General features: G+C 66.4%; 94 protein-coding genes (2 of these 94 running past the window's edge). 46 read left to right on the forward strand and 48 right to left on the reverse strand.

Features of this window, described 5'->3' with window-relative positions; translation table 11 throughout:
* Together purL and ACRDNQ_RS03405 are read right to left on the reverse strand one after the other, a co-directional pair.
* A protein-coding gene (gene purL / locus ACRDNQ_RS03400) for a phosphoribosylformylglycinamidine synthase subunit PurL (RefSeq protein ID WP_431827219.1) crosses the window boundary here: on the reverse strand, positions 1-96 show its 5' portion. The gene continues 2,064 nt to the left of window position 1, outside the view; only the first 96 of its 2,160 coding nucleotides appear in the window; the start codon lies at positions 94-96; the stop codon falls past the left edge of the window.
* Positions 97-365: 269 nt separating this feature from the next.
* Positions 366-1,265, reverse strand: a complete 900-nt coding sequence (locus tag ACRDNQ_RS03405; RefSeq protein WP_431827220.1) for a LysR family transcriptional regulator — start codon at positions 1,263-1,265, stop codon at positions 366-368.
* Between the two features lie 158 nt (positions 1,266-1,423).
* Between ACRDNQ_RS03405 and ACRDNQ_RS03410 the strand changes: the two genes are divergently transcribed.
* The 13 genes from ACRDNQ_RS03410 to ACRDNQ_RS03470 all read left to right on the forward strand — a co-directional run bounded on the left by ACRDNQ_RS03410 (position 1,424) and on the right by ACRDNQ_RS03470 (position 13,523).
* On the forward strand, positions 1,424-4,840 hold the full coding sequence (locus ACRDNQ_RS03410) for an indolepyruvate ferredoxin oxidoreductase family protein (protein ID WP_431827221.1): 3,417 nt from the start codon (positions 1,424-1,426) through the stop codon (positions 4,838-4,840).
* 93 nt (positions 4,841-4,933) lie between these two features.
* Positions 4,934-5,812, forward strand: a complete 879-nt coding sequence (locus ACRDNQ_RS03415) for a lysophospholipid acyltransferase family protein (protein WP_431827222.1) — start codon at positions 4,934-4,936, stop codon at positions 5,810-5,812.
* A 4-nt stretch (positions 5,813-5,816) separates the two neighbouring features.
* Positions 5,817-6,629 carry a glutamate racemase gene (locus ACRDNQ_RS03420; RefSeq protein ID WP_431827223.1) on the forward strand — a complete coding sequence of 271 codons (813 nt, stop codon included), beginning with the start codon at positions 5,817-5,819 and terminating at the stop codon, positions 6,627-6,629.
* A 56-nt stretch (positions 6,630-6,685) separates the two neighbouring features.
* A complete protein-coding gene (gene argC, locus ACRDNQ_RS03425) occupies positions 6,686-7,714 on the forward strand; it encodes an N-acetyl-gamma-glutamyl-phosphate reductase (RefSeq protein ID WP_431827224.1) in 1,029 nt (342 codons plus the stop codon).
* 5 nt (positions 7,715-7,719) lie between these two features.
* Positions 7,720-8,190, forward strand: coding sequence for a cytochrome c maturation protein CcmE (gene ccmE / locus ACRDNQ_RS03430; protein ID WP_431827225.1), 471 nt, complete (start codon positions 7,720-7,722; stop codon positions 8,188-8,190).
* A gap of 51 nt (positions 8,191-8,241) precedes the next feature.
* Positions 8,242-8,853 (forward strand): holin-associated N-acetylmuramidase, encoded by a 612-nt coding sequence (locus ACRDNQ_RS03435; RefSeq protein ID WP_431827226.1) that lies wholly within the window; start codon positions 8,242-8,244, stop codon positions 8,851-8,853.
* Positions 8,844-9,428, forward strand: a complete 585-nt coding sequence (locus ACRDNQ_RS03440) for a holin family protein (protein ID WP_431827227.1) — start codon at positions 8,844-8,846, stop codon at positions 9,426-9,428. Before ACRDNQ_RS03435 ends, ACRDNQ_RS03440 begins: the two co-directional genes overlap by 10 nt.
* Positions 9,418-9,597 (forward strand): hypothetical protein, encoded by a 180-nt coding sequence (locus tag ACRDNQ_RS03445; protein WP_431827228.1) that lies wholly within the window; start codon positions 9,418-9,420, stop codon positions 9,595-9,597. Before ACRDNQ_RS03440 ends, ACRDNQ_RS03445 begins: the two co-directional genes overlap by 11 nt.
* Positions 9,598-9,601: 4 nt before the next feature.
* Positions 9,602-9,733 (forward strand): hypothetical protein, encoded by a 132-nt coding sequence (locus ACRDNQ_RS03450; RefSeq protein WP_431827229.1) that lies wholly within the window; start codon positions 9,602-9,604, stop codon positions 9,731-9,733.
* The gene (locus tag ACRDNQ_RS03455; RefSeq protein WP_431827230.1) at positions 9,730-10,152 is read left to right on the forward strand and encodes a hypothetical protein; all 423 of its coding nucleotides are present in this window, start codon (positions 9,730-9,732) and stop codon (positions 10,150-10,152) included. The genes ACRDNQ_RS03450 and ACRDNQ_RS03455 overlap by 4 nt, the downstream gene beginning before the upstream one ends.
* A gap of 79 nt (positions 10,153-10,231) precedes the next feature.
* Positions 10,232-12,229, forward strand: coding sequence for a heme lyase CcmF/NrfE family subunit (locus ACRDNQ_RS03460; RefSeq protein ID WP_431827231.1), 1,998 nt, complete (start codon positions 10,232-10,234; stop codon positions 12,227-12,229).
* Positions 12,226-12,675 (forward strand): cytochrome c-type biogenesis protein, encoded by a 450-nt coding sequence (locus ACRDNQ_RS03465; RefSeq protein WP_431827232.1) that lies wholly within the window; start codon positions 12,226-12,228, stop codon positions 12,673-12,675. The genes ACRDNQ_RS03460 and ACRDNQ_RS03465 overlap by 4 nt, the downstream gene beginning before the upstream one ends.
* Positions 12,676-12,746: 71 nt before the next feature.
* Positions 12,747-13,523: an enoyl-CoA hydratase-related protein gene (locus ACRDNQ_RS03470; protein WP_431827233.1), complete on the forward strand. Its 777-nt coding sequence runs from the start codon at positions 12,747-12,749 to the stop codon at positions 13,521-13,523.
* Here ACRDNQ_RS03470 and ACRDNQ_RS03475 read toward each other — a convergent pair.
* From ACRDNQ_RS03475 to gltX, 3 genes are all read right to left on the reverse strand, one after another.
* Entirely contained in the window at positions 13,508-13,810 is a 303-nt protein-coding gene (locus ACRDNQ_RS03475) for a hypothetical protein (RefSeq protein ID WP_431827234.1), read from the reverse strand. The genes ACRDNQ_RS03470 and ACRDNQ_RS03475 overlap by 16 nt on opposite strands.
* 109 nt (positions 13,811-13,919) lie before the next feature.
* Entirely contained in the window at positions 13,920-15,224 is a 1,305-nt protein-coding gene (locus ACRDNQ_RS03480) for a citrate synthase (RefSeq protein ID WP_431827235.1), read from the reverse strand.
* 94 nt (positions 15,225-15,318) lie between these two features.
* Positions 15,319-16,725 carry a glutamate--tRNA ligase gene (gene gltX, locus ACRDNQ_RS03485; protein WP_431827236.1) on the reverse strand — a complete coding sequence of 469 codons (1,407 nt, stop codon included), beginning with the start codon at positions 16,723-16,725 and terminating at the stop codon, positions 15,319-15,321.
* Between the two features lie 78 nt (positions 16,726-16,803).
* Here gltX and ACRDNQ_RS03490 point away from each other — a divergent pair, with 78 nt between their 5' ends.
* Positions 16,804-18,918 (forward strand): ComEC/Rec2 family competence protein, encoded by a 2,115-nt coding sequence (locus ACRDNQ_RS03490; protein ID WP_431827237.1) that lies wholly within the window; start codon positions 16,804-16,806, stop codon positions 18,916-18,918.
* A 7-nt stretch (positions 18,919-18,925) separates the two neighbouring features.
* Here the strand turns inward: ACRDNQ_RS03490 and lexA are convergent, their stop codons facing one another.
* From lexA to ACRDNQ_RS03530, 8 genes are all read right to left on the reverse strand, one after another.
* A complete protein-coding gene (gene lexA, locus ACRDNQ_RS03495; protein WP_431827238.1) occupies positions 18,926-19,636 on the reverse strand; it encodes a transcriptional repressor LexA in 711 nt (236 codons plus the stop codon).
* A 92-nt stretch (positions 19,637-19,728) separates the two neighbouring features.
* Positions 19,729-20,901, reverse strand: coding sequence for a molybdopterin molybdotransferase MoeA (locus ACRDNQ_RS03500; RefSeq protein ID WP_431827239.1), 1,173 nt, complete (start codon positions 20,899-20,901; stop codon positions 19,729-19,731).
* Positions 20,898-21,377, reverse strand: a complete 480-nt coding sequence (gene moaC / locus ACRDNQ_RS03505; protein WP_431827240.1) for a cyclic pyranopterin monophosphate synthase MoaC — start codon at positions 21,375-21,377, stop codon at positions 20,898-20,900. The genes ACRDNQ_RS03500 and moaC overlap by 4 nt, the downstream gene beginning before the upstream one ends.
* Positions 21,377-22,189, reverse strand: a complete 813-nt coding sequence (gene trpC, locus ACRDNQ_RS03510) for an indole-3-glycerol phosphate synthase TrpC (RefSeq protein ID WP_431827241.1) — start codon at positions 22,187-22,189, stop codon at positions 21,377-21,379. Before trpC ends, moaC begins: the two co-directional genes overlap by 1 nt.
* Before the next feature lie 140 nt (positions 22,190-22,329).
* On the reverse strand, positions 22,330-23,769 hold the full coding sequence (locus ACRDNQ_RS03515) for a protein adenylyltransferase SelO (RefSeq protein ID WP_431827242.1): 1,440 nt from the start codon (positions 23,767-23,769) through the stop codon (positions 22,330-22,332).
* 49 nt (positions 23,770-23,818) lie between these two features.
* A complete protein-coding gene (locus ACRDNQ_RS03520) occupies positions 23,819-24,280 on the reverse strand; it encodes a GNAT family N-acetyltransferase (protein ID WP_431827243.1) in 462 nt (153 codons plus the stop codon).
* Positions 24,277-24,828 carry a hypothetical protein gene (locus ACRDNQ_RS03525; protein WP_431827244.1) on the reverse strand — a complete coding sequence of 184 codons (552 nt, stop codon included), beginning with the start codon at positions 24,826-24,828 and terminating at the stop codon, positions 24,277-24,279. The genes ACRDNQ_RS03520 and ACRDNQ_RS03525 overlap by 4 nt, the downstream gene beginning before the upstream one ends.
* Positions 24,825-25,766: a nucleoside hydrolase gene (locus ACRDNQ_RS03530; protein ID WP_431827245.1), complete on the reverse strand. Its 942-nt coding sequence runs from the start codon at positions 25,764-25,766 to the stop codon at positions 24,825-24,827. The genes ACRDNQ_RS03525 and ACRDNQ_RS03530 overlap by 4 nt, the downstream gene beginning before the upstream one ends.
* Before the next feature lie 141 nt (positions 25,767-25,907).
* On the opposite strand from ACRDNQ_RS03530, the gene ACRDNQ_RS03535 reads away from it, so the two are divergent.
* Positions 25,908-26,516, forward strand: a complete 609-nt coding sequence (locus tag ACRDNQ_RS03535; RefSeq protein ID WP_431827844.1) for a hypothetical protein — start codon at positions 25,908-25,910, stop codon at positions 26,514-26,516.
* 37 nt (positions 26,517-26,553) lie between these two features.
* Here the strand turns inward: ACRDNQ_RS03535 and mazG are convergent, their stop codons facing one another.
* A complete protein-coding gene (mazG, locus tag ACRDNQ_RS03540) occupies positions 26,554-27,372 on the reverse strand; it encodes a nucleoside triphosphate pyrophosphohydrolase (RefSeq protein WP_431827246.1) in 819 nt (272 codons plus the stop codon).
* An 83-nt stretch (positions 27,373-27,455) separates the two neighbouring features.
* Here mazG and ACRDNQ_RS03545 point away from each other — a divergent pair, with 83 nt between their 5' ends.
* From ACRDNQ_RS03545 to ACRDNQ_RS03580, 8 genes are all read left to right on the forward strand, one after another.
* Positions 27,456-28,622: a M20 aminoacylase family protein gene (locus tag ACRDNQ_RS03545; protein WP_431827247.1), complete on the forward strand. Its 1,167-nt coding sequence runs from the start codon at positions 27,456-27,458 to the stop codon at positions 28,620-28,622.
* Positions 28,623-28,656: 34 nt separating this feature from the next.
* Positions 28,657-29,622 (forward strand): agmatinase, encoded by a 966-nt coding sequence (gene speB, locus ACRDNQ_RS03550; RefSeq protein ID WP_431827248.1) that lies wholly within the window; start codon positions 28,657-28,659, stop codon positions 29,620-29,622.
* Positions 29,623-29,776: 154 nt separating this feature from the next.
* Positions 29,777-29,959: a hypothetical protein gene (locus tag ACRDNQ_RS03555; RefSeq protein ID WP_431827249.1), complete on the forward strand. Its 183-nt coding sequence runs from the start codon at positions 29,777-29,779 to the stop codon at positions 29,957-29,959.
* A 93-nt stretch (positions 29,960-30,052) separates the two neighbouring features.
* Complete coding sequence (locus ACRDNQ_RS03560) at positions 30,053-30,466, forward strand: BLUF domain-containing protein (RefSeq protein WP_431827250.1); 414 nt, start codon at positions 30,053-30,055, stop codon at positions 30,464-30,466.
* 72 nt (positions 30,467-30,538) lie between these two features.
* Positions 30,539-30,991 carry a DUF1499 domain-containing protein gene (locus tag ACRDNQ_RS03565; RefSeq protein ID WP_431827251.1) on the forward strand — a complete coding sequence of 151 codons (453 nt, stop codon included), beginning with the start codon at positions 30,539-30,541 and terminating at the stop codon, positions 30,989-30,991.
* Between the two features lie 54 nt (positions 30,992-31,045).
* On the forward strand, positions 31,046-32,101 hold the full coding sequence (prfA, locus tag ACRDNQ_RS03570; protein WP_431827252.1) for a peptide chain release factor 1: 1,056 nt from the start codon (positions 31,046-31,048) through the stop codon (positions 32,099-32,101).
* Positions 32,098-32,952 carry a peptide chain release factor N(5)-glutamine methyltransferase gene (prmC, locus tag ACRDNQ_RS03575; protein ID WP_431827253.1) on the forward strand — a complete coding sequence of 285 codons (855 nt, stop codon included), beginning with the start codon at positions 32,098-32,100 and terminating at the stop codon, positions 32,950-32,952. Before prfA ends, prmC begins: the two co-directional genes overlap by 4 nt.
* A gap of 238 nt (positions 32,953-33,190) precedes the next feature.
* A complete protein-coding gene (locus ACRDNQ_RS03580) occupies positions 33,191-33,913 on the forward strand; it encodes a DUF4167 domain-containing protein (protein ID WP_431827254.1) in 723 nt (240 codons plus the stop codon).
* A gap of 36 nt (positions 33,914-33,949) precedes the next feature.
* Here ACRDNQ_RS03580 and ACRDNQ_RS03585 read toward each other — a convergent pair whose 3' ends face one another.
* Positions 33,950-34,948: an NAD(P)-dependent alcohol dehydrogenase gene (locus tag ACRDNQ_RS03585; protein ID WP_431827255.1), complete on the reverse strand. Its 999-nt coding sequence runs from the start codon at positions 34,946-34,948 to the stop codon at positions 33,950-33,952.
* Positions 34,949-35,068: 120 nt separating this feature from the next.
* On the opposite strand from ACRDNQ_RS03585, the gene ACRDNQ_RS03590 reads away from it, so the two are divergent.
* On the forward strand, positions 35,069-35,959 hold the full coding sequence (locus ACRDNQ_RS03590) for a LysR family transcriptional regulator (RefSeq protein ID WP_431827256.1): 891 nt from the start codon (positions 35,069-35,071) through the stop codon (positions 35,957-35,959).
* Here the strand turns inward: ACRDNQ_RS03590 and rsmA are convergent.
* The 7 genes from rsmA to lptF all read right to left on the reverse strand — a co-directional run bounded on the left by rsmA (position 35,956) and on the right by lptF (position 44,158).
* Positions 35,956-36,795 carry a 16S rRNA (adenine(1518)-N(6)/adenine(1519)-N(6))-dimethyltransferase RsmA gene (gene rsmA / locus ACRDNQ_RS03595; protein WP_431827257.1) on the reverse strand — a complete coding sequence of 280 codons (840 nt, stop codon included), beginning with the start codon at positions 36,793-36,795 and terminating at the stop codon, positions 35,956-35,958. The genes ACRDNQ_RS03590 and rsmA overlap by 4 nt on opposite strands.
* Positions 36,796-36,803: 8 nt before the next feature.
* Positions 36,804-37,448 carry an outer membrane protein gene (locus ACRDNQ_RS03600; protein WP_431827258.1) on the reverse strand — a complete coding sequence of 215 codons (645 nt, stop codon included), beginning with the start codon at positions 37,446-37,448 and terminating at the stop codon, positions 36,804-36,806.
* 103 nt (positions 37,449-37,551) lie between these two features.
* Positions 37,552-38,520, reverse strand: a complete 969-nt coding sequence (gene pdxA / locus ACRDNQ_RS03605; RefSeq protein WP_431827259.1) for a 4-hydroxythreonine-4-phosphate dehydrogenase PdxA — start codon at positions 38,518-38,520, stop codon at positions 37,552-37,554.
* Entirely contained in the window at positions 38,517-39,761 is a 1,245-nt protein-coding gene (locus tag ACRDNQ_RS03610; RefSeq protein WP_431827260.1) for a peptidylprolyl isomerase, read from the reverse strand. Before ACRDNQ_RS03610 ends, pdxA begins: the two co-directional genes overlap by 4 nt.
* 37 nt (positions 39,762-39,798) lie before the next feature.
* A complete protein-coding gene (locus ACRDNQ_RS03615; protein ID WP_431827261.1) occupies positions 39,799-41,934 on the reverse strand; it encodes an LPS-assembly protein LptD in 2,136 nt (711 codons plus the stop codon).
* Entirely contained in the window at positions 41,931-43,028 is a 1,098-nt protein-coding gene (lptG, locus tag ACRDNQ_RS03620; RefSeq protein ID WP_431827262.1) for an LPS export ABC transporter permease LptG, read from the reverse strand. The genes ACRDNQ_RS03615 and lptG overlap by 4 nt, the downstream gene beginning before the upstream one ends.
* Complete coding sequence (lptF, locus tag ACRDNQ_RS03625) at positions 43,025-44,158, reverse strand: LPS export ABC transporter permease LptF (RefSeq protein ID WP_431827263.1); 1,134 nt, start codon at positions 44,156-44,158, stop codon at positions 43,025-43,027. The genes lptG and lptF overlap by 4 nt, the downstream gene beginning before the upstream one ends.
* Positions 44,159-44,297: 139 nt before the next feature.
* On the opposite strand from lptF, the gene ACRDNQ_RS03630 reads away from it, so the two are divergent.
* Together ACRDNQ_RS03630 and ACRDNQ_RS03635 are read left to right on the forward strand one after the other, a co-directional pair.
* The gene (locus ACRDNQ_RS03630) at positions 44,298-45,776 is read left to right on the forward strand and encodes a leucyl aminopeptidase (RefSeq protein ID WP_431827264.1); all 1,479 of its coding nucleotides are present in this window, start codon (positions 44,298-44,300) and stop codon (positions 45,774-45,776) included.
* On the forward strand, positions 45,776-46,249 hold the full coding sequence (locus ACRDNQ_RS03635) for a DNA polymerase III subunit chi (RefSeq protein WP_431827265.1): 474 nt from the start codon (positions 45,776-45,778) through the stop codon (positions 46,247-46,249). Before ACRDNQ_RS03630 ends, ACRDNQ_RS03635 begins: the two co-directional genes overlap by 1 nt.
* 50 nt (positions 46,250-46,299) lie before the next feature.
* On the opposite strand, the gene ACRDNQ_RS03640 is transcribed toward ACRDNQ_RS03635, so the two are convergent.
* The 4 genes from ACRDNQ_RS03640 to ACRDNQ_RS03655 are packed head-to-tail and all read right to left on the reverse strand — an operon-like array spanning position 46,300 to position 50,069.
* Entirely contained in the window at positions 46,300-46,881 is a 582-nt protein-coding gene (locus ACRDNQ_RS03640) for a retropepsin-like aspartic protease family protein (protein WP_431827266.1), read from the reverse strand.
* Positions 46,882-46,920: 39 nt separating this feature from the next.
* Positions 46,921-47,544 carry a MarC family protein gene (locus ACRDNQ_RS03645; protein ID WP_431827267.1) on the reverse strand — a complete coding sequence of 208 codons (624 nt, stop codon included), beginning with the start codon at positions 47,542-47,544 and terminating at the stop codon, positions 46,921-46,923.
* Positions 47,545-47,595: 51 nt separating this feature from the next.
* Positions 47,596-48,168 (reverse strand): class I SAM-dependent methyltransferase, encoded by a 573-nt coding sequence (locus ACRDNQ_RS03650; protein WP_431827268.1) that lies wholly within the window; start codon positions 48,166-48,168, stop codon positions 47,596-47,598.
* Between the two features lie 53 nt (positions 48,169-48,221).
* Positions 48,222-50,069: an ABC-F family ATP-binding cassette domain-containing protein gene (locus ACRDNQ_RS03655; protein ID WP_431827269.1), complete on the reverse strand. Its 1,848-nt coding sequence runs from the start codon at positions 50,067-50,069 to the stop codon at positions 48,222-48,224.
* Between the two features lie 165 nt (positions 50,070-50,234).
* Here ACRDNQ_RS03655 and ndk point away from each other — a divergent pair, with 165 nt between their 5' ends.
* Entirely contained in the window at positions 50,235-50,657 is a 423-nt protein-coding gene (ndk, locus tag ACRDNQ_RS03660; protein WP_431827270.1) for a nucleoside-diphosphate kinase, read from the forward strand.
* 70 nt (positions 50,658-50,727) lie between these two features.
* On the opposite strand, the gene ACRDNQ_RS03665 is transcribed toward ndk, so the two are convergent.
* Complete coding sequence (locus ACRDNQ_RS03665; protein ID WP_431827271.1) at positions 50,728-51,798, reverse strand: AI-2E family transporter; 1,071 nt, start codon at positions 51,796-51,798, stop codon at positions 50,728-50,730.
* A gap of 361 nt (positions 51,799-52,159) precedes the next feature.
* On the opposite strand from ACRDNQ_RS03665, the gene ACRDNQ_RS03670 reads away from it, so the two are divergent.
* Entirely contained in the window at positions 52,160-52,732 is a 573-nt protein-coding gene (locus ACRDNQ_RS03670) for an HdeD family acid-resistance protein (protein WP_431827272.1), read from the forward strand.
* Between the two features lie 7 nt (positions 52,733-52,739).
* Here the strand turns inward: ACRDNQ_RS03670 and ACRDNQ_RS03675 are convergent, their stop codons facing one another.
* The 7 genes from ACRDNQ_RS03675 to ACRDNQ_RS03705 form a co-directional block, all read right to left on the reverse strand.
* A complete protein-coding gene (locus tag ACRDNQ_RS03675) occupies positions 52,740-53,081 on the reverse strand; it encodes a TfoX/Sxy family DNA transformation protein (protein ID WP_431827273.1) in 342 nt (113 codons plus the stop codon).
* A 64-nt stretch (positions 53,082-53,145) separates the two neighbouring features.
* Positions 53,146-53,292 (reverse strand): hypothetical protein, encoded by a 147-nt coding sequence (locus ACRDNQ_RS03680; protein WP_431827274.1) that lies wholly within the window; start codon positions 53,290-53,292, stop codon positions 53,146-53,148.
* Between the two features lie 163 nt (positions 53,293-53,455).
* Positions 53,456-53,923, reverse strand: a complete 468-nt coding sequence (locus ACRDNQ_RS03685; RefSeq protein WP_431827275.1) for a hypothetical protein — start codon at positions 53,921-53,923, stop codon at positions 53,456-53,458.
* A gap of 78 nt (positions 53,924-54,001) precedes the next feature.
* On the reverse strand, positions 54,002-55,324 hold the full coding sequence (locus ACRDNQ_RS03690) for an MFS transporter (protein ID WP_431827276.1): 1,323 nt from the start codon (positions 55,322-55,324) through the stop codon (positions 54,002-54,004).
* Positions 55,325-55,542: 218 nt separating this feature from the next.
* Positions 55,543-56,442 (reverse strand): bile acid:sodium symporter family protein, encoded by a 900-nt coding sequence (locus ACRDNQ_RS03695; protein ID WP_431827277.1) that lies wholly within the window; start codon positions 56,440-56,442, stop codon positions 55,543-55,545.
* A gap of 15 nt (positions 56,443-56,457) precedes the next feature.
* Positions 56,458-58,194: an AMP-binding protein gene (locus tag ACRDNQ_RS03700; RefSeq protein WP_431827278.1), complete on the reverse strand. Its 1,737-nt coding sequence runs from the start codon at positions 58,192-58,194 to the stop codon at positions 56,458-56,460.
* Between the two features lie 447 nt (positions 58,195-58,641).
* Positions 58,642-59,529 carry an ASCH domain-containing protein gene (locus tag ACRDNQ_RS03705; protein ID WP_431827279.1) on the reverse strand — a complete coding sequence of 296 codons (888 nt, stop codon included), beginning with the start codon at positions 59,527-59,529 and terminating at the stop codon, positions 58,642-58,644.
* Between the two features lie 571 nt (positions 59,530-60,100).
* Between ACRDNQ_RS03705 and ACRDNQ_RS03710 the strand changes: the two genes are divergently transcribed.
* The 4 genes from ACRDNQ_RS03710 (at position 60,101) to ACRDNQ_RS03725 (ending at position 65,955) form a co-directional block, all read left to right on the forward strand.
* Positions 60,101-62,539, forward strand: a complete 2,439-nt coding sequence (locus ACRDNQ_RS03710; protein ID WP_431827280.1) for an Hsp70 family protein — start codon at positions 60,101-60,103, stop codon at positions 62,537-62,539.
* Between the two features lies 1 nt (position 62,540).
* Positions 62,541-63,716 (forward strand): 3'-5' exonuclease, encoded by a 1,176-nt coding sequence (locus ACRDNQ_RS03715; RefSeq protein ID WP_431827281.1) that lies wholly within the window; start codon positions 62,541-62,543, stop codon positions 63,714-63,716.
* Complete coding sequence (locus tag ACRDNQ_RS03720; protein ID WP_431827282.1) at positions 63,713-65,152, forward strand: hypothetical protein; 1,440 nt, start codon at positions 63,713-63,715, stop codon at positions 65,150-65,152. The genes ACRDNQ_RS03715 and ACRDNQ_RS03720 overlap by 4 nt, the downstream gene beginning before the upstream one ends.
* A 317-nt stretch (positions 65,153-65,469) precedes the next feature.
* On the forward strand, positions 65,470-65,955 hold the full coding sequence (locus ACRDNQ_RS03725; RefSeq protein WP_431827283.1) for a hypothetical protein: 486 nt from the start codon (positions 65,470-65,472) through the stop codon (positions 65,953-65,955).
* A 44-nt stretch (positions 65,956-65,999) separates the two neighbouring features.
* Here ACRDNQ_RS03725 and ACRDNQ_RS03730 read toward each other — a convergent pair whose 3' ends face one another.
* The 9 genes from ACRDNQ_RS03730 to ACRDNQ_RS03770 form a co-directional block, all read right to left on the reverse strand.
* A complete protein-coding gene (locus ACRDNQ_RS03730) occupies positions 66,000-69,134 on the reverse strand; it encodes a DEAD/DEAH box helicase (RefSeq protein WP_431827284.1) in 3,135 nt (1,044 codons plus the stop codon).
* The gene (locus ACRDNQ_RS03735; protein WP_431827285.1) at positions 69,127-70,440 is read right to left on the reverse strand and encodes an EH signature domain-containing protein; all 1,314 of its coding nucleotides are present in this window, start codon (positions 70,438-70,440) and stop codon (positions 69,127-69,129) included. Before ACRDNQ_RS03735 ends, ACRDNQ_RS03730 begins: the two co-directional genes overlap by 8 nt.
* On the reverse strand, positions 70,437-71,408 hold the full coding sequence (locus tag ACRDNQ_RS03740; RefSeq protein WP_431827286.1) for an OmpA family protein: 972 nt from the start codon (positions 71,406-71,408) through the stop codon (positions 70,437-70,439). The genes ACRDNQ_RS03735 and ACRDNQ_RS03740 overlap by 4 nt, the downstream gene beginning before the upstream one ends.
* A complete protein-coding gene (locus ACRDNQ_RS03745) occupies positions 71,408-73,501 on the reverse strand; it encodes a hypothetical protein (protein WP_431827287.1) in 2,094 nt (697 codons plus the stop codon). The genes ACRDNQ_RS03740 and ACRDNQ_RS03745 overlap by 1 nt, the downstream gene beginning before the upstream one ends.
* A 162-nt stretch (positions 73,502-73,663) precedes the next feature.
* Positions 73,664-76,999 carry a helicase-related protein gene (locus tag ACRDNQ_RS03750; protein ID WP_431827288.1) on the reverse strand — a complete coding sequence of 1,112 codons (3,336 nt, stop codon included), beginning with the start codon at positions 76,997-76,999 and terminating at the stop codon, positions 73,664-73,666.
* On the reverse strand, positions 76,992-78,839 hold the full coding sequence (locus ACRDNQ_RS03755; protein WP_431827289.1) for a phospholipase D family protein: 1,848 nt from the start codon (positions 78,837-78,839) through the stop codon (positions 76,992-76,994). Before ACRDNQ_RS03755 ends, ACRDNQ_RS03750 begins: the two co-directional genes overlap by 8 nt.
* Positions 78,829-79,998, reverse strand: a complete 1,170-nt coding sequence (locus ACRDNQ_RS03760; RefSeq protein WP_431827290.1) for a DUF6361 family protein — start codon at positions 79,996-79,998, stop codon at positions 78,829-78,831. Before ACRDNQ_RS03760 ends, ACRDNQ_RS03755 begins: the two co-directional genes overlap by 11 nt.
* Before the next feature lie 269 nt (positions 79,999-80,267).
* The gene (locus ACRDNQ_RS03765; RefSeq protein ID WP_431827291.1) at positions 80,268-81,266 is read right to left on the reverse strand and encodes a helix-turn-helix transcriptional regulator; all 999 of its coding nucleotides are present in this window, start codon (positions 81,264-81,266) and stop codon (positions 80,268-80,270) included.
* A 283-nt stretch (positions 81,267-81,549) separates the two neighbouring features.
* On the reverse strand, positions 81,550-81,966 hold the full coding sequence (locus ACRDNQ_RS03770; RefSeq protein ID WP_431827292.1) for a hypothetical protein: 417 nt from the start codon (positions 81,964-81,966) through the stop codon (positions 81,550-81,552).
* Between the two features lie 384 nt (positions 81,967-82,350).
* Between ACRDNQ_RS03770 and ACRDNQ_RS03775 the strand changes: the two genes are divergently transcribed.
* From ACRDNQ_RS03775 to ACRDNQ_RS03815, 9 genes are all read left to right on the forward strand, one after another.
* On the forward strand, positions 82,351-82,902 hold the full coding sequence (locus ACRDNQ_RS03775) for a hypothetical protein (protein WP_431827293.1): 552 nt from the start codon (positions 82,351-82,353) through the stop codon (positions 82,900-82,902).
* Positions 82,903-83,037: 135 nt separating this feature from the next.
* Positions 83,038-84,861: a hypothetical protein gene (locus ACRDNQ_RS03780; protein ID WP_431827294.1), complete on the forward strand. Its 1,824-nt coding sequence runs from the start codon at positions 83,038-83,040 to the stop codon at positions 84,859-84,861.
* Complete coding sequence (locus tag ACRDNQ_RS03785; RefSeq protein ID WP_431827295.1) at positions 84,861-86,558, forward strand: hypothetical protein; 1,698 nt, start codon at positions 84,861-84,863, stop codon at positions 86,556-86,558. The genes ACRDNQ_RS03780 and ACRDNQ_RS03785 overlap by 1 nt, the downstream gene beginning before the upstream one ends.
* Positions 86,559-86,992: 434 nt before the next feature.
* Positions 86,993-90,040, forward strand: a complete 3,048-nt coding sequence (locus tag ACRDNQ_RS03790) for a BPTD_3080 family restriction endonuclease (protein WP_431827296.1) — start codon at positions 86,993-86,995, stop codon at positions 90,038-90,040.
* Positions 90,037-90,744 carry a hypothetical protein gene (locus ACRDNQ_RS03795; RefSeq protein WP_431827297.1) on the forward strand — a complete coding sequence of 236 codons (708 nt, stop codon included), beginning with the start codon at positions 90,037-90,039 and terminating at the stop codon, positions 90,742-90,744. Before ACRDNQ_RS03790 ends, ACRDNQ_RS03795 begins: the two co-directional genes overlap by 4 nt.
* Complete coding sequence (locus tag ACRDNQ_RS03800; RefSeq protein WP_431827298.1) at positions 90,741-93,590, forward strand: site-specific DNA-methyltransferase; 2,850 nt, start codon at positions 90,741-90,743, stop codon at positions 93,588-93,590. The genes ACRDNQ_RS03795 and ACRDNQ_RS03800 overlap by 4 nt, the downstream gene beginning before the upstream one ends.
* Positions 93,587-93,889 carry a hypothetical protein gene (locus ACRDNQ_RS03805; protein ID WP_431827299.1) on the forward strand — a complete coding sequence of 101 codons (303 nt, stop codon included), beginning with the start codon at positions 93,587-93,589 and terminating at the stop codon, positions 93,887-93,889. The genes ACRDNQ_RS03800 and ACRDNQ_RS03805 overlap by 4 nt, the downstream gene beginning before the upstream one ends.
* A gap of 49 nt (positions 93,890-93,938) precedes the next feature.
* Entirely contained in the window at positions 93,939-94,514 is a 576-nt protein-coding gene (locus tag ACRDNQ_RS03810; RefSeq protein WP_431827300.1) for an HD domain-containing protein, read from the forward strand.
* Between the two features lie 16 nt (positions 94,515-94,530).
* The gene (locus ACRDNQ_RS03815) at positions 94,531-96,540 is read left to right on the forward strand and encodes a UvrD-helicase domain-containing protein (RefSeq protein WP_431827301.1); all 2,010 of its coding nucleotides are present in this window, start codon (positions 94,531-94,533) and stop codon (positions 96,538-96,540) included.
* 404 nt (positions 96,541-96,944) lie between these two features.
* Here ACRDNQ_RS03815 and ACRDNQ_RS03820 read toward each other — a convergent pair whose 3' ends face one another.
* The 5 genes from ACRDNQ_RS03820 to ACRDNQ_RS03840 form a co-directional block, all read right to left on the reverse strand.
* Positions 96,945-100,100: a UvrD-helicase domain-containing protein gene (locus ACRDNQ_RS03820; RefSeq protein WP_431827302.1), complete on the reverse strand. Its 3,156-nt coding sequence runs from the start codon at positions 100,098-100,100 to the stop codon at positions 96,945-96,947.
* Positions 100,097-102,700 (reverse strand): PD-(D/E)XK nuclease family protein, encoded by a 2,604-nt coding sequence (locus ACRDNQ_RS03825; protein WP_431827303.1) that lies wholly within the window; start codon positions 102,698-102,700, stop codon positions 100,097-100,099. The genes ACRDNQ_RS03820 and ACRDNQ_RS03825 overlap by 4 nt, the downstream gene beginning before the upstream one ends.
* A gap of 64 nt (positions 102,701-102,764) precedes the next feature.
* Entirely contained in the window at positions 102,765-103,460 is a 696-nt protein-coding gene (locus ACRDNQ_RS03830) for a hypothetical protein (protein WP_431827304.1), read from the reverse strand.
* Between the two features lie 169 nt (positions 103,461-103,629).
* A complete protein-coding gene (locus ACRDNQ_RS03835; RefSeq protein ID WP_431827305.1) occupies positions 103,630-104,409 on the reverse strand; it encodes a 3'-5' exonuclease in 780 nt (259 codons plus the stop codon).
* A 112-nt stretch (positions 104,410-104,521) separates the two neighbouring features.
* The gene (locus ACRDNQ_RS03840; protein ID WP_431827306.1) at positions 104,522-106,399 is read right to left on the reverse strand and encodes an inositol monophosphatase family protein; all 1,878 of its coding nucleotides are present in this window, start codon (positions 106,397-106,399) and stop codon (positions 104,522-104,524) included.
* 97 nt (positions 106,400-106,496) lie between these two features.
* Here ACRDNQ_RS03840 and ACRDNQ_RS03845 point away from each other — a divergent pair, with 97 nt between their 5' ends.
* The 5 genes from ACRDNQ_RS03845 to ACRDNQ_RS03865 all read left to right on the forward strand — a co-directional run.
* Positions 106,497-107,114 carry a hypothetical protein gene (locus tag ACRDNQ_RS03845; protein ID WP_431827307.1) on the forward strand — a complete coding sequence of 206 codons (618 nt, stop codon included), beginning with the start codon at positions 106,497-106,499 and terminating at the stop codon, positions 107,112-107,114.
* A 319-nt stretch (positions 107,115-107,433) separates the two neighbouring features.
* On the forward strand, positions 107,434-108,456 hold the full coding sequence (locus ACRDNQ_RS03850; RefSeq protein ID WP_431827308.1) for a hypothetical protein: 1,023 nt from the start codon (positions 107,434-107,436) through the stop codon (positions 108,454-108,456).
* A gap of 111 nt (positions 108,457-108,567) precedes the next feature.
* Positions 108,568-111,477: a UvrD-helicase domain-containing protein gene (locus ACRDNQ_RS03855; protein WP_431827309.1), complete on the forward strand. Its 2,910-nt coding sequence runs from the start codon at positions 108,568-108,570 to the stop codon at positions 111,475-111,477.
* Positions 111,478-111,628: 151 nt separating this feature from the next.
* Entirely contained in the window at positions 111,629-112,762 is a 1,134-nt protein-coding gene (locus tag ACRDNQ_RS03860) for a metallophosphoesterase family protein (protein ID WP_431827310.1), read from the forward strand.
* Positions 112,759-115,343: the 5' portion of an AAA family ATPase gene (locus ACRDNQ_RS03865; RefSeq protein ID WP_431827311.1), read on the forward strand. Its footprint extends 25 nt past the window's final position; 2,585 of the gene's 2,610 nt are visible here — the first part of the coding sequence; the start codon lies at positions 112,759-112,761; the stop codon falls past the right edge of the window. The genes ACRDNQ_RS03860 and ACRDNQ_RS03865 overlap by 4 nt, the downstream gene beginning before the upstream one ends.

The following is a 115,343-nucleotide window of genomic DNA, read 5'->3' on the forward strand; positions in this document are numbered from 1 at the left end:
TGGCGTCCGCCCGATGATGTCGAGGATCCGCTGGTATTCGTCGGGCTTGAGCCCATGCGCCTCGATCAGCTCGGGCGTGATCTGCGGTTCCTGCATGCGCACCTGTCCCCCATGACGGCCTTGCGCCGTCTTTAGGGCATGCCAGCGCGGGGGAAAAGGGCAGGCGGTCCTGTGTCGGGCCCAAAAAAAAGCCGGGCACGAGGCCCGGCCTAAGTCCAACAGGGAGGTAGAAAGCAGAGCGGCAAAGCCACCACCTGCTTTCGACGTTTCAATTATGCCCCAAATGCGGGCTCTTCAAGGGTGTTTGCCCGTATAGGATGCAAAGCCGTCATGCGAGTGTTGCATAACTGCAAGGGAACCGGGCGCTAGCCTTCGCTCTTCAGGCGCTTGCGGTGTGAAATGATTTCCTCGGTCACGAAATCGCGGAAGGCGGCGATGCGCTTGGAATGCCGCAACTCCTCGGGATAGGCGAGGAAGACCGGCACCTCGCTTGATTCCACGTCCGGCAGGACGCGCACCATGTTCGGGAAGTCCTCGATCACATAGTCCGGCAAGACGCCGATTCCCAGATTCGACAGGACGGCCTGAAGCACGCCGAAATAGTTGTTCACCGTCAGCGTCGAGGCGACGTCATAGGTCATGAGCTCGCGCACCAGCGTGGCGCCGGCGCTGACCTGGAAGGCGTTGACGTTCTGGCAGATCAGCCGGTGCGTTGCGAGCTGCTCGAGCTTTTCGGGGGTTCCGCTTTTCGCAAGATACTGCGGCGTCGCGTAAAGGCGCATGCGCACGCTCATCAGGCGGCGGCGGATCAGGTCGGCCTGGCTGGGCTCCTTCATGCGGATCGCCACGTCGGCCTCGCGCATGGGAAGGTCGAGCACGCGTTCCTCGAGCATCAGGTCGATGTTGAGGTGGGGATACTGTTCGTAAAGTTTCGGCAGCCTCGGTGCCAGCCAGAGCGACCCGAAGCCGGTGGTCGTGGTCACGCGCAACTCGCCGAAGACCTCTTCCTCGCTGTCGCGGATGCGCGCCTCGGCAATGTCGAGGCGGCGGCTCATCGCGGCGGTGGCGTCGAACAGAAGCTCGCCCTGCTCGGTGAGAATCAGGCCCCGCGCGTGGCGGTGGAACAGCGTGGTGTTAAGCGATTCCTCAAGTGCCCGGATCTGGCGCGAAACGGCGGACTGGCTCAGGTGCAGGACGTCGCCGGCATGGGTCAGGCTGCCGGCGTCGGCCACCGCGTGAAATATCCTGAGCTTGTCCCAATCCATCCGGGGTCGATCCTGTCGCCGTTAGCGCCGAAACCTTGCAGAGCATTACCCGGCCCGGTCACGGCTTTGCAAACGGACTCGTGACCCTGAAATGATTTTGTAGGTCAGGTTTTTTGACCTATAATCGCGGATACCGGCGATGGGTCTGGGAGGACGGCATGAGCCTGCGCGACGTCACGCTGCACGACCGTTACGATCTTGATCGGGACGAGGTTCTTCTGAACGGCACGCAGGCGCTGGTGCGGCTGATGCTGATGCAGAAAGCCCGCGACCGCGCGGCGGGACTGACCACGGCCGGCTATGTCACCGGCTATCGCGGATCGCCGCTGGGGGCGGTCGATCAGCAGATGGCGCGGGCCAAGGCGATCCTCGAACAGAACGACATCCGCTTTCAGCCCGGCCTGAACGAGGATCTGGCCGCCACGGCGCTGTGGGGGACGCAGCAGGCCGAGCTTCGGGGCGAAGGGCGCTTCGACGGGGTCTTCGGACTTTGGTACGGCAAGGGACCGGGGGTCGACCGATCGGGCGACGTGATGCGGCACGCCAACATGGCCGGCACCTCGCGCCACGGCGGCGTGCTGATGGCGATGGGCGACGACCACACCGGCGAAAGCTCGACCACCTGCCACCAGTCGGACTGGGCGCTGATGGATGTCTACATGCCGGTGCTGTCGCCGGCCGGCGTGCAGGAAATCCTCGACTACGGGCTTTACGGCTTCGCGCTGAGCCGCTTCGCCGGCGTCTGGGCGGGGCTCAAGCTGATGAAGGACACCGTCGAGGTGACGTCGGTGGTCGATGGCCGGGCCGACCGGATGGCCTTCGTGACGCCCGAGTTCGACATGCCCGAAGGCGGGCTGAACATCCGGCTGGGCGACCACTGGATCGCGCAGGAAGCGCGGATGATCGACTTCAAGCGGTTCGCGGCCGAGGCCTTTTCCCGCGCCAACCGCCTTGACCGGCGCGTCTGGGGCAGACCGGGGGCCAGGATCGGGTTCGTGGCGGCGGGGAAAAACTGGCTCGACCTGCTGCACGCATTCAGCCTTCTGGGCATCGACGCGGCCGAAGCCGACCGGCTGGGCATCACGACCTACAAGGTCGGTCAGACCTTCCCGATGGACATGAAGGGCTTTCACGACTGGGCCGAGGGGCTCGACCTGATCGTGGTGGTCGAGGAGAAGCGCAAGCTGATCGAGATCCAGATCAAGGAGGCGATCTTCGACGACCGTCGCGGCCGCCGGGTCTATGGCTGGTACAAGGGCGGGGCCGGGGCGCTGCACCGAGACGAGCTGTTCCCGACCCGGATGTCGCTTGATCCGGTGATGATCGCCGAACGCATCGGCGGCATCCTTGTCGAAGAGGGGCGCGCGACCGACGCGGTGAAGGCCGGGTTGCACGCCATCGACGAGGCAAGAAAGGCCGAGAACACGGAAGAGATCGCAAGCCGGCTTCCGTATTTCTGCTCGGGCTGTCCCCACAACACGTCGACCAAGGTGCCCGAGGGCAGCCGCGCCTATGCCGGGATCGGCTGCCACATCATGGCGCTGTGGATGGACCGTTCGACCAGCGGCTATACCCACATGGGCGGCGAGGGGGCCAACTGGATCGGCGAGGCGCCCTTCTCGACCACGGGGCATGTCTTCCAGAACATCGGCGACGGCACCTACAACCACTCGGGCCTGATGGCCATTCGCGCCGCGATCGCGTCGGGCGTGAACATCACCTACAAGATCCTGTACAATGACGCCGTCGCGATGACCGGGGGCCAGCACAACGATGGCGACCTGACGGCCGACCAGATCGCGCGCGAGCTTCAGGCGATCGGCGTGAAGGACATCGCGCTTGTCTATGATCCGAAAGAGGAAATCGACCGGGCGGCCTTTCCCGCCGGCCTTCAGTGGCACGAGCGCGACGCCTTGCCGGAGGTGCAGGAGAAGTTCCGCAGGATCAAGGGCGTGTCGGCCATCGTTTTCGTCCAGACCTGCGCCGCGGAAAAGCGGCGGCGGCGCAAGCGCGGGCAGTTTCCCGACCCTGACCGGCGCGTCTTCATCAACACCGAGATCTGCGAGGGCTGCGGCGATTGTGGGGTCCAGTCGAACTGCGTCTCGATCGTGCCGGTCGAGACCGAGTTCGGGCGCAAGCGCGCGATCGACCAGTCGTCTTGCAACAAGGACTTCTCGTGTCTCAAGGGCTTCTGCCCGTCCTTCGTGACGGTCGAGGGCGCGAAGGTCCGCAAGGAGGCGACGGCACGCGTCGACATCGGCCATCTGCCCACGCCCGAGCTGCCCAAGATCGACGACACCTGGAACATGGTCGTGACCGGGGTCGGGGGCACCGGGGTCGTGACCGTCGGTGCGATCCTTGCCATGGCCGCGCATCTCGACGGCAAGGGCGCCGGCATGATGGAGATGGCGGGCCTTGCCCAGAAGGGCGGCGCGGTTCACATCCACTGCCGGCTGGCCGAACGCCCGCAGGACATCAGTGCGATCCGCGTCGCCACCGGCGAGGCCGATGTGCTGATCGGGGGCGATCTGGTGGTCAGCGCGGGCGCGAAGACGCTGGGGCTGACGCGGCGCGGGCGCACGGGCGCGGTCGTCAACAGCCACGAGATCATCACCGGCGCCTTCACCCGTGACACCGAATTCCGCATCCCGGGCGAACGTCTTGCGCTGCAACTGCAGGGCCGGCTGGGCGAGGCGGTCATGCTTTTCGATGCGTCGGAACTGGCGCGGGTGCTGATGAGCGATTCGATCTATTCGAACATGATGGTGCTGGGCGCGGCCTGGCAGCGCGGGCTGGTGCCGCTGTCCGAGGCGGCCATCCTGAAGGCGATCGAGCTGAACGGCGCGGCGGCCGAGAAAAACCAGCGCGCCTTCGAGATCGGGCGCTGGGCGGCGCTGAACCCCGACGAGGCCGCGCGCCTCGCCACGCCCAATGTCGTGGCGAGGCCAAGGTCGCTTGACGAACGGATCGCCCTGCGCGAGGCGCATCTGCGCGCCTACCAGTCGGCGCGGCTGGCCAGGCGATATCGCCGGCTGGTGGACAAGGCCACCGATGCCCGCCTGAAAGAGGCCGTGGCGACGGGCTATCACAAGCTTCTGGCCTACAAGGACGAATACGAGGTCGCGCGGCTTCTGACCCGCACCCGCGAAAAGGCCGAGGCCGAGTTCGAGGGCGACCTGAAGCTGACCTTCCATCTTGCCCCCCCGATTCTGAGCCGCACCGGCCCCGACGGCCGCCCGACCAAACGCGCGTTCGGCGGCGGCATGGCGCGGCTCTGGCCGTGGCTGGCGAAGGGCAGGGTGCTGCGCGGCACGCCCTTCGACCCCTTCGGCTACACCGCCGAGCGGCGGATGGAACGCCGGCTGATCCGCACCTACGAGGCCGACATGGCCCGCGTTCTGGCCGATCCGGGCCGGAACCCCGAGGCGGCGGTCGCGCTTGCGGAATTGCCGCTGTCGATTCGCGGCTTCGGTCCGGTGAAGGCTGCGAATGCCGAGAAGGCCGAGGCGCGGCGGGCCGATCTTCTGGCCGCCTTCGAGGCGGGGCAGGCGGCACAGGCCAGGGCGGCGGAATAGGCGCCCCGGGGGCGGGGCCATGTCATCTTGGTGACACGATCGCCGCCGATTGTGCGCGCCGAACCGCGGGCGCAGGCAGGACGGGGGCGGAACATGGGCGGCGACCGGGACGTGGCGCGCGACATCAGCTATGCGCATTCGGCGCAGACGCGCGGCGGGCGGGTCGTGATCCGCGTGGTCGAGAACGCCACCGGCCGGATCGGCCTGATCCGCCAGGCACGCGGCTATGGCGACGAAATCGCGGCAGGCCGGGACTTCTGGCGCGTGATGATGGAGCGCTACGGCCTCAGCCTGCGGATCGACGGCGGGTCACTGGGCAACATCCCGCGCGAGGGGCCGCTGATCCTTGTGGCGAACCATCCCTACGGCATCCTCGACGGGCTGCTGATGGGACATATTCTGAGCGAGGCGCGGGGCGATTTCCGTATCCTCGCCCATCGCATCTTTCGCCAGGCGCGCGACCTCGAGAGGGTGATCCTGCCCATCGCCTTCGACGAGACGCCCGAGGCCCGGATGCTCAACATCGAGACGCGCAAGGCGGCACTGCGGTTTCTGTCGGAGGGCGGGGCGATCGGGATCTTTCCCGGGGGCACGGTTTCGACGGCGGCGACGCCCTTCGGGCGACCGATGGACCCCGGCTGGCGGTCGTTCACCGCACGCATGATCGCCAAGAGCGGCGCGACGGTGGTGCCGGTCTATTTCGAGGGCGCGAATTCGCGCCTCTTCCAGATCGCCAGCCACCTGCACGCCACGCTGCGTGTCGCGCTTCTGATCAAGGAATTCAGGCGTCGGGTCGGGGCGCCGGCAGGCGCGGTGATCGGCACGCCGGTCGACCCCGCCCAGATCGCCATGCGGCGGGGCGACACCAAGGCGATGATGGACTTTCTGCGACGAGAGACCTATGCCCTGTCACCAACTCCTCTCGAGTCCGCGGCTTACGGATTCGAGTTCGAGGACCGGTACAGGGCATGAAGACATGGCCGTTGGCATTTTCGACTCGGGTCTGGGCGGTCTGACGGTTCTGGACGCCGTCACCAAGCGGCTTCCGGACGTGGCGTTCGTCTATTACGGCGACAACGCCCACGCGCCCTATGGCGTGCGTACCGCGGACGACATCTATGCGCTGACCACCCAGGGCGTGCAGCGGCTGTTCGACGCCGGCTGCGATCTGGTGATCCTTGCCTGCAACACGGCAAGCGCCGCCGCCCTTCGGCGGATGCAGGAGCACTGGGTGCCGCGCGACAAGCGCGTGCTGGGCGTCTTCGTGCCCCTGATCGAGGCGCTGACCGAGCGGCGCTGGGGCGACAATTCGCCCCCGCGCGAGGTGGCGGTGAAGCACGTGGCGCTGTTCGCCACGCCCGCCACCGTCGCCAGCCGCGCCTTCCAGCGCGAACTTGCCTTCCGCGCGATCGGCGTCGACGTCGAGGCGCAATCCTGCGGCGGCGTCGTCGACGCGATCGAAGAGGGCGACCTGATCCTGGCCGAGGCGCTGGTGCGCAGCCATGTCGACGCGCTCAAGCGCAAGATGCCGCGTCCCGAAGCCGCGATCCTGGGATGCACCCACTATCCGCTGATGCAGGACGTCTTCCAGGACGCGCTTGGCGCCGATGTGCAGGTCTACAGCCAGGCGAACCTCGTGGCCGAAAGCCTGGCCGACTACCTGAGCCGGCGGCCCGAGATGGTCGGTCCCGGCACCGAACCGGCGTTCCTGACGACCGGCGATCCGCGCAAGGTGTCCGACAAGGCCACGCAGTTCCTGCGCCGAAGGATCGCGTTCGCCGCCGCATGATTGCGGCGCGCGCGATTTCTTTGCTAAACCCCCGGAAAACTGAAGGAAGGGCAGTCATGTCCAACAGCGTCGCCATCCTTGGGGCGTCCGGATACACCGGCGCCGAGCTTGTCCGCCTCATCGCGACCCATCCAACGATGGAGATCGCGGCGTTGTCAGCCGACCGCAAGGCCGGGCAGCACATGGCCGAGGTCTTTCCCTTCCTGGCCCATCTCGACCTGCCGAGGCTGCAGAAGATCGACGAGCTTGATTTCTCGGGCATCGACCTTGTCTTCTGCGCGCTTCCCCATGCGACGACGCAGGAGGTCGTGAAGGAATTGCCGCGCAACCTGCGGATCGTCGACCTGTCGGCCGATTTCCGACTGCGCGATCCGGCGGCCTACGAGACCTGGTATGGCAAGCCCCATGCCGCGCCCGAGCTTCAGGCCGAGGCCGTCTATGGCCTGACCGAGTTCTACCGCGAAGAGATCTGCGCGACGCGGCTGGTCGCCGGCACCGGCTGCAACGCGGCGACGGGGCAATACGCCCTGCGCCCGCTGATCGCCGCCGGGGTGATCGACCTTGACGAGATCATCATCGATCTCAAGGCGGCGGTGTCCGGGGCGGGGCGGTCGCTGAAGGAGAACCTTCTGCATGCCGAACTGAGCGAGGGCTACCACGCCTATTCGGCCGGCGGCACGCATCGGCATCTGGGCGAGTTCGACCAGGAATTCTCGGCCGTGGCCGGCCGCCCCGTACGAGTACAGTTCACCCCGCACCTCATCCCGGCGAACCGGGGCATCCTTGCCACGGTCTATGTCCGGGGCGACGCGCGCGAGATCCACGCCACGCTCGAGCGTGCCTATGCCGACGAGAGTTTCCTGGTCGTGCGGCCTTTCGGCACGCTGCCCTCGACGCGCGACATCCGCGGGTCTAACTTTGTTCATATCGGCGTTGTGGGCGACCGGCTGCCGGGACGGGCGATCGTCGTGGCGGTGCTTGACAACCTCACCAAGGGGTCGTCGGGCCAGGCAGTCCAGAACGCCAACCTGATGCTTGGAGAGGAGGAGACAGCCGGGCTGATGCTTGCCCCGCTGTTCCCGTGACGCCGATGAAGGGATTGAAAAAGAAACGCCGCATCCAGGTGATCGTGCTGGCCGCCGTGGCGCTTGCCGCCTCGACCGCGATCATCGGCTATGCGATGCGCGACGGGATCAACTTCTTCCGCTCGCCCAGCCAGGTGGCCGAGGCGCCGCCGGGCCCGGCCGAGGTGTTCCGCATCGGCGGACTGGTCGAGGAAGGCACGCTTCTGCGCGGCCAAGGCGAGACGATCACCTTCAAGGTCACCGACGGCGGCGCCTCGATCCCGGTCAGCTATACCGGCGTCCTGCCCGATCTTTTCGGCGAGGGCGAGGGGATGGTCGGCACCGGCAGCTATGTCGACGGCGTCTTCCGGGCGACCGAGATCCTGGCGCGCCACGACGAGACCTACATGCCCGCCGAGGTCATCGACGCGCTGAAGGAACAGGGGGTCTATGTCGACCCCGACGAGGCCGCGAACGCCGAGTTACCCACGAATTAACCTCGCCTGCTCAGGCTGATCCGCGTTTCCAGAAGGAAGGCGCGGTCAGCCATGCGGTCGATCAACGACATTGCCGACGAGATCATCGCCCGCGAGGGCGGCTTCGTGGACGACCCCGACGATCCGGGCGGGGCCACGAAACATGGCGTGACGATCCACACCCTGCGCCGGCTTGGCCTTGACCTTGACGGCGACGGCGCGGTGACCGTGTCCGACGTGCGCCGGCTGAGCCGGGCAGAGGCGCGCGGGATCTTCGTGACGCATTACTTCGAGGCGCCAAGGATCGGGCTTTTGCCTGCGGCGCTGCACGCCAGCGTCTTCGACATGTACGTGAACGCCGGCGCCCATGCCGTGCGGCTTCTCCAGCGGCTTCTGAACGACATGGGCCACAGCCTGACGGTCGACGGGGTGATCGGGCCGAAGACGGCCGAGGCCGCGCACCAGGCGCATCGTCTGGCGCCCGCGCATCTTGTCGACGCCTACGGGATCGCGCGGCGCAACTACTACTACGCCCTGGCCGATCGTCGCCCGGCCTCGCGCAAGTTCGCGCGGCGGCGCGACGGCGGCAAGGGCGGCTGGATCGTCCGTGCCGAGGACTTCATCCATCCCCGCTTTCACCTGTCGGAGGCCGAGCATCGCGCCCGGGTGTCCGCATGGGGCTGATCGAGCGGGTGCTGGCGCTTCTTTTCGGCGGGGGCGCGCTGAAGGAGACGGTCGAGATCTTCCGCGAGAACGCCGAGGCCCGCGCGGTGCGCGCAGCCACGTTGAGCGACGCCGCGCTGCGCCAGTTCGCGTCCGAGTTCGCGCACCCGCGCCCGGGGCCGTTCGACCGGGTGATCGACGGGCTCAACCGCGTGCCGCGCCCGGCGCTTGCCCTGGGGACGCTGGGCCTTTTCGTCGCGGCGATGGTCGACCCGATCTGGTTCGCCGAACGGATGCAGGGGATCGCGCTGGTGCCCGAACCGCTGTGGTGGCTGATGGGGGCGATCGTGTCATTCTACTTCGGGGCGCGTCACCAGACCAAGGGTCAGGAGTTCCAGCGCTCGATCGCGGCGACGATGCTGCGCACGCCCGAAGTTGCGCGCAACATAGCGGCGCTGCGGGCGCTCGATGCCGGGGCCGGGGGGCTGCCCGGGGGGACGGTCGGGGACGAGGTCGGGGGCGTGCCGGTGGACGAGGCGCCGGACCTCGGCCCGAACCGCGCGCTGGACGAATGGAGGCGCGGCCATGCCGGGTGACGTGCTGTTCCAGCTTGTCTCCGACCACGGCCCCTGGGTGCTGCTGGTCTTCTACCTGCTCTACCGCGATTTCCAGAAGGACCAGGCCACGCGCGAGGTCCTGAGCAAGAACACCACCATCCTTGTCGAGATGACGACCTTGGTGCGTGAACGTCTGCCGAAGGGATAGGCGGATGAGATTTTATCGAAACATCCAAAAGCTTTGCGAGGCGATCATGGGGCAGGAACTGAAGCGCGAACTGGACCGGCACCGGCGCGCGGCGGACGCGCTGGACGCCGCGGTGCGGGAGATGCTGGAGCGATGAGGCAGGCCTTGGGACTGTTCCTGGTGATCGTGGCCGCGCTTCTGGGCGCCGACCGCTGGCTGGGCTATGGCGCGGCCTACGAGATCGGCTATGGGGCGCTGGCGCTGATGGGCGCGATGATCGCGGCGACCTTCCTGTGGCTGTGGTACGAACGCACCACGCCGCTGGCGCTTGGCATGGCGTTCAGCTGGGCCGGCGCGGCAAGCGTCATGGGATGGTGGTGGGTTTTCAACCTGCTCGACCGGCCGCGCGTCATGGTGGGAAGCGAGGTGCTCTTCGCCTTCCTGTCGCTGTATTTCGTGGGTGCGATCCTGCATTTTTCGGTGATGCAGCGGTCGCTTGGCCTGCACGGCCTGATGTTCGCGATCCCGCTTCTGGGCGCGACGCTGCTGTCGGCGGCGATCCACATGCTGTTCTGACGAAAACGTGCGCCGGCGGGGTGCGACATCCTTGCCGGTGGCCTTTCCCTTCGCCGGGGCGACGGCTATCATTTCCGGCATGATTACAGAGCTTGGCCATTTCGCCCTGATCCTCGCCTTCATTGTCGCCATCGTGCAGATGGTCGTGCCCTTCGTCGGCGCACAGAAGAACTGGCGCGGCTGGATGGCCGTGGCCGGGCCCGCGGCGACCACTCAGTTCCTCCTGATCCTGTTTTCCTTCGCGGCGCTGACCTGGGCCTTCGTGACCTCGGACTTCTCGCTGCGGCTTGTGATGCTGAACTCGCACACCGACAAGCCGATGCTCTACAAGATCACCGGTGTCTGGGGGAACCACGAGGGCTCGATGCTTCTGTGGGTGCTGATCCTGGCGCTGTTCGGGGCGCTGGCGGCATGGTTCGGGGGGCAGTTGCCCGAACGGCTTCGCGCGAGGGTGCTGAGCGTTCAGGCCTCGGTCGGGGTGGCCTTCATCGCCTTCATCCTTTTCACCTCGAACCCGTTCTGGCGGCTCGAAGTGCCGCCGATGAACGGTCAGGACCTGAACCCGCTTCTGCAGGACCCCGGCCTCGCCTTCCATCCGCCGTTCCTCTACATCGGCTACGTCGGCCTTTCGATGGCCTTCTCCTTTGCTGTCGCCGCCCTGATCGAGGGGCGCGTCGACGCCGCCTGGGGGCGCTGGGTGCGGCCCTGGACACTGCTGGCCTGGCTGAACCTGACCGTGGGCATCGCGCTGGGGTCGTGGTGGGCCTACTACGAGCTTGGCTGGGGCGGCTTCTGGTTCTGGGACCCGGTCGAGAACGCCAGCTTCATGCCCTGGCTGATCTCGGCGGCGCTGCTGCACTCGGCGATCGTCGTCGAAAAGCGCGAGGCGCTGAAAAGCTGGACGATCCTGCTGGCGATCCTGGCCTTCGGGTTCTCGCTGATCGGGGCGTTCATCGTGCGCTCGGGCGTGCTGACCAGCGTGCACGCCTTCGCCAACGACCCCGAGCGCGGGGTCTATCTGCTGATCATCACCGCGATCTTCATGGGCGGCGCGCTGACGCTTTACGCCGCGCGCGCGCAGGCGATGGAGGCCAAGGGCGTCTTCGCCATGGTCAGCCGCGAAGGCGCGCTGGTGGCCAACAACATCCTGCTGGCGGTGTCCTGCTTCGTGGTCTTCGTGGGCACGATCTGGCCGCTGGTGGCCGAGATGATCTGGGACCGCAAGCTGAGCGTCGGCCCGCCCTTCTTCGACGCCGCCTTCACCCCCTTCATGGTGGCGCTGGCGGTGATCCTGCCCATCGGCGCGATGCTGCCCTGGAAACGGGCGAAGATCGGCAAGGCCGTGCGGTCGCTTTGGGGCGTTCTTGCGCTGTCGGTTGCGGTGGGGCTTCTGGCCTTCACCGTGCAGACCGGCGTGTCGCTTCTGGCGCCGGTGGGCATCGCGCTGGGCACATGGGTGATCCTCGGTGCGGCGCTGGACTTCTGGACGCGCGGCGGGCGGGGCGACGTGACGTCGCGGGTCGGGCGCCTCTTGCGGCTGCCGCGCGCGGACTGGGGCAAGGCCGTGTCGCACGCGGGCCTTGGCATCACCTTCATCGGCATCGCGATCATGCTGGCCTGGAAGACCGAGGATATCCGCGTCGCCACTGTCGGCGAAACCTTCGTGGTGGATGCCGGCCCGCTCATGGGCCGCTTCGACGTGACTCTTGTCGACGTGCGCGAGGTGCAGGGGCCGAACTTCGTCTCGACCACCGCCGAGATCCGCATGGCGCGCGACGGGCGCGAAGTGGCGACGCTTCTCCCCGAAAAACGGTTCTATCCGGTCGCCCAGATGCCCACGACAGAGGCCGCGATCAACAATGGCGTCTTCCGCGACCTCTATGTCGTGATCGGCGACCCGCAGGTTGGCGGCGGCTGGGCCGTGCGCACCTATGTCGAGCCCTTCGCGAACTGGATCTGGGCGGGCTGCATCGTCATGGCGCTGGGCGGCGTCCTGAGCCTGACCGACCGGCGCTACCGTGTGGCCGCCGGCGCGCGGCGGCAAAGGACGCAGGCCCTTGGGGTGCCCGCGGAATGAAGCGCCTTGCGCTGTGCCTGATGCTGCTGGCAGCCCCGGCCCTTGCCGTGCAGCCCGACGAGATTCTGAACGACCCCGCCCTCGAAGCGCGGGCCCGCGACATCTCGTCGGGGCTGCGCTGCCTTGTCTGCCGCAATGAGTCGATCGACGAATCGAACGCCGATCTTGCCCGTGACCTGCGGCTTCTCGTGCGCGAGCGTCTGGTGGCGGGCGACAGCGACGTCGAGGTGGTGGACTTCGTCGTCGACCGCTATGGCGAATATGTGCTGCTTCGGCCGACGGCGACGGGGTCGAACCTGATCCTTTGGGTCGCGGGTCCGGCGATGCTGGTGGCGGGCATGGGGATCGCGGCGGTCTATCTGCGACGGCGCGAGCGGGCGGCCACGAACGCCGCCGACCTGACCGAGGCCGAGCGCACGCGGCTGGCGGAAATTCTCAAGGACTGACGTGCCGTTCCCCCTTTCCTGAACGGAACGGTTCACTATTGTCCCGCCTGAACGCAGTGCGAGGACAGGACATGAACTATCAGGCGATCCGGCTTCGGCATCAGGACGGCGTGGCGGTGATCACGCTGAACCGGCCCGAGGTGATGAACGCGCTCAACACCCAGATGCGGGCCGAGATCCTGCATGCGGTGCGCGAGGCGGAAAAGACCGCGCGGGCGATCGTCCTGACCGGCGAGGGCCGGGCCTTCTGCTCGGGTCAGGATCTGGGCGACAAGGCCAGCGTCGGCTCGACCGACCTCGAGCGCACGCTGCGCGACGAATACCTGCCGATGCTGCGCGCGATCTACGACTGCGCGGTGCCGACGATCTCGGCGGTGAATGGCGCGGCGGCCGGGGCGGGGGCGAACCTTGCGCTGGCGGCCGACGTCGTGATCGCCGCGGACAGCGCCGTCTTCGTGCAGGCCTTCACCCGCATCGGGCTGATCCCGGACGCGGGCGGCACCTACTGGCTGCCGCGCCAGATGGGGTTCGCCAAGGCGATGGGGGCTGCGCTTTTCGCCGAACCGATCACCGCCCGGCAGGCCAGCGACTGGGGCATGATCTGGGAAGCCGTGCCAGATGCGGGTTTCGAGGAACACTGGCGCGCCCGCGCAGCGAAGCTTGCCAGCGGCCCCACCGTGGCCTACCGCCACCTCAAGCAGGCAATGCGCACGACCTTCGAGAACGGGCTGGAAGAGCAGCTTCTGCTCGAGGCGCGGCTGCAGGGCAATTGCGGCCAGACGCGCGACTTCAAGGAAGGCGTGATCGCCTTCCTCGAAAAGCGGACCGCGACCTACGAAGGGCGCTGAGCGGCGGCCTCGGCCAGGGCGGCGGCACGTTGCGGCGCCGCAACGGGCGTCAGCTTGGCGCGCGGGCGAAGCGCGGCTTCGTGGTCCGGGATGTCGCCCGGTTGGGCGCCGCGACTTTGGCCGTCGGGGCGAAGGGCCAGCGACATCGCCGCCGCAAGGCTGCCCACGACCGAACTGATCATGAAGACCGCAAGTCCACCGAAGAAACCGGGATCACCGACTACCGCCGCGATCGTCGCGCCGGCTGCGCCGACGATCCAGCCTACCATCACAATCCCCAACACCATGGAGCCTCTCCCCGAATCCACAGGCAGGATCAGGGTGAGACGGCAATAAGACGTAAATGGGGCAGGGGTTTGTCAGCGGTTTGCCGATTGCCGAAAACCCCCGGGACGGTCAGCGATTCTCGACGTCGACGTAGTCCCGGCGGGTGCTTCCAACGTAAAGCTGACGCGGCCGGCCGATCTTCATCTGCGGGTCCGCGATCATCTCCTTCCACTGGGAAATCCAGCCCACGGTGCGCGCCACGGCGAAGATCGGCGTGAACATCGAGGTCGGGAAGCCGATCGCGTCAAGGATGATGCCGGAATAGAAGTCGACGTTCGGGTACAGCTTCTTCTCGCGGAAATAGGGGTCTTCCAGCGCGATCTTTTCCAGTTCCTTGGCGACCTGAAGCGTTGGGTTGTTCTCGATCCCCAGAAGATCCAGCACTTCGTCCGCGGATTGTTTCATCACCTTCGCGCGGGGGTCGAAGTTCTTGTAGACCCGGTGGCCGAAGCCCATCAGGCGGAAGGGATCGTTCTTGTCCTTCGCGCGGGCGATGAATTCGGGGATGCGGTCGACCGTGCCGATCTCGCGCAGCATCTCCAGGCAGGCCTGGTTGGCGCCGCCATGCGCCGGTCCCCAGAGGCAGGCGATGCCGGCTGCGATGCAGGCAAAGGGATTGGCGCCCGACGACGAGGCCAGCCGCACCGTCGAGGTCGAGGCGTTCTGCTCGTGGTCGGCGTGCAGCGTCAGGATGCGGTCCATCGCGCGGCTGACGATCGGGTTGACCACGTATTCCTCGGCCGGAACCGCGAAGCACATGTGCAGGAAGTTCGACGCGTAATCGAGGTCGTTGCGCGGATAGACGAAGGGCTGACCGATCGAATACTTGTAGGCCCAGGCCGCGATCGTCGGCATCTTGGCCACCAGCCGGATCGAGGCGACCTCGCGCTGCCAAGGGTCATGGACGTCGGTCGAATCGTGGTAGAAGGCCGACATCGCGCCCACGACGCCCACCATCGTGGCCATCGGGTGCGCGTCACGCCGGAAGCCGCGGAAAAAATACTGCATCTGCTCGTGCAGCATCGTGTGCTTGGTCACGCGGCTTTCGAAATCCTCAAGCTGATCGGCCGACGGCAGGTCTCCGTACAGCAGCAGGTAGCAGACCTCGAGGAAATGCGACTTCTCGGCCAATTGGTCGATCGGGTAGCCGCGGTGCAGAAGCTCGCCCTCGTCGCCATCGATGAAGGTGATCGTCGAATCGCAGGACGCGGTCGAGGTGAAGCCGGGGTCGTAGGTGAAGACGTCGCCCTGGGCGTAAAGCTTGCGGATGTCGATCACGTCGGGGCCGGCGGTGGGCGTCAGGACCGGCAGCTCGATCGTCTTGTCGCCGAAGCTCAACGTCGCGGTCTTGGTCTGCTTGTGCGTATCCGGCATCGTGTTCGTCCTTGCTGGAGCGGCCGCGACGGGGCGGTCCGCGAATTGCGTCGGCCTGTCCGCCGGGCGGGGCGGGTCCACCTGTCGCGGCCGGTTAGACCCGGCCTGCATCCTCGAGGCGGGCGATCGTTTCGTCCTGTCCCAACACCAGCATCATGTCATAGACGCTGGGTGTCGCGGTGCGGCCTGCCAGAGCGGCCCGGAGGGGGGCGGCCAGCGCCCCGAACTTCATGCCGTTCGCCTCGGCCTCGCGGGTCAGGATGCCTTCGAGCGCCTCGCGCGTCCAGCTAGCACTTTGCAGGTGCGGCGTCAATTGACTCAGTATACGACGGGATACCGGATCAAGCGCCCGCGCCGCCGCCTCGTCGGCCGTCACCGGGCGTTCGGTCAGGATAAACTGGCCCTTCTCGATCAGCTCGGGGAAGGCCCGGGCACGGTCCTTGAGGCAGTACATCGCCCGCTCGAGCCCGTCACGCTGCGCCGCAGAAAGCCGCGGCTGTGCAGTTGCAGCAAGAAAATCGTCGATCTCGGCCACGAGGCTTGCGTCGTCCATCGCGGCGATGTGCTGCGCCGACAGACTGTCGAGCTTCTTGCGGTCAAGTCGCGCCGGAGCCTTGCGGATTCCGGTGATGTCGAACCATTCGAGCGCCTGCGCGTCGGTGAAGAACTCGTCGTCGCCATGGCTCCAGCCCAGCCGGGCAAGGTAGTTGCGCAGCGCCGCCGCCGGATAGCCCATCGCGCGCCACTCCTCGATGCCAAGCGCGCCGTGGCGCTTGGACAGCTTCTTGCCGTCCTCGCCGTGGATCAGCGGGATATGCGCCCAGACCGGCACGTCCCATCCCATGGCGTGATAGACCAGCATCTGGCGCGCCGCGTTGTTCAGGTGATCGTCGCCCCGGATGACATGGGTCACGCCCATGTCGTGGTCGTCGACCACCACCGCCAGCATGTAGACCGGCGTTCCGTCCGAGCGCAGGACGATCATGTCGTCCAGCTGGTCGTTGCGGATCGTCACCCGACCCTGCACCACGTCGTCGATCACCGTCTCGCCCGCGCGCGGGGCCTTGACCCGGATCGCATAGGGCGCGTCGGGGTGGTCGACCTCGGGCACGTCGCGCCAGGGCGAGCGGAACAGGGTCGATCGCCCCTCGGCGCGGGCGGCCTCGCGGAAGGCCTCGATCTCGTCGGGGGTGGCGAAGCACTTGTAGGCGGTGCCGGCCGCCAGCATCTGGCGCGCCACCTCGGCGTGGCGGTCGGCCCGGTCGAACTGGCTGATCGCCTCGCCGTCCCAGTCGAGGCCAAGCCAGCCCAGCCCGTCGAGGATCGCCTGCGTCGCCTCGGGGGTCGACCGGGCGCGGTCGGTGTCCTCGATCCGCAGAAGGAAGGTGCCGTCGCGGCCGCGGGCGTAAAGCCAGTTGAACAGCGCCGTCCGCGCGCCCCCGATATGCAGATAGCCGGTGGGCGAGGGGGCAAAGCGTGTGACGACCGGGCGCTCGGACATGGGCGGCTTTAACCTTTTGGCAACCATGTGCTGGAAATCGTGGCGCCGGTGTAGCCAGAAGGTCAGGAGAGGACAAGGGTGCCACCCGGCGCGGCGATCCTTGCGGGTTTGTCCCGGGCAGGGCCCGGGGTCTTCGACGCGCAGCGCGGGCACCTGTTCCCCTGGGCGCCGGTGTTCTTCGGCGCGGGCATCGCGATCTATTTCGCGCTGGCCCGCGACCCCACCGCCCGGGAATGGTGGGCGCTTGGCGGCATCGCGGGCGCGCTGGCGCTGGTCGCCGTCCTGACGCGCTTGACCGCGCCGCTTCCGGTCGCGGCGCTGATGCTGGTGGCGGGGGTGCTTGCGGCCGGCCACCGGACCGAGGCGGTGGCCGGCCCCGTTCTGGGCTTTCGCTACTATGGCCCCATCGAGGGACGGATCGTCGGCATCGACCGTTCGGCCTCGGACGCGGTGCGGCTGACACTGGACCGCGTGGTGCTGCGGGACGTCGCCCCCGGGCGCACGCCCGACCGGGTGCGGGTGTCGCTTCATGGCGTGCAGGGCTGGATCACCCCGACCCCGGGGCTGACGGTGATCCTGACCGGGCATCTCGGGCCGCCGCAGGGCCCGGTCGAGCCCGGGGGCTTCGATTTCCGCCGCCAGGCCTGGTTCGACGGCCTGGGTGCGGTGGGCTATACGCGCACGCCGGTCCTGACGCTGCGCCCAGCGGACGAGGGCCACGGCGGGCTTGCCGTGTTCCGGCTGCGCATGGCGATCTCGGGCTACGTCCAGGAGGCCCTGCCGGGGCAGGCGGGCGCTTTCGCAAGCGCGATCACAACCGGCGACCGGTCGGGCATCGAGGCTGGCGTGAACGAGGATCTGCGGATCTCGAACCTTGCACATCTGCTTGCGATCTCGGGGCTGCACATGGGCCTTCTGACCGGCTTCGTCTTCGCCGCGCTGCGCTATGGGCTGGCGCTGGTGCCGGGGATCGCGCTGCACCGGTCCACCAAGAAGATCGCGGCCGTCGCGGCGCTGGCCGCGGGCGCCTTCTACCTGGCGCTGTCGGGCGGCAACGTGGCCACGGAACGCGCCTTCGTGATGGTCGCGGTCATGCTGGTGGCGGTGCTTTTCGACCGGCGCGCGCTGTCGCTGCGCTCGGTCGCGCTGGCGGCGCTGATCGTGCTGGCGCTGCGGCCCGAGGCGCTTCTGGGCCCGGGGTTCCAGATGTCCTTCGCGGCCACCACGGCGCTTGTCGCGGTCTTCGGCTGGATGCGCGACGCGCGCGAACCGGGCGCGCCGCGGCGGCTGCCGCGCTGGCTGCTGCCGGTGGTGGCGCTGGTCGTCTCGTCCGCCGTGGCGGGGTTGGCCACCGCGCCGATCGCGGCGGCGCATTTCAACCGGGTGCCGCACTACGGGCTGGTCGCCAACGTCGTGTCGGTCCCGCTGATGGGAACCGTCATCATCCCCGCCGCCGTGCTGGCCGCGATCCTTGCGCCCTTCGGTGGCGCGGGGATCGGGCTGGCCATCATGGGGCCTGCGATCCGGTGGATCCTTGCCGTCGCGCACGAGGTGGCCAGCTGGCCCGGGGCCGTCAGCCACGTGGTCACGCCCGCGCCCTGGGTGCTGCCGTCCTTCGTGCTGGGGGCGCTCTGGCTGATCCTGTGGCAGGGGCGCGCGCGGCTTCTGGGTATTGCCCCGATGGCGCTGGCGCTGGCGCTCTGGCCGGTGGTGGAGCGTCCGGCGCTTCTGATCTCGGACAGCGGCGGGTTGGTCGGCCTGATGACAGAGCAGGGGCGCGTGGTCTCGAAGGCGCGGGGCGATGGCTTCGCCGCGGCCTCGTGGCTGGAAAACGACGGCGACGGCGCCGATCAGGCGGCGGCCTCGGCCCGGGCCGGGTTCTGGGGCGAGGCGGGCGCACGCGCCTTCCGCGTGGCCGGCCTCAGCGCCGTGCATCTCAGCGGACGCGGCGCGGCCGACCGGCTGGCGGCGGCCTGCCTCGAGGCCGATCTCGTCATCCTTGCGGGGCAGGCGGGACCCGCCCGGGGGCGCTGCCGCGTGATCGACCGCGCGACCCTTGCCAAGGCCGGCGCCATCGCCATCCACGCGGCGCCAGAGGGGCTGAGGGTCGTCAGTGTCGCCGACAGCACCGGCACGCGGCGCTGGAACGCGGTGTCACAGGGGCCGCGCGGGTCGGCGGATGACGATCCGTAGGTGCGGGTCAGTAGGTGCGGATCAAACCGACCAGCCGCCCCTGCACCTTGACCTGGTCATCGCGGAAGATGCGCGTCTCGTAGGCGGGGTTCGCCGCTTCGAGCGCGATCATGCCGCCGTTGCGCCGGAACCGCTTGAGCGTGGCTTCCTGATCCTCGACCAGGGCCACCACGATGTCGCCGTTCTGCGCCGTCGTGGTTTCGCGGATCACCACGATGTCGCCATCGTTGATGCCCGCGTCGATCATCGAATCGCCCTTCACCTCGAGCGCGTAGTGAGGCGCCTGGCCCGACAGCATCTGGCCCGGCACGGCGACGTTGTGGCTAACTTCGGAAATCGCCTCGATCGGGACGCCGGCGGCGATGCGGCCCATCACCGGGATCTCGACCGCGTGCACCTCGACCGGGATCGCCGAGGGTGGCGTCGCGGCGGGTCGGTCGCCAGTGATCACGCGCGGTTCGAACGCGGGCTTGCGGCTGCCTCCGTGGGTGCCCTTTTCCAGCGCCTCGGGCAGTTTCACGATTTCAAGCGCGCGCGCCCTGTGGGGCAGGCGGCGCAGGTAGCCGCGTTCTTCCAGCGCGGTGATCAGTCGGTGGATCCCGGACTTCGAGCGCAGGTCAAGCGCGTCCTTCATCTCATCGAAGGATGGCGGAACGCCGTCGCGGACGACGCGCTTGTTGATGAAGTCGAGAAGTTCCAGTTGCTTGCGCGTCAGCACTGCCGTGGCCTCCGTCAGGGGGCGCCCGCATTCCGTCGCGGGCGTTCGGGGGATGTTCTACGCGCGTTCCCGTTTTGTGTCAACTTTTGAGCTCAGATGGGCAGGTAGTCGACGATCTCGCCCACGCCGCGGGGGCCGTCGCCCACGGGCCGCACGATCAGCGCGTCGGCCTCTGACAGAACCGACAGGAGCGAGCTGTCCTGGCTGGCGGCGGGGATCAGCCCCTCGGGGCCGCGCGTGGCGCGCATGTAGTGTTCGCGCGGGCCGTTCGGACCGACGGGCGCGGCAAGGGGCGCGCGGTGGCGCGGTGCGGGCCCGGCGGGCAGGCCCTGCAGGGCGCGCAGGAGCGGCAGAAGGAACAGGTGCCCGCAGACGATGGCCGAGACCGGATTGCCCGGCAGCCCCAGCAGGGCCGCGCCCAGAAGATGCCCGGCCATCAGCGGCTTTCCGGGCCGCATGGCGATCTTGTGGAACGCGCGTTCAAGCCCCATGTCGCCCGCCACCTTGCCGACAAGGTCGTGATCGCCCACCGACGCGCCGCCGATGGTCACGATCAGGTCCGCGCCCCGCGCCATGTCGAAGGCTGCGCGCAGCGCCCAGTCGGTGTCGCGCGCGATGGGAAGCAGTCGCGCGACGCCGCCCTCGGCCTCGACCATGGCGGCAAGGGCGAAGGCGTTCGAGGCCACGATCTGGTCGTCGCGCGGCACCTCGCCGGGCATCACCAGTTCGTCGCCGGTGGCGATCAGCGCGACCTCGGGGCGGCGGGCGACCGGCACCTCGGGCAGGTTCATCGCCGCCAGCCGGGCAAGGTCGACGGGGCGCAGGCGGCGGGGGCCCGACAGCGTCGCGCCGGCCGCGAAGTCCGCGCCCGCCGGGCGGATGTTCCGCCCCGCGTCAAGCCCGGCTTTCACGGTGATGACATCTCCCGCGACCTCGACATCCTCCTGGAGGATGACCCGGGTCGCGCCCTCCGGCACGGGGGCGCCGGTGAAGATGCGCAGCGCCTCGCCCGGGCCCACGCGGCCCGCGAAGGCCGCACCGGCGGCGGCGGCGCCGATCACGCGGAAGCGGTCGCCGGGGGCAGGCGCGTCGGCGGCCACGGCATAGCCGTCCATCGCGGAGGCGGCGAAAGGCGGCTGGGCGCGCGCGGCGGCGACCGTCCCCAGCAGGACTCGGTTCGCGGCCGCGCGCAGCGGAACGCGCTCTTCCTCGGGGGGGCGGGCCAGCGCCAGCACGCGGGCCAGCGCCTCGTCGACGGTGATCACCGGTCGGCCTCGTAGGGGCCGGACTTGCCGCCGGTCTTGCTGAGCAGCCGGATGCCGCCGATCTCCATGCCCTTGCCGGCGGATTTGACCATGTCGTAGACGGTCAGACAGGCGGTGGCGACGGCGGTCAGGGCCTCCATCTCGACGCCCGTGGGGCCGGTGGTGCGCACCGTCGCGGTGATCCGAAGGCCGGGGAGGGCGGGGTCTGGCGCCAGGTCGACGGCGACCTTCGACAGCGACAGGGGATGGCAGAGCGGGATCAGTTCGGCGGTCTTCTTCGCGCCCATGATCCCGGCCAGACGCGCCACGCCGATCACGTCACCCTTGTCGGCCCGCGCCCCGGTGATCAGGGCAAGCGTCGCCTCGGGCATCCGCACGACCCCTTCGGCGACCGCTTCGCGCGCCGTCGCCGCCTTGCCCGAGACATCGACCATGTGCGCCGCCCCGTCCGCATCGAAATGCGAGAGCTTCGGCATCACATCCCCCGCATCGGCAGGTAGGGCCGGGTCAGGAGCGCGCGGGTCGCGGCCTCGACGTCGGCCTGCCGCATCAGGCTTTCGCCGACCAGGAAGCGCCGCACCCCGTAGCGCGCGAGGTCGGCCAGATCCTCGGGCGTCGAAAGACCCGACTCGGCCACCAGTTCCCGCTCGGGCGGTGCGATCTTCGCCAGCCGCCGCGTCGTGCCGATGTCGGTCTCGAAGGTGTGCAGGTTGCGGTTGTTGATGCCCAGAAGCGGCGACGACAGCGCCGTGGCGCGTTCGAGTTCGTCCTCGTCGTGGACTTCCACGAGAACGTCCATGTTCCAGTGCCGCGCCGCGGCCTCAAGCTCGGCCGCGAGACCGTCGTCGACCGAGGCCATGATGATCAGGATGCAGTCCGCGCCCCAGGCGCGCGCCTCGGCCACCTGGTAGGTGTCATAGAGGAAGTCCTTGCGCAGAACCGGAAGCGAGGTCGCCGCTCGCGCCTGCCGCAGGAAGTCGGGCGCGCCCTGGAAGGACGGCGTGTCGGTCAGCACCGACAGGCAGGCTGCGCCCCCGGCCTCGTAGGCCTGCGCAATGGCGGCGGGGTCGAAGTCGGCGCGGATCAGGCCCTTCGAGGGGCTGGCCTTCTTCACCTCGGCGATGAGGCCATAGCCCGATTGCGCGGCCGTGGCGAGGGCGGCGCGGAAATCGCGCGGGGCCGGGGCGGCGCGCGCCTCGGCCTCGATGTCGGCGAGGGACCGCTCGGCCTTGGCCGCGGCGATCTCGTCGAGCTTGTAGGACTTGATGCGGTCGAGAACGGTGCTCATGGGTGTCGATTACCGCCGAAGTCCGCGAAACGGAAGTGGTTTCGGGGCTCTGCCCCGCGGTCCGGGCGGTGCCTGGCCCGCCCCCCGGAGTATTTCGGCAAGAGAAGAAGCACGGGCGGGCGCGCCTCCGCGGCTGCCCTTCAGGTGCCGCAGAAGGTCTGGCGCACTTCGTCGCCCGGGGCGGGCGGGTGTCCGAGGCGTCGGGCGTCGGGCGTCGTCTCGAAGGGGTGCGCGAGGGTGGCGAGCAACCGCTCGAAGGGGTCGAGGTCGCCGTCGACGGCGGCGGCGATCGCCTCTTCGATGCGGTGGTTGCGCGGGTGGATCGCCGGGTTGGCGGCGGCAAGCGCGGTCGCGCGGGTTTCGGGCGTGGCGCCCTCGCGGGCCAGGCGCGCGATCCAGCCGCCCTCCCAGGCATGGTAGGGCGCCGGATCGGCGAAGGCCGCGGCGGCGCTGCCGTCGGCAAGCCCGCGGAAGGTCAGCGTGAAGTCGGCCCGTCCCGCCGCCATGGCCTCGAGAAGGCCGTGGGCCAGGGCCGCGTCGCCGTCCTCGGCGGTGGCAAGGCCAAGCTTGCGGCGGAACACCTGCGTCCATTCCGTCTGGAAGCGGGGGGCGAAGCCGTGCACGGCCTCGGTCGCGGCCTCGATCGCCTGGGCCCGGTCGCCTTCGATCAGCGGCAGGAGGCAGGTCGCGAACTGCGCGAGGTTCCACACCAGGATGTCGGGTTGCCGGTTGTAGGCGTAGCGCCCGTAGTGGTCGATCGAGGAATAGACCGTCTCGGGGTGATAGGTGTCGATGAAGGCGCAGGGGCCGTAGTCGATCGTTTCGCCCGAGATCGCGGTGTTGTCGGTGTTCATCACGCCGTGGATGAAGCCCACGCCCATCCAGCGGGCCACCAGAGCCGCCTGCCGGCCGATGACGGCGTCGAGCAGGTCGAGCGGGGTGTCCGCTTCGGGGTAGTGGCGGGCGATGACGTGGTCGGTCAGCGTGCGCAGAGCGTCGTCGTCCTGGCGCGACGCGAAGAACTGGAAGGTGCCCACGCGGATGTGGCTTTGCGCGACGCGGGCCAGGACCGCCCCAGGCAGGGGCCTTTCGCGCAGCACGATCTCGCCCGTGGTGACGGCAGCGAGGGCGCGGGTGGTGGGGATGCCCAGGGCGTGCATCGCCTCGGACATGAGATATTCGCGCAACACCGGGCCCAGCCAGGCGCGGCCGTCGCCCATGCGGCTGTAGGGCGTGCGGCCCGCGCCCTTGAGCTGGATGTCGCGGCGAATGCCGTCGCGCCCGACCACCTCGCCCAGAAGGATCGCGCGGCCGTCGCCCAGTTGCGGCGACCAGCCGCCGAACTGGTGCCCGGCATAGGCCTGCGCCAGCGGCTCGGCACCCGGCGGCACGGCGTTTCCGGCCAGCACCGCCACGCCTTCGGGCGTGCCCAGCGCCTTGGGGTCGATCCCAAGCGCGTGCGCCAGCGCCTCGTTCACGCGCAGCAGCGCCGGCGCGCGCACCGGGGTCGGCGCAAGACGCGTGAAGAAGCGGTCGGGAAGCCGCGCGTAGCTGTTGTCGAAGGGAATGTGGATCGTCATGGGTCGGCCTCGGCCAGAAGGTGGGGCGCGGCGCGGGACATGTCCAGTGTCACCCCGCGTCGGGCGCGGTCCAGGACATCAGGTGATAGCGATCGCGCGCCGCGAAGCCGAGCTTTCCATAGAAGCGTCGGGCGCGGTCGTTGTGCGCGGCCAGCTCGAGATGCAGCGCGCGCAGGCCGTTTGCGGCAAGCGTCGCGATCAGCGCCCGAAGCGCCTCGGACCCCATGCCCCGTCCGCGCACGGCCTCGCGGATGAAAAGCTCGTCGACGAAGCCGTCGAGGCCGCCGAATTCGACCGACCAGCCGAAGGTCACGACAACATAGCCCACCGGCGCGCGGCGCGGCCCGATGAACCAGACGGCGCCGTGGGGGCTTCCGGCCAGAAGCGGTTCGAGCGCGGCGCGGCGGTGTGTCTCGGTCGCCTCGATGCCTTCGAAGGCATGATAGGCCGCGACCATCGGGAGGAGCCGGTCGATATCGTCCGCGCCGCAGAGATGCAGAAGGCCGCTCATTGGGCGGGCAGGCGCCCGTCGAAGCGGCCCGAGATCAGGTCGCCCACGGCCCCCGGAAGCGGCGCGAAGCTGCCGTCCGCGTTCGGCGCCATGACCATGAGTTCGGCCTGAAAGGCGAAGGACAGCCCGCCATCGGCGTCAATCCTCAGGTCTTCGAGCAGGGCGTCGGTTTCGCTGTGGTCGTTGGCCATGAGCACGCGCTCGGCCTCGCGCAGGTCGATCTCGAGCATCGCGGGAAAGCCGGCGCGATCGGCGTGGAGCTTCAGCGTCAGGATCGGCAGCCCGGGCTCGCCGGCCTGGTCGGGGGTCATGGCGCCGATGGTGATGATCCGGCCGTCCGTGCCCGGGGTCTCGATCACGGTGGCCTCGCCGGTGTCGATGCGGCGGGCGGCGAAGAAGGTCATGGGCGCGTCGTCGATCATGGCCTCGACGGTGCCGATCACCTCCCAGTCATCGGACAGGTCCTGCGCGGCGGCGGGAAGGCAGGCCGCGGCCGCGACGAGGCAGGCCAGCGCCAGCCGTGCGCCAAGCGATCGTCCTGCGGTCATAGCCGGCCGATCCGTTCGGTCAGCAGCGCGAAGAAGCCCTCGGCGTCGATGTCGCCCATGAAGGTGGCGTTGGCAGGGCGCTTCGTCACCCGCCACCAGTCGGCGACGGTCATGCCCCGCGTCAGGTCGGACTGCGTCTCGATCTCGACGTTGATGTGCCGGCCCGAGAACAGGTCGGGGCGGATCAGGTAGGCGATCACGCAGGGGTCGTGCAGCGGCGCGCCCTTCGAGCCGTACTTCTCCTTGTCGAACCGCTCGAAGAAGTCGGTCCATGCGGCGACGGTGTGCCCCACGGTGGTGCCCATGGCGCGGAACCCCGCGACATGCGGCGCAGTGGTCAGCGCCTTGTGCGTGACGTCCAGCGGCATGACCACGATGTCGCAGCCCGACCGGAACACGATCTCGGCCGCTTCGGGGTCGACGTAGATGTTGAACTCGGCGGCCGGCGTGATGTTGCCGACCTCGAAGTAGGCCCCGCCCATCAGCACGATCTGCTGGACCCGGTTCACGATGTCGGGGGCCTCGAGAAAGGCCTTCGCGATGTTCGTCAGCGGCCCCAGGGGACACAGCGTGACGGTTCCCGGGGCCTCGCGCCGCAGGGTGTGGATGATGAACTCGACCCCGTCGAGCGCCTGAAGCGGCATCGTCGGCTCGACGATCTCGATCCCGTCGAGACCGGACTTGCCGTGGACATGCTCGGCCGTGACCAGCGGGCGCGCCAGGGGGGCGGCGCTGCCGGCGTAGACCGGCACGTCGGGGCGGCCGGCCAGCTCGCAGACGATGCGGGCGTTGCGCTGGGTCAGCGCCAGCGGCACGTTGCCGGCAACCGCGGTCAGGCCCAGCACGTCGATCTCGTCGGGGCTGGCGAGGGCCAGAAGGATCGCGACGGCGTCGTCCTGGCCCGGGTCGGTGTCGATGATGATCTTGCGACGGGTCATGGCGGTGGCGTCGCATGGGCCGGGGGCGCGATCAAGCGGATTCGCGACCGGTGAAACCCTCGACATGCGGGGCGCCAGAGGGTAGCACCGGCATGATTGGGGCGTGCCTTGCCGCCCGGTTCACGACGTGACGAGGTGACGATGCGACGCATGACGCTTTGGGCCGCCGGGGCTCTTGTGCTTGCGCTTGCGGGCTGTGCGTCCGCGCCCGAACCGGCCGACCGGCGCGACCTGGGCGGGGTGCCCACCTTCGATGCGGTGGCCGACCTGCCGCGCGAGGTGCAGGTCGCGGCCCTGCGCGACGCGATCCTCGCGCTTGGCCCCGGGGTCGATCCCGACGAGGCCGCGCGCGCCGCGCAGGTCGCCTATGACTGGACCGACGAACTGGTGCGACAGTACCAGATCGTCGATCCGCCGCTGGTCCACAACATGAAGGTGAACGCGGGCCTCAAGCCCCGCGGCCTGTGCTGGCACTGGGCCGAGGACATGGAGCGGCGGCTTCTGGCCGAGAACTTCCAGACGCTCGACATGCACCGCGCCATCGCCAACGCCGACCGCGCCTTCCGCATCGACCACAGCACCGCGATCATCAGCCTCAAGGGCGAGGGGATGTACGATGGCATCGTCCTCGACCCCTGGCGGACGGGGGGCGAGCTTGTCTGGGTGCGGACCACCGCCGACAAGTACCCGTGGGAGCCGCAGCGCACGGTCCTGGCGCGCAAGGCCGAACGTCTGGCGCGCGCGCAGTAGACCCGGCGCGGAGAGGAGGGCGCACCCGCGCCCCGGCTCAGTCGGTCTTCCGCTCGGCCGCCTTCGCCGCATCCCACAGCGCGTCCATCTCGGCCAGGTTCGACTGCTCGGGTGTTCTGCCAAGCTTCGCCAGTTCGGCCTCGATGAACCGGAAGCGGCGGACGAACTTGGCGTTGGCGCCGCGCAGTGCCTCTTCGGGGTCGATCTTCAGGTGGCGGGCAAGGTTCGCCACGACGAACAGCAGATCGCCCATTTCCTCGGTCAGGGCGGCATGGTCGCGGCTGTGCTTCGCCTCGGCCAGTTCGTGCGCTTCTTCCACGATCTTGGCCACGACCTCGTCGGTGGAAGGCCAGTCGAATCCGACTCTTGCGGCCCGTTTCTGAAGCTTGAGCGCGCGCAGAAGGGCGGGCAGGCCCAACGCCACGTCGTCCAGCACGCCGCCCTTCGCGCGCGCCGCGCGTTCGCGCGCCTTCTGCGCCTCCCAGTCGCGGGTCTGCTGCTCGGCCGACTTGTCGCGGGATTCGTCGCCGAACACATGCGGGTGGCGGTCGACCATCTTGTCGGCGATGTCGCGCACCACGTCGTCGAAGGCGAAGTGGCCGGCCTCGTCCGCCATCTGCGCGTGATAGACCGCCTGCAACAGCAGATCGCCCAGTTCGCCCTTCAAGTCGCCCCAGGCCTGCCGTTCGATCGCGTCGGCGACCTCGTAGGCCTCTTCGATCGTGTAGGGCGCGATGGTGGCGAAGTCCTGCTCGATATCCCACGGGCAGCCCGTCACCGGGTCGCGCAGGCGGCGCATGATCTCAAGCAGGCGGGGCATTCCGCCGTCGGGGTCGTGGACAAGGTCGTCGGGCATGGGGAGTGCGGATTTGGGCATTGCGGGCGCCTGCGGTCTCTGGAACTCTGTCTCTCGTCCCACGAGGCACGCGAGGAGTCCACATGCCCGTCATCAATCGCATCGCCGGTTATGCCGAGGACATGACCGCGTGGCGACGCTGGCTGCACCGTCATCCCGAACTGGCCTTCGACTGCCACCGGACGGCGGCCTTCGTGGCAGAGAAGCTGCGCGCGTTCGGGGTGGACGAGATTCACGAAGGCATCGCCACCTCGGGGATCGTTGCGATCGTCAACGGGCAGGGCGAGGGCCCGACGATCGGTCTGCGCGCCGACATGGACGCGCTGCCGATCCACGAGGAAACCGGCGCCGAGTGGGCCAGCGAAGTGCCCGGCAAGATGCATGCCTGCGGCCATGACGGGCACACGACGATGCTTCTGGGCGCCGCCCGCTATCTGGCCGAGACGCGGAACTTCCGCGGCCGCGTCGCGCTGATCTTCCAGCCCGCCGAAGAGGACGGCGGCGGCGGCGGCGTCATGGTGCGCGAAGGGATCATGGACCGCTTCGGCATCAGCCAGGTCTACGGCGTGCACAACGCGCCCGACACGCCCGTGGGCCAGATCGACACGACGCCGGGACCGATCATGGCCGCGGTCGACGAATTCCGGTTCGATATCAAGGGCAAGGGCGGTCATGCTGCCTATCCGCATGAAGCGGTCGACCCGATCCCGGCGGCGCTTGCGCTGGCGCAGGCGATGGACACGCTGGTGTCGCGCAACCGCCCGCCGACGCTGCCGCTTGTCGTGTCGGTGACGGTGATCCATGCCGGCACCGCCAGCAACGTGATCCCCGGGACCGCCCATGTCGCCGGGACCGTGCGCAGCTTCGACGAGGCGATGCGCGATCTGTGCGAACGGCGCATGCGCGAGGTGGCGGCCGGCATCGGCACTGCCTTCGGGGTCGAGATCGCGCTGGGCTATGAACGCCACTACCCCGCGACCGTGAACCACGCGCCGCAGACCGCCTTTGCCGCTGACGTGGCCCGCGAGGTGGTGGGCCGGGACAACGTGCGCGACGATCGCCCGCCCGAGATGGGCGCCGAGGATTTCGCCTATATGCTCGAGGCGCGGCCGGGGGCCTATCTGTTCATCGGGCAGGGGGACGGCCCGTTCTGCCACCACCCGAAATACGACTTCAATGACGAGATCGCCCCCATCGGCGCGTCCTTCTTCGCCCGGCTGGTCGAACGGGCGCAACCGGTCGGCGGTTGAAATCGGACCGGCAAACATCTGACAGGAAACCGAAATGTCCCTTGAAGACGCGAAATCCCAGGTCGACGTGGCCTTCACCCGCAGCGATCTGCGGGGGCCGGCGTTCGAAAACGCCTTCGGCGGCGCGACCTCGTTCCTCAGGCGGCGCTACACCAAGGACCTGACCGGCGTCGACCTGGCCGTGACCGGCGTGCCGTTCGACCAGGCGGTGACGCACCGCCCCGGCACCCGCTTCGGCCCCCGCGCGATCCGCGAGGCGTCGAGCCTTCAGCCGTATGACCCGCCCTATGGCTGGGACTACGACCCGCTCAGCGAATTCGCCATCGCCGACTACGGCGACGTGGCCTTCGACTATGCCAAGGTGTCGGAGACGCCCGACCGGATCACCGACCACATCCGGGGCATCCTTGCCGCCGGCGCGGGGTCGATCACGCTGGGGGGGGACCACTACATTACCTTCCCGATTCTCAAGGCTTACGCCGAGAAGTTCGGGCCGATCGCGCTGGTGCAGTTCGATGCCCATTCCGACCTCTGGCCCGACGACGACCTGACGCGCATCGACCACGGCACGATGACCTACAAGGCGGTGAAGACCGGGCTCGTAGACGCGGCGCACAGCGTCCAGGTCGGCATCCGCACGGTCTGCGACGACTACTGCGGCCTCGATTTCATCGACGCGCGCAGCGTCCACGAGAAGGGTGTTGCCTGGGTGGTCGGGCAGATAAAGGCCCGCGTGGGCGATCGGCCCTGCTATGTGAGCTTCGACATCGACTGCCTCGACCCGGCCTTCGCGCCCGGCACCGGCACGCCGGTCTGGGGCGGGCTCGCCTCGTGGCAGGCGGCCGCGATCCTGCGCGACCTCGCCGGCATCAACCTTGTCGGCGGCGACGTGGTCGAGGTCTCGCCCCCCTACGACACCACTGGCGCGACGGCCGTGGCGGGCGCGCATGTGGCGATGGAACTGATCTGCCTGTGGGGCTGGACCCGGCGGAAGGGGTAGGCGGGGCCCGCTCCGCACCCCGGCGCGGCCAGTTCCGGCACGACGAGCCGGCGAAACCGCCATGCAGCCCGATGCCCCACTTACAGTTTTGGGTCCGAGGCCCCATGTCTTGGGCAGGTGTTCGATACCGGACGCCCATGAAAGGCGTCAACGCATGACCATGTTTTCCATGAAGCCGAAATTCAACCTTGCCGAATTCCTTGCCGAACCGGCAAAACCCAACAGCGCCAGACGCCGCAAAGCGATGAACTCGGCTCCGCCCGAAAAGCCCGCGACCGAGGTCGAGGCCGCGGATGGCGATGCGCCTGCGGCGACGAAGAAGAAGAAGACCCCCTGAGCTTTCCCGTGCGCGGCGGCGTGGGCCGTCACTGGGGCCCACGTCCGGCATCGCCACCACCGCGCGCCGGATCCTCGAACGGGAGCGGACATCTTGGGTCTTTTGCGGATCATCTATTCCTCGCAACCCTTCGGCTTTGACGAGGGGGTGCTGGCCGGGATCCTGCTCGACGCGCGGCGCTGCAACACGCGCGACGGCGTGACGGGCGCCCTCATCTGCCGACGGGATGTGTTCGTTCAGTTGCTCGAGGGACCCGAACGGCAGGTCCGCGATGCGTTCGCGCGAATCTCTCGGGACGACCGGCACGTGGATATCGTCATGCACCTGTCCGAGCCCGTTTCCGAACGGTTGTTCGGGCAGTGGGCCATGCTGCACGATCCCGCCCGGTCCTGGTTCCCGGACGGGACGGACGCCTCGGGTGATGGCCTCGATCGTGTCAGGGCGGCCAACCTCAGCGCCGTTTTCAAGGCTTTGGCGGCAGAATCGCAGGCCGGCCCGATCGACTGAGCCCGTTGGCGGGCCGACATGTCCGGTGCGTCATCGGCTTGTCCGCGCCCGCGGACCTGCTATCTGCGGCCCATGCGCAGCGTCCTCATCCTTCTTGCCCTCGTGGCTGCCGGTTTCGCCCTCTATGTCCGGCTTGCGCCGTCCGATCCGGCGCGCTGGCACGTCGATCCGCTTGCCGCGCCCGATCCCGGTCCGGGCGGCATCCGGCTGGCCCCGCCCGAGGCGCCGGTCTTCGCGGCCTCGCCCCAGGCGGTGATCGAGGCCTTCGATGCCGTGGCGCTGTCCACCCCGCGCGTCACCCGGCTGGCGGGCAGCCCGGGCGAGGGGCAAGTGACCTATGTCGCACGCAGCCGCCTCTGGGGGTTTCCCGACTACGTCACGATCCGCGTGCTGCCCGATCCCGAAACCGGCGGCGCCACCGTCGCCATCCATTCGCGCCTGCGCTTCGGACAGGGGGACATGGGCGTGAACCGCGCGCGGGTCGAGGCCTGGCTTGGCGCGGTCGAGGACCGGCTGGCGGGATGACGCGTCCCCGGTGCGCCCCTTGACGCCCCAGTTCCCATGAGGGATGGGACGGGGATGGTTCCCGCCGACAAACTCGACCAGATCATGGGACGCTTCCAGTTCCTGGAGGCCCGCCTCTCGGACGGCGCGGCGGCGTCGCAGATCGCGGCGCTGAGCCGCGAGTATTCCGATCTCAAGCCCGTGGTGGCGCAGATCGACGCCTACCGCGCCCTTCGCGCCGACATCGCCGAGGCCGAGGCCATGCTGTCGGACCCCGAGATGCGGGCGCTGGCCGAGGACGAACTGCCGGTGCTTCGGGCCCGCCTGCCCGAGGCCGAGCAGGCGCTGCGGCTGGCGCTTCTGCCCAAGGATGCCGCCGACGCGCGGCCCGCGATCCTCGAGATCCGGCCGGGCACGGGGGGCGAGGAGGCGGCGCTTTTCGCCGGCGACCTTCTGCGCATGTATCAGCGATACGCGGAATCGAAGGGCTGGAGCTTCGAGATCGCGGAGCTTCAGGAAAGCGATCTGGGCGGCATCCGCGAAGTCGTGGCGGCCGTGCGCGGCGAGGGCGTCTTCGCCCGGCTCAAGTACGAATCCGGCGTTCACCGCGTCCAGCGCGTGCCCGAGACGGAATCCGGCGGACGCATCCACACCTCGGCGGCGACCGTGGCGGTCCTGCCCGAGGCCGAGGACGTCGACATCGACATCCCCTCCACCGACATCCGCATCGACACCATGCGCGCAAGCGGGGCGGGCGGGCAGCACGTGAACACCACCGACTCGGCGGTGCGGATCACCCATATCCCCACCGGCATCGTGGTCACGAGTTCCGAGAAGTCCCAGCACCAGAACCGGGCCATCGCCATGCAGGTGCTGCGCGCGCGGCTTTACGACATGGAACGCCAGCGCGCCGACGCCGCGCGGGCGGCCACGCGCAAAAGCCAGGTGGGGTCGGGCGACCGGTCCGAACGCATCCGCACCTACAACTTCCCGCAGGGGCGCATGACCGACCACCGGATCGGGCTGACGCTCTACCGCCTCGACCAGATCCTGCAGGGCGATCTGGACGAGATCGTCGACGCGCTTCAGGCCGATGACCAGGCGGCGCGGCTTGCGGACAGCGGGCTGTGACGCCGGGCCTGACAGTGGGCCAGGCGCTGGTGCAGGCCACGCGGCGGCTGGCGGCGGCGGGGGTCGAGGGGGCGTCGCGCGATGCCCGGTGGCTTCTGGCCTGGGCGCTTGGGACGCCGCCCGAACGGCTGACGCTGGCCCTGCCCGAACCGATGACCTCGGACACGGCGGCGCGCTTCGACATCGCGATCGCGCGTCGGGTCACGCACGAGCCCGTCAGCCACATCACCGGGCGGCGCCTGTTCTGGGGGCGCGAGTTCGCGGTCGACCGCGACGTCCTTGATCCCCGGCCCGAGACCGAGGTCTTGGTCGAGCTTGCGCTTGCCGAGCCCTTCGAGCGCGTGCTCGATCTTGGTACGGGGACGGGCTGCATCCTGGTCACGCTGCTGGCCGAGCGGCCCGAGGCCATCGGCACCGGCACCGACATCTCGGCCGCCGCGCGCAGCCATGCCTGGGGCAACGCGGTGCGCCACCGCGTGAGCGACCGGGTCGAGATCCTGGCCAGCGACTGGTTCCGCCCGCTGGACGACCGCGGCATCGCGGGGCGCTTCGACCTTGTGGTGTCGAACCCACCCTACATCGCGGCGGCCGAGATGGCCGGCCTGTCGCGCGACGTGCGCGAGCACGAGCCGCGCCTTGCCCTGACCGACGAGGGCGACGGCCTGTCGGCCTATCGCGCGATCGCGGCCGGGGTCGAGAAGGTGCTTGCCCCCGGCGGGCGCGTCCTGGTCGAGATCGGGCCCGCGCAGGCGCGCGCGGTGGCGGCGATGTTTCGGCAGGCGGGCCTTGACGATGTCGCCGTGCATCCCGATCTGGATGGCAGGGACCGGGTGGTTTCGGGGCGGGGCTAGTGCCTGGCGCCGGCGGATCGCAGGGCGTGCCATTTCCGCCAGTCGCGCGATTTCGCCGCAAAATCCCCTTGCCCTTCGACAGCCGTCGTGTTTATTGGGGTCGTGCGGGCGGCGGGACGTCGATCGTCCCCCTCGCCATTTGCCAGACAACCGCTGCGAACCGGGCCATGACAGGCCGGCACCAAGGAACACCAGCCAGTCGCAGCGGCGCCTAAATCAAGGCCGGATCAGGGTTCATATGAGAAGTTCCAAGTCACGTTCGCGGTCGAAGTCGAACCGCAACCGCCCCTCGGGCAACATCGTCAACCGCGTGTTCGACAGCTCGGGCCCCGAGGGCAAGGTGCGCGGGACGCCGCAGCAGATCATCGACAAGTACAACCAGCTGGCGCGCGACGCCCAGTTGTCGAACGACCGCGTGGCGTTCGAAAACTTCCAGCAGCACGCCGAGCACTACACCCGCATGCTGGGCGAAGCGCTGCGCGAGCAGGAAGCCTTCCGTGTCCAGAATCAGGACCGCGGCGACCGCCAGCAGCAGGGCCAGCAGCGCCGGGACGATAACGATCAGGACGATCAGTACGACGACGCGTCCGGTGGCGACGACACGCCCGAGGGCGGCCGTCAGGCCAGCCCGGGGCGTCGGGATGCCGAGCGTGGGGACACGCGCCGGGACGAGACGCGCGGCGATGATACGCGCCGGGAGAATTCGCGCCGGGACGAGACGCGCGGGGATGATACGCGCCGGGCCGATGCAGGGCGGGGCGATGCAGGTCGGGACGATACTGGCCCCGGCGATGCGCGCGTCGTCGATGCGGACCTGGGCGACTCGGGTCTGGTCGAAACGCCCGAGAATGCCGAGCCGGCGCGGGCACGCCGCCCCCGCCGTCCGCGCGGTCGCGCCGCGGGCGCAGCCGATGGTGCGGGCGCGCCCGAGACCCCCGAAAGCAAGGAAGCGGCCGAATAACCCCCGGCAGGCCGCTGTGCCCCTGCGCGCCGCCCGTCAGGCGGCGACGCTTGCGGGGATCGCCGACGGCCGGACGCTGATCACCACCGCGCCAGCGCGGTGGCGCGATTCCACGTGTTCATGGGCCGCGACGATGTCGTCCAGGCCATAGATCTGGTCGATGACGGGGCGCAGGTCGCCGCGGTCGACCATCCTTGCCACTTCGTCGAGATCTGCGCGCGTGTCGCCACTCAGGGCGATGCGCAGCCGCGGGCCCCCGCGCAGCTTCGCGGCAAGCGCGCGGAAAAGATCCCAGACACCATAGTTGAGGGGCACGAAAACGCCGTTCGGCGTCAAGGCCTTGCGGGCCTCGGCGAAGGTCAGGGCGCCGACCGTATCGAAGATCGCGTCATAGCGCATGGACCCGTCGGCCACCGGGGCACTGCGATAGTCGATGAAGGCTTCGGCCCCCAACCCCAGCACCATCTCGCGCCGGTCGCCGCTGGCCACGCCCGTGACCCGCGCGCCCAAGGCCCGCGCGATCTGGACGGCAGGGCTTCCCACCCCGCCGCTTGCGCCGACGATCAGAACAGTCTGTCCGGGTTTCAGCCGGACCACGTCGCGCAGGAAGACAAGGGCCGAGAGCGCGCCGAAGGGCAGGGCGACGGCCTCGCGGTGGCTGAGCCGGTCTGGTTTCGGCGCGATGGGGCCCGAAGCGGGCACCGCAAGGTATTCGGCGTTGCTGCCGTGGCCCGAAAAGCCGAAGACCTCATCACCCGGCGCGAAGCCCGTGACCCGATCGCCCACGGCGGCGACGCGGCCCGAGAACTCGGTCCCCAGGATCGGGTGCTTCGGCTTGAAAAGCCCCGAGACAAGGCGACCCGGCAGCCACAGGCCGCCCGGAAAGGCCGAGGCGCGCAGGCGCCAGTCGGCCGTCGTGACCGAGCTTGCGTGCACCTCGACCAGCACGTCGTCGGGCCCGGTGCGCGGCATCGGGGCTTCGGCGATGGACAGGACCCCGGCGGGGCCATAGCGGGTGTGAAGGGCGGCTTTCATGGCGGTGTTCCGTTGCTGGGGGTGCCCCGATGCGGGCAGTTCCTTGTATCGCCCTTACCTTAGGTCCGGTTCGCGATGCATGGAATTGACGGAAATCGTCAGTCTGTTATGCATCAATGCATGGATTGGCGGGCTGTCACCTTCGACTGGAATCGCGCGCGGGCATTCCTTGTCACGGCGGAAGAGGGGTCGCTATCGGCTGCGGCGCGCGCGCTGGGCATGTCGCAACCCACGCTGGGCCGGCAGGTCGCCGCGCTTGAGGCCGAACTGGGCGTGGCGCTGTTCGAGCGGGTCGGCAAGGGTCTGGAACTGACACCCGGCGGGGTCGAACTACTGTCCCACGTGCGCAGCATGGGCGAGGCCGCGCAGGCGCTAGCACTCGGGGCCTCGGGCCGCACGCAGGCCATCGAGGGCGAGATATGCCTGACCGCAAGCGAGGTCTATGCCGCCCATCTTCTGCCGCCCGTGCTCGGGCGGCTGCGGGCCGAGCATCCGGGAATCGAGGTCGAGGTCCTTGCGTCGAACGCGATGACCGACCTGCGCCGGCGCGAGGCCGACATCGCGGTCCGCAACGTGCGCCCCACGCAGAACGACCTTGTGGCGCGTCGCCTGCCCGACGACGAGGCGCGGCTTTACGCGGCGCCCGGCTATCTTGACCGGATCGGGCGGCCCCGGACCTCCGAGGAACTGGCGCGCGCCGAGTTCATCGGCTTCGACCGAACCAACGTCCTGATCACCCACTTGCGCGACCGTGGGCTGCCACTGGAGCGCCGGAACTTCCCGATCCTCAGCCAGAGCCAGCTTGTCCAGTGGGAGATGGTGAAGGCCGGGCTGGGCATCGGCATCTTTCCGACCTGGATCGGCGACGCGGAACCGCGCGTGGAACGCGTCGACGCGGGCGTCGAGCCGATCACCTTTCCGGTCTGGCTGGTCGCCCACCGCGAAGTGCGCACCTCGGCGCGGGTGCGCATCGTCTTCGACATGCTGGCCGAAGAGATCAGGCGGCGCTAGGCCGCGATCTCGCGCGCCAGCGCGCAGAACTCGGCAATCGACAGCTGTTCGGCGCGGCGTGTCGGGTCGATCCCGGCGGCGCGCAGGCGGTCCTCGATATCGGGCGCAAGCGCCCGCAGGGCGGCGCGCAACATCTTGCGGCGCTGGTTGAAGGCGGCGGCGGTCACGCGCGACAGCACCTTCGCGTCGGCGGGGAACCGGGGCGCGGGCAGGGCGGTCAGCTGGATGACGGACGAGCGCACCTTGGGCGCCGGCGTGAAGGCCTCGGGCGGCAGGTCCATCACGATCCGTGCTTCGCAGCGCCACTGGGCCAGAATCGACAGCCGGCCATAGGTCTTCGACCCCGGCGCCGCCACGATCCGCTCAGCCACCTCGCGCTGGAACATGAGCGTCAGGCTTTGCCAGAAGGGCGGCCAGTCGGCCACGTCGAGCCAGCGCGTCAGAAGCTCGGTCCCGACGTTGTAGGGCAGGTTCGCGACGATCTTCACCGGTGGCGTGAGAAGGGCGCGATGGTCGATCGCCAGCGCGTCGCCTTCGACCACCTCAAGCCGTCCGGGATAGGCCGCGGCGATCTCGGCCAGGGCGGGAAGGCAGCGGGCGTCCTTTTCGACCGCCACGACCCGGCGCGCGCCCTCGGCCAGAAGCCCGCGCGTGAGCCCGCCGGGGCCGGGGCCCACCTCGAGCACGTCCGAGCCGGTCAGATCGCCGGCCGCGCGTGCGATCTTTGCGGTCAGGTTGAGATCCAGAAGGAAGTTCTGCCCCAGCGCCTTGCGGGCGGACAGTCCATGGCGCGCGATCACCTCGCGCAGGGGCGGCAGGGCGTCGATGGCGGCCATGCGCGGGATCAGTCGCCGAAGTAATGCGTGAAGCCGACCGAGACGGACACTTCGTCGTAGGTGTTCGAATAGGTGTAATCGGCAAGCGCCGGGATCGAGGGCGTCGTGAAGTCGTCACTGTCGCGTTGCAGGTAATCGAGGCCAAGCCGCAGGGCATTGCCGTTGCCGATCTGACGTTCCACGCCAAGGCCGAGGCTGTAGCCCTGGCTCCAGACATCGCCGCGTTCCTGCACGCCGTTGACCCGCCAGTTGTAGTTGAGATTGCCGACCGACAGGCCGGCCGAGGCGAAGACCAAGGTGTCGGGGCGCACAAGGTAGCCCGCGCGTCCCTTCACGCCCAGCATCGGACCGGTGTCATAGAAATAGCTCGACGTGGACGAGTTGATGTCGGCGGCCACCGACCGGCCCGTCGTCACGCCGAATTCGACGCCGTAGACCATCGCGTCGCGCTGCCAGTTGCGGCCGGTGAAGAAGCTTGCCCCGACCCCGTCGCCGGAATAGGCGAACTGGCCGGTCGGGGTGCCGGAGGCGGTGAAGACCTCGTCTTCCGTGAGGTTCGCCGCATAAGCGTCAAGCGAGGCCCCCAGATACCAGCCGTCCCATCCCGCCGCGTCCTGGGCAGCCGCACCGCCGGCCATGACCACGGCCGCCACGGAAAGGGCCGCGCCCGGAATGCCGGAACGGCAAGACGTCCTGACGGCATCAACATGTCGGTGCATGGCAGTCCCCCTCTCCCAGCGCTTGATCACTTTACCGTCACTTTGCCTGTCGCGCCATGCTTTCCGCGCGTCTGAGCGCGGCGATCATGCTGTCGGGGCGCGCGGTCCCGGTCCCCGCGATGTCAAGGGCCGTGCCGTGGTCGGGCGAGGTCCGGATGAACGGCAGGCCCAGCGTGACGTTCACGCCCTCGTCGAAGGCAAGGGTCTTGATCGGGATCAGCGCCTGGTCGTGATACATGCAGATCGCCACGTCATAGCGTGCGCGCGCCGCGGCATGGAACATGGTGTCGGCCGACAAGGGCCCGGCGATGTCGAAGCCGTCGGTCCGCAGCCGGTCGAGCGCGGGGCCGATCACCTCGATCTCCTCGCGGCCCATGGCGCCCCCTTCGCCGGCGTGCGGGTTGAGGCCCGCGACCGCGATGCGCGGCGCTGCCAGGCCGAACCACCGGCCTAGGTCCCGGGCGGTGATGCGGATCGTCTCGTCCAGAAGCGCGGGCGTCAGCGCGCCCGGCACCTGCGCGAGGGGCATGTGGATCGTGGCCGGCACCACGCGCAGCGTCTCGCAGGCCAGCATCATCACCACGCGCCCCACGCCCGCCAGCGCGGCCAGGAACTCGGTATGGCCGGGATAGGCGAAGCCCGCACCGTCGATCAGCGCCTTCTTGTGGATCGGGGCGGTGACAAGGCCCGAAACCGCGCCCGCGCGGGCAAGGGAAACGCCGCGTTCGATGGCGGCGATCACGCCGGGCGCGTTCGCCGGATCGAGGCGACCCGGGATCGTGCGGGCGGGAAAGGGCAGCGGCAGCACCGGCAGGGCCCGGCCCGCGACCGACGCCGCACCGGCCGGGTCGGTCAGCTCCGCCACCGGGGTGCCGGGCGGCAGGTGGCGCGGATCGCCGATCCAGACGAAGGGCAGGGTGTCGCGCAGCGCCGCCCAGGCCGCCGCGGCGACCTCGGGGCCGATGCCCGCGGGCTCGCCGCAACTGACGGCTAGGGGCGCCGTCATCTGAGGTCTTCGATCCGGGCCGCCAGGCGCAGTTCGTTGAGCCAGCCCGAGGCGAAGGTCTCGAGCCGCTGGGCGGTCAGCAACTGGCGCACCTGCGCGCGGTCGACGGCGGTCGATTCGCGCACGGTGCGTTCGCAGAGCATCAGGAAGACAAGGTTTCCCCCGCGGGTCAGGTTCGTCGAGACCTCGTACTGGTCCAGTCCGGCGATCTCGCGCGCGACATCGCCCGGAAGCTCTGCGATGCGGGTGATCCGTCGGGTCAGGACGCCTTCGGGCTGGCCGCGCGCGACGCCGTTGAGATCGTCACAGGTGCGCACCTCGGCCTTGATCGCCGCCGCGCGCGAAAGGGCCTCGGGGCTGCGGCCGCCGGGGATCAGGTATTCGGCGTAATCGGCCGACACGATCTCGATCGAGCCCGCCCGCACCTCTTCGCGGTCGCGCAGACGGAAGACCGCGATCGAACCGCCCAGATTGATCGGGCGCGTCGCGCGACCGGGTGCAAGGCCCTGCAGCGCCGACTGGACTTCGGGCGGCAGCTCGTCGAGGGCGCGCCAGTTGATCTCGCCTCCCATCAGGCGCGAGGGCGCGGCCGAGAACTGGCGCGCGGCGGCGGCGAATTCCAGCTCGTCGGTGATCCGGCTCAGCCGTTCTGCCCGCGCAAGCGAGGCGGTTTCGGATTCCGGGTTCTGCGCAGGCAGGATGATCTCGCTCAGAAGGACCCGCACCCCCCCGCGCGAGGGCACCTGCGCCAAGGCGCGGTCGATCTCGTCCTCGGTGACCTCGGCGCGCGGCAGGAACCGCTGCGACACGGCCGCCCGCCACAGAACTCCGGTCGCCACGAAGTCGCGGAAAGTGGCTTCCTCGACCCCCTGTTCGCCCAACGCGGCGATGAAGGTCTCGCGGTCGAACTGGCCCTGCGCGGCGAAGGCGCCCTGCGCGGCGGCGATCTGTTCGTCGGAAATGGTCACGCCATCGCGCTCGGCCGCCTGGCGCTGGAGGCGTTCGTTGACAAGCTGCTGCTCGGCGATCTGGCCGGGGTTGGCCCCCGCGTTGAGCAGCGTCAGGAACAGCGTGCGCTGCTGAAGCTCGTAGCGGGTGATCGGGCTGCCGTTCACGCGGAAAACCGTCTCGAAGGGGTTTTGCGCCGTGGCAGATCCCGTCGCCATGGCAAGGATCAGCAGCACCGCGGGCAGCAGCCCCCGCACCGGGTGGCCGCGCGTCAGTTCCAGCATGCGTCGCATGTGCCTGTCATCCCGTTGCCTGTTCCCTTGCTGCCCGTCATCCCGTGCACGTCCGGCGGAATTCGCGGCCGTCGGTGCCTGTCCCGAAACCATTGAGCGTCAGCCTCAGGTCGAAGCTGGTCTTGGGCGTCGTGGTCGTGGTGGATGTAAACCGCCGCGAGACGGAAAGATCAACACCGATGCATTCGTTTCGGTAGAGCAGGCCAAGCCCCGCCCGCGCGGCATCGTCGTTGATGAAGTCATAGCGCCAGTCGACCCGGCCCACCCAGTTGCGGCTGATTTCGTAGCTGGCCGCAAGCGACCATTCCGAAATCGGCTGGTCGGCGTCTTCCTCGGGCACCTCGACGTCCCACAGGTAGCTTGTCGACAGCGTGCCCCAGTCCTCGACCAGATCGAGCCGCGTTTCGCTTCTGGTGAAGTCGAGCCCGTCATCGAGAAGCGAGCGGCTGCTCAGCCACAGCCCGTCGCCCATGCGCAGGCGCAAGGCGGCCAGCCAGTCGGACCGCGCGTCGTTCAGGCCGGTGCCTGCGGGGAACTGGTCGGCATCGGTGAACCGCAGCACGCGTCCCGCGGTCAGGCCGATCACCAGCCCGCTTGGGTCGCTGCGCGTCCAGGTGACGCCAAGGTTCGCGCGCAAGCCCTGTTCATAGACGTCGACGCCCAGATAGCGCGATCGCGCGAAGAGGTTGCCCTCGTCGAACTCGATCACGGTGCTGTCCTCGTTGGGCGGCACACCCCCGTAGGACCTGGACCAGGCCAGTTGCAGCACGGGTTCCAGAAGCTGTCGCGCGCCGCCGTCCTCCACCCGTTCGAGCGGCCAGCGCAACCCGACCGCGGCTGCGGGCGTCGCGCGGGCCAGCGAGCTTGGGAAATCGGCGTCGTCCGCGATCGCGTAGGCGTCGAGCGCAAGGCCCGCACGCGCGCCAAGCACAAGCCCCGCGGGCCCGACCCAGTCGCGCCGCCAATCCCCCGCCGCGCCGACGCGCGCGTCGTCAAGGCCGGTGCCGTCCTCGTCCGAGCTGCGGTAGATCACCCGCCCGTCCGTCGTGATCCAGGCGTCGCCGCCAAGCGGGCCGGTGGGCAGGCGGCGCGTGCTGCGCGCCACGGCGACGTACCGGGGCAGGGCGTCTTCGTTGTTGATGTCGGCTTCGCGCAGCGATTCATAGGCCAGCAGGCCGACCGACGACAGTTCGTCCGCGTTGATGCGGCGCAGGAAGACCGAACTCGTCAGCCGGTCCAGGTCGGAATAGTCGTAGTCCAACAGGTAGGTCGGGTCGGTCACCCGCTGCAACTGGAACGACAGCGTGTAGTCGCCGGGCAGGTCGAACGCCCCCGTGCCGAAAAGATAGGCCCGGGTTTCGCCGTCGAGGATGTCGTCGTCGAAGGTGAAGGCGCCGTCGAAGCGCAGATCGCCGCGGGCGAAGGCCTGGCGGAAGCGGCCTTCAAGGGTGCGTGTCCCCGGCGCGAGATAGGGCGTCAGCGTCAGGTCCGCGCTGTCCCCGATCGGCAGGAAATAGGGCAACTTGAAGCCGAACCCCAGCTGGTTCGAACTGGCGACATCGGGGATCAGGAAGCCGCGCGCCCGGTCGAGCGTCGGGTCGGGCAGGCGCAGGCGCGGGGAATAGAAGACTGGCACGCCGGCGATCCGGACCTGCGCGTTCTCGAAATAGAGCTGCCGCTCGAGCTGGTCGTGGACGACGCCGCTTGCGCGGATCTCCCACAAGGGCGTGGGATTGTCGGCGCAGACCTCGCAGCTCGAGGCGACGACACGTCTGAGGCGGGTGTAGCGCCCGCCATCGCGGGAAATCTCGGCGGCGGCCAGCTGAAGCTGCTGCTCAAGCACGAGACGGGCCGAGCGCAGGATGCCGTCGGTCAGGTCGGCGTCAAGCTCGGCGCTGTCGGCGATCAGGACCGATCCGCTTGAATCGATCAGCCGGATCGGTCCGTCGATGCGCACCACGTCGCCCGCCCTGTCATAGACCACCCGCGCCGCAGTCAGCCGCGCGCCGTCGAAGAAGATCTCGACATTGCCCTCGGCCACGAGGGTGCGGTCGGCGTCGATGCGCACGCTGTCGGCCACCAGCGTGGCCAGAAGCGGCGCGGGACCGGTCTGTGCGGCCGCCCCGACGGCGCAGGCCAGCCACAGCGCAAGGGACCAGAGCCGCCGTTTCATCCGTCCTCGAGATGCAGAAGAAGCCCGAGCGGCAAGAGGATCGCGGCGACCGGCGGCCCCCACGCGGCAAGCAGGACGGGGATCTGCCCGTTTTCGCCAAGGATCTGGGCGAAGTTGCGGATGAAATAGAGCGTGAACCCCACGACCAGCGCGGTCAGCACCATCAGCCCGGTCCGGCCCAGCCGGGCATGCCGCATGGTGAAGCCCGCGCCGACCAGCACCATGGCCACCAGCAGCAGCGGTGTCGCCAGTTCCATGTGCAGGAACACCCGATGCGCCTTCGCCGAGAAACCCGCGCTTTCAAGCCGGGCGATGAACTCGGGCAGGTCCCAGATGGGAATCGCCGAGGGGGCGCCGAAACCGTCGAGGATCTCGCTTTGGGTCAGGTTCGAGGCGAGGCGCATCGAGGGACGTTCGACCGCCCCCTGTTCGATGTTGCCTTCGATGTCGAAGCGCCATTCCTTGGCGTTCTCGATCTCCCAGGCGCCCGGGACAAGCCTGGCGGTGGCGGCTTCGATCCGGAATGCGGCCGCGCCGTCAAGGTCGAAGCCCAGGAAGGTCACGTTGGAAAGCTCGGTGCCGTCAAGGTTGGCCCGGGTGGCGCGGATCACGGTCTGGCCGGTATCGCCGCCCTGGCGCAGCCACAGCCCCTCTCGGCTGATCGACAGGACGCTTGCGTCGATGCCGCGATAGCGGTCGGCCACCTGTTCGTAGCGCTTCGTGGTCGCCGCGACGAAGGGGTTGAACAGCGCCACGCCCGTGGCCCCGATCAGAAGCGCCACGAGGCAGGGCGCGATCAGGCTGCGTAGCGCCGAGCGTCCGGCCGATCGCGCGACGACAAGTTCGGACGACCGCGCCATCGCGAGAAAGAGCCAGACCGCCGACAGGATCATCACGAGGGGCTGGATCTGGTACAGGCTTTCGGGCACCCGCAGCAGCGTCAGCCGCAGGATCCCGCCGAAGGTCGCCTCGGTCCCGCCGAAGCGGCGGATCTGCTCGACCATGTCGAAGAGGACGAGCAGAAGGAAGAAGATGCCCAGAACGCTGAGGAAGCTGACCAGGAACCGGCGCGCGATGTAGCGGTCAAGGATCATGCCGCGACCTCAAGCGGCGGCGGGCCAGCGCGGACGCGGCGCGTCCGTCCCGCGACGCGCAGCGTGATCCACGAGGCGACAAGCCCCGCCACCGGGGCAAGATAGGCCAGCGGCAGAAGCGACGCATCGGCGCGAATGCGCCCAGAAAGCGCGTTGTCGAGGGATTCGATCAGCACCAGCGCGACGATCGCGCCGAAGATCTGGCGCCACATGCCGAACCGGCTGAAGCCGCCCAGCATCATGATCGAGAAGCCGACGAGCGGCGTCACCAGCCCCAGCATGGCCTGGGTCATGCGGTCGTGCGCCTCGAACTTCAGCTGCTCGGCCGGGCGACCGGTTTCGGCCACGAGGTCGTCGGTCGCCGCCAGGAGTTCAAGCGTGGACAGCTCTTCCATCCGCCGCTTGTCGGGCGTGGGAAGGGGCACGAGCAGCCCGATGTCATAGACGAAGTCCTCGAAGCGCGTGATCGTCAGGCGCCGCGTCGCGGTGTTCATCGTCTGCGCCATCCCGTCGAACATCAGAAGCTTCGGTCCGGCCGCCTCGCGCACGATGAGCGCGCTGCGGGCGGTGTAGGTGATCTGGCGCGCGGCGCTGCGGCTGTCGTTGATGAAGATGTTGCGCAGCTCGCCCTGGGGCGTGATCTCGCGGATGTAGAAGGTCAGTCCCGAGATCGGGTGGAAGAACGTGCCCTCGGTCAGCAGCCGCGCGGTGACGTTCTCGGTGATCTCGGCGGTGCGTTCGGTCAGCCGCCCGACGCTGGCCGGCACGAGGACATGCGTCAGCGTCATCAGGAACATCGTCACGAAAAGCCCGAAATAGACCGCGGGCCGCGCCAGCCGCATCGGGCTGTAGCCGGTGGCCTGCACCACGACAAGCTCGCTGTCGGACTGCAGGCGGTTGGCGACGTAGACGACCGAAGCGAAGGCCGCGACCGGCAGCACCACGCGGATCACGTTGGGCAGCGTCAGCGTGGTGAGTTCCAGAAAGACCATCGCCGACTGCCCGCTGGCGATCAGCGTGTCGAACAGCACGACCGCCCGGTTCACCCAGTAGACCATCACGAGGACAAGCGCGAAGAAGCCGAAATGCGCCAGGTACTGCGACAGCAGATATCTGTCGAACCGTGCCACGCTGCCCTTGCCCCTGATGCCTGCCGTCTGTTTCGGCAGACCCTACCCCATGGGGCGGGCGGCGGAAACTCCCTTCTGGTCAAGGGGGGGATGGACGGCTAGGTATTGCCGCGACACCCTGACATCACGAGGTCCGCCCATGACATCTCCTGCCCCCGTCCGTTTCGTGCCGATCGCTCTTGACGAGATCGAGCGTTTCGAGGGGCGGCTGGCGGTGACGGTGCCGCACACCGGCAAGCTTGACCAGGTGGGGCGGCGCCTCAACCGGCTGACGCGGGGATCGCTCGAGCGGTTCGTCGACAGCGCCGCCTTCTCGAAGCTCGCGCAGGGCGAGGCGCGCGAACTGTCGTTCCCCGCGGGGCTGGCGGCCGAGGCACTGCTGGTGGTCAAGCTGGACGCCCGGCCGTCGACCGACGAGGCGCGCAAGGCCGGCGCGGCGATCGGCAGGTCCGCGAACGGCAAGCCGGTTCTTGCGATCGTGCGCGCCAACCGCGGCGTCGCGGACATCGCGCTGGCGGCGGTGCTGCGCGACTATTCCTATACCGACATGAAGTCGAAAAAGGAGACCGACGACGAGGGCGGGGCGCGCTTCACCTTCATGACGCTCAAGCCCGACGAGGACGCCGCCGCCGCCGCCGATGTCGCCGCGCTTGCCGAGGGCGTGTTCTTCACCCGCGACCTTGTGAACGCCCCCTCGAACGTGCTGACCACCACGACCTTCGCGGACCGGCTCGAGGCGCTGTCGGAGCTTGGCGTCAAGGTCGAGGTGCTTGAGGAGGCCGACCTCGAGACGCTGGGCATGCGCGCCCTTCTGGGCGTGGGACAAGGGTCCGAAAGCCCGTCGAAGGTTGTGGTGATGCAGTGGTCGGGGGCGAAGAACTCCGACCGGCCGCTGGCGCTGATCGGCAAGGGCGTTGTGTTCGACACCGGCGGCATCAGCCTCAAGCCCGCGGCGGGCATGGAGGAGATGACCATGGACATGGGCGGGGCGGGCGTCGTCGCGGGGGTGATGAAGGCGCTTGCGCTGCGCAAGGCGAAGGCGAACGTCGTGGCGCTGGTCGGGCTGGTCGAGAACATGCCAAGCGGCAACGCGCAGCGTCCGGGCGACGTCGTGCGGACGATGAAGGGCGACACCGTCGAGGTGATCAACACCGACGCCGAGGGGCGGCTCGTTCTGGCGGATGTCATGTGGTACGCGCAGGAGCGCTTCAAGCCGGTCGGCATGATCGATCTTGCCACCCTGACGGGCGCGATCATCATCGGGCTTGGCCACGAGAACGCGGGCGTCTTTTCCAACGACGACACGCTGTGCGACGCCTTCCTTAAGGCGGCGAAGGCCGAGGGCGAGGGCGCCTGGCGGCTGCCGATGGGCGAGGCCTACGACAAGCAGCTGAAGTCCAACATCGCCGACATGAAGAACGTGGGCGGCCGGCCGGCCGGGTCGATCACGGCGGCGCAGTTCCTTCTGCGCTTCGTCAAGGACGGTACGCCCTGGGTCCATCTCGATATCGCGGGGGTGGCAAGCCTGAAGTCCGACAGCACGCTTGCGCCCAAGGGTGCTTCGGGCTGGGGGGTGCTCAGTCTCAACCGGATGATCGACGGGATGTTCGGGGGCTGATGGGCGAGGCCTATTTCTATCACCTGACGCGGTCCACGCTGGACGAGACGCTGCCGACGCTGCTGGACCGGGCGCGGGCGGCGGGATGGCGCGTCGCGGTGCGCGGCACCGACGCGGCGCGGCTCGACCGGTTGGACGAGAGGCTATGGCTGGGCGAGGGCTTCGTGCCGCACGGTCGCGCGGGCGGGGACCACGACGCCGACCAGCCGGTGCTTCTGACGACGGCGGCCGAGACCCCCGGCGGGCCCCCGAACGGTGCGGCCTGCCTGATGGCGATCGACGGCGCCGAGGTGGCGCCCGACGAGGTCCGGCGGCTGGAGCGGGTCTGCATCATCTTCGACGGCGGCGACGACGCGGCGCTGACGGTGGCGCGACGTCAGTGGAAGGACCTGACCGACGCGGGCTGCGGCGCGAAGTACTGGAGCCAGGAAACCGGCAGCTGGGCGATGAAGGTCGAGAAGCCCGGCGCCTGAGACGCAGTTTCGCGCTGCCGCGCGAGGATACTTCCCCCAAGAAGAACGCCCTAGCGTTCGAGAAGAAGGCGGCCGTCGGCGATCTCGATCCGCGCGAAGCGCTGCAGGTAGGCCATTCCCAGAAGCGATCCCGGCATTTCGCCGTCGGTGACCGAGACGGCGACGTCGCGGTCGGCGATGGCGCCGATCGCGATTTCGCCCACCCGGGCGCGCGCGGTACGGACCTGGCCGTTCGCGGTCATCGCGATGCCGGTATAGGCGAGGCCGTCCGGGTCGATCCCGATGCGGCGGGCGTCCTCGCGGCTGAGCACGATGTCGGTGGCCCCGGTATCGACGACGAAGTCGACCGGCGTGCCATCGAGGCGCAGCGTGAGGTAGTAATGCCCGTCGAAGGCGCGCGGCACCTCGATCCGGGCGCCGTCGGCCATGACCGACTGGCGCGGCATTACGTCGGTGCGCACGTCGCTCCACAGGCCGACGCCCGCCACGACGCCGAGGAAGATCAGCCCCCAGGCCAGCGCCATGCGCATGGTCCGGCCAAGCGAGGCGCGATTTTCCGCGATGAACCAGCCCGCCACGGCAAGGCCGAGCAGGACGAGATAGGCAAGGCGGGGCAGATCGGCGCTGTCCATGGGCGTCAGATAGGGGGAGTGAGCCCGCCGGGGAAGGGGTCAGCCTGCGCCAAGCCCGATGGTGCGCACGCCATCAAGGACGAATTGCACCGAGAGCGCGGCAAGCAGCATCCCCAGAAGCCGGGTCACGACGTTGATGCCCGTGGGGCCGAGGGCGCGCTCGATGAGGCCGGCGGCAAGGAAGAAGGCGAAGGTCACCGCCATGACGGCGGCCATGACGAGGTGGATGGCGGCGATCCAGCCCCAGTCGCCAGGCGCCTCGCCGGTCAGAAGGATCATCGTGGCCAGCGCCCCCGGTCCAGCGATGAGCGGGGTGGCCAGGGGGAAGACCGAGGGGTCGTCGGTGTGGCTTGCCTGATCCTCGCGCCGCTTCTTGCGACGTTCGAAGAGCATGTCGAGCGCGGTGAGAAACAAGAGGATCCCGCCGGCAATGCGGAAGGCAGGCATCGAGATGCCGACGAAGCCCAGCACCGCTTCGCCCGCGAGGCCGAAGAGCGTCAGCAGCGCCGCGCCGATCAGCGTCGCCCTGATCGCGATGGCGCGGCGGTGTTCGGGCGTCATGCCCTGCGTCAGCGCGACGAAAAGCGGTGCCAGCCCGATCGGGTCGACGATGACGAAGAGCGTCACGAAGGCGGTGATGAAGGGAGCGAGGCCGGCGTCCATCCGCCTTGCATGGCCTGCCTTTGTGTTCCGAGGCAAGACCGAAGATGAGGATCAGCCGGCGCCGCGCCGAAGGATCGTGGTCTGGAACCGCTGGCCGGCGCCGCCCGGCGCGAGGTGGAGGTGGCGCGAGGCCGCGACCCTTTCAAAGGCGCCCGGTGCGATCGCCTCGATCGTGGCGGTCAGCGCGTCGGGGGAATAGCGGGCGACCGGCAGGCCCGAGCAATGCCCCGGCCCGTCCTCGGCGAAGGTCGACAGCACCGCGTGACCGCCCGGTCGCAGGGCGCGCAGAAGGGTTCGGACATAGGCGGTGCGATCCGCAGGATCGGTCAGGAAGTGAAAGGCCGCGCGGTCGTGCCAGAGCGCGTAGGCGCGCGGCGGCGTCCAGCGCGTGACGTCCGCGACGATCCATCCCACCGCGGCGGCGCGGGCGCCGAGGCGGGCGCGCGCAATCGCAAGCGCGGTGGCCGACAGGTCGAGCACGTCGACCGGCCCGAGGCCCGCGTCGAGCAGGCGGTCGACAAGGCGTGAGGCGCCGCCGCCCACGTCGACGATCGGATCGCCCGCCGCCACAAGGGGGGCGACGGTGGCGAAGGCGCGGGCGGAATCGGGATCATACCACGACACCCCCGTTTCACCTTTCGTCCGATAAGCCGTATTCCAGTGCGCCTGCCGGTCCGTCATTCCGCCGCTTGCGCACGGTCGAGCCGTTCGACCGCGGCAACCCAAAGGGTTTCCGCCCGGTCGAGACCTTCCATGACCTCGGCATACTTGCGTTGCCAGACCTCGGTCTCGCCCAGGCGCTCTGGCTCATACATAGCAGGGTCCGCAAGTTTCTGGGCAAGTTTTTCGCGCATCGCCTCGATCTTGGCGACGCGGGCCTCGCAGGCGGCGACCTCGGCGCGCAGCGCCTTGAGTTCGTCGCGGGTCGCGGCCTTCGGTTTCGGCTTCTCTTCGGCTTTCGGCGCGGGCGTGTCGAGAAGCATGCCTCGGTAGGCCTCGAGGTCGCCCTCGTAGGGGGTCACGCGGCCGTCCTTCACCAGCCAGAGCCGGTCGGCGACAAGGCTGAGAAGGTGCATGTCGTGGCTCACGATGACCACGGCGCCGGAATAGACGGTCAGCGCCTCGACCAGCGCCTCGCGGCTTTCCATGTCGAGATGGTTGGTCGGTTCGTCGAGGATCAGCAGATGCGGCGCGTCGAGCGTGGCCAGAAGCAGCGACAGCCGCGCCTTCTGCCCGCCTGAAAGCCGCGCGGCCACCGTGTCGGCCTGCGCGGCCCCGATACCGAAGCCCGCCAGGCGCGCGCGCAGTTTGGCCGGCGATTCGTCCGGGCGGCGGCGACGGATATGGTCCAGCGGGGTCTCGTCGGCGTGAAGTTCATCCAGCTGGTGCTGGGCGAAATAGCCGATGCGCAGCTTCGAGGCGCGGGTGATACGCCCGCCCATCGGGTGAAGTTTGCCGGATATCAGCTTGGAGAGGGTGGATTTTCCTTCGCCATTTCGGCCAAGAAGGGCGATCCGGTCATCCTGGTCGATGCGCAGGTCGAGCTTCCTGAGCACCGGCGTGTCGCCATAGCCCACGCTGGCGCTTTCCATCGCGACGATGGGCGGCGACAGCTCTTCGGGCTGGGGAAAGCTGAAGGCGCGCAGCGCGGCCTCCTGCGGCGTGTTGATCGGCTTCAGTCGGGCGATCATCTTCAGCCGCGACTGCGCCTGAACCGCCTTCGAGGCCTTGGCGCGGAAGCGGTCGACGAAGCTTTGCAGATGCGCGCGGCGGGCGTCCTGCTTGCGGCGCTCGGCCTCGGCCACGGCCAGGCGGGCGGCGCGGGTTTCGGCGAAGGTGTCGTAGCCGCCCTGGTAGTAGGTCAGCTTGCGGTCCTCGAGGTGCAGGATCGAGGTGACGGCGCGGTTGAGAAGCCCGCGATCGTGGCTGATGACGATGACGGTGTGCGGATAGCGCGCAAGGTAGCTTTCCAGCCAGAGCGCGCCCTCGAGGTCGAGGTAGTTGGTGGGCTCGTCCAGAAGCAGCAGGTCGGGTTGCGCGAAAAGGACGCCCGCCAGCGCGACCCGCATCCGCCATCCGCCCGAGAAGGCCGAACAGGGCAGGCGCTGTTCGTCCTCGGTGAAGCCCAGGCCCTTCAGGATCGTCGCGGCGCGGCCTTCGGCCGACCAGGCGTCGATGTCGGCAAGGCGCGTCTGGATCTCGGCGATGCGGTGCGGGTCCACGGCGGTCTCGGCCTCGGCCAGAAGGGACGCGCGCTCGGTGTCGGCGGCAAGCACCGTGTCGAGAAGCGAGGTGGCCGAGGCGGGCACCTCCTGCGCGACGCCGCCGATGCGGGCCCGCGGCGGCAGGGAGATGCTGCCGCCTTCCAGCGCCAGTTCGCCCCGGATCAGGCGGAAGAGCGTGGTCTTGCCGGTGCCGTTGCGCCCGACAAGGCCGACCTTGTGTCCGGTCGGAATCGTGGCTGTGGCGCCCTCGAACAGGGGGCGGCCTTCGACCGAATAGCGGATGTCGTCGATCCGAAGCATGGGCGGGGCTTAGCCGATCGGGCGGGGCGGCGGAAGGGGCTGGGAAAGCGGGCGGACGGCGCCGCGCCGCAAGGCTTTCCATCCGGGGCAGGCCGTGCTAGGCGGACGCCGGATTTGGGCGGCGGGCATCGTGCGCGCCGCCTTTGCATCAAGAGGCAGACGACCATGGCGACCGAACGCACGCTTTCGATCATCAAACCCGACGCGACCAAGCGCAACCTGACCGGCAAGATCAACGCCAAGTTCGAGGAAGCCGGCCTGCGCATCGTCGCGCAGAAGCGCATCCACCTGACCAAGGCGCAGGCGGGCAAGTTCTATGAAGTCCACAAGGACCGTCCGTTCTATGACGAGCTGTGCGAGTTCATGGCGTCGGGGCCGGTCGTCGTTCAGGTTCTGGAAGGCGAGGACGCGATCGCGAAGAACCGGGAAGTGATGGGCGCCACGAACCCGGCCAACGCCGCCGCCGGCACGATCCGCGCCGAGTTCGCCGAGAGCGTCGGCGAGAACTCGGTGCACGGCTCGGACGCGCCCGAGACGGCGGCGGTCGAGATCGCCTATTTCTTTGCCGGGATCGAGATGGTCGGCTGACGCCGCCGCATCCCGCAGGTGTCTGGAAACGCCGGCCCTCGTGGCCGGCGTTTCGCGTTCCGGGACGAGGTCAGCCGTCGCGCGCGGCCGGGTCCGATCGCAGGCCGGTCTCGGGCTGGCCGACGTCCATGAACAGGTCCGCGATCCAGCGCAGCGCGGGCGTCGCACGACAGATCGTGAGGATCGCGATGGTCATCGAGACGCCGAGGAACGCCCCGGCAAGACCCCAGATCAGCGCCCAGAACAGCACCGAGAAGAGAAGCAGGATGGGCGAGATCGCGATCGCGCGCCCGGCGATTAGCGGTTGCACGTAGCTGCCCATCACGAAGTTGACCAGCGAGGTTCCCCCCGTCGCCAGCAGCACCATCCCCAGATTGCCGAACTGCGCGGCGGCGAAGGCCGTCAGCAGCACCGCGACGATCAGCGGGCCAAGGAAGGGGATGAAGTTCAGCACGTAGATCAGGATCGCCCAGGCGAAGGGCTGATCAAGGCCGATCAGGCGGAACAACAGGTAGCACAGCGTCGCGTCCGCCAGCCCGACGACTGCCCAGAGCCCCAGGTTGAAGCGGATCTTTCCCGCGATTTCGCGAACGATGGCGCGCAGGCGCAGGGTGGGCTGGCGCGCCTCGATCCGGGCAAGGCGTCGGGTCATCGGCCCGATCTCGAGCAGGCCAAGGGCGAAGAAGGTCAGCACCAGGATCGCGAAGCCGCCGAAGGACTGCAGCCTCGACAGCGTCGTGGTGAGTGGGCCAAGGATCCAGCGTGCCTCGAACCGGTCGGGCAGAAGCGCGTCGAAGCGCAGGTTGAGATCCGACAGCGCGTCGTCGAGCGCGCGGTAGGCGGCTGCCAGACGGTCGATGTTGGCGGTGATCCAACCGGCAATTCCCCGTCCGGCCCAAAGGGCAAGGCTGGCGAACAGGAAGACCACCACGATCGTCACCACAAGCGTTACGATAAAGGCCGGAACGCGCCCCAGACGCACTTCGAGCGCGGCCATTATCGGGGCCGTCAGGGCCAGAAGCAGCAGCGCGAAGGCGAAGGGGGCGAAGACCGAACTGCCGACATGAAGCAGCCCCAGGACCGCAAGCGTGGCCAGCACGCCAAGCGCGACCGACACCAGCGGTTGGGGGGGCAAGGTCACGGCGCGGACCCTGCGCCGCGCCGGCCATCGCCGTGCCGCTTCGCGTTCCATCCTGTGGCCATGCCGGCGTCCTTTCCCCAGCGATCCCGCGCCGCAGAGTGACCGGCCCGGGCGCGCACTGCAAGGCATTCGCGGCCGCTCGCGCCGAAGACGGGCCGTCGTCCTTCGTCAGGTCGGAACGCGCGGGGACCGGGGCACATGGCCGTCAGGCCACGGCCCCGAGCCCGTGGTGACCGCCCGAGTTGTGGGCGGCGCGAATCGTCACTAGGCTGCGCGGAGGACCAGCGGCCCCGGTCCACGCCGCGCACCCCTGCGGACCGGCGCCGAATCCATGTCCCGTACTCTGAACGGAGCAGACGCCATGTCCGACCCCATCACCTATGACGAGGCCGTCGCCGCCGTGCGAAAGGCCACGCTCGAGGCGATCTCGAAGCACCGAATCCTGTTCACGATCCAGGCGATCCTGATGGTCGTCGCGGGGGTCGTCGCGCTGGTCTTTCCGCTGTTCACGACGCTGGCCGTGACGCTGGTTCTGGGCTGGATCCTGATCGCCAACGGGATCGTCCACCTGATCAGCCTGCTTGCTGCGGCGCGGTCGCCGGGGTTCTGGCTGTCGCTGATCTCGGCGGCGCTGTCCGTTGTGGTGGGGGTGCTGCTGATCCGCAATCCCGGCCTGGCGCTGGGCGCGCTGGTGCTGCTGCTAATCGTCTATTTCATGGTCGAAGGCACCGCGAAGGTTGCGCTGTCGCTGACCGTGCGGCCCCTGCCGAACTGGGGCCTTGTCCTTCTGAGCGGGATCCTGGGCGTCGCGATCGGGCTCTACCTTCTGTTCAACCCGGCGGTCTCGCTGTGGCTGATCGGGTTCCTTGTCGGCTTCCACCTCGTGGCCGAGGGCGCGGCGCTGGTGATGATGGTGATCCAGTCGCGCAAGTAGGTGCGTCTCAGGGCGCTGGCCGGCGTCGCGGCAGGATGCCGATCTCGTCCAGCGCCTTCTCGAGTTCCGCCTGGCGCGGGTCGAAGTGGGCTGCGACAAGCGCATCGAAGCGGCGGCGCAGTGCCTCTTTCTCCTTGCCCTTGCAGTCGTTCCAGGGCCGGCCCTGTAGGCCCATCTCGATCACGTAGTAGGCGATGAAATGCGGGCGCACGCCGGCCTGCAGAAGCCGCGCATAGGCGGCATCGGTGCCCAGCGCGCGCAGGTCGTCCGCCGTGGCGATGCCGGCGCGGGCGAACTCGGCCTCCATCGCGGGGCCGATATTGCGGATCGAGGACACGCGGTCGGTCATGCCCGATGTCTAGCGCCACCCGGGCGCCCGCGAAAGACCGGCCTCAAGGACCGGCCGCGCCGCGTCAGATGCTGGCCCAGTCGCGGTACGCCGGCGGCGCCTTCGGCGCGTCCTGCGGGTCGCGCCGGGGTGCGACCTTGTCGCGCGGGGTCCGGGCGTCGGCGTCGCGGCGCGCCTGGATATCGTCCGGATCGTCTTCCTTGTCAGCCATGGCGATCTCCTTTCCGTGGGCAGAGGCCCCCGGGGACGAAGGTCGGAACGACCCCGCCCGGTCTGAAGATCGGATCACGAAACCGTGGTGATGACGTGGCGTCGGGCGCGCAGCACCGTGACCATTTCCGGACATGGCCGCGCGGCCCGGGCGGCACCTGCTCCTAGATCAGGCTGGCCACCCGCATCGAGGCCGCGTCGAGGCCGCCCTGCATGTAGGCGAAGCCGATGTTGTAGCGCGGGAAGTCCGGGAAAAGCTCGACCTGCCAGGTCTGGCGGTTGCCGTAGCGCCAGACCTTGACCACGCGGACCTGCGGGCCGAGGGCGCAGCGCAGGCCCTGAAGGCTCATCCCGAAGCCCACGTCGACGCCCGGCCGCGCCAGCACGCGGCGGTCGGCGGCGTTGAAGCCGCCGCGCCGGGCAAGCTCGGCGGACAGTTGGGCGCGGGTCTCGTCGGTCAGCCCGGCGGCCTTCTGTTGCCTCAGGACGCTGCAGAAGTCTGGGCCCGTGTCCGCCAGCGTCGGAAGCGTGGACAGCGACACCGCGTCCTGCGCTGGGGCCGCGAACGGCAGGGACAAAACCGCAAGGCCAAACGCAAGGCGGGCGGCAACACGGCGGGACAAGGTCAGCATGGGGCGGTCTCCGGCGAAGGGTGATGCAAGTCTAGCGTCGGGGGTGGCGGGATGGCCAGTGCCTTCGGTGGAGGTGCCTCAAGCGGTGCGCCGGTCGGGATGCGGCCAGACCGGATGCAGATCGTCGATGACAAGGTCGTGGCTGTGGCCGGTCACGCCGTGTGCGCGAAGATGGGGATGGTCGGCGGGCAGGTCGGGATGCAGATGCGGCAGGCGGTCGGGCGCGGCCGCGGGCCAGACCCGCGCGGCGAGGATCACCCCGGCGCCCGCCAGCGCCGCCATGACGAGAAAGCCTGCGTCAAGGCCGGCGCGCGCGCCAAGCAGGCCGGCCAGCGGATAGGTGAAAAGCCAGCAGGCGTGGCTGAGCGAGAACTGCGCGGCGAAGAGGGCAGGCCGGTCCTCGGGCTGGGCCGAGCGGCGCAGAAGGCGGCCCGACGGGGTCTGGGTCAGGCTGTAGCCGAAGCCCACCGCGACCCAGAGCGCCATCAGCCCCGGCAGGTTTCCGGCAAGGGGGCCGCCGAGCATCCCCAGCGCAAGGATCGTACCGCCCGCCAGCATCGCCCGCCGGTCGGGCACGCGGTCGAGAAGCCGCGGCAGAAGCAGCGCCGCCACCATCGAGCCGCCGCCGAAGGCCGCAAGCGCCAGAGCCACCTCTGCCTCGCCCAGCCCGAGGCGGGCCTTCACCAGCACGACCGTGTTCACGATCACCATCGCGCCCGCCGCCGCCACGCACAGGTTCAGCGCCAGAAGCCCGCGCAGGCGCGGGGTGGCAAGGTAGATGCGGATGCCGCGGGTCGCGCGGTCCCGGATGCCGCGCGCGGTCCGCGGTCGCGGCGAGGGCAGCGTCACGGTCAGGACCAGCACCGCCGAGGCAAGGAACCCGACCACCGTGCCTCCGAAGAGGACAGGGAAACTCACCACCGTCAGAAGCGCGGCCGCCAGCATCGGCGAGACCAGGCTTTCAAGGTCATAGGCCAGCCGCGACAGCGACAGGGCGCGGGTATAGTCGGCCTCGTCCGGCAGGACGTCGGGGATCGTGGCCTGGAAGGTCGGCGTGAAGCCGGCCGAGGCCGCCTGCAACAGGAAGATCAGGACGTAGACGTGCCAGACCTCGGTCACGAAGGGCAGGGCGAGGGCGACCGTCGCCCGGATCAGGTCGAGCGTCACCAGCATCGCGCGGCGCGGCACCCGGTCGGCCAGGGCCGACGCGACGGGGGCAAGCGTGACATAGGCCACCATCTTGATCGCAAGCGCCGTGCCAAGGACAAGGCCCGCGTCCTTGCCCGCGATGTCCCAGGCCAGAAGGCCAAGCGCGACAGTGGCCAGCCCCGTGCCGATCAGCGCGATGACCTGGGCCGCGAAGAGATGCCGGTAGGTGCGGTTGGCGAGGATGGCAAGCATGGCGTCAGAAAAGGCAGAACGCCAAGGGCAGGGGGGCCGCGTCTTTGGTCGCCGGGAAAGCACGGGTTCGGTCTGGGATGTCCATGCGCCTTGCGCTCCGGATCGCCTTGTCGCCCTAGCTTACATGAGTCGGGGGGGCGGTGCAGGGTCTTCCCCCGCGGGTCCGACCGTCGGCCGCACTTTCCGTCAGGCGCGGCCTCTGCACGCCACGGGTGGGGTCAAGCCGCCACCTTCGCGGCGTCGCGCGCCAGCGCCTCGGCCGTGGCGGTGCGGCGATACCAGACCGTGATCAGCGACGAGTTGATCACGATGAAGAGACTGTAGAGGATCGGGATGAACAGCACCTCCTGCTGCTGGACGCCGGTGAAGGTCAGCGTCACGATCAGCGCCGCGAGCGGGCCGTTCTGGATGCCGGTCTCGAGGCTGATCGTGCGCGCGCGGTTGCGGTCCTGCCGCAGGGCGCGCGCCAGCCAGTAGCCCAGCAGCATCCCCGTGAGACCGATTCCGATCGCCGCCAGATAGACCGGGGCCGGCGTATCGAGCAGCATCTGGTAGTTGCGCGGCACCCAGGTCACGATGAGGAACAGGATCACCGTCACCCCCAGAAGCGAGCCCACCAGCTCGACCGTGGCGCCGACGTTGGCGTTCAGCTTGCGCAGGATCATCCCCAGAACCGTCGGCACCAGCAGGACGACCAGCACCTGTGCCACATTGCCGGCGGGAATGACGTAGTCGCCCGCCACCCCGGCAAGACCGCTGTAGAAGCCCAGCAGCAGCGGCACCATGACCACGGCGACAAGGGTCGACACGGTCGTCATCATGATCGACAGCGCCAGCACCCCCTTCGAGAAATAGGCGAAGATGTTGCTGGTCGTGCCGCCGGGCATGCAGGCGATCAGGATCAGCCCCACCGCCATGGCCGGCGGCAGGCCCAGAAGCACCGCCAGCGCGTAGCCGAGAAAGGGCATCACCATGTATTGCGACAGAAGCCCGACCAGGATGCCCTTGGGCTTGCGGAACGCGATCAGGAAGTCGCGCCAGGTCATGGAGGCCCCCATACCCAGCATGATCACCATCATCATGATGCCCAGAAGCGTCGTCTCAAGCTCGGTCAGCATCGCTGGTCCTCTCGGTCAGGCAGAGAATTCGGCACGCACCTCGGCCTTAAGGTCCTTGCGCAGGATCTTTCCGATCGGCGACTTCGGCAGGGCATCGCGAAAGACGACGGACTTGGGCACCTTGTAGTCGGCAAGCAGCGTCCTGCAGTGGCGCTGGATGTCGTCCTTGGTCAGCTCGCCCGGGTGATCGGGATTCTTCACCACATAGGCGCGCACGGCCTCGCCCGAGCGGGCATCGGGAATGGCGACGACGGCGGCCTCGAGCACGGCTTCCATCCGGGCCAGGGCGGCCTCGACCTCGTTGGGATAGACGTTGAAGCCTGAGACGAGGACAAGGTCCTTCTTGCGGTCGACGATGCGCAGGAAGCCGTCGTCGTCCATCACCGCGACGTCGCCGGTGTGCAGCCAGCCGTTCTCGATCGTGGCCGCGGTGTCGCCCTCGCGCTGCCAGTAGCCCTTCATCACCTGCCGGCCACGCACGATCAGTTCGCCCGGCGCCCCCGGCGGCACGGGCTTGCCGTCGTCGTCGACCAGAAGCACGTCGCAGCCCGGCACCGGAACCCCGATGCTGCCCGGCCGCGCCCGGTCGTCGAGCGGGTTGAAGCTGACGAGCGGCGAGGTCTCGGTCAGGCCATAGCCTTCGGCGATCTGGGTGCCGGTCATCACGCGCCAGCGCGTGGCCACGGCCTCGTGCAGGGCGGTTCCCCCGGCCAGCGCCGCGCGCAGGTGCCGCGGCGGGTAGGCGGCGAACCATTCCTCGTTCATCAGGCCGTTGAACAGCGTGTTCACCCCGGTGATGCAGGTGATCGGGTAGTTCTCGATCGCGCGTTGCAGGTTCTGCACCGGCCGGGGCGAGGGGACCAGGATGTTGCGCGCGCCGAGGTCGAAGAAGGTGATCAGGTTCACCGTGAAGGCGAAGATGTGATACAGCGGCAGCGCCGTCAGCACCTGGTCGTCGCGCCTCAGCATCCCGCCCGAGACCGCCTTCACCTGTTCGAGATTGGCCAGGATGTTGCCATGGGTCAGCATCGCGCCCTTCGCCACGCCGGTCGTGCCGCCGGTGTATTGCAGAAGCGCCAGATCATCGGGGCCTGTCGCCGCCCACATCTCGCGCACGTCGATCCTGTGCGCGCGGCCCTTGGACAGGGCGTCCCCAAGGCGCAGCGTCGCCACCTCGAGCTGGGGCACCGGCGGCAGGACCTTGTTCCAGTATTTCTGGACGCCACGCACCACGCTCCGGGGCACACGGGGAAAGAACTCGGGCACGCCCGCAAGGACCACGGTGCCGATGCCGGTCTTCGGCACCACCTCGGCCAGCTTGTCGGCGAACATGTCCACCAGGACCAGGACTTTCGCGCCCGAGTCGTTGAACTGGTGGATCATCTCGCTTGCGGTGTAGAGCGGGTTGGTGTTGACCAGAACGCAGCCGGCCTTGGCGACGCCGAAGGCCACCACCGGGTAGGCAAGGCCATTGGGCAACTGCACCGCGACACGGTCGCCCGCCCGCAGGCCGCAGTCGCGATGAAGGTAGGCGGCGAAGGCGTCCGACATCTCGCTCACCTGGGCGTAGGTCAGGCTTCCATTCATGCCGTTGGGCACGACGCAGGTGAAGGCGGTGCGGTCGCCGTTGCCGGCGCAGGCCGCCTGCACCAGGTCCGCAAGGCTGCGATGGCGCGGCTCGGGAAGGTCCTGCGGGATGGACGTGCCGTAGGACGCCAGCCACGGGCGCGGCGGTTCTTGCACGCGGTTCATCGCTCCTCCCTGCGCGTTCTTTGCGACGCTGACCTTCCCCATCGGGCCGGGATGTTGGGCAGGGTGCGCGCCTTGGCGCGGACCTGCGCACGGACCCCTTGATCCGAGTGTTGCGTGACGATGCTGTCGTCCGGGTCCGAAGTCCAGTCCTTGCAGATGAATTCGTTGCGGGACGCTGCGTCCTGCCGTCAGGCCCGCCGCCAAATCAAGGGCAGCGCGCCGCGCGGCGCGCATTGGAACGGTCGGTCAGGGGGATTTTGGCTCCGGCGGTAGGGGCCGGAGCGGACGGCCCAAGTCCTTGAAATTGCTGCGCGGTTTGTCGCCGACTCCTGCGCGACTCCCGGTTTTGCCACGTCACGAGACACCATCTGTGCCAGGAAGGCAATTGCTCTAATGCCCGCGCCCGACAAGGGCAGGGGATCCGGTCCCGGTGCGGGGCGGCAGCAGTCAGATGTCCCCGCGCTCGAGCCGGACGCGATAGGATCGCGCGCCCGTCTGTTCGATCACCACGGTATCGCCCGCACGCGCGCCGGTCCTCTCGAAGAAGGTGCGGATCCAGCCGCGGCTCCGGAAGATCCTTTTCGTGCCGTCGATGTCGGTGATCGCGGGCATCGCCCCTCCCCAGTCGATGGTGACCGTCCCGGGAGCGCTGCTCGCAGCGTTCGAACCCCCGACGGCATCTGCTGGGAAAGCTGCAACAAGCTCTCGCAGGTAGAAGTGGGCGTTGCGAAGGTTGCCGTCCGAGAGCACCGTCCGCCCGATCACACGGTCGACACCTGAAATTTGTCCCCCGGCGCCGGCCGGCTCCTCGCTCAGCGCGGCACGGTCGAGAAAGGACACCCCTGTGCGTTGTGCCAGGCGGGGAGGGCGGCTTCGCGTCATCTCCCGAGCGGGCGCGGAGCGCGGCGTCGTGGCCTCTTCGAGGAGGGCGGGCAGGTCCATCTCCAGTATCGCATCGGCCAATGCTTCTTGCGCTTCCCGGTCAAGCTCCACCCAGATCACGGCGCCCGGGTTGTGACGATAGGGCACGGGTTCCGGAAGCAGGAAGACGTCGGCGAGCTTCCACGGCACGGTCCATTTCGTGACCTCGCCTGAGCGGATCATCGCGCCGGGAATCCGGTGGAGGGCCTCCGTCTCGAGCATTTCGTCGGGTGTCAGAGCCTCACCGACATCGACGAGGCGAGCAATCCCCTGCACAGCGCCCGAGCCCTTCGCGATGAGACCGAACCAGCCGCGATACGACGTGCCCTGCGACCGCATCTCCCACGTCTTCTCGCCGGAGAGAATGTGCCCGATCCACGGCTCCGCGATGATCAGACCTTTGGTTACGGCCATGACGGAGAATGTCCCTTGTTTCTGGTGACCTGACTGCGCCCTGAAAGTGATGACCGGTCTTGACCGAGTCGAGCAAGAGAATGCCTCGCACCATTTGAACACTGCCAACAAGCCTGAAGACTGAGAGCCGAGGCCATTACTCCATGTGGGCGGTAAGGTTGCTCCGCATTTTGTGCATGAGAACCATGGATAGCCCGTTCGATGATCGCCCGGCTCTGCCCTTTCAAACGACATCCCTTCCGTGATGGCGTCCGGGGAGCAGAACGCGGTGACCCACAGTTCAATCCAATACGAACGACGTCGCTCCGGTTCGCAACGTCTGTGCCATTATTCTCCAGGTGGCCAAGCTGGCTGCAGCTGGCCCGATGATGCGCGACATGCTGGCGGTTATTCGCCGTTCACCCGCTATCCGGGTCGAAATCCGTGCTGGGGGAGGATAGCCGTTTGGCACCAGACACTTATTCGGCTTGTCCTTGATCTCGCCACAATGGTGATTCAAGTTGCACCAGACCGTTGGATGGCATCCGCAAGCGTCCGTCAGATTCGAAAACTCAGTAAGTGAAATACGTCCATGACCACACCCCGCCCCGGTGACGGAGGAACTTGGCTTGTCCGACCTCAGCCTGGTCTCGCACAGCGTCTCGATACCTTCGACGGGATCGCATTCCTCGGGGTGGATTTCGGCACCTCCACCACGGTCGTTAGTCTTGTTGTCCGCGATGAGTCGGGACGCTCGATCGCTGTCCGGCCACTCGTTATTTCGCAGCCGAGCCAGCATGGCGGCGTCGTGCGTGACGAGATCGTCAGCACTGTGCTTGCCTTCCGTAATGACACGCTTCTTTTTGGTCGGGACGCATACAACCTGCGATCCCGGCTGACTGAAGGCCGCAACTGCTTCTCGTCGTTCAAGATGGGATTGGGTCTCGACCTTGGGCCGGAGTATGGGGCCACGGCCCTTCCAGCTGGGCGTGTGCCAGGCGTCACCATCGAACGCCCAGCCGATGCCGCGCGCGAGTTCTTCAAGCTGCTGACCGCAGCAGTACATGATGAACTTAAACAACTCGGACTTACACGTGGAGCCCGCTTCGCTTTCTCGGTGCCCGCGGCCTTTCAGGCCAACCAGCGGCGTGACCTGCTGGCTGCCATCCGCGGCTGCGGGATCGAAGTAGATGAGAACTGTCTCATCGACGAACCGAATGCGGCATTCCTCAGCTACGTCCACGAAGCGGCCCGCGCACCGGATGGTCAGGACCTTCTTGTCCGAGCCAAGGCCGGCAAAATCAGCGTTCTCGTCTATGATCTGGGCGCCGGAACGTGCGACGTATCAGTCTTGGACTTTTCTGTCTCGGGCGAAAGGGTGACGTCCCGCAATAGAGCGATCTCCAAGTTTACCGCCTTGGGCGGCGATGACATCGACCGCGAGATCGCGCGGCGGATCCTTGTTGACCAGCTGCGGCAGGCCGACGGTTCGAAGGTCGAACTCACGGCCCTCGACATCGAGGAGAAGGTGGTCCCGGCGCTCGCCCCCGCAGCAGAGAAGCTCAAGGTGACGATCTCAAAAATGATGGCCGATCGGAGCGTCGGACGCCTCGACGAAGTCCGGCGTCTGCCAGACCTGATCTTTGAGACCCAGTCAGTGCCGCCCTTCAAGCTGCGCGGCGCTGTGGTCGGAATCGAGACCCCAACCCTTTCGCTTCACCAGTTCATCGACATCCTGGATCCCTTCTGCGGACCTCGAAGCGGAGCGGACGACAGCCGTCACCTTGTCGGTCCCGTTCATGACGTCCTCGACAAGGCTGCGCTCGATCCCGGCGAGGTGGATGCGGTGCTGTTCATCGGGGGCAGCGCCCAAAACCCGCTAATCCGGGCGGCGGTGATGGACGCCTTCCCGCCAGAGGTTCGGGAGGTAGTCCCGCGTAACCTTCGCGCGCTTGTGTCCCAGGGGGCGGCTATTCACAGCTTGGGCCTGCACGGGTTCGGCTTCGACTTCATTGCTCCGATCACCTCAGAGGCGATCTCGGTGGTGACGCGCGGCGGCGTACTGGAAACTCTGATCCCAGCGTCGACGCCGGTCCCGACCGACGCGCCATTCGTCATCGAATTGTCGATCCCGGAAGACGGCCAGCGGCAGCTTGACGTACCAATCTGTTCTGGCGGTCGCGACCGGATCGTCGGGATCGTGTCGGTCAAGCCAGTGGGCACCAGCGGCTTTGCGCGTGGGGATGCAGTTGCGGTCACCGGACGGCTGAGCAAGGAAAAGTTGCTGGACATCTCCGTGGCCGTGGCGGGGCGGACGGCCCGGGCGGAGATCCTGAACCCACTCTCAAATGCGGCGACTTCACCGGCGGAGTTGGCCATGTTGCGCGAGCGGCAGCGCTTCAATGAGTCTATGCTTCGAAATAGCGGTCGGCCCGAGGCGAGCGTGGTCCTTGCCTACAGTAAGGCCGCCGCCAAGGCCGGTGAGCACGAGTTGGCCGCCGATCTTCTGGTCGCGCTCGAGCGGATCACGCCGGGAAGCGACCACGCGACCAACATCTGCTATCACTACTCGATGGCTGGACGGGGCAGGGTGAGCCATGAATGGGCGGCCATTGCCCACCGGCGGAAGCCGACTGCTCTAACTGCGCATAACCTTGCCTGCGGCGAGAGAGACGCGGCCACGAAGGAGCGGCTCTTGCGGGAGGCGCTCGACCGTGACCCTGACTACACGTCCTCAGCGGCAATGCTCGCCAAAATGATTGAGGGTCGAAGCCCGGGAGAGGCGCGGCAGCTGCATGAGGGGATCGTCGCGGTGCTCGCGCCCGAGATGCACTCTCGGGACACGGACCTTCACGAGTTGCGACGCCTACGCGACGCAGCCCGCGCGACAGGTCAGGACATGATCGCAGACCAAGCCTCGGGCGAGATCGAGCGGCGCGAGCGAGAGGTTGCGACGCACAATGCAGTCTTCGACGAAGGCAACCTGGCGGAGGGCCGAGGCGACGGACGGCTGCTCGGGCGCGAGTACTGAAATGACCTGGTTCAAGACGGCAAGTGACCTCAGCCAGTTGCAGCTAAGGGTGGTCGAGCAGGCCGTAGACAAGATCCGCGCTACGCCGGACGGAGCCGTTTTCTGGGTCCAGGGTGGCGCGGGCTCGGGGAAAACCATCGTGCTCGCCCATATCGCGCGACGACTGAAGGCCGAGAACCCAGGTCTGCACATGGTTTTCCTGACCTACACCCATGCGCTGGCAGGAATGATCCACCAGGCAGTAAGGGAGTCGGGTGCTCAATCGGAGGTGGATACCTACCTCAACTTCCTTCACCGGTCGCACCGACGTGTTGACGTAATCCTGCTCGATGAGATCCAGGATGTGAAACGTGTCGATATCGAGGCGCTACGCCAGCGCTGCACCCACCTCGTGGTGGCAGGAGACTGCGAACAGCGCATCTACGAGGTCGCGAACACTGAGGCCGCGATCGACGAGGTGATCCAGTTCGAGAAAGGGCGCCTGCTTGAGCTTTTCCGGATCACTCGGTTCATTGTGAGGGCCGTCAAGACAGTTCTTCCCAGTACCCATCTCGCTGAGAGTGACGTCCGGAAGTTGCGCGACGTCACGGCCGTAGTGAAGCGGTTCGACAGCTCAAGTCGCGAGGCCCGGTGGACCTACGAAGAAGCCTTTGCGATGGCGAGGCCGAAATATCCCTCGGCCATCCTCCTGCCGAACCATCGCGCGATCACCGATTTCTGCTACGAGTTGGCCAAAGATCTGGGAAACGCCGCGAGCTACTCAAAGATAGAAGTGAGGAACGGCCGGCTCGATTATCGTGAGTTGAACTCCCATTTCGACTCTCACCGCATACCGGTGCGTTACTTCGGCAACGGAATTGGCGACCTCGCGGACGCTGACGGTCGCCCATTGGTTTTTATCATGACTTACCACAGTTCAAAGGGGCTCGATTTCGACGTCGTGCACATGCCGGGGCTGGTATCCAGCATGCAGATCGTGCCAGCGCGTGCATTGCTCGAAGCGCCGGACCTCGACCGAACAGTCTTCTTTGTCGCCATGACCCGCTCGAGAGAGCGTTTGGTCATGACCTATTCAGGCACTCGTGCGCATCCGCTCGTCGAAGGCCTGCCGCGGGACGCGGTGGCGTTCAGCGAGGACGTGGGGGCATCGGCTGAGGTGGAGGAGGATCTGTTTTGACGTCTCTGGAAGCCGTCACGCTCAGCTATTTGGAATGGGTCCGGCTGATCGGGACTGGGACCATTCGTCTCGATGAGAGGCGGATATTCCGATGGAGGCATGATCGGGTGGATCCCGTCGATGTGGTTTGTAACCTCATGCTTGGTGCGCCCGACCTCGGGACCTCCTCCACAGGGTTTGTCCTTGCGATGCTCAAGCCGGAGCTATTGGACCAGTTACGAACGGGCGATCTCTACCTCGGACAGCGCCTTCATCTTGAGGCGGTTCGCTCATTCCATTCCTTTAGCGAGGCGGCCCTGGCCGTCCATCGTCATGACGCCGAGGCAGCGGGCCTCACGATCGACCTCACCCCACTTGCCGCGGGATGGGCGGAGTGGGTGTTGGCCGTGGAGGCGGCGGACCGTCGTGCCCGGGGAGAGTCTCTTCTGGCGATCCTTGACGTGCCGCCGTGCGACCATTTCGTCAGAATTGCTGCGTGGCTAAAGGAGCGCGAACAGTGCATTGTGGATGATGACATTGCCCGGTCCCGCGACAGCATGTTCTTCGGCTGGGCCTGCGTTCTCAATTCTCAGAAGATCATTAGCGGCGCAGCGCCAAGTCTCCCACCCGACGTCAAGGAAGAAGCGGACGCTCTGCGGCGGGACTTCAATGTCGATCAACCCTTCCTGGCGCGAGCGCCGCTCCTGTCCAGGTTTGTTGGAAGCTTGGCCGGAGAAAGGGAGCAACCGGCGTACCTTCTCGCGATGGCGTCGCTGAAGCAACACGAGCGCTACGTCATCAAGCGGGAAGGTGCCGCGCTGGACCTCCCCAGTCTGATGGACGACATCCGCATTCTGAGCGCGCACGACCATGGGGCGGCCAGTCTGCTCGTCCAATCCCTCGGCGAGCGGCTGCCCGGAGAACTGATCCGCGCGCTGAAGGCGAAAGACATGAGCAGCGCCGGCGAAGCGAACGAGGCGTTGGCCTTGACGCAGGAGGAAGCTTCTCGGGCACAGATGCCTGTTGACGAGAAGGCAGATAAGCCCGCCCGCGATCTGCCGGAACCGCAACGTCTCCCGGGCGCGCTGAGCGTTCCCGACTTCTCAATCGAAACAGAGCACTCAAGTGGAGAGCTTGCCGGGAGTGCCCGCGAGACTGTGATGTTTGCCGAAGCCGAAGCTCCGACCGTCCTTTCTGGCGAGGCTGTGAGCGAGCCCTCGAAAAAGGTCGACGCGATGACCCAAGAGGCGGGACGCCCTCAAGTGGTCACGAATCTCGATCAGCCTGGTTTGGATTTTGGTCCTGAACCGCCGAAGCAGGAGGTTATGATTTCGCCATCGGCTGACAGCTCTGCCGGTCTCGTAAGCAAACAGAGGGCGGAGGACGGGCGCAAGCCAGCATTGAAGGCCCGCGGAAGGGTGGCGAAAAAAGCTGGGTCGAAGAAGAAGGAGAAATAGCGGGGTTCTCCTCAGAGCCACGCGATGCAATTGATATCACCGTGCTTCAGGTTGAGAGGCCTTCTTCCGACCCTGGGCTATCCAACGCGAGACTTCAATCGACAGGGACGGTGATACTCCCGTCGCTGCGGTTCTCAAAGTCTCGAAGCCGTTCCATCGAACGCGCGGCCGGATCTGTCAGATAAATATGCGGCATCGCGTGACCGCCGCCGATGCAGTGAACGTGGAAGAGTCAGCTCCTTACAGGTACGATATCGTCGCACAACGAAACCTCAAGGCTGACAGCTCTGACTCTAAATAGCGAGAATTCGGAAAACATGCCCCCGACCAGCATAGCCGCCAAGATCATCCGCGCCCTCGACAGCGCCACCTCGGCGATTGATGGATTCTCAGCCGCAATTGCCGAGAAGTCCCGTGAACTCGAGGCGTGGAACGCACGCGAGCAGGAGAAGCAGAATGCTCTCGACGAGCTTATTCGGGTCATTGAGGAGGTCCAGCGAAAGTCGCCGCTAAGGAAGGCAGAAATGCGGAACCTGTCATCACGCACCGACCAACCGGGAGTCATGAAGAGGATCGCCGCTCTCTTAATCGACATTGACAACGACAACCGTCGACTGGACGAGGCCAAGCTTCGCTATGACACTGCGAAAGGAGAATCTCCTGTCCCGCCGACAACTGACGAGCTTCTCTGGCAGAAGATGCTGCAGGAAAGTATCGTTGAGGCGGAGAATCTGAACCGCCAGCTGGGCGGCTCTTTACACGACCTGTCGGGGCCGCCATCGTCGCGGCCGTCCGACCGTTGAATCCAGCGCCGAGCTCCCGCCCAACGGTTTCCCAGCGCTCCCGGTCATGGAACTTCGTATGTTCCGTCGCCGCGCATGATGGCGCCCTTGAGCCCGTCCCTCTCGAACAGCGCGGTCATTGTACTTGTCAGCGGATCAGCGGCGCTGGCCGCCGTCGATACGTCGAGGCTCGCTTGCAAGCTGGCAAGGTCTTCGGTCGTGTCGCCCATGGGCCAGAGCGCCTGTTCCGCCATGCGGCGCTTTCGCTGCATCAGGCTTTGAAGGAGGCAGTCGAAGGAGTGCTCGCGGTAGCCGGGATGGATCGCCATCGGGACATGGACTGTGACGGGGCACATCTGCCCGATGCGGTGGACCCGGTCATTGCACTGCTCCTCGACCGCAGGGTTCCACCAGCGTGACAGGTGGATGACATGTGTGGCTGCGGTGAGTGTAAGGCCTGTTCCAGCGGCTTTCGGACCGAGGATCAGGAGATCGAAGCCTCCGTCGGTGGTCAGGTGTTGCTGAAAGCGGACGACGATCTGCTGCCGGCGCGGGATCGGGGTGTCCCCGTTGATGATGTCGACGTGCTCGAGGCCGAACATGTGACGCACCAGTTCGGCAAAGCGGAACTGCATCTCGCGGTGTTCGATAAAGACCAACGCGCGTTCGCCGCGCGCACGTACCTCAGACAGGATCCTGATGGCAGCATCGAGGCGCGCGCTCATTCCCACGAAGGTCTCCGGCACAGCAACCTCGTGAAGGGCAGGGTGCACGGAGACCGATCGGATATGGTGCAGCATCTTGAGCATCGCCCCGGGCCCGCCGGAAGCCAACTTGGCGCGCGCGACGTCATAGGTTCGTGCCTGGATGTCCGGCATCAGGCCCGGGTGCAGGAGACGGGTCTTCCTGGGCAGATCACGTGCCACCTGGTCCTTCAGTCGGCGGAGTCCAAGGGGAGGTAGATCCGCTTGCGGGGCGAACACCCGATTGTGCAGCTCCCGCATGTTGTCCTCGTCGGGCGTGCCGTAACGCTCGCGGAAGGCGACCCCCGATCCCAAAGCGCCGGGCGCGATCCGGTCCATGATGGTCCAGAGATCCATGGTCGAGTTCTCGATCGGCGTCCCGGTCAAGCCGATGCGGAAGTCCGCGTTCATCGCCTCGACGGCCTTCGAGGCGATGGTGTCCTTGTTCTTGATGTTCTGGATCTCGTCCATGACGAGCGCCGAGAACCGGATGCGGCCCAAGGAATGCTGGTAGTTCGCCAGGGTCGTGTAGGTGGTCAGAAACCAGTAGCGATGGGCGCGGCCTTCCTCGAAGGCCTCCGAAAGCCAGTCGAGATCGAGATGTGCGAGTCCGCTGCCGGTTTCCGTCCCTGTCGTACCGGATCGCTTGTGGCCTGCGAGGGATGAACCATAGAGGCGCACAAGATGTCCGAACTTTCGCGGCGCGACGTGGGCATCCACCTCCGCTTCCCAGTTCCTGAGGAGCGACGTGGGGGCGACGACCATGATCGGACCACGCTCGGCCGCGCTCGCCTCCTGCATGTGGGCCTGAAGCCAGTTGAGAAAGGCGATGGTTTGCAGGGTCTTCCCGAGCCCCTGCTCGTCGGCATTGAGAATTCCGGGTAGGCCCCTCGTCCAGGCCGCGGTGGCCCATTCGAAGCTCTGCACCTGGTGTTCCCGAAGCGGCGTTGTCACCGTTTCCGGAATTGACGGCGCGCGGGCCGGTTTCCGCGGCTGAAGCTCGGCGGCCCAGGCGAGGTCCTCGTAATTCTCAAGCGTGTCGAGGATGATCGGTCCGGCCTTTGGCTCGTCAGGAGTTACCGGGTCCTCGGTCTCCGGGGCACGAGCGTCCTCTTCGCGCCGGACCTGAAGAAGGGACTCCACGGCAGCAAGCCGCTCTGGCGTGACTTCGACTTCGTCGGACCCGATCCGCGCCGGGATGCCTGAGCCCGCCTCGAGGGTGGCCGCCATGTGGTCCCGCAACGCTTCAAGGTCTGGCGTGGGCATGGCCTCGATCGCAGCAGATATTGCCGCGGCGAACACCTCAGGGAGCCAGACCGTGCCGCTGCTGCCGAAGTCCGACGCCGGTTTCTCGTAGACCTTGGTTCCGGTCACGCGCTCAGAGTACTCGCGGCTTTCGACAAAACCCGCCCCGGCAAGCCGTTCGACCATCTCCTGTTGTCCGGCTTCATCCAGATCATCGAGATCTCCGCGCGCAGCGAGATGCCGGGTCACGGCCGGATCTATGAACGCGCGCGGATTGGCGACAAAGGCGCGGCGCTCCTCGCGTGGCGCCTTCTGCACCCGTGCCATCTCCTCCAACACCGGCTGGCTGTCCCGATCGATGACGAGATAGCTGTTGTTGCCGAGGTGGTAGGCCGGCCGCGCCCCGAGCTGCCGCATCCGGTGCTGGAAGACTGCCAACGGCTCTCCCGACAATTCGGCATCTGCTTCCGACACGTCCGTCCCGGCGAGATCTTTCGCCTCAAGGGTTCGACCGGAAAAGGGCACAACCTCGAAATGCCCCAGCGTTGCATCCGGGGAAATCGAGAAGCGATCTGCGATCCGGACCTCGAGACCGCGCAGGAAGACCGTCATCGCGAGATTGGCGATCTCGCGATGCTCCGGTTCGAGATCGTCATCCGTCTCGGGTTCGAGAGTACGCCGGAAGGCGGCGAGTACCTCCCAATGATCCTCCATGGGGCGATCCGGGTTGAAGCCCTCTGCGAGGTCGAGCGCCCGCTTCATCCAGAGCGGCAGCCTGCGCGTCCCGGCGGCGGTATGGAGGAAGGCTCCATGCCGCCTGGGCGAAACGCGTTGCCCTGCGTCCATCCATTCGCAGACGAGCCGGAAGTTCGGTCTGCCGACCGTGCCGGTAACATCGGTCTTCAATGTGAGGTGCACATCCGGGGGCAGGCCGAGACTTCTGGCCGCCCCGCTCGAAAGACTGGCCGCGGCGTCGTGCGAGATCGTCAGGCGATCCTCCCCGATGTCGACCTCACCCGGATGCGCCTCGCCCCATGCGCGAAGGTCCGCGAGTGCGAAAAGCAGATCGCGATGGTCTTCCGGCAGCGTGCGGAAGGAGGGTGTGGGCGCGCGCGAGGGACTGAAGCGGGCAAGAAGGCCACGTCGGCCTTCGGGAAAACGAATGGTTATCGCGTCGCCGCCAATATCCGCAACTGGTTGAGTGTCAGACATGTCGAAGAACCCAATCCTGCCACGCCGGAATGGAACTATGGGATTTCGCGTTGCGCGAGACACGCATTATGTCGTCGCAGTAGTAGTGCATCCCGTAGAGCTTCGGCGCCTTTGGATCATCCCTCCGGAAGATGTGCGTCCTGTAGCTGTGGCATCCGTCAACGACAATCTTGTCGCCGATCCGCATGATCAGGAGCGAGGTGCTGCCGCCTCGATCGTGCTGCTGGCCGAACCGCTTGCTGAGGCCCTCGACCCCGCTCCTCAGGAGCTTTCGCCGCGCGAAGTCGCGGGCGCTTGCGCCAAAGGCGACCCAGGCCTCGTCGATCCGTCCGTCCTCATAGAGTGACAGCCAGAAATCACGGCGCGGCGGCCACATGTGGCTGTTCTGCGTCGCGGTGACCATGTCGCAGAAGAACAGCATGTCCTGCTTGGTCAGCCATCGCAGGAGGACGGCGCGCAACTCGGGGCTGAACCCTGACCAGATGCCGCCGTTGTGGGTCCGCGGGTCGTTGTAGGCCGCGATGATCGCTTCGGAAATCTCTTCGCGCACCTCGTCAGGCGGAGTCTGCTCTGCCCAAGGCTTCAGAAGGGCTTCCACGGCATGAGCTGCATCCGTCTGGAGGGCGCTCCCACTTCTGGGCGCGATCCAGGCCCATAGCTTCTCGCGCTCCTCAACCCTGCGCAAATGCGGTGCCAGGTGCGCAACAAAGGGACGGTGAGCGGAGCGCGTGAGACCGGTCCCATGCGGTGTTCGAAAGCCGAGCTGCTTCAGAGACGTGTAGGGGTCATCGCTCGCCGCCATGATCTCCGCGAGTTCCCGTGGCACGTCTTCCGGATCAAAGAGTGCGGGCAGCTGGGCGAGGAGATCGCGAGTTCGCCCGTCGAGACCGTCTGCCCTGGCTTTCAGTTGACGGGCGAGCGCCGCCGACTTCGGCGAGGAGGGGTCGAAGGTCTCGATGTAGACCTTCGTCATGCCCTGCAGAAACGTAGAGCTGTCGGTCGCCCGGATCTCATCGAGGTAGAAGCGCCGCACGTCTTCCAGATCAGGTCGATCCCGGCGCTCCTCGTCGAAAACTGCGACAGCCGCGCTCATGACCCTCGACAGCTTCACATCCTTCCACGCCCACTTGGAGATGCGCAGCAGCATTTCCATGGCGAGCGCCTCGCGGTTTCGCGCATCGGGCACCGCCACGACATCCGGCCACCGTGCCGTGATCCGAGCAACCGACTTTTGGATCGCATCAAGCGGTGGCATGGCCCTGGACGTCAGGATCGCGGATCGTGCCCGCGCGTCGCTGAACCTCATGGATCGTTGTCTCCAAGATCGCCCAAGGCCTGACGGATGATCTCGATGCCTTCCGTGTCAGGCGGCGTCACCATAATGAAGCGCAGATCGATCCGACGATTGGTTGCCCGGCCGGCGGGCGTGTCGTTGTCCGCGACCGGGCGGTCGGGACCATATGCGGCCACCGAAAGCACGGGCTGTCCCTTCAGATTCCGATGCTCCATGAGCGTGTCCGCGGCGCGCGTCATCGCAAAGAAGGTCGAGTTGGCGCGCGCCGTGGACAGTGTTCGGTTGAGTTCGTCCGTGCCGATGTTGTCGGTATGGCCTTCGATCTGAACGGCCTCGATCATGACGAAGCGCGGATTGCAGCTGGGGTCGAAGCCGGACTCGGGGCCGATGGTGAAACATGGAAGGGTCTCGTCGAGGCGCTGCGCGAGACGCTCGACGATTTCACGCTTGTCCGGGGCGAGGCGGGATTGACCCGAGACGAAGAGACCTTCTCCCTGGAACCTGAGAGCATCGCTTTCCTCGCTGAGTTCGACATTCAGATCGGGAAAGTCCTGACGGAGCGCATCCCTGAGCCTCAGGAGGATCTGGCGGCGGGTCGCAGCGACCTCGCTCAGGTAGGCTTCGAGGGGATCGACCTCCTGAAGCCGAGCGAGTTCGGCTTCCAGCCGCGCGATCTCTTCCAATGCCGCACGAAGCTCAGTCTCGAGCCGTGCGACGACGTCGACCAGATCCGCCTTCTCGAGCTCAAGCTGCACTATGCGAGCGTCCAGTTCGACAATCTGCGCGCGGAGGTCGTCTCGTTCCCTCACGGTTGCCTCATAGAGGCTGCGTTCCACCACGTCCTGGGTGCGTACCTGACTGGCGAAGAAGACGAGCAGGATCATGATGATGAAGAGGAACCCCACCGTCATGTCCGTCATGGACACGAAGGCGCTTTCCTCCTCCTCCTCGTGTTCAATCCGGCGGGCCTGCGCGCGCATCAGGCTCGCTGCCTTTGGGCCGGAATGAAGCTCTCCGCCTGCTCAACCACGCCCTTGAGCGTGTCGAGGCCCGGAGCGAGGGTATCCCGCATCTCGGTGATGTGGTCCTGAGCCTTTCCGAGAGCCGCTTCGAGCTGCTGGGCGTATGCGGTGAGGGCGCGGCCCAACATCTCGTCGATCTGGTCGAGCTTGGCAGCCTCCTGAGAGAGACGTTGAAGCGCCGCTCCCGTTGCCTCCAGCGATTGACGGATTCCTTCGCGCTCTGTGCCGAGCGCTGTCTGCGCCGTTTCCAGCACTCTCGCCGCGTCGGCCGCGATCTGGGCGGAGCTGCGCTGCAACGTGCCGGAAACCATTTCGATGCTGGAGGACAATTGCCCGATCGCCCTCTCGATCCGCTCCTGCGACGATCGAAGGGGGTCGGTGGCAGCGACAAGGCTGCGGCTTGCGGCATCGAATGTCGTGGAGGCGCCAGCGATCGATTCCGCGCCGGCAGAAAGTCCGGTGGCCGCTCGGCGGGCACCGTCGGCGCCACGTTCGATGGCATCGGACATGTCGGCAAGGCGTCCGCTGACATCTTCGAGCTGAGTGAGGAGCTCCTCACTGATGGCGCCCCCAAGTTCTTTCCCGAGGTCTGCGATCTGGCGACTCGTCGCCTCAAATGAGTCGATGAGCGTCTTTCCCGTGCCCTCGATCGCCCTCGTCGCCTCGGAGGCGGTCACATCCATGCGCGCCTGGACCGCAGCCGCGCCATCCGCGGCGGCCGCTCCGATCTGTTCCCTGAAGCTCTCCGCCGCCTTGCGCATTTCTTCGACGGCCCGGCTCATCTGGCGGGCGCCGTCAGCCGTGTTCTCGCGAATGCCAGACAGAGTCTCATTCATGACGCTCAAAAGCTGGTCGGCGCCCTCGGTCATGGCCGAGGACGCGGCTGCTCCGGTTGCGGAGACCTCCGCCCGCAGGTCCTGCAAGGCGGATGAGAGCTGCCCGAGGGCCGTCTGCAGTCCATCGCCGGCCTGCGCGTTCGAGGCGTTCATCTGGTCGATCACGCGGGACATGCGGTCCGAAGCTTCACCGAGGGACTCGCTGGCCCTGTTCAGGGCGTTTCCGACGGAATGGCTGAGCTGGTTTGACAGGTCACCAACGAGCCCTTCCATGCTCGAAGTGCCCAAGGCAGAGACCTTTTCGAAGATCGGATCCATTCGGTTCGAGATCGTGTTCCCGATCTGATCGGGCAGCTCTTCCAACGGCTTGCGGAGCTCCGCCACCATAGAAAAACCGATCTCCCGGAGATGTTCACGCTGCTCTGTCGCGGCGCGAAGCTGGCGGAAGCCAATGTCCTCGAGGCTCACAAAGACCAAACGTCGCTCGATCGCGATGCAGAGCCTGTGAAGCGCGCGGTCCACTGCTTCAAGACGGTGCCGGAGAAGGATCGTGAACAGGATCGAGCACACAAGCCCCACGAGCGACATGACGAACTTTGCCGAGGCGATCTGCATGAATGCGATCATGGCATTGTTCATGCTTGTCTCGGACCCGGGACCCGTGGCGCTCATGCTGTTCGAGAAGTCGAAGAGGGCGGCGACCAGTCCGAGGAACGTCAGAAGCAGGCCGAGCGAGACGAAGGTATTCGGAAGAATCCGGTAAAGGCCTGGACCGTATCCCAAGTCCGCGACGTTGAGGAAAGACGCGGGACGTACGGAATTCCTGAGGCGGATAGGTCCGTCAATGTCGTCGGCGACGAGAGTCTCACGAAATTCGTCCCACGCCTTCCAAAGCTCTTTCGAGGTACGCGAGGAGTTGCTCAGCTCCCCAAGTTCGGAGCGCACTTGCTCGAAATTCTGAGCAAATGTCTCGACATTCTCATGTCGGGTGATGATGTCGTGCATCCGCCGGACCGCACGAATCTGCCCACCAGTGCGCAGGAAGAAAAGGACGCCGAAAACGACGAGTGCCGCCAGCAGCAGGATTGCGACGATTCCCGGTGAACTTTCTGACTTCGTAAGGAGCTGGGCGAGGGCAATGATGTAGTGGACAACTCCTTGCCCGGCCGCTCTTATTGCCTCTCCGGCGCCGCTTCCGATAAGGTCACTCAGCACGCGGTCCTCCAGTTTCGTGTATCAGCGGTAGCTTCTTCTCTTGCCAATTCAGCCTCTGTTTGTGGAGCAGAATCTAGAGATGTTCCGACGAACTTCTCTGGTTGTTGCCCCGCCGCCTGCACTCGCCAGCTCACGGCGCGCAAAGCCCTCTGACCCATCTGTTTACTCCCGCCTCTCGTTCAGGGCATCGGCGAATGAAGACGAATGGCTTGTGCCAATTGACGTAATTGCCGGGGCAGGCTTCTGGCTTGACAGGGCTGGGTCGTCATCACTCAGATCGATATGGGCTACATTTCCAGGGTTCTTCGATATCTGCGGCATTGGCGGCGGCCTGAGACTGATTTGCAGAGCGGCAAGATCGAGGCCCCCGACGTCTTCGTTCGTTGCCTCCAGAAAGGCCAGGAGGTCATCCTGCCGTGGTTGACCGAAAGCGAGTCGGTAGATTGCGACTGAGCGCTTCAACCGCGCAAGGAGTGTCGCCTCACGACTGAACGGAAGCGATAGGGCATACCGTTCAATCTTTGTGTCACCGTCAAGGAGCCAGAACGGTTCCATGTCGCCTGGACGTTTGGCCTCGCGATGGGCTGCATCGAACATGATGGCCCAGGGATCTGCGTTGCCGCGTGCGCCACGCAGGCTTGCCGAGAACCGCGAGGCGAGATTCAGCCTGACGGCATGGTTCTTGAACCGATGGACCCGTCCCTCACGCTGTTCGAGATCGACCGGGTTGCCGGGTAGATTCCAATGTACAAGCCGGTGGCACCAGTGGTGGAAATCCAACCCTTCCTGCCCGATGGACGTTGTCGCGAGAACGAAGGGCCTGAACGGCGAATTGAAGGCCGTTCTGACGGTATCTGTACGCTGCACCTCACGGTCCTCGCCAACCTTCTGCAAGAGGCGGGTTGCGAAACGACCGCGCATTGTCAGGCGGCGCTGAATCTCGAGGCTCTCGCCACGCACTGCGTACGACTTGATCTCGATCTGTGCAGGCTTCAGCGACAGTGCCTCGTCCATCTTCTGCGCAAGCGCGATAAGGGCTTCCGCCGGAGCCTCGGTGGAAAGGCCTTCCGCCTCGATCAGGACATGGACATATTCGTCGAGTACGGATTGTAGGTCCTGCTCCGAGCAGTGTCGAAGCACCGACTTCCAGTAGAACTCATCGGTCTCGGCGCGCAGGAGAGCCTGGCTTTCAGGCTGGTTGAAAAGGCTGCGAAATGCCATCCCGACACGCGCTGCAGCGTCGAGCATCTCCGGGTTGTCCAGCCGAAGATCAGGAAAGAGGCGGCTGAGTGCCCGGAGCGCGCATGTGGCGGGGCTTCCGAGGGCGAGATCGGTCAAGTGGTCAAGCACCAGCTCCTGGCTCGGCGTGCCCCGCAGCGTCTCCGCTTTCGCGGTTTCGCGAAGCGCGTCGAGATGCTCGAACCATGCGTTCTGCCCGTCTTCCCGTACAACATCGGCAAGAAGACCTCCCCGACCGAGCCAGGACGCAAACGACGTGTTCCGCATGTCGAGTGCGGCAACGCCGGCCCAGTCCCAGGTTGCCGCCGCTTCTCCTTCTTCACCGGCTTCGTCGCTGTTCCGATCAGGCGGAGATCCTCGGTGCAAGGGCGCGATGCGGCTGATGAGCTGCTCGGCCACCGGAACGAGCCTGCGACGGACTGCATCCCTCATGGCGGCGGCATCGGGTAGAGCGGGTTCCCCACCGAAGATCTCCAGCGGGTCGGCCGCGGCGGCCAGAGTTGGCGAGGGAACCACAAGCGGCAAGACCCGGAGTCCGGACAATCTTTCCTTATCGCGGCGGAAATTCAGGCGCTGCGAGTGTGTGGCGGAATAGGTGCTCCAGCGGGCAGCCATCCCCATCTTACGTTCGCTTTCGTAGGACAAGAGGGCGGCGATCGCATCCGGAACCATGGTCCACTGGGAGAACACCAGAAGCTTGCTTGCCGCCACTCGACGACCAAAATACGGAAGGCTTGGAGGCATCCAGAGGCGACGCTGCATGTCATCGCGACTGGCGATGTCCATCAGAGCCCGCATCCGTCCATTGTTCACTGGGATTGGCCGGTACGCTTCGACGGCATCCACATCGATCTGGGCGGAACCAGCCTGGCGAATTGCCGCAATCAGAGCCTCTGATGGGAAATCCTTTCGTTCTTCCAATCTCTGCCCAAGCTTGTAGTCCCGGAGAAAGCTCAGAAGATAGGGGGCCGATTTCCAGTATTCGATTGTTTCGGGCGCATCGGCCGCGGCGGCAATGCGGGCAATTGAACGCGCCTCCACAAGATCATCAGGTGCAACGGTCACTTCGATCTTGGCGTCCCGCATCATGGCGTCGCGCTCAGCGGTTTCAGAAACGCGCTCCGTCCGTGCAATGACCTTGCGCAAGGTGTGTTCGATACCGTCCTTTATTGTGCGCGCCTCTCGATAGTCCGATGGAAGTCCGAGCAGGGCGGACCGGAAGCGGCGCATTTCCTGCTCGAGTTCCTGACGCACAGTCTCCCCGCGCCCGGGTCCGAATAGGAAGCCGAGGACGTCGAGAAATTCCTTGTAGTGGTCTCCGGCGTCCTCGCTGTCGTCACGCAGCGACAGCATTCGGTATGGAGTTGCCGAAAGCAGCAGCACCCGCGCCTGATTGCCCTCGGGGTCTGTCGCGTTGAAAAGTCTCGCGGCCAGTTCAGCGGCCTCGCCGCCGCCGTGAAGGACATCAGTGAAGCGCTGGAATTCATCAAGCACGATCAGGTCTGGTTCCAGCGCCTCTGCGCTTTGCCGAGCAAGGATGGTCCTGAACTCACCAACGATCCGCTCGCGCTTTCTGTTGAGCGCGGTATCGTTGCCGCGCAAACCCTTGTAGGCCTGCGCGCACTCCTCGAGTTCATTGAGAAGTTCGGGCCGCGCCTCCGCGGCGCGGCGAAATCGGTCCACAATCTGCGGCTCGAGCTCTTGCGCGTTCACCCACACCCGTGCTGCGCGCCACCCTTCCTTGCCGGCATATCCGCGCAACATGCGAGCGACCGCCCGCCTGTCGTCAAGGAGATCCCAGAGCAGACGCAGGATCAACGCGCGCTCGACCTTCATGCCGCCGCCCTGTTTCAGGTCGAGAGATGTCCCGGGCGTGAGGCTGAAGAAATTGACGCCTGTCTCGCGGATCCCGCCCGCGCGTGCGAGCTCGACGGCGAGCATGGTGAGCCGTGTCGGAAGGACACGTGTCCGCGTGCCCCCGAAGACGTTGAGGCGGGCGACGTTCTGCTTTGCGATCGCGCCGTTGGAACAGATGTAGATGACGTCGATGCGTGGGATCTTGTCCTGGAGAGCTTCGATCGTTCGAGCGATAACGCCACGGGCCACCATGGTCTTGCCGAGGCCGACCTCGTCAGCCACCAGGAAATGGCGCACCCGATCAGGATCACTCAGGAGCCGTCGGGACACATAGTCGACGGTCGCGAGTTGGAACGCCTTCAATGATCGCAATGCTGGCCCGGCTTCGAAGCGTTCAGACACGCGTGCTGTCTCCCACCTTGATTACCGCTTCAAAAGTCTCCCACAGATCGAGGAATTCGGCCGGGATCACATCGCGCGTGTCAGCCCCTCCGTCACGCAAGCGATTTATCAGGCGCTCGATATCCCGCAGCTGCCGTCCATTTCCGCACAGCGCGCGCACCATATCCTCGAGGAGGTGGCCGTCCTGTCCCACGGCGAATGCTCCAGCGGCAGTGCGGCCGGTGCCGGCAGAGAAAAGCATCTTCGTCCGGTCTGACATGTCGCCGAGAAGAAGGCGAAGGTACCTCAGAAAGGCTTCGCGGTTCTCGATAATGGATCGCAATATCTCGCTTGTGCGCGCGTCAGGCAGACCCTTGAGGTCGGCCCCGAGCGTGAAAGCTTGTTCAACTCCCGTCGCAGCATCTCGAAGCCTGATGCCAAGCCACCTGGTGACATCGCGGAGGGCAAGTTGTCCAAGAGCAAGCGCTCGCTCATCGAGGTGCTGGGCATCAATTCCATTCTGTGAACCTGCCACCAGCGGCCAGAGGCGCATCTCAACATTCACTGGAATGACGGTCGGGTGTCTGGCCGTCAGGTGCAAAGCGATCCGCCGCTCGCCGATTTCCTCGCAGGTCAGGACCAGACCGGATTTGGCGAGCTGCAGCCGAACCTGATCCAGCCGTTCTGTCGCCGCCTGCTCGATCGTGGTGTCCGGCGGCGCAAAGGGTACGAATTCACGCAAGTATCGGCCAAGGCGCTCGGACGAGAAATGGTCGCTGACTGTCCCGAGATCGCGGGTATGGCCGCGGAGCGTGGCGAAGATCTCCACATTCTTTCCGCTCATGAGGGCAGGGACCGTCGCATTGCCGGAGCCCATTGTGATCTCGGTATTTGAAGATACTTCGGTGAGATACGCCTTTGCATGGAGACCTCGCGCCGGAACGGCAGCGATGTCCGGCTCCGAAGTCTCTTCGCCATCCTCGGTCTCAGCCATCTCGTCGAGGACTCGGATCTGCCCAAAGAGCGAGAGCGTTTCTTCGTCCAGAAGGGCCAGTTCCTCGCCGCGTGAGAGAAGGTAGGCCGCGTTCGGTTCAACATGTCTCGCAAGGGCCACAAGCGCATCGTCGGAAACGAAGGGCGAGATCACTCCGAGGGTCTTGCCGATCCGAGGTGTCCAGGCAGGACCCCCGAGTCCGTTCACCGCGAAGGAGATTTCGCGAACCGCTTCCGGATACTCCCACCGAGCGGACGCCACGTCGCGGGCAAGGCCTTCTGCTATCTCGACAGTTCGGGCCGGGGCCGCCCGGCCGGCGGCAAGCCCGGGAAGGGCCTGCAAGAGCTCGACAAGCGGCTCGTTTGCTTTCACGGGCTCCTGACCTGAGCTACCGTCAAGGCAGAGCGACAAGTCCCATGAAGTATCGGCTGTGAGGTTACGCGACAGGATGGCAAGGCGTAGCTTGGGCGGGCTCGTCTCGGCTATGGGCGTAAAGCGCAGCACCCAGAGCTTAGGGTGGAAGACGCCGCCGAGGGGGGCGGAGACCTCGGTTACGGTGTCTTCAAGAAGCGCCGTTAACGGGCTAAACCCCTTCGGAACAGCTTTGATCCGACCGGCCTCGCAGAAGACTGCGATTCGAGATGCCAGACGCTCCAGACCCTCGAGCAGGGCGAGGGGCGTGTCGAGCGTTTGTTGCCGACTCTCGGCAGCATGGAAGGCAAGAGTTGCCGGTATCACCAGCGCCGTCTCGAAATCGAGGGAATAGGTCGTCGCGAGCGCCACATCGAGTTCGTAGCCCACCGGGGCTCTCAAGATCTCGGCGTAGAGCGCCCGGTTCTCCGGGTCGAACGTACCGCTACCCTGCATTTACCAAGTCCGTCAGGTGGCTGGACGCAACTGGCCATCGAAAACTGAGCGGTGCCGTTCCCGATGCGCCGCCCCATCTGGCAAGAGCGCCGTCATTGCTGAACCGCGACTTCAGCCTCTTCAGCCTCTCTTCTCTGTCTTGCACGAGGGCCCTTGCGTCAGGATCATTGGCGATGGCGCCGCCGGTCCGAACCACGGTCGCTCGCCAATCAGCGACGAAGCGCCGGGTGGCGGGCTTCACAACGTGGATTGTCTGAAGGGTCTGTTCCCACAGATCGTCGAGATTCCAGTCGAGCAGCGCGGCGTGACGGAGCGATCCTCTCCAATCCGATAACCGTGCGGAATAGGTTTCCGCACGTTCATTCCACGCCGAACCAATTGCGCCATGCAGCACTGCGGCTCTTTCCGAAAGCATCAGATTGTAGAGCAGGGAGGCGCCGTGCATGAGGCTCGCAAACAACTCGGCATGGTTCACCAGTTTTTGGATCCCGGCGGGCCAGTCACCCCGCCACGGGTGCTCCCAGACCATCGCGCAGACCGGGGCAGTTTCCTGTCGGGCGAGAAGCGCGAAGAGGCTCTGCGGTGCTTCCCGCGCCAGTCTGTCTCGGATGAACCCGGCCTCATCGACGGTCAAAGAAAAACCAACTCCAGCGTCTTCCTCGAGGAAGCCGACAGGTGGTGGCGGAAGGCCAGGGGCCCACAGGAGATCCGCCTGATCGGGCGCGGCCTCAAGGGCGGCGCTTCTGCTGCCTTGAAAGCGTCGGATCCCAAGTGTCAGTAGTCCGGCCCAGTAGACGTCGCTGGGCAGACGCTTCAGTCGCTCCCGGGCCTGCGACCCGATTATTCCCCGTTGATCACCCGATGGCGATCTTTCAAGGGCAGAGATAAGCCTGATTTCGAGGGCGCGTGCATATTGCTGCTTCGCCTCGACCGGCCCAGGACGTGTTCCCGCCATCCGGTATATCCATGGCACGAACAGCATGTACCTCAGACGGGTCTGGATTGTGCTGGTCCCGGGAAACAGGAGGTCGGAAATCGCATCCCGGATCGAGCCCAGCCCAAGCTCATCGCGACTGTCCTCACTGTCAAAGAGGTCCATGATGCGACGGGTTCTGTCGCGATCCGCCTGGTCGAAGTCAATCCATGCCAGAAACGACATTATTCAGAATTCCCCCTGCTCGCGCTCACTTGGTCTGCAGTCCATGAATCTGCAGACCGATGCCGTGTGATGGCGGTTCTCGGCTCGCGGATTGGTGATGCGTCGAAGTGCATCTTGGAGCGGCCTGAAACTGAGATTCCACATCTTTTTTGTATACCATTGGTGGGTGACAATAATTGTCATCCGCAAACCTCGGACGCGCGAGTGTCCAAGTTCGATGTCGGATAGGGCGAAAACGCGGCAAGAATATGCAGATTTGAGAAGGAGATTCACGGTAAGGATGGAAAGTCGCTCCGCCGATGCTGGCTCACGATTTCGCGGAGGCTCTCGGGCGCGAGGACTTCGACCTTGTCGCCCCAAGTGTAGAGATGCCACGCCATTTCAAGAAGTCCTGAGGCGGAGAAGCGGACCGTGATCGATCCATCGGGCTCTTCGGTGATCTCCTGGTCAGGATGAAAGATAAACTTCCTTGCAGTTTCCGCCGCTTCCGGTGCGAAACGCCAGACAACCGGACCATATTCACTCTCGGAGTGGTAAGAACCAAAGGCACGTGCGGCATGCGCCGTCAGGTCGAAATCCGCATCGCGCCGAAAGCTTCGGGACGTGATCTCGGCGTCTTCGATCCGGTCGAGCCTGAAGCGCCGCATGATGCCATCTCCGTCTGAGGGTCGCGCAATGAGGTACCGACGTGTCCCAAGCAAAAGACCGTGCGGCTCGAGTAGGCGCATCGTTGGGCGTGTGTCGTGGGCTCCCCGATAGGATACCTTAAGCTCCCATGGCGCCCTCAAAGCCTCTGTTAACGTTCCGAGAAGCTTCATGTCCATGACCACGCGAGGCCCAGGACGAGACGCGAACCCCTGCGCCTCAAGAAGCGCCTCAGCGTCTGCCTCTGTCCGCCGAGCCTGGGAGGGCGGCATCGCGGCCAGCAGACGATCCCTGACTCCGCGCAATCGGCGCGCCTCATCCGGCGCACCGTCACGTTCAGCGCGCCGTGCTGCCATATCCAGCGATGCCAGCTCGCCGTCACGAAGACCTTGTGCCTGAAGCCAACGAAGGTCGGTCCTCGGAAGTCGCCAGTGCCGCCGCCGCTCCGGATCGTCTTGGACATCGACATTTGGGAAGACTGTTTCGAAAGCGCGCGTCATCCTCTGCGCCGTTCGGTGGTCACAACCGAATTCCTCAGCCACGTCGCGCAGAGAGACGCCCTCGAACCTCGATGCGGCCATATCGGCGAGGCGGAGGAGATCAGTCGCCTTCGAATAGGACATCCAAACCCCCTTTTTAGGTGACAGCTTTTGTCAGGGTCACCTTCGCGTTGCCGCTTGTCAACAGGATTTGCCGAGGAAGGCATTCGGTCTTGGACTCGCAATGGGAACTGAAACACTACCCGGCGAAATTGAGATGTTGCTTAGGCATACATTGTCGCTTCACAGCATTGCCGTTGCGGAATGGCACACGCGAGGGAAACTGCCAACCACGACTCAGATCACCATATTTCGGCGTTCCACGGCACTTTGCCGTGGGCGCCGAACATCTCTCGGAGGCTTGTCCCTATGGCGCCATATACGGGCGGAGGGCCAGCGCGGCGGCCGACAAATCGGCAACGGTCTCTGCGGCTTCGAGCGCACGCTCGAGGCCATTGAGGATCGTCGAGAGTTCCTCGTCGCGAAGTCCCCAGCTGCGCATGTCGCAGCACAGCCTCTGCGTAGCCTCTCGAAAAGCGTCTCCGAACGTGTTTCTCGCGGCGATGTGGTCGCAGACGACATCGACCAGGAGCTGTGCGTCGTCGGGGACGGCTCCCTGAAGAGACAGGAGGTGTCGGCGCGCATGCCGCGCGGCGGCGAGACCCTCCCGCGCGATCTGCAGGACCCGGTCCCGCTCGTCTCGTGGCCCGTGTTCGAGATGAAGGAGGATGTTGTAGGCGTTGCCCGTCGGGATCGACCCTGGCATTGGAAGGCGTTTCTGCATTTTCGGTCTCGGCGATCGGGCGGGAGCAAGGGCTCCCTTCCATAGACCCGTCGCATCAAGCTGCGTGCCCTCCTTCGTCACGCGGGTATTCTTTCTCAAATCCTCGGCACCACTTCCGGATTGGTCTGCGGTCTCATCCAGCGACCGCACGCCAATCCGGAAAGGGGCCGGTGTACTCAACAGAAGATTGCAGTCCGCTCGTTTCAAGAAACTGGCGGCAGTCCCGCCACACCGCGCAGTCGAACGTCGCAGGAAAGCGCGATCGGTAGCGTGAGAATGTGACGGCTGATCTGCCGAATTCTCGGGTGCTGAAGATTTTCTATCCGTACCGATTTCCGTCCTGCCGGCAACGGAACCAGTTCCTCGTCATCAGGAGACTGACCGATGACGAATCCCGAGATCCGCGATCCAGGACATGCAACACCGGAGGAGCTGCGCACTTACTGGCGCGCAAAGTCCGTCCGCGTTGCGGAGGAACGTGCGCGCCAGCTCGGCATCCGCAAGACCGGCCATGGTTACCCGTGGCTGTCGATCTGGCGCGCAGAAGGGCTCGCGCCTCCGCCTGAGCGGCAATGGGCCGAGCTCAAGCTGCCCCACAAGACCATGAAAGACATTGCGGAAGTCCTTGGACGGTCGGACCGCACGGCCCGGCGTCGGCGCCACCACAAGCCGGATGCCGAGTTTCCGGACCCCATCGAGTTTGGTCCGAAGACGCGTCTCTGGCGGGCCGCGCAGATGGATGCATGGGAAAAGGGGCGCCCCGTGCCGGTCTACAACACGTACGTAAGGAGCAACCACCGCAGGCTCGAGGAGATCGCGGAGCGCGAGGAAGCCGCTGCGCGAGTGCCCGACCAGATTCCAGCGCCTGCAATCTTCAATCCTTTCGCCAAAACCGCCCAGTTAACGGCCGGAAATCACGGGTTTCGGACACAATGACGAACATCGGCCAAAATGACAAACGGGTCCCAAATATCACCTTCCAACACTTGAAAGGCGTCTGTCATTTTTCCGTTTTGGTTCACGATTTTCGGCCAATCTTCTCAATCAACGGACAAATCGGAGGAATGACACATGAGCTTTGATCCGTTCACAATCACCACGCAATGCGCCACACTTCTCGAGGACGCGCAGCCCATCTGCGCCGTGCCCTTCGTCCTCAAATGGCTCGAGACGGCGCCGCTTGCGGACGACACGCGGGAGGACTACCGGCGCTCGGTCGAGCGTCTGAAGTCGTTGCCAGCAACCTCCGGAGAGATCTTTACCCTCGATTGGGCCGAGCTCCGGGCGGATCTCAAGGCGATGCCCTTCGATCCAGATCAGTTCCAGAGCGTCAAGGCGCAGGCCGCCTGGGCGCGGAAGGTGGTGGCCGCCTTCAACGGCGCGAGCGGCGAGACAGCCGCGCAGCGCGAGCGGCGCTCGCGGGATGACGGCTGGCGCCACCTGATGAGTTCACTCCGGAATGTTGCAACGCGTCCGTTTGACGGACCCTCGCCGACGCTGACCTTCAACGAGATCATCCCGCTCGGCGTGCTCGCCAACCTGGCGCGTCGGCGCGGATACGAGCCGCACCACCTCACGAACGGGCTGGTCCTCGACCTCTATCTTCATGAGGCGGTGAAAGGTCAGAGGGAGACTGTGCTGCGCGCCGCGGTGCTCCTCGACCGGATTCGCGCGGTCGACTGGGGCGACTTCTCCGAATGGCTGCCAAAGGAGCCACTGCATTTCCGCAAGCCCGTCCTGGCACATCGGAGCCAGGAGCTGCCGCCGCACCTCGAGGAAGAGTTGCACATCATGGTCGAGATCGCGTCGCGCGGCAAGATTGACCCCACAACCGGAGAAAGATTCGGCGGCAACGTGCCTGACCCGATCTACTACGCGGCTCGAAAGTTTGTAGCGACAGGCCTGTTCCTTCTCCAGGTTCCCCAGCGTGAGCCCGACACGATTGCTGCCTTCTTCGACTGCGGCTGGCTTACCAGGATCCTCGCCCAGTGGCAGCAATGGGACGCCGCAGACGATCTGCGCGCCATCTCGTGCAGCACGGCCGTCGGATACTTCGAGCGCATTGCTCCCTTCCTCGATAAGAACGGCTATGACGGCAGCGGTGCGCGGAAACTGAAATCCCGGTCAGTATGGCTTCAGGATGGCGTCGAGGCCCGCGGCAGGATGACCTCGAAGGCGGAGAAGTTCTGCCGCCGGATCCTCAAGGACCGCACGCTGCGCATGCGGATCATGTCACTCCACATCCATTGGCGGAAGCGGGCCGAGGCAGAACTGGCCAAGGCCAAGGCCAAGGGTCGGAACGGTGGTCAACGGCACATCGAACTCGCGCGCCAGTACGGGACGATCGCCTGCTTCGCCGCCATCGAGACGGATGCCGCGCCGATCCGGGTCGACAACGCGCTGAACATCACGTTCGGCGGGCCGGATTCCTGGCTCACACTGCCCACCCGTCACGAGAAGAATGGGCGCCTGCAGATCCCCGCCGCCTGCACCAAGAACGGGAAGCCGATCGATGTTCCCATCCTCCACACCAGCCGCCTGCGCGGTCTCCAGACGATCCTCTGGTTCATCCGCACAATCCGGCCGCTGTTTCCGCACGCGGCGACCAGCGAATACCTGTTTCCTGCAGTGACAAACGCCGGAAAACCCTTGTCCTACGGCACCTTCACGGGCTGGTGGTACCCGGCCGTGAGCGAGGAAGACCTGCCTGAGATGACGCCGCACAAGATGCGCCATGCACAGGCGTCCATTATCATCTCGAAGCGTCCGGGGGACTGGACCTTGGCGGCCATCCGGCTCGGGGACACGGAGGCGATCGTCAAGCGCAACTACGGCTTCATCGACACCGAACGCCTGCACATCCTCGCTGGGGAAGTGCTGGCGGAGGATCTCTAATGGCCAGGCACCTCGATCTGACCGCCGACCACTGGCATCCGTTCCGCAACCTGAACCTCGCGGAGATCCCGCAGCCCCATCTTCTTGCGGCGGACAGCTTCCTGCGGTGGCTTCGCGAGCGGAACGTCAGAGCAATCGACAGGCGCCTTCTCCTCGATTATGCCGCCGAGTCCGGAAGGGTGGCGACACTCCGCCGTCTCGTGGTGGCCTTCGGCCATCTTCTTCCCCCGGAGCACTCCCTGCACCGCGATCTACGCGAGGCCATGCTCGACCACGAGCGGCGCCGCACCGGCGCGCCCATGCGGATCGACATCCTGGCGGCGCCGTGGTGGCAGCCCCTTCTGGGGCGCGTGAACACGGACGCCGTGCCCTACGAGCGGTTGAAGCTCGTCGATGGGTGGCTGGCCCATCTGCACCGGAACGGGATCGCTCAGCCCACGGAACGCGACTACCTGGCCTACTTCGCGGACAAGAAATCCCCCGAACCGCTCAAAGATCTGCAGGAGGCTTTCCAGCTGCTCGAAATGCCCGCCGTGCCGAGCATCACGATCGAGCTTCCGAACGCCATCACCACCAAGAGGATCCTCGCCAGCAAGAAGCCCCGCGGAAAGACGCGACAGCAAAAGCCGCGCCGGATCTCGGTTTATCCACATGAACTTCCGGAGGCTTGGCAGCAGGCGCTCGCCGAGATGAAGAAGGGCCGTCATCATCCCGAGATGAAGTGTCCCGCGCCCTCGATCATCAAGGGCATCGAGACGGCGCTCTGCCAGCTGGCGCGCTGCAGTCGCAACCGGGGGCGGCCGATCGAGCTGTCGCTCCCCGCCATCCGTGACTACGTTGAGTTCCTCACGACGACGAAGTCGCCGACGGGGAAAGACCGCCGGCCGGCAACCTATGAGATGCGGATCGAGGCGCTCCTCCGCTTTGCGCGCTACACCTCGGCGCCGGCAGAAATTGTCGAGGCCCTTCGTATTGCCCGTGCCCGGCGGCAGCAGGATTCGGACAAGGTGCTCGCCCTTAAGCACCGTAAGGCAGCCGAGATCGGCCCGGTCAGGACGATTCTCGAAAAAGCCGTCGAGCAACTGGCGAAATCCCGGACTGAGCGCACCCTGACCTGGCGGATGACGCGATTGAACCAAGCCGCAAGCCTCGCGCTCTTCGTCCTCCTTCCCGTCCGACTCTCCGACACATGTCTTTTCTGGGGGCGGGACATCATTTGGGACGGGACCGGGTACTTCGTGGCTTTCATCACGAACAAGACACGGGCACCTGTGCGTCGGCGTTTGCCGGCCTTCCTGACGCCCTTTCTCGATGCGCTGCTCCTGCGCGGACTCGACGAGGCATTCCTGCCCGTCGTCCGTGAAAGGGCCATCCGCGAGCAGCGTCCGCTGCTCGCTTTGCGGTCCGAACGCCAGGTGTTCGACGCGTATGTGAGCCACGCCTGGAGGACGCATTTCGGAACAGGCCAGCACATCTCCCGGACCCTCGTGCATACCCAGTTGGGAAAGCTCGGACCCGAGGGCGTCGAGGCGGCCCTCGAGGCATGCGCTCAACGCGACGAGCGCACGCGGAAATTCTACCAGGGTAAGGCGGTCGCCGATGCGCTGCTCATCACGGGGCGCGATCTCCTGATTGATGACTTCACCGATGAGGAATTGGCGGAGTACTTTCCGGATTTGGATGCAGAGTTCGGATAGGCACTCGTTCTCCATCCTTGAACTCGACATCTTCGATAGAGCATTTGTTGGTCGGCCGCGACGGCGCTATCGAAGGTAGCGATCTGCGCGTTCACGACGGCCCGCGTCATCTCGGCGGGTAAAGGAGGGGCGTGCTCCGGTTTTTCCGAGTCGGTGTCTTTGAGGTGTTCGGCAGCGGCGCGCAAGGAAGCGATGTCTTGCCCTTCAGGCGTGCTCCACCGAACGAAATGTATCATTCGAGGGGGCGGTTTAGGGGAGACTGCCTGTACCGCCGCCAACAAGATTGCCATTTGGTGGTAAGCCTCGACTCTCCTGAGAGTCCACGATTTCAAAAGCTATCGTCGGCGCGTGGGCCTCATGTTCTCGGAATAGTTGAATAACACTTCGGATGATGGTGTTCTGCTCGTGGGGCGACGCAAGCGGGCATCTGACTTATGAACTTCTTCGACGATCCGATTCTCAACTCGCCTTACCTCCTTCCGCAGAAGCATTGGGAACTTGACGAAGAGAACCGTCCGACCAACCGAGTCACCGAGACCAGGCGATCTTCAGAACTCCTCACCGCACTTCCCGGCGCGTCCGCGACGTCGGACCGCGCGCACACAAGAAGCCTTTTCGAGAACGTCGGGCTCTCGACAGAGGCGACAGAGTTCAATCCTTCTCCGATCATCAACGAGCTTCGACAGGAGCTCGACACCTGGCGCCGCCTGCCAAACCCGACCCAATGGAAGGTCACCCCAACCACTCAGAGGCTCCTTCAGCATTGGCGCGGGCTTCAAACCGATGACACCCGGTCAATCCGGCCATTCTTCTGCCAGGTCGAGGCCGTGGAGGCTGCCATCTGGCTTTCCGAGGTCGCGCCCGACATGGGCAAGCGTGGTCAACGCTTCCTGAGGTGGCTCAACACGGCGAACAATTTCGCCGTGCAGCCCGAAGGCGCGGAGCCGTCGGCGGCGGCTCCGGAGATCCTGAGGGTCGCCTTCAAGCTCGCGACAGGTGCGGGCAAGACGACGGTCATGGCCATGCTGATCGCTTGGCAGGCGCTCAATGCCGTCCGAGCGGCCAACAGTCGTCGTTTTTCCAAGGGATTTCTCGTCGTCACCCCTGGTATCACAATCAAGGACCGCCTCCGGGTCCTCCAGCCGAACGACCCGGAGAGCTGCTACACCCGCCTGAACCTTGTGCCGCAGGACCTCGTGCCGGACCTCCAGCGGGCGCGGATCGTCATCACGAACTACCATGCCTTCAAGCTTCGTGAGACATTCGACGCCGCCAAGGGAACCCGCCTCGCCCTCGAGGGTCACGGGGAAGCGCTCCAGACCACGGAAACCGAAGGTCAGATGATCCAGCGGGTGATGGGCGACCTTATGGGTCTCAAGAACGTAGTCGTCATCAACGACGAGGCACACCACTGCTACCGCGAAAGACCGGCGGCCGATGAGGAGATCCTCACTGGCGATGACCGGAAGGAGGCGGAGGAGAACAAGGAGGCCGCGCGGCTTTGGATCTCGGGGATAGAGGCGCTCAATCGCCAACAGGGCGTTGGTGTCGTCTATGACCTGTCTGCCACCCCGTTCTTCTTGAAGGGCTCGAACTGGCCAGAGGGGACGCTCTTCCCTTGGGTCATGAGCGACTTCTCCCTGATGGATGCCATCGAGTGCGGGATCGTGAAGCTCCCGCGGGTCCCGGTCGCCGACAACCGGATGGACGGGCAGAAGGTCATCTATCGCAACCTCTGGGGCGCGATCGGAAAAAAGATGCCCAAGAAGGCCAAGGGCGACGAGAGGCCGGACCCGCAGAAGCTCCCGCTCGAACTCAAGGTGGCCCTCGATGCGCTCTACGGCCACTACGAGAAAACCTTCAATCTCTGGGAAAAGGAGGGCGTCGGCGTCCCGCCAGTCTTCATCGTCGTCTGCAACAACACCACGAACTCCGAGACCGTGCGGGACTACATCGCCGGCTACCCTTGGACCGACGAGAAGGACCTCGAGAAGATCCAAGAGGGCGCGTTGGCGCTCTTCCGGAATTACGACGATCACGATCAGCGGCTCGAGAAACCGAAGACCATACTGATAGACTCCGCGGCCCTCGAGAGCGGCGGTGAGATCGACAAGGCGTTCAAGGAAGCGCACGCGGCCGAGATCGAGGCCTTCAAGAGGGAACGCCTCGAACGCGGCAACGGCCACGAGGAGATCACGGACGCCGAGATCCTGCGCGAGGTGATGAACACCATTGGCCGGAAGGGTCGCCTCGGGGAGCAGGTGCGGTGCGTCGTGTCGGTCTCCATGCTCACGGAAGGCTGGGACGCCAACAACGTGACCCACATCATGGGGCTGCGCGCCTTCGGGTCTCGTCTGATCTGCGAGCAGGTCATCGGACGCGCCCTGCGCCGACTTTCCTACGATCCCGACCCGGTGACCGGTCTCTTCCGGACCGAGTACGCCGACATCATGGGGATCGACGGCCTGAACTTCGGCGAGCCCAAGGTTTCCCCACCGCAGCCCCCGCGAGAGGTCATCCATGTCCAGGCCGTCAGCCCCGACCGGGATCACCTCGAGATCACCTTCCCCCGGGTCGAGGGGTATCGCACCGACTTCCCCAAGGAGCGGATCGACATCGACTTCTCGAAGCTCGAACCCTACGTCTTGACGCCCGAACGGGTGGGAGCCACCGAGGTAAGGATGTCGGGAATCGTGGGAACACCAAACACGATCGACCTCGAACACCTCGACGACCATCGCCTCTCGACCATCGCCTACCGCATCGCGAGCTACTGGGCGATGGAGAAGCTCCGGGACCCGAACCAGGCGCCGAAGCCGCATCTCTTCCAGGACGCCCGCCGGATCGTCCTGCAATGGCTCCGCTCCGACAACGTCGTCTGCAAGGGCGGCACGAAGCTCGCCCAACTCCAGTACCGCCAGCTGACGGACGAGGTCTGCGACCTCCTCATGGGCGCGCTCCTTGACCAGCCGAACGGCACGCCCATCATCCGTGCGACCCTCGATCCTTTCTCGCCGGAGGGATCGACCATGGGCGTCAGCTTCACAACGTCGAAGACCTCCCGCCACTCCCCGCGACCGGACAAGAGCCACATCAACTGGATCATCACCGACAGCGAATGGGAGACGCGCTTCGCACAGGTCGTCGAAAACCACCCGCGCGTCACTTCCTATGCCAAGAACCACAACCTCGGCCTCGAGGTGCCCTACCTTATGGAGGGCGAGCCGCACCGCTACCTGCCGGACTACCTGATCCGCCTCGACACCGACGAGCCCACCACCCTCGTCGTCGAGGTGAAGGGCTTCCGCGGCCATGACGCCATGCTCAAGGCGCAGACGATGCAGAACAAGTGGATCCCGGCCGTGAACCGGCTCGGACGGTTCGGGCGCTGGGGCTTCGCCGAGCTTCGCGCCGTCCACGACTTCAAGCAGGACCTCGACCGCGCCATCGACGCGCTCGTGAAGGAGAAGGTGCCCGCATGACCAAATCGCCAGACATCGCAGAGCGCGCCCTTCGGGCAGTAGCCGAAGCCCACAGGTGGGACCGGGCGTTCGAGAAACCGATCGAAAGCATGCTTGGCAAGAACCGCCATTTTGACGAGGCATCCCTTCGGGCCGTGGCTCGGGAGTTCATGGTGACTCGCACCTTGCGCTGGGAGGAAAAGGGTGGCGGGGAGGAGTTGACGCAACTCGTCAAAGTCTTGAATTCATTGCCGCTGACGTGGGGTGGCAAACTACAGGTCCATTACCTCCATCTTGTAGACACTGTGAGCGGTGAATGCGCCGCGTTATGGGAGAAGACGAGCTTCCATTCCGCCTTGAGCAAGTTCTACATGTTCCGCACAGGGCGGCGATGGCCGCCGTTCGACAGCCACGCAGCCAATGCCCTTGGGGTGCCTCAAGGCCACAAGGGCAATCCTCGGGCAGCGAAATTCTATAAGAAGCTCGATGGGCTCGAGTTTTCACAGACCTGCGAGGACATCAGGAAGGCACTGGCACACTCCCTCGACATTCCTGCGGAACGGGTTCTCGACAAGTTCCTTCTTGTCGACGGAATGACGACGGCTGCCGTCATGGCCGACAGCTATTTTCACACGCAGCCAGAAGAGACGCAGCGCAAGATGCAAAAGGCGGCCGAGATGCTCGAAGCGGTCTTCAAGAAGCGCGACCAGTGGGTCCGCCAATGACCGACAAACCCCTCGACCACATTGCCCACGACGAGACCCGCGCCAACATCCCCACGGCCGAGCTCGAGCCCGTCCTGCACGAGGACGACCGCAAGCCCATTCGCGTCGCCTACGACCGGCGGAACCCGGACCTCGATCCCCAGCTCGTCTGGCGGGGGAAGGACATGGACCTCGACCGGATCACCGTCGACGCGCCGCCGATCTACCTGCAGGAGCAGGTGCACCCCAAGGCGCTGATCGAGGACCTCCGGGCCGGGAAGGCCAAGGCCGACGACCTCTTCGCCCATTTTGGGCTCGTCGAGGAGGACCTCGAGGCCGAGGTGGAGTTCTACCGCCACTCCCGGAAGTGGTCGAACCGGATGATCCTCGGGGACTCGCTCCAGGTCATGGCGAGCCTCGCCGAGCGCGAGGGGCTCAAGGGGCAGGTCCAGATGATCTACATCGACCCGCCCTACGGCATCAAATTCAACTCGAACTTCCAGTGGTCCACCACCTCCCGCGACGTGAAGGACGGGAACCTCGACCACCTGACGCGCGAGCCCGAGCAGGTGAAGGCCTTCCGCGACACCTGGCGCGACGGCATCCACTCCTACCTCGGCTATCTCCGCGATCGGCTGATCGTGGCGCGGGAGCTTCTGACGGAGAGCGGGAGCTGCTTCGTCCAGATCGGCGACGAGAACGTACACCGGGTGCGGGCGCTGATGGATGAGGTGTTTGGGGAAGACAATTTCGTTTCCCTGATCATGTTCCAGACAACAACGAGTCTGGGCAGTTCTATGCTGTCAGATGCCGGCGATTACGTCGTTTGGTTCACGAAGAATAAGGACCGAGCGAAGTATCGCCCGTTGTACCAGTCGAAAGATGAGAAGGGGGGCTTCGAGTACTACGCTTATGTGCGCGATGAGGCTGGTCAAATGGAAAGAGGGGAGCCGAAAAGAAGCTCCGATCGAGTCTTTTTTCCGGACAATCTCATAAGCCAGAGACCCTTGGGAGAGGGAGATCTCAAAGAGTATCGGGCATTCGGCGTTCTATTCAAGCCACGCAAGGGCACTTTCAAAACTGTCGGCACCGGACTTCACCGTCTCGAAAGAGCATCCCGGCTCTACACAACATCCGGAAATGTGCTTCGGTATGTTCGGATGGTGGACGATTATCCCGTTGTTGCAATGAACAATCTGTGGCGGGACACCGGGACTGGCAGTTTCACTGAATCTAAAGTCTATGTTGTGCAAACGAATACGAAGGTCATCGAGCGATGCCTCTTGATGACAACCGACCCCGGTGACCTCGTTCTCGATCCCACCTGCGGTTCCGGGACCACCGCCCACGTGGCCGAGCAGTGGGGCCGGCGCTGGATGACCGTCGACACCTCACGCGTGGCGCTCGCACTCGCCCGCGCTCGGATCATGGGCGCGAAGTACCCCTACTACCTCCTCGCCGACTCCAAGGCAGGAAATGACCGCGCGGTGAAGGAAGGTTTCGGCACCCCCTCCGACGGCCCGTTCCACGAGGACATCCGCGTGGGCTTCGTCCACGAGCGCGTCCCGCACATCACGCTCAAGGCCATCGCCAACAACACCGAGATCGACGTGATCTGGGACCGCCTCCAGCCGGCGGTCGAGGACGCCCGCGCCGACCTCAACGCCGCGCTTAAGGGCCACGCCACGCCCTTCGAGGTCGCGACCGGCGGCCGGGCGGGCAAGACCATCGACTTCACCGCCTCCGGCGAGGTCACAATGCCCTCGGCCGAACCCGCGCCCTCGGACGGCTTCATGGAGTGGGAGATCCCGCGCGAGGCACCCGCCGGATGGCCGGATGCCGCGAAGTTCGCGCTCGATGCCTTCTGGACCGCCCGCATCGCCCGCCAGCGCAAGATCGACGAGGCGATCGAGCGGAAGGGCCGCGAGGACGACTACGAGATCCTCTACGATAAACCTTTCGAGGATCGGAGCCGCATCCGCGTGGCCGGGCCCTTCACCGTCGAAAGCCTCTCTCCCCACCGCTCGGCCGCGGTGGACGAGCATGGCGAGCTGATCGAGGAGAGCGACGCGGCCAAGGGCCTGCGCACGCCCGAGGCGCGCGAGGCCGAGAACTTCCGCACCGCGATCATGGAGAACCTGAAGAAGGCCGGCGTCCACCAGGCGGGCAAGGAAGACGCGATCCGCTTCGAGAGCCTCACCCCCTGGCCGGGCGAGTGGATCGCCGCCGAGGGCCGCTACATGGAGGGCGAGACGGAGCGTCGCGCGGGCATCTTCATCGGCCCCGAATACGGCACCGTCGCACGCGCCGACCTCGTCGCCTGCGCGCGAGAGGCGGCGGACGCGGGCTTCGACCTCGTCATCGCCTGCGCCTTCAACTTCGACGCCCACGCGCAGGAGTTCCAGAAGCTCGGCCGCATCCCGATCCTGCAGGCGCGGATGAACCCCGACCTGCACATGGCGGGCGACCTGAAGGCAGGAGGCGGGAACCTCTTCGTCGTTTTCGGCGAGCCTGACATCGAGATCCTGAAGGAGGGCGAGCGGTACCGGGTGAAGCTCCTCGGCGTCGACATCTTCAAGCCGGCGAAGGGGGTGGTGGAGAGCAGCGAGGCCGACGAGATCGCCTGCTGGTTCATCGACACGGACTACTCGGGGGAGAGCTTCTTCGTCCGGCAAGCGTATTTCCCGGGGGCGGATATCCCGTACAAGCAGCTCCAGGCGACGCTGAAGGGGGACATCGACGAGGAGGCGTGGGAGAGCCTGAAGAAGACGGTCTCACGGCTGTTCCCGAGGCCGAAGTCGGGTCGGATCGCGGTGAAGGTGATCAACCACCTCGGGGACGAGGTGATGAAGGTGTTTGGGGTATGACGGAGGCGGTCTATCGCGCTCTCGTCGATTACGTGACCAGAAATGATCGCGTGTGGCCTCTGCCTTGGCATGAATTCTCTGAGCTTATTGGCCTCAATCGACCGGGTTTTCTGCCGCCGTTGATCCTGGGAGGCGCCATGGAATCGGACGCCGCCAAAAGGGAGCGCCTTCTCGCGCAGATAGCCCATATCAAGGACGATCCGGAGTTGCTCGAAAAGGCCGACGCTTTCCTTCGTTCATTGCCTGACGAAGAATGGTTCAAGGCGCCGGACCCACTTTCGACGAAGGATCGATGGTGAGGCCGGGTAGACTACGTGTCCGGGCCGAATTGATGAATCTGTCGGAGGAATGATGCTGACGGACAGGTTTGGCGAGGCGCTGGTCTTTGCGGAGAAGTCGCACCGGGAGCAGGTGCGTAAGGATACAGATATCCCGTACGTCGCGCACCTCCTCGCGGTGGCGTCCATCGTCCTCGAACACGGTGGAGACGAGGACCAGGCCATCGCGGCGCTTCTTCACGATGCCGTGGAGGATCAAGGCGGCGATGTCATGGGGCTCGAAATCCGAGACCGCTTCGGCGAGCGTGTCTATTCGATCGTGATGGCCTGCACGGACGCGACCGTGATCCCGAAGCCGCCATGGCGGGCGCGGAAGGAAGCCTACATCGCGGCGGTTCCCGGTAAGCCCTCCGACGCGCTTCTGGTGGCCATGGCGGACAAGCTCCATAACGCTCACGCCATCCTCGAAGACCATCGCCGGATTGGCGATGCGATCTGGGACAGATTCAACGGCGGGCATGAAGGCACGGTGTGGTACTACAGGAGCCTCGCGGATGCCTTTGCGTCCCTCGCACCCGGCGACCTCGCCGGACGACTGAAGCGGGCCGCGGACGAAATGGCCGCCACTCTGCCGGCCAGAAGCTGAACGCCCCGAGGCTGCCATGACCGTCATCATCGCCTCCAGCTTCACGAAGTCGCTCGACCGCCTCACCGCCCAGGAGCAGACGCAGACGAAGGTCACCGCCTTCGACATCCAGCAGAGCCCCGACAGCCCCGGCCTCTCGCTCCACCGCATCGACCACTCCCGTGATCCGAACTTCTGGTCGGCCCGCGTGAACCGCGACATACGCATCGTTCTTCACAAGAAAGACGGCACCACGCTCCTCGCCTACGTCGGCCACCACGACGACGCCTACGCCTGGGCCGAACGGCGAAAGCTCGAGAGCCATCCGACCACCGGCGCCGCCCAGATCGTCGAGATCCGCGAGACCGTCGAGGAGGTGGTCATCCAGCGTTACGTCGAGGAGTCGGTCCGGAAACCCCGTCTATTCGAGCGTGAGAGTGACGGGACGCTGCTCTCCTGGGGCATCCCGCCCGAATGGCTGGAGACCGTCCGTCAGGCGACCGACGACACCGTCCTCGACATCGCCACACACCTCCCTGACGAGGCACAGGAAGCCCTGCTCGCAGCGGCGGTGGGCGAAGCGCCCACCATCCGGATCGCGGCAGGCGCTGCGGCCGGCTTTGCCCACCCTGACGCCCAGCGGCGCTTCCGGGTGGTGGAGAACCAGGAAGCCCTCGCCGCGGCGCTTGATGCCCCCTGGGACGATTGGGCGGTGTTCCTGCACCCCGCCCAGCAGGAGTTCGTCGATCGGAACTTCAACGGTCCCGCGCGCATCATCGGATCGGCCGGGACCGGGAAGACAGTGGTGGCGCTTCACAGGGCCGTGCGGCTTGCCTCCGAGGAACAGGGCGCCCGCGTCCTTCTCGCGACCTTCTCACCGGCTTTAGCCGAAGGCCTGCAGGCGAAGATCGCTCGGCTGACCCGCGGAAAGCCAGACGTCGAAGCTCGGATCACCGTCGACACTCTGCCGAACGTGACGCGGCGACTGATGGATGGGGCAGGGGGTGTCCGTATAGTCGACGAGGCTGAGATCGAGGAAGTGATCGACGAGGCGATCGCGACCGTTGGCAGCTCTGTTGATCCCACATTTCTCAAGGACGAGTGGCGGCTCATCGTCGATGCCTGGGATGTCCGAGACCAAAACACATACCGGGAGATACCGCGCCTCGGCCGCAAAGTGCGGATGGCGGCCGGGCGTCGTGATGAGGTGTGGGAGGTCTTTCAACAGGTCCGTTCGACGCTGGAATCCAGCGGCGCTACGACCGAGGCGGCGCTGATGCATGCACTGGCAAATGGGCTGAGCCATCGTCCCTTCACCCACGTCGTGATCGATGAGGCACAGGACATCTCCGTCCCCGAGCTCCGCCTGGTTGCAGCCGTGGCGGGAGATCGGCTCAATGGCGTCTTCTTCGCAGGTGACATTGGACAGCGGATCTTCCGGTCGGCCTTCCCTTGGAAAGCGGCTGGGGTCGACATCCAGGGACGGTCTCGCAGCCTGAAGGTGAACTACCGCACCTCCCATCAGATCCGGTCGAAGTGCGACCTGCTCCTTCCGCCCCGCCTCCTCGAGGCCGATGGAGGTGAGGACAAGCGGACGGGTGTAACCTCGGTCTTTCATGGGCCAGCCCCGGAAATCCATGCGTTCGCCGAACCAGATGAAGAGGCGACCGCGGCCGGTGCCTGGCTGGCCAAGCTCGTCGACGATGGTCTTTCATCTTCGATGATCGCGGTACTTGTCCGATCTGAGCGTGAAATTGCGCGTGCGCTGGCTGTCATTGATAACGCAGGTCTCAAGGAGCTGACGCCGATTCTAATGCATGACGCCAAAGGGAGAGAGTTTCGAGCCGTTGCCGTCGTGGCATGCGATGCTGCAGTGCTGCCATCCGAGGAGCGTCTGCTTAGTGCCATGGATGAGCGAGCGCTCGAAGAGATCTACGCCACCGAGCGCCACCTTCTGTACGTGGCCGCGACGCGGGCGCGGGACTTTCTCTGGATCTCGGGTTGCGAGCCGCTCTCCGAATTCGTCGAGGACCTGGTCTGCAATTGATCGAGATTTGCGCCGCACGTTCCGCGATTGCCCTGCAAGACAAGGTACTGATTACTGCTAATCCGGATATATCTCTCTGCGATTCTCAGGATCACCAATCAAATGCCGCAGAGGATGTGCCCATTTTGCGAGCGTCGGAATTCTGCCTGCGTTGACCTTTGTCCACCCCATTCCGGATGTAGGCACCTCTCGATGGGAGAGTTTTTCATGTCCGATGACTGTTGCCTGACAATCGACGAAGTTGTCCAAAATGATATACGTGTTAATCGTCGAGCACGAGCAGCCGAGTGACCAATCCGCAAATCCCTGCGTCGGAAACATAGTCGCGCATCAAATTGCTCTTGCCCGGTATCCTCGTTCATCGGCAGGCAGCCTCTCATTCCCCCAGAAGCCAGACGAATGAACTAAGGTGCCTTTGCATCCGCAGGGGCGAGAGCCAGTGAAACCATCCCCTCGCTCATCCAGTGAATGGCGATCTGACGTACAGGCTGCCTGCTACGGGAGGACACCAGATCCGCATAAGCCGTGAGCTGCGGCAGGTATCCTGCGAAGCGAACCGCCGGATCCGGGCAGGCGCCCGACTTGTGGTCGAGAATCAGATAACCCGCCCTGCCTACCGCGAGGCAGTCGATGATTGCGTTGGTTTCCGAGCCATCCGCCATGATCTCCTGAAGAGGTACCTCGAACCTGAGTTCATCGTAGCCTTCGTCCTTGAGCCATGCCCGAATAGCGTGGACCTGTTCTTCGATGGCATCGAGTGTTGCAGGATCGAGACCCGTGGCCGCAGGAAGGCGCTCTCGCAGGTCAGGCCGCTCGGCAAGAGTCCGGAAGGCGAGGTGCCACGCACTTCCGCGTTCCGTGGCGCTGTCGTGCGTTCCAATGCCCGGCCCGAGCGCCGGGCCAAGGTTGCGGTGTTGGAGCGGCGGCGGTTCCTGACCGTCCACCGGTTCCAGGGAGGACGGACTACGGCGCCAGGGTGTGCGCGACGCCGAACCCGTGGTCGCTGCACGCCCGAACCGGGCAACGGGTGCTTCGATTGGTTCAACAGGTGCCGGAAACTCCCGGTCGCGATCCTCGTGAAGCAGTCGGACAGCGAACGCCTGGCCGCACACGGTAAGTCCCGCTTCCCCCCTCGCAAGACCCGTGCGTTCGCGCAGGAGATCCACCATGCGCTCCGGCCGGTTCTTTTCCCGTGAGGGCTCTGCAGGCAGTGCGAAAATCAGCCGGTCCCGCGCCCGCGTCAGCGCGACGTAGAGAGCCCTCGCGGCGCCGCGCTCCTCGTCCGGAATCCGCGCATTGGCAAAGACCGCCTGTTTTTCCGGCGCCGCGAAGCACGGCAGCCAGCCGAGACCGGCATGACGAAGGACGTCATCGAGATCGGCGAAGCTGTCGAACTCCGCCCGAAGGGTTCCGGGCCTCTCGGCAAGCCTCTGATCAAGCCCGGCGACGACGGTGATCGGCCATTCGCGGCCTTTGGCGGCGTGCCAGGTCACGACCTCGATGCCCGTCCCCGACCACCCGTTCGGATCGGGATGGAGTGTCCATCCGCGCTCCGTCTGGGCAAGGATCCAACCGAGAAATACCTGCGGACCACATCCGTGGAAGCCGGCGGCCGCGCGCAGATCAACCTCCATGAGGTCGAACTCCTGCGCCTCTGCCTCGAACCGCGCAAGATCTGCAAGCGCCTGCGCAGAGTCCGCAAGACCCGCGGCCCAGTCCCGGATCCGCGCGGCGCGCAGGGTCTCCCCAAGCAAGTCGCCCACGGAGCGTTCCTCGGCGCCAGCGTTGAGCGCGCGGAGCGGGGCAAGAGCGACATGGGTCTCAAGAACGCCGTCGACCGCCGTCCGGAGCGCCTCCTGCAGAGGGAGCGCCGGGGGGCCGAGGGTCAGAAAGGTAAGTGCCGCGTAACCGTCATCGGGATCGGCGACATAGGCGAGAGCCGCCCGCGCCGCGCGGGTTGCCGGGGCCTCGAGCCAACCTTCGCCCTGGATGCGGACAGGTAAACCCCGCGCCCGAAGCGCCGTTGCCACTTGGGCGGCTTCCGCATGTCGGTAGCACAGAACCGCAATGTCCGCGGGGCGTACGGCCCGCAGGACCTTCCCGGCCTTGTCCCAGACTTGCTCCCCGTCCTCGAGGAGGGCCCCAACGCGATCCGCGATGCAGTCGGCCGCATGGTTCTTCTTGTCTGCCCAGCTCCTCGGCAGGAAAATCGCCTCAAGCGCTGTGACCCCGGTTTCCTCCCGCGTCGGCGCAAGGGGATCGTAGCGGTCAAAGAGTGCCGGTCCCATCGCGTTGACCAGGGTCATGATCCGCGGGTCCGACCGCCAGTTGCGGTCAAGAGGATCGACGGATTCCAGATATGCCACCTGCAGCGCCTCTGATAGCCGAGCATCTGCGCCCTGGAAGCCCATAATGGACTGCTTCGTGTCCCCGACGATCAGGGCATGCGGGGCGTGGCGGGCCAGTTGCCAGAGAAGGGCGAACTGGACGGGATTGGTGTCCTGGAACTCGTCGATGACGACGCAGTCGATCTCGTCCAGAACCGCCGCTCGGATGTCCTCGCGGGTTCGGAGCAGTTCCTCCGCCTCCGCGATCATGTCCGCGTAGTCGATCAGGCCGGCCGCCCGCTTTTCGGCATCATAGACCGACAGGATCTCCTGTGCCCCCCGGACGAGGGCTGTCAGGTGAGTACGTGCATCCTCGAGCGGACCTGGATGTCGGAGCAGGCCCTCGGCTGCCTCCATGACGGCCGCGGCCAATGGATCGTAGCCCTCTGGCGTGGGAGAGCCTCGCTTCGAAAGCCGAAGGTCGCGGAGCGCCTGCCACAGCGACCAGTCCCAATCGAGGGCATCTGTCTGGGCAGCTCGCCTGAGATTGCTGTGATCCTTGAAGAATGCCTTGCGCGCCGAGTCGTTCGTCGCCTCGTGTCCAAGCGACGACGGAAAGGCATAGATCAGTGCTTGTGCCGTGCGGCGCAGTGCCGCCGTCAGAATCTGTCCATCCGCCTCGCATACTCCGTAGCCTTCCTCGAGCGCCACGAGCGCGGGATGAAGGATATCCTCGGCGGTTCCCCGCGCTCCGAGCCCGCGCAGAAGGTCGATTGCCTTCATCAGATCGGCGCGAAACGCCTCCTCGGCGCTCATGTCGGCCCCCGGCCGCCACGCATACCCAAAGCGCGCGAGGTTCCGCATGATCGGCGACAGTGCCTCGCATCTTGCGAGTTGCCGCCGGATCAGGAGGTCGCGCTCGGCTTCGCTCAGGAGCCGGCTTCCCGGAGAGCGCCCGGCAGCGAAGGCGTGCTCCGTGAGCAGGCGCTGCCCGAGACTGTGGATCGTTCCGACATAGGCGCGGTCGATCTCGAGCGCGTCGCCGATCCGCCCGCGGGCCATCAGTTCGGCGCGGATGCGAGTCCGGAGCTCGGACGCGGCGGCTTCGGTGAAGGTTACCGCGAGGATCCGTCCCGGCGCCACATGCCCGGCCTCGACCCACTCGGCCAGCGTCGTCTCGATGCGGTAGGTCTTGCCGGACCCAGCACCGGCGGGCACGAGTGTCAATGTCATTCCTCGGCCTCCATTTGGTCCTCGGCCTCGGGCACCAGGAACGCAGCCACGAGGCTGTTCTGCTTGAGGGCATAGGCCGTGATGCCGCAGTCTTTCGCGAACCGCTTGAGATCCCCGGCGCCATTGAGGCGGATCGTTCCGCCGCCGACCTCCTTCACCCGCTCGGCGAGAAGCTCCAGTGCACTCTCCGAGATGTCCGACGTTGCTGCCTCGGCGCCCGCGATGCCTGTGCCGTCGGCGTCCACCATGACCGTGCCATCCAGCATTGTGTGGTAGGCGGTGACAGGGCGGGCGCCCGCACGAACGAGATCGGTGAGAGCGGTGTCTTCGATTGGACGTTCGAGCATCGCCCGGTAGAGCGCGACCTGGAGGTCCCATCCTTTCGACATCCGCTCGCGCCGTCCGTTGGCTCGCGACCGTTTGTGGTCGACGACCAGAACGCGCCCGTCGGGCAGGCGCAGTACGCAGTCGGCTCGTCCGCGGATCAGGAGGCCGCCGTAGTCGCCCGCGAGGTCGATCTCGTTGTGCAGGACTTCCGCGCCTGAGGATTTCAGGAAACGGGCCCAGGCGAGGACCGTTGTTTCGGCCTCCTTCCGGAGACTCGCGCGTTCGGCGGTCCAATCGGGGCCCGCGAGCCAGGGCGCCTCCGCCCTGATCGCTGTGTCCAGCGCGTCGGACAGGCCGGACCGGAGGGCCAGATCCTCCGGGACTGGCGCCCCTTCCGGGAACAGGTGTTCGATGACCTTGTGCATGACGCTGCCGAGCGTCATGACATCAAGAGTCTCGGGCACCCAGGATCGGTCTTTCGCCTCGAGTTCATCGAGGAGCCAGGCGAGGGGGCTCACGAGCAAGGTCTCGAGGCGCGAAGGCGATTGCGGGACGTGACGGCCTTCGCCGCTCTCCCTGACGCGCAGAAGGTCGGACCCCAGGTGAACGAGCGCCTCTGCCGGGGTCGCGGGGGCGCCGCCGCCAGGCACGGGTTCACTGCGCACATGCCCCACGGGCCAGTCTTCCGGCGGATGCGCGCGAAGGTCGACCAGCAGGTCCTCCGGATCCTTGGCACCGAGGAGGTGGGAGATGAGCGCCAGACCCACAGACGGAGGCACAACCTCGCCCCGCAGGTCGCGCGCTGGCACCGTCAAGGTCAGTCCCTCAGACGCGGCGCAGAGTTGGCGTCGGAACAGTTCGAGCCCACGCGCGAGGTGTTCGCGCCGCCCCCTGAGGGAGATCCCCGTCGCATCACGGATCTGGGCGATCTCGCTTTCGGTGAAGAACGGGTTCGCCGCCGGCAGTCTGGGCCAGCTCCGACCGGCCATCCCGAGCACGATGAGGTGCCGCACCGGACGCCAGGGCAAAGCAGTCTCGGTGAAGAGCGAGACGCCCTCGACGTAGCGGTCCGCTCCTTCCGCGGGCGCGGGAGAGGGCGCCGCGAGGCGGCGGATCGCGGGCCAGTCGAGCGTGTCACCAATGGCTGCCCGCAGCGCGCCGATCCGGGGAGCAAGGTCGAGGGCAGGGAGGGCCTCGGCCATCGAGAAGAGCCGCGCCACGAGCTGCTCCGGCGAAGAAACCGGGCGCAGGGCGTCCAGAAGAGCCATTCCCTCTTCACGGAGCTTCTGCGCCCTTTGCGACCAGCCGCGATCGATCACTTCCCGCGCCATCTGCCGGCCTGTGGCCCGTGACCAAGGCATCGCCGGATGGCTGTAAAAGGTGGCAAGCGCGGTGCGTGGGGCAGGTCCCTGCAGGACCGCGAGAAGGGCGCTCATGATCTCGCCGGCCGCATCCCGTCGGGCGGGCGTGGCGGGCAATCCGGAGAGCGGAAGGCCGAGGCGGTCGAAGGACTCGGAAAGCGCCAGCGTGTAGGCCGGGTCGTCGGGCGCCAGAACGCCAAGCTCCGAAGGCGCGGCGACGATATCGTCCGCGAGAAGGGCTTGCGCGCGGGCCGCAGCGAACTCGGCTTCTTCGCGTGGATCACGCAATCCGAAGACCGAAAGGCTGCGATCGCGGGTTACGGTATCCACGGAACGCCCAAGGCCTCTCTGGATTGCCCCAAGCGCCCCAGGCGCTCTGCCATCCGATAGCGCCTGCCGGGTCCTCCAAGCATCAAGCGCCGCCTCGGACGCGATCCCGTGATGCGCGCCGAGATGTTCCTGCAAGGCGTTTTCGAGCGAGTCGGCATGAGGACAGAGGGCAGGATCGAGTACCGGAACCGGTTCAAGCGCGTCGCGCGCCTCGCAACGCAAGACATGCGAGATCGTGTCGAAAGGGGGCGGCAGCGTCTTCAAATCGCGCCAGAGATCCCGAAGCGCGATGAGGTGCGTGCGCGCCCGTCCGTCCTTCAAGGCCTCCGGCCGGAGTTCGGCAGGATCGAGCGCGGAGGTCGCCTTCATCACGGCCACGAGCGCCATCTCTACCGCGGCCGTCGTGGCCTCGGGTGCTGCTGCAAGGCTTTCCGTCCAAGGGGCCGGGCGTCCATTCAGCGCCTCCCTCAAAGACCAGTCGGCCCAGCGCGGCGCAAGGTAGACGTCGCGCAAGAGATCAGGCGTGACCGGTCGGATTGCGCCCGTCTGGGGTGAGCAGGTGAGGAGCGGATCAAGACGCATGAGTGCTTTCGGCGCGCTTTCGGGCAGGGCTGAAGAATCGGTCCGGTTATGCCTCCTGAGGGTGTCAGATTCTGTCGGCCCGGGTGCTGCCTCGCTGTGCCGGCGCGGTGACGACCGGATAGAACGGCTGACCCCAATCCTCCTCGGGGTTGTCCATCATGATGTCGACGATCACCGGCATGACCACGCGAAGGATGTCGGCCGCATCGCGCACCTGTTGGCGATTGACCTTGCCGTTCCAGGTGGCACCCCCGTGCATCATCTGGCACCTGAGCATGTAGAGCCGGTCGAAGACCTGCCGCAGCACGTAGGCCGTGTCGCGATCCGCCATTGCACGGACGAAACGTTCGGCGGAAGACCGGAAGCGCCTGGCCCAGTCGTCGTTCCCGGCTATGCCGTTCTGATTGAGCCAGAAGGGGCGATAGACGAACCGGTTCTCCATGAGCTTCGAGATCGGTCCGCGGAACCGATCCCAGACGACGCCGTAGAGACGGCCGTCGTCGTCATGCGCCACGAGCCGATCGATCAGCTCCACGAACTGGCGCCGGTCGCCAAGACTGCGGTCAGAGTCCACGTCCCGTTCGTCCGCATAGGCGGCGTTGAAGGCGATCCACAGAAAGATGAAGGCGGCGTCGTGATCCTGCGTCTCCCTTTCGGCCCGGCCGATCCAGCTGATCGCGCGGTGAACCCTCAGGCTAACTTCCTGGGGGAATCCGTCCCGAAGCTGACGTTGTTTGGACTTGAGTTCGGCATGGCGCATCGGCGTTCTCCGGACATGTTTCCGTCCGAGCCTCTTAGAGACGCGAATCTCCGAGGCCCTTGATCTCCCGGTAGCCTCAAAGGTGAATGTGTTCTGCATGAGGCGAGACGGCGCAAAGGCGGGTTCCGAGGCGGCAATGAATCCAGCATGTGGAATTCCTTTCCGCCATTCAATTGAGATCCACGAGGGGTACTGATTGCCGGCGCAACTTCAGGAAAATGTCGCCCGCAATCTCGGCGTCGTAATGGCCGTGGTGCAGTCTCGCGTCCTCGAGGGGAATCTTGAGGGCGCCGGCGACGTGCTGGAGCTTGTAAGACAATCCATCTGGCCGACCGGGAGAGTAGCCGATGAACGTTCCTGCTTTGCACGATCTCGCCATCAGAAGGGTGCATATCCATCGATTTCCTGGGCGCCACTTGTGCTTCGTCTTTGCGATTTCGTTCTCGACCACACATTTGTCGAAACGCGCGTTGTGGCACACCAAGGGCAGATCGCGAACGAACTCCTCCAGCTCGCCAAGTGCTCTTGAGGCCTCAAGAGCGCTCTGCTGACCGCCGCTGGAAACATGGTGGTCCCACATCGGTGACAGCTTGAGGCCCTTCATCTCACGGGGATCGACGCGGATGTAGCGCGTGAACCTCGTCTTCGACCACGACCACTCGTCAACGGGAGTAAACCTCACACAGCTTATCTCAAAGGCCCGATGCCTCGAACTCTTGGGGACCAGGCCTGTCGTCTCCGTGTCGAGTGCGCAGAACTCGAAGGCTTTGGGAGAGCTTCGCAGCACCTTCGGCGCCGGAATGGAGCCTCTCTCGGTCTGAGAGACCTTCTTCGGTGTCCCGGCTTGAGGAGGAGGTGGTGTCAAGACTTCAGGGGGCTGCGATCTTCGTCCTCTGCGAAGCCATCCGATGAGGATCGCCACCGCAATCGCACCTACGACAAGTTCCATCGAAAGACCTCACTTACCCGATTGGAGCCTTCAACAGGGGTTTGCCCCCAACATTCGCATTTCGCTCGACCCAGGTGACACGGCAGGTAGCCGCTCTTGTGGAACATCTGAATCAAGGTTGCGAATGAGCGATCAGCACGGCCTCCGCGAGATCCATCGCGTCGTCCGGCCAATACTCCTTCGGCCGCGGATGGTGCAAGCCAGGCGACGTGACAGCGCGGCAGGAGAGGACCGCCCGGCGCCAGCGCAGCGGGATGGCGTCCCGTCCCTGGTTTGCCCCGAGAAGCGCGCCGGCGATGGCGGCGTTGGTGTCGGTGTCGCCGCCAAGGCCGACCGTCTCGACAAGCGCTTCCTCGAGGTCCTGCCGCTGGTAGAGACGGTGGAAGGCGTTTGCGAGCGCGATCACCACGTGTCCCTGATCGGAGCCGTCGAAGCGGGAAGGCAGACCATCCATCGACTGCAGGATCGTGATCCGCACCCTTGCCGCCGCGTCTCCGCTCCCGGCCTGCGCCACGGCGACCGAGAGCATCGTTGCCGGGTCCGCGCCGCCAATCCCCGCCGCGATGGCCGCGGCAAAGGCCGAGGAGGCAGCCACGCAGACCGGATTGGGGTGCGTGAGCGCCGCATCTTCTGCCGCAAGCTGGGCTGCGAGTTCGGGGCGCCCGGCGGCGAAGAGGCCGATCGGGCTCACCCGCATGAGGGCGCCGTTCGACTCGCTGCCCGTGTTCGGGCGGCCGCGCCCTGTGAGGGCGGAAAGTCCCGCCTGCGTCGTGCCGCCGATGTCGAAGGGTCCGCTTGCGCCCCAGGCGACATAGGCCCTGCCGACCGCGTCCCGGTCGAACCGGCCTTTGGCTGCGAGAGAGCGCGCGAGAGCAAGCGCCATCTCGCTGTCGTCGGTCGGCTGGCCCGCAAGAGTGTTCCAAGTCCCGCCGTCGGTGATGTCCCGGACGCCGTCGGGATGGCGGGAGCGGATCGCGTCGGCCTTCTGGAACTCGACGGCGGAGCCGAGGGCATCTCCCGCGAGCTGCCCGAGCAGCGCTCCCTGGGCGCGGCTCAGCATGAAGGCCGACGAGGTGCGCCGCGCGGGCCGCGCGGGGTGGCGCTTCTCCTTCTGGGAGGGCGCGTCGAGCTTGCGGCCGACAAGCTCCGCCACCGTTCGTGGGCGGCCGCCGATGCAGCCGCGGAACCGGGCCGAGGGGGCGTAGGTGAGGGGTTTGCCGTCAAGCTGGACAAGATCGCCGCCGACGCCGCGCAGGATCGCGTGTCCCCCGGCGATGTCGTAGGGATCGAGGCCCGACGTCAGGCTGATGCCGGCGTCAACCTCGCCCGCTGCGGCAAGGGCAAGCCGGTAAGCGATGCTCGGGACCGCGACGAAGCGGGCCGGTGCGATGCGTTCGTGGTTCGAGCGCGCGAAGTCGGCGGCCTCGTCGTTGAACGCCACCACCCGCCCGGGCCGCAGGTCGCCCCGGTCCGGCGAGCCAAGGGGCCAGAGGTTCGGGCCGCGGGCCTCGGCCGAGAGCGCGAAGGCCGGGGCATCGCCAATTGGGGTCAGCATCTCCCCGTTCCGCATCGGCGGGAGGTTCTCCGCCCAGGCGAAGAAGTCTCCCCGGTCGTCGGGTGCGGTCGGTGCGTAGACGACGCCAAGGACGGGGGCGCCTTCGCGGACCAGCGCCACCGAGATCGCCGAGCCGCGCAGGCCCTTGAGGAAGGCGCGGGTGCCGTCCTGCGGGTCGACGACCCACGTGTCGGGCGAGTCCGAGGCGACGCGGGGCATTTCCTCGTCGTGCCAGCCGCAGGCGTGCAGGCCGAGGAGGCGGTCCTTCAGGAGGCGCGCGATCTCGGCGTCGATGAGCGCCTTGTCGCCGCTGCTGCGCGGTCCTCCCGGGCGGTGGAATTCGGAGCGCAGGAGCGCGCCCATCTGGAGGACGGCGTCGGCCACCGGGGCGATAAGCTCGGCGGGAACAGGCAGGTTTTGGGTTCGGCGTAGCATTGTGGTCTCCATCTGGTAACGTGATGGCAGAGGGATCGCACGCCCGGTCGGCGCGCGGTCAGTCTGTCGGAATTTTCCGCACCTGGGGATGGGGATCATGCGGCGCTTCGTCGGCTTCTACTGGACGCTTCCGGTGCCCTTCGCGAAGTTCACCGCGCTGCCCGACGACATTGACGCGGCCGCGGAGAAGAGCACCACGATCCGCTACCAGCGCGAGCGCGTGCGCCGCTGGGTGAAGGAGGAGAAGGGCGAGCTCAGCGCCGAGCGCGCCTTTCTCGAACTCGCCCCCGACCGTGGCACGCCCGAAGGTGCGACAGCCGTCGACGCCGCGATTACCGTCGCAAAGGCGCAAGATGCGGAACTCGTCCTCGTGGATTTCGGCGAGGCTTTCGGATGGCGCACGCATCCTGCGCTCCGGCATCGTCTGGAGAGCTCCGGCCATCCCTTCGTCATGCTTCCCCCGGAGCCGGTTTTTCTGGACGGAAAACGCTTCGACCCGATCGCGCATTTCCGGACCTGGGCTGAGACGTGGAGAGAATACCGTGGTTCAAAGGAGACGCGGAAAGGTGCGGTTCTCGCGGCGCTCGGAACCCTGGCAGTGGAGGAGATGACCTATGCCGAAGTGGCGGCTTCGCTCAACGAGGCGGGCGTCCCCACGGTGAGCGGGAAGTCATGGACGAAGGAGACGCTCCGGAAGTTTCTTGCCATGCCATGAAAGCGGAGCCCTCGGTCATTCCCGGGGAGTGACGCCTCGACCAATTCCGGCCCGAAAAAGGTCACCTTCCTTCAATAGGCAAATGGCCAACCTTCGCCGTGTGAGCGATCCGGACCGAATGAATGCAGTGTCCATTGGGTGAGCCTTGTTCGTTCATCTGGCGCGTGAGCTCACTCAGAGTCCGGACTCCGGGATGAGATATGAAAGAACACGGACGCCATTCGTCGCGTCCATTTACATGCGCGACGCAGATGGGAGCAGGCTCTTCTCATTGGCCTCCTCTGTCTGTCCTCGCGTCGAACGGTGAGGAACACAATTGATGCTCGCCAACCTGCCTGAAAATGCCTTTCGCGACAGCGTACGCGAACGCGATCTCGATCATTTCTTGGTGGAGGAGCTGCATGCTTCGACCGCATTCCGGGATTGGTTTCTGTCCCGAGTTCGCGGATCGTTCACACCACCCCGGGACTGCGAGGTCAAGCTTCGGAAGTCACCTCCTCGCGCCAATGGAGACGGACGCCAGACTGACGTGGAGATCGGCTGGTTTGACCGCGAGGACATCCGAGCCTGTGTTCTGCTCGAGAGCAAGGTGGGTTCGGATTTTCAGCGGGGGCAGGCGGAGGCCTACCGGCAGGAGGTGCGCGCCCATCGCGCGCGGCTCGGGCCTACGGCATCCGCTGCGATTCTGGTTGCTCCGGCCGCCCGACTTGCAATCCTCGCTCACAACGGAGCGTTCGATGCCGAGATTGCCATAGAGGAAATGTCAGAGTTCCTGAGCGGCCGCCTGCATTCCATATCGGCGGGCGAACTCGCACGCCGGCTTGAAGCACGAATCGAACTCCTTGATGCCCTTGCAGGAAAGCGTGCAGCCGGAAGTTGGAGCGGTGGCGAAACGATCGAGGAGAAGCGCCAATTCGCGATCGCCTATGAGGAGCTCGCTCGGGAGATCCTGCCCGATCTCCGGGTACGTCCTTCACAGAACAGCGAGCGGGCGGTTACGGTAATATTTGAGGATATCTCGGTGGCAGGGCTTTCAGGGATCAAGCTCCGTCATGAGTTTGGACGGGAACAACGCTGGAAGTATGCCAACCTGCAGTTCAAGGGAAAGGTCGACCGGCTGGAGGATCTGAAATCAAGCGGTCTTCTCGATGACACACCCTATGTGGCCGAGAAGGCGGGAACCTCGCTTTCGATCCGCGTGCGGACGCCCGGGATCGACGCAAAGGCTCCCTTCGCGACCGAGAGAAACAAGGTCGTGCAATCTCTGCAGGAGATTCGGGATCTCGTGAGCTGGCTGGCGGCCAATGGCGAACGGCTCACGCGCATCATCGGCAATGAATGAAGGCGACGTGTCCCCTGAACAACGCATGGTCATGCCGATCCGTGAAGACCTCGCCGCAGGCGGTGAGGTCCCATGCTTGCCGCGATCGCCGGGTGGCCGTTGTCTCACATCATGACGCAACTTGAAGCGCGACCCCTCCTCGGGTTCCTCATCGACCCGCTCTTCAGGCGCCCGAGAGCGCTGCGCCTGAAGGACGATGGCATTGCGGTTCAGGGTGGCGGCCTGTCGTGGGTCGGGTTTGAGGGCCTCGCAGCGGCGCCGACCGTCACCCGCGGGCTTCTGTCCTCCACGCTCCATCTGCCTGTCATCGGAGAGAAGGACGTCCGGCTGACCGCCGCCGGCAAGGGTGCGGCGCGGGCCTTCGCGGCCGAGGCGGAGGATGCGTGGAGACGCTTCAATACCCAATGGCTCAAAGCGGAGATGCCGCGGATAGAGCGGGTCCTCTCGACACTCGCCGGGCTCGAGTCCCCGAAACGGTACCCTTCTGCTTGCCTGTTGCGCTCGACTCAGGAAGAGGCCGCCGACCTGCACAGAAGCCTGCTGTCGAGGCTGAGCGAAGCGGCCATCGGGCCGGACCAGTGGACGCGTCTCGCCCCGATCAGCCGGTTCGCGACAGATCCGACGCCCATCCGGGACGCGGCCATTGAACGGTACGTCAATGCAGAGCTCGACCGCTGGAGGGACTTTCTCGACGCCGTCGAGTCAAAGCCCCTGACGCCCGAACAGCGCCTCTCGGTCGTGGTGGACGAGGACGCCACGCTCGTCCTTGCGGGCGCTGGCTCGGGCAAGACCAGCGTCATCACCGCGAAGGCCGCCTACCTGATCAAAGCCGGCATCCGCACGCCCGACGAGATCCTGCTACTTGCCTTCGCCCGCGACGCGGCCAAGGAAATGTCCGAAAGGATCGAGGCGCGCTGCGGTGTTCCGGTCGAGGCGCGGACCTTCCACGCGCTGTCCTACGACATCATCGGCACGGTCGAGGGGACGAAGCCCGCGCTCGCGCCGCATGCCTCGGACGACATGGCCTTCCTCGCCCTCATCAAGGCCATCCTGCGCGATCTCGTGGCGGCCGCCTCCGAGGTGGCGCAGATGATCGTCGGCTGGTTCGCACATTTCTTCGATGACCCTCGTGCGGAATGGGACTTCAAGACCAAGCACGCGTGGTATTCCGAAGTAGAGAAGCTCGACCTTCGCACCCTGCAAGGCGAGAAGGTGAAGAGCTTCGAGGAACTCCAGATCGCCAACTGGCTCTATCGCAACGGCATCGCCTACGAGTACGAGCCGACCTACGAGCACACGCTCCCGGGCAACGGCAAGCGCGTCTACAAGCCGGATTTCCGGCTGACCGAGAGCGGGGTCTACATCGAGCATTTCGGCGTGCGGAAGCAGCGGATGCCGGACGGCACCGAACGCCTGGTCACCGCGCCCTTCGTTGACCGCGAGGAGTATCTCGAAGGCATGGAGTGGAAGCGGCAGGTCCATGCCGAGCACGGGACCACGCTGATCGAGACCTACAGCTGGGAGAGAAGCGAGGGCCGCCTCCTCGACGCGCTCGCGAAGAAGCTCGCGCCCTATGTCACCCTCCGCATCCGCCCACCTGATGAGATCTACGACCGCGTGGTCGAGATGGGCTCCGTCGACGGCTTCTCGTCGCTCCTCGGGACCTTCCTGCGGCACTACAAGAGCGGCGGCTACACGGCCGAGGCCTGCGCGCAGAAGGCCGAGAAACTGAAGATGGGCAAGCGCGCCCAGGCCTTCCTCACCATCTTCACGGCCGTGTTCACGGAGTACCAGAAGCGGCTGGGCGCCGAGATCGACTTCGAGGACATGGTCGGGCGCGCGACTGACCATGTCGAGGCGGGACGCTACCGCAGTCCCTTCCGCCACATCCTCGTCGACGAGTTCCAGGACATCGCCGCCGGCCGTGCGCGCCTGATCCGGGCGCTGAAAGCCCAGCACGCGGACGCGCGCGTCTTCGCCGTGGGGGACGACTGGCAGTCGATCTACCGCTTCGCCGGGTCGGATATCCACATCATGCGGAACTTCGGGCGGGAGTTCGGCGGGAGCTTCGCCGGCGAGACGGGTATCCACCGCAGCGTCGACCTTGGCCGCACGTTCCGGTCCGTGGACAAGATCGCACTTCCCGCGCGGCATTTCGTGCTGCGCAACCCGGCCCAGATCACAAAGACCGTGGTACCTGCGGGGGTGGCCGAGCAACCGGCGATCAAGGTGGTCTGGACCCGGAAGGACACGGGCGGGACCCGACTTGACGAGGTGTTGTCGGAGATCTCAGCCACCGCGAAGGTGGGGGAGCAGAAGCCGTCCGTTCTGCTCCTCGGGCGCTATCGCAAGGTCGACCCGGGGGCCGCCGCGCTTCAGCGCCGCTTCCCCGGCCTTTCGATCAGCTACAAGACGATCCATTCCTCAAAGGGTCTCGAGGCCGACCATGTCATCTTGCTGCGTGCCGACAGCGGGCGGTCGGGGTTCCCGTCCGAGATGGTGGACGATCCGCTCCTGAGCCTTGTGTCGCCCGAGGCCGAGCCCTTCGAGAACGCTGAGGAGCGCCGGGTCATGTACGTCGCCATGACCCGGGCGCGGCATACCCTCACGATCTTCGCCTCCGAGGCGCGGCCGTCGGCCTTCGTCACCGAGCTGATCGAGGATCCCGCCTATGGCCTCTCGGGACCCGGTGGAGTTGAGGACCGCACCCATACCTGCGGGGAATGCGGCGGCCGGCTTCTGTTCATGCCGTCGCAAGAGGGCAGGTCCTGGTACCGGTGCGAGCACATCGAGCTCTGCGGCAACCGTCTGCCCTCCTGCCCGGCGTGCGGCGAAGGGCTTCCGCGCCATGTGCCGGGTCAGGAGGATCTGGTGTGCGCGCAGTGCGGGGCAGCGGCACCCTCATGTCCGAAGTGCTCGGACGGGTGGCTCGTCGAGCGGAGCGGGCGCTATGGGGCGTTCCTCGGCTGCGTGAGATTCCCGGAGTGCGAAGGAAAGGGGAAGATTGCAAAATCGAACTGATCGTGGGCGCGCAGTAGAGGCTGCCCCGGGGGTCGGCACTCATCTGCCGAACGCTTCCGTTCCATGACACCTTCTGACACCTTCATCGTCGATAACGGCACGAACCGGCATGCCGCCGTTAGACAGCCAACGAATCGGAGTAGCGCTCCCTATGACCGAATTCCGCTTCATCCATACCTCCGACCTGCACCTGGGGCGTCGGTTCGGCCAGCTGCCGGAAGAGCCCCGTGGCGTGCTCGCTGCCGCGCGCAGGGATGTCATCCGTGCGCTCGCGGGGTCTGCACAGGCGCACGGAGCGGGGCACGTCCTCGTCGCTGGAGATCTCTTCGACACCGAGACTCCGTCGGACCAGGTCGTCCGGCAGGCCCTCAATGCGATGGGGGAAGTCCCCGGTATCTGCTGGTGGGTCATACCGGGCAACCACGACAGCCTCGCGGCCGAGGCGCTCTGGGAGCGGTTTCGTCGTGACGCGCCCGCCAATGTGCGGCTCCTCGACAAGCCGGAACCGATCGAGATCCGTCCTGGCGTCGTTCTGCTTCCCGCGCCGGCGGCCTGGCGCTACGCTGGGCGGGATCTCACCGAATGGATGAGCACCGCCGAGACGGGAAAGGGAGCGCTTCGCATCGGTCTCGCCCACGGCGCCGTCCAGACGTTCAGCAGCGAGGACGGCGGGGCCGAGGTCATTCCTCCGGACCGCGCGGAAACCGCCCGGCTCGACTACCTGGCCCTTGGCGACTGGCACGGCCGTCTCAGCGTGGGCCCGCGGACGCATTACTCGGGCACGCCCGAACGCGATCGGTTCAAGCACCCGGGCGCTGGCCTTTGCCTCGCGGTCAGGATTGCGGGGCCGGGCGCTGTCCCGATCGTTGAGGAGATCCGGACAGGCCGGTTCAATTGGCTGGACATCGAGCTGCCGATGACCCCGGAGCGGGAACCGGAGGACGCCGTGCGTCGCGCTCTGGCCGAGGTGGAGAGCGGCCGCGAGAATGTTCTCGTGCGGCTGCGGGCTTCCGGCTGGGTGACGCTCCGCCAGCGTCTTGCCCTGTCGCGCGCGGTCGCTGCTGCGGCTCCGGATTTCTGCCACTTCGACTATGACGAGACAGAGCTCGCGACGGAATACGAGACGGGCGATCTCGATGACATCGATATCGGTGGCGCATTGCGGCTCGCGGCGGACACCCTTCTCGAAGAAGCCTGGGACAAGGCGCTTGCGGAGGAGCAGCGCCGCGTTGCGGGCGCGGCACTCACCCGGCTCTATTCGATCGTGAAAGGCAGCGTGGCATGAAACTCCGCGCGATCCGTCTTGAGAATGTCCGTCGCTTTGTCGACAAGGTCGAGATCGGCGGGATCGGCGACGGCCTGAACGTGCTCTCGGCGCCCAATGAGCAGGGCAAGTCGACGGTCTTCGACGCAATGCACGCGCTGTTCTTCAAGGACAGGAAGTCCTGGGACCGGGAAATCCGCAGCCTCGCTCCTCATGCCGGCGGGGACCCTTCGGTCGGGGTGGACGTGGAGATCAACGGCGCCGCCTTCCGCATAGAGAAGCGCTGGACGAAGGCGCGGTCAGGCGAGATCCGTGTCTGGAGGAATGGCCAGCTCTTCAAGCAGGCCGATGACGCCGAGGCCTGGCTCGCGAGCGTCGTCAAGCCGCCGCGGGACGGCGGGCCTGCCGGACTGCTCTGGGTGCGGCAGGGCCTCACCGACCTCCCGGACGACGGGGATGCGGGCCGCGCGGCGCGGCGTGATCTGATGTCGTCGGTTGCCGGAGAGGTCGAGGCGATGACCGGGGGCCGGCGCATGGACATCGCGCTGTCGCGGTGTGGGGAGGAGCTCAGGAAGTACCTGACGGCCACGGGGCGTCCGAAGGCCGATGGACCGCTGAAGCGCCTTCAGGATGAGGTGGCGGCCCTCGAGACACGCGCGGCGGAGCTTGAGGGAACTGCCGAGGATCTGAGGAGGGACCTCGCGCGGCGTCGCCAGGTGCGCAAGGAGCTTGAGGAAATCACCGCGCCGGAGGCCGAGGCCGAACGGCAGGCGCGGCTCGCCGAGGCGCGGCGACGGCTCGAGGAGGCGCAGGGTCATGCCGAGCGGCTGCGGCGGGCCGGGGAGGCGGAGACCCGCGCCCGCCGCGACGTCGCGCAGTCGCAGGAGCGGCTCGAGGCGCTCCTGAAACTCCAGGCCGAACTCGAGGACGCGGGGGAGGAACTGGAGATTGCGTGCGCGGACGTCTCGCGGTGCTCTGGCCTGCTCGCTGAGGTCCGGGCGGAGAAGGAGCACGCCGAAGGGGTGCATGTGCGGGCAAAGGCAACTGCCGAGGCGGCGGCCGAAACCCTCCGGCGTGCCATCCGCGCCGAGGCGGTCGCGGCAGCAGTGACCCGACGGGCCGAGCTCGCGGAGGCCATCGCGGCCGCGGAGCGCCATCGCGCCACGATCGAGGACGCGCAGGCCGCCGCGCGCCAGGGGCTCACCGCGGCCGATCTTGAGGCGCTCGAGACGCTGGAGCGCGACCTGCGTACCGCGCGGCGGGCGCTCGACGCGGATGCGGCATGGCTCTCGGTCTCCTATGCCAATGGCCGCGACGGGGCCGTTTCGCTCGAGGGCAGGCCGCTGACGGGCGAGGAGCGCGTCGCGATCCTGTCGCCGGTGACCCTCGAGGTGGCTGGAGTGGGGCACCTCGTCGTGCACCCCGCGGCGCAGGCTGACGCCGCCGAGGTGGCGCGGAAAGAGGAAGGTCTACGATCCGCCCTGGACGCGGCAAAGGTGGCGTCGCTCGATGCGGCCCGGGCATCGGCCCGGGCGCGTGCAGAGGCCGAGCAGCGGTTGCGCGAGGCGAAGATCGCCCTCGACGCGCTCGCCCCGCAGGGGCTCGATCGCCTGCGCGATGCCCTGGCCGCGCTGCCGCAGCCCGAGTCGGGCGACGTGGAAGCGCCTGACCGGGCCACCGCCCAATCCGCTGAGGCCGAGGCCCGTCGCGCCTTGCGCGACGCCGAGACGGCCCTCGAGATCGCGAGGAGCGCCCTCGGCGAGGCGCAACGCCGGGCCGCCCTGTCCGAACAGGCCCGCGAGACGGCCGAGGCACGGCGGTCGCGGGCTCTGGCGGCGCTTCCGGCGACAGACGATCTCGAGGCGGAAGTCGGCGCGCGACGGCGCGCGCTCGCGGAGGCCGCCAAGCACCACGAGACCACGGTCGGGGAGCGGGACGACCTCGCGCGGGACGCCCCGGACCTCGCCGGCGCACAAGCCGCCTTCGATCGGGCGGCGTCGATCGTCACGCGGCTGGAGGAAGACCGCCAGAGGCTGCGCGTGGAGCTGGGTCAGCTCGACGCGACGATCGCGCTGCGTGCAGGCGAAGCCGTGGAGGAGGAACTCGCCGACACCGCGGCGCGGCTTGAGGAGGCCCGCCGTCGTCTCGCGGCGCTCGAGTTCGAGGTCGCCGTGCTGCAGCGCCTCCAGCAAGCGCTGGAGGAGGCCCGGGCGACGGCACGGGATCGCTACGTGGAACCGGTGAAGCGGGAACTCGTGCCGCTGCTCAGGCTGCTCTGGGACGATTCCGAGCTGCAGTTCGATGCCGAAGAGGTCCTGCCCACCGCGTTGATCCGCAATGGCCAGGAGGAGGACATCTCGGTCCTGTCGGGCGGCACCCGGGAGCAGATCGCGCTCCTGGTGCGACTTGCCTTCGCCCGGATGCTCGCGAAGGCGGGGATGTCGGCCCCGGTCATCCTCGATGACGGAATCGTCTATACCGACGACGACCGGCTCGAGCGGATGTTCGACGCGCTGACGCGCCAGGCGCAGGACCTGCAGATCCTGGTCTTCTCCTGTCGGCAGAAGGCGTTTCGGGACCTGGGCGGGCGAAGTCTTTCGAT

It is taken from the genome of Saliniferula longa (genome assembly GCF_050789285.1).
Classification (GTDB): Bacteria; Pseudomonadota; Alphaproteobacteria; order Rhodobacterales; family Rhodobacteraceae; genus CAVPWP01.

Bases quoted from the DNA above. Each gene is read 5' to 3' on its own strand.
- ACRDNQ_RS03405 (WP_431827220.1), bottom strand. From the start codon at position 1,265: ATGGATTGGGACAAGCTCAGGATATTTCACGCGGTGGCCGACGCCGGC.
- ACRDNQ_RS03410 (WP_431827221.1), top strand. From the start codon at position 1,424: ATGAGCCTGCGCGACGTCACGCTGCACGACCGTTACGATCTTGATCGG.
- ACRDNQ_RS03415 (WP_431827222.1), top strand. From the start codon at position 4,934: ATGGGCGGCGACCGGGACGTGGCGCGCGACATCAGCTATGCGCATTCG.
- ACRDNQ_RS03420 (WP_431827223.1), top strand. From the start codon at position 5,817: ATGGCCGTTGGCATTTTCGACTCGGGTCTGGGCGGTCTGACGGTTCTG.
- argC (WP_431827224.1), top strand. From the start codon at position 6,686: ATGTCCAACAGCGTCGCCATCCTTGGGGCGTCCGGATACACCGGCGCC.
- ccmE (WP_431827225.1), top strand. From the start codon at position 7,720: ATGAAGGGATTGAAAAAGAAACGCCGCATCCAGGTGATCGTGCTGGCC.
- ACRDNQ_RS03435 (WP_431827226.1), top strand. From the start codon at position 8,242: ATGCGGTCGATCAACGACATTGCCGACGAGATCATCGCCCGCGAGGGC.
- ACRDNQ_RS03440 (WP_431827227.1), top strand. From the start codon at position 8,844: ATGGGGCTGATCGAGCGGGTGCTGGCGCTTCTTTTCGGCGGGGGCGCG.
- ACRDNQ_RS03445 (WP_431827228.1), top strand. From the start codon at position 9,418: ATGCCGGGTGACGTGCTGTTCCAGCTTGTCTCCGACCACGGCCCCTGG.
- ACRDNQ_RS03450 (WP_431827229.1), top strand. From the start codon at position 9,602: ATGAGATTTTATCGAAACATCCAAAAGCTTTGCGAGGCGATCATGGGG.
- ACRDNQ_RS03455 (WP_431827230.1), top strand. From the start codon at position 9,730: ATGAGGCAGGCCTTGGGACTGTTCCTGGTGATCGTGGCCGCGCTTCTG.
- ACRDNQ_RS03460 (WP_431827231.1), top strand. From the start codon at position 10,232: ATGATTACAGAGCTTGGCCATTTCGCCCTGATCCTCGCCTTCATTGTC.
- ACRDNQ_RS03465 (WP_431827232.1), top strand. From the start codon at position 12,226: ATGAAGCGCCTTGCGCTGTGCCTGATGCTGCTGGCAGCCCCGGCCCTT.
- ACRDNQ_RS03470 (WP_431827233.1), top strand. From the start codon at position 12,747: ATGAACTATCAGGCGATCCGGCTTCGGCATCAGGACGGCGTGGCGGTG.
- ACRDNQ_RS03475 (WP_431827234.1), bottom strand. From the start codon at position 13,810: ATGGTGTTGGGGATTGTGATGGTAGGCTGGATCGTCGGCGCAGCCGGC.
- ACRDNQ_RS03480 (WP_431827235.1), bottom strand. From the start codon at position 15,224: ATGCCGGATACGCACAAGCAGACCAAGACCGCGACGTTGAGCTTCGGC.
- gltX (WP_431827236.1), bottom strand. From the start codon at position 16,725: ATGTCCGAGCGCCCGGTCGTCACACGCTTTGCCCCCTCGCCCACCGGC.
- moaC (WP_431827240.1), bottom strand. From the start codon at position 21,377: ATGCCGAAGCTCTCGCATTTCGATGCGGACGGGGCGGCGCACATGGTC.
- trpC (WP_431827241.1), bottom strand. From the start codon at position 22,189: ATGAGCACCGTTCTCGACCGCATCAAGTCCTACAAGCTCGACGAGATC.
- ACRDNQ_RS03515 (WP_431827242.1), bottom strand. From the start codon at position 23,769: ATGACGATCCACATTCCCTTCGACAACAGCTACGCGCGGCTTCCCGAC.
- ACRDNQ_RS03520 (WP_431827243.1), bottom strand. From the start codon at position 24,280: ATGAGCGGCCTTCTGCATCTCTGCGGCGCGGACGATATCGACCGGCTC.
- ACRDNQ_RS03525 (WP_431827244.1), bottom strand. From the start codon at position 24,828: ATGACCGCAGGACGATCGCTTGGCGCACGGCTGGCGCTGGCCTGCCTC.
- ACRDNQ_RS03530 (WP_431827245.1), bottom strand. From the start codon at position 25,766: ATGACCCGTCGCAAGATCATCATCGACACCGACCCGGGCCAGGACGAC.
- ACRDNQ_RS03535 (WP_431827844.1), top strand. From the start codon at position 25,908: ATGCGACGCATGACGCTTTGGGCCGCCGGGGCTCTTGTGCTTGCGCTT.
- mazG (WP_431827246.1), bottom strand. From the start codon at position 27,372: ATGCCCGACGACCTTGTCCACGACCCCGACGGCGGAATGCCCCGCCTG.
- ACRDNQ_RS03545 (WP_431827247.1), top strand. From the start codon at position 27,456: ATGCCCGTCATCAATCGCATCGCCGGTTATGCCGAGGACATGACCGCG.
- speB (WP_431827248.1), top strand. From the start codon at position 28,657: ATGTCCCTTGAAGACGCGAAATCCCAGGTCGACGTGGCCTTCACCCGC.
- ACRDNQ_RS03555 (WP_431827249.1), top strand. From the start codon at position 29,777: ATGACCATGTTTTCCATGAAGCCGAAATTCAACCTTGCCGAATTCCTT.
- ACRDNQ_RS03565 (WP_431827251.1), top strand. From the start codon at position 30,539: ATGCGCAGCGTCCTCATCCTTCTTGCCCTCGTGGCTGCCGGTTTCGCC.
- prfA (WP_431827252.1), top strand. From the start codon at position 31,046: ATGGTTCCCGCCGACAAACTCGACCAGATCATGGGACGCTTCCAGTTC.
- ACRDNQ_RS03580 (WP_431827254.1), top strand. From the start codon at position 33,191: ATGAGAAGTTCCAAGTCACGTTCGCGGTCGAAGTCGAACCGCAACCGC.
- ACRDNQ_RS03585 (WP_431827255.1), bottom strand. From the start codon at position 34,948: ATGAAAGCCGCCCTTCACACCCGCTATGGCCCCGCCGGGGTCCTGTCC.
- ACRDNQ_RS03590 (WP_431827256.1), top strand. From the start codon at position 35,069: ATGGATTGGCGGGCTGTCACCTTCGACTGGAATCGCGCGCGGGCATTC.
- rsmA (WP_431827257.1), bottom strand. From the start codon at position 36,795: ATGGCCGCCATCGACGCCCTGCCGCCCCTGCGCGAGGTGATCGCGCGC.
- pdxA (WP_431827259.1), bottom strand. From the start codon at position 38,520: ATGACGGCGCCCCTAGCCGTCAGTTGCGGCGAGCCCGCGGGCATCGGC.
- ACRDNQ_RS03610 (WP_431827260.1), bottom strand. From the start codon at position 39,761: ATGCGACGCATGCTGGAACTGACGCGCGGCCACCCGGTGCGGGGGCTG.
- ACRDNQ_RS03615 (WP_431827261.1), bottom strand. From the start codon at position 41,934: ATGAAACGGCGGCTCTGGTCCCTTGCGCTGTGGCTGGCCTGCGCCGTC.
- lptG (WP_431827262.1), bottom strand. From the start codon at position 43,028: ATGATCCTTGACCGCTACATCGCGCGCCGGTTCCTGGTCAGCTTCCTC.
- ACRDNQ_RS03630 (WP_431827264.1), top strand. From the start codon at position 44,298: ATGACATCTCCTGCCCCCGTCCGTTTCGTGCCGATCGCTCTTGACGAG.
- ACRDNQ_RS03635 (WP_431827265.1), top strand. From the start codon at position 45,776: ATGGGCGAGGCCTATTTCTATCACCTGACGCGGTCCACGCTGGACGAG.
- ACRDNQ_RS03640 (WP_431827266.1), bottom strand. From the start codon at position 46,881: ATGGACAGCGCCGATCTGCCCCGCCTTGCCTATCTCGTCCTGCTCGGC.
- ACRDNQ_RS03645 (WP_431827267.1), bottom strand. From the start codon at position 47,544: ATGGACGCCGGCCTCGCTCCCTTCATCACCGCCTTCGTGACGCTCTTC.
- ACRDNQ_RS03655 (WP_431827269.1), bottom strand. From the start codon at position 50,069: ATGCTTCGGATCGACGACATCCGCTATTCGGTCGAAGGCCGCCCCCTG.
- ndk (WP_431827270.1), top strand. From the start codon at position 50,235: ATGGCGACCGAACGCACGCTTTCGATCATCAAACCCGACGCGACCAAG.
- ACRDNQ_RS03670 (WP_431827272.1), top strand. From the start codon at position 52,160: ATGTCCGACCCCATCACCTATGACGAGGCCGTCGCCGCCGTGCGAAAG.
- ACRDNQ_RS03675 (WP_431827273.1), bottom strand. From the start codon at position 53,081: ATGACCGACCGCGTGTCCTCGATCCGCAATATCGGCCCCGCGATGGAG.
- ACRDNQ_RS03680 (WP_431827274.1), bottom strand. From the start codon at position 53,292: ATGGCTGACAAGGAAGACGATCCGGACGATATCCAGGCGCGCCGCGAC.
- ACRDNQ_RS03685 (WP_431827275.1), bottom strand. From the start codon at position 53,923: ATGCTGACCTTGTCCCGCCGTGTTGCCGCCCGCCTTGCGTTTGGCCTT.
- ACRDNQ_RS03690 (WP_431827276.1), bottom strand. From the start codon at position 55,324: ATGCTTGCCATCCTCGCCAACCGCACCTACCGGCATCTCTTCGCGGCC.
- ACRDNQ_RS03695 (WP_431827277.1), bottom strand. From the start codon at position 56,442: ATGCTGACCGAGCTTGAGACGACGCTTCTGGGCATCATGATGATGGTG.
- ACRDNQ_RS03700 (WP_431827278.1), bottom strand. From the start codon at position 58,194: ATGAACCGCGTGCAAGAACCGCCGCGCCCGTGGCTGGCGTCCTACGGC.
- ACRDNQ_RS03705 (WP_431827279.1), bottom strand. From the start codon at position 59,529: ATGGCCGTAACCAAAGGTCTGATCATCGCGGAGCCGTGGATCGGGCAC.
- ACRDNQ_RS03710 (WP_431827280.1), top strand. From the start codon at position 60,101: ATGACCACACCCCGCCCCGGTGACGGAGGAACTTGGCTTGTCCGACCT.
- ACRDNQ_RS03715 (WP_431827281.1), top strand. From the start codon at position 62,541: ATGACCTGGTTCAAGACGGCAAGTGACCTCAGCCAGTTGCAGCTAAGG.
- ACRDNQ_RS03725 (WP_431827283.1), top strand. From the start codon at position 65,470: ATGCCCCCGACCAGCATAGCCGCCAAGATCATCCGCGCCCTCGACAGC.
- ACRDNQ_RS03730 (WP_431827284.1), bottom strand. From the start codon at position 69,134: ATGTCTGACACTCAACCAGTTGCGGATATTGGCGGCGACGCGATAACC.
- ACRDNQ_RS03735 (WP_431827285.1), bottom strand. From the start codon at position 70,440: ATGAGGTTCAGCGACGCGCGGGCACGATCCGCGATCCTGACGTCCAGG.
- ACRDNQ_RS03740 (WP_431827286.1), bottom strand. From the start codon at position 71,408: ATGCGCGCGCAGGCCCGCCGGATTGAACACGAGGAGGAGGAGGAAAGC.
- ACRDNQ_RS03755 (WP_431827289.1), bottom strand. From the start codon at position 78,839: ATGCAGGGTAGCGGTACGTTCGACCCGGAGAACCGGGCGCTCTACGCC.
- ACRDNQ_RS03760 (WP_431827290.1), bottom strand. From the start codon at position 79,998: ATGTCGTTTCTGGCATGGATTGACTTCGACCAGGCGGATCGCGACAGA.
- ACRDNQ_RS03765 (WP_431827291.1), bottom strand. From the start codon at position 81,266: ATGTCCTATTCGAAGGCGACTGATCTCCTCCGCCTCGCCGATATGGCC.
- ACRDNQ_RS03770 (WP_431827292.1), bottom strand. From the start codon at position 81,966: ATGCAGAAACGCCTTCCAATGCCAGGGTCGATCCCGACGGGCAACGCC.
- ACRDNQ_RS03775 (WP_431827293.1), top strand. From the start codon at position 82,351: ATGACGAATCCCGAGATCCGCGATCCAGGACATGCAACACCGGAGGAG.
- ACRDNQ_RS03780 (WP_431827294.1), top strand. From the start codon at position 83,038: ATGAGCTTTGATCCGTTCACAATCACCACGCAATGCGCCACACTTCTC.
- ACRDNQ_RS03785 (WP_431827295.1), top strand. From the start codon at position 84,861: ATGGCCAGGCACCTCGATCTGACCGCCGACCACTGGCATCCGTTCCGC.
- ACRDNQ_RS03790 (WP_431827296.1), top strand. From the start codon at position 86,993: ATGAACTTCTTCGACGATCCGATTCTCAACTCGCCTTACCTCCTTCCG.
- ACRDNQ_RS03795 (WP_431827297.1), top strand. From the start codon at position 90,037: ATGACCAAATCGCCAGACATCGCAGAGCGCGCCCTTCGGGCAGTAGCC.
- ACRDNQ_RS03800 (WP_431827298.1), top strand. From the start codon at position 90,741: ATGACCGACAAACCCCTCGACCACATTGCCCACGACGAGACCCGCGCC.
- ACRDNQ_RS03805 (WP_431827299.1), top strand. From the start codon at position 93,587: ATGACGGAGGCGGTCTATCGCGCTCTCGTCGATTACGTGACCAGAAAT.
- ACRDNQ_RS03810 (WP_431827300.1), top strand. From the start codon at position 93,939: ATGATGCTGACGGACAGGTTTGGCGAGGCGCTGGTCTTTGCGGAGAAG.
- ACRDNQ_RS03815 (WP_431827301.1), top strand. From the start codon at position 94,531: ATGACCGTCATCATCGCCTCCAGCTTCACGAAGTCGCTCGACCGCCTC.
- ACRDNQ_RS03820 (WP_431827302.1), bottom strand. From the start codon at position 100,100: ATGACATTGACACTCGTGCCCGCCGGTGCTGGGTCCGGCAAGACCTAC.
- ACRDNQ_RS03825 (WP_431827303.1), bottom strand. From the start codon at position 102,700: ATGCGTCTTGATCCGCTCCTCACCTGCTCACCCCAGACGGGCGCAATC.
- ACRDNQ_RS03830 (WP_431827304.1), bottom strand. From the start codon at position 103,460: ATGCGCCATGCCGAACTCAAGTCCAAACAACGTCAGCTTCGGGACGGA.
- ACRDNQ_RS03835 (WP_431827305.1), bottom strand. From the start codon at position 104,409: ATGGAACTTGTCGTAGGTGCGATTGCGGTGGCGATCCTCATCGGATGG.
- ACRDNQ_RS03840 (WP_431827306.1), bottom strand. From the start codon at position 106,399: ATGCTACGCCGAACCCAAAACCTGCCTGTTCCCGCCGAGCTTATCGCC.
- ACRDNQ_RS03845 (WP_431827307.1), top strand. From the start codon at position 106,497: ATGCGGCGCTTCGTCGGCTTCTACTGGACGCTTCCGGTGCCCTTCGCG.
- ACRDNQ_RS03850 (WP_431827308.1), top strand. From the start codon at position 107,434: ATGCTCGCCAACCTGCCTGAAAATGCCTTTCGCGACAGCGTACGCGAA.
- ACRDNQ_RS03855 (WP_431827309.1), top strand. From the start codon at position 108,568: ATGACGCAACTTGAAGCGCGACCCCTCCTCGGGTTCCTCATCGACCCG.
- ACRDNQ_RS03860 (WP_431827310.1), top strand. From the start codon at position 111,629: ATGACCGAATTCCGCTTCATCCATACCTCCGACCTGCACCTGGGGCGT.